Here is a 115343-nt window from a genome sequence, read left to right as displayed (position 1 = left end):
ACTGAAACAGGACAAAACCCGAAGACAATCTCCGCAGAAGTAACGAAAGTCGTTGATGGTGACACGATTAAAGTATCACTTGATGGCAAGGCTGAAACTGTTCGACTCTTACTTGTAGACACGCCCGAAACGAAACATCCTTCAAAACCCGTTCAACCCTTCGGACCAGAAGCTTCTTCTTTCGCAGAAGAAACGCTCGAAGGTGAAGAAATCGACTTAGAAATAGGAATCTCAGAAAGAGATAAGTACGGACGCTTACTCGCTTATGTATGGATCGATGAAAAGATGTTTAATGAAATGCTACTAGAAAAAGGACTGGCTAGAGTCGCCTATATTTATCAGCCTAATGTGAAGTACTTGGAAGATTTCCAATCCCTTCAAAGAACTGCCCAAAAAGAAGGAGTCGGGATTTGGAGCATTGAAGACTATGTGCTTGAGGACGGCTTTCAAGGAGAAGCTCCTTCGGGGCAACCTAATGAAGAGTGTAAAATCAAAGGAAACATTAATTCTAAAGGTGAGAAGATTTACCATGTTGAAGATGGCGCTTATTACGATATAACAAAAGCAGAAGAAATGTTTTGCTCGGAGGAAGATGCAAAAGCAGCCGGGTTTCGCCCATCTTCTAGGTAGATTCTATGTATAGAAAGCCGGGTCCCGTAAGTAGGGACCCGGCTTCGTTTATACTGCCCGCTCAATCGTTTTTCCTTGTTGGAGCTGATACATTTGGTAATACCTACCTTGTTTTTGCATTAGCTCTTCATGACTTCCTCTTTCAGCAATCTCCCCTTGGTGGAGAACAAGGATCTGATCGGCTTCTCGAATCGTCGAAAGTCTATGAGCGATAATGAATGTGGTACGCCCTTTCTTCAGCGTATCCAATGCATTTTGTATCACGATTTCTGTTTCAGTATCTACGTTAGATGTCGCTTCATCCAGGATGAGAACGGCTGGATCAAATGCTAGTGCACGAGCAAATGAAATCAATTGACGTTGTCCTGAAGAAAGCGTACTACCTTTTTCAATGACAGGCTCATCGTAGCCTTTCGGTAGAGTTTTCAATAATTCCTCTGCTCCAACATCGTTCAATGCTTTTTCTACCTTCTCTCTTGAGATCGAAGGATCATCTAAGCTCACATTTGATGCGATTGTGCCAGTGAATAGAAAAGGATCTTGCAATACAATCGCCATATGCTGTCTTAAATGTTGCTTTGGTATCGATTGAATGTCTTTACCATCGATTGTGATCGTGCCTTTTTGATTGTCATAGAACCGGAATAGAAGGTTCATGATCGAACTCTTTCCTGAACCAGTATGGCCCACCAGCGCAACGGTTTCACCTTTTTTGGCAGTGAAGGATAGGTCCTTAAGAACATACTCCTCTTCTTTGTATGCAAACGATACATTGTTAAAAGCAACATTTCCTTCATATGGTTTAAGCTCTCCGTCTGCAACATCTTCCCCTTTTTCATCGAGGAGTTCAAATACACGATCTGCCGCAACGAGCGCTTGTTCAAGGTTCGCCAATTGGTTCACCATGTTTGTAACAGGCTGGAATAGTCTATTCAAGTAATCGACAAATGCATAGAGCACGCCTAGGCTAACGACTGAAGCAGCGGTCAATGATGCACCTCCAAAATACCAGATGAGGGCAACGAACGTAATATTTCTCAAGATGTTTACCAGATTGTAAGACATGAGTGAATTTAAGTTCAAAAGCTTGTTCTGATAAGTAAAGTGACTTTCATTAAGCGTTTCAAATTCTTTTTCAGTTTGCGAGCTTCGTTTAAATGCTCGAATGATCGATATGCCTTGAATCGATTCGTTTATCATCCCATTGATATCACTGATTCGAGTACGAATGACCTTGTTATATTTAGAAGCAAAACGGCGATAGACGATCACCCAAATAACTAAAATCGGTACAATTGCTAAGGTGATGAACGCCAGTTTCACATCTAAAAAGAATAAAGCAACAAAGATACCTGTCATATAAATGATACTAGTGAAAAACGTAGCGAGTACAGTGACATAAAGCTCACGGATCGCTTCAGTATCATTCGTGATTCTCGATACAACTTTCCCAGCCGGGAGGTTATCAAAATAGTTAATATGAAGCCTTTGAATTTGAGCATAGACATCTGTACGCATATTCTGAATGATTCTGTTAGCAGATGTCTGTAACAACAGCCCTTGCCCATATTCAAAGAACGATGCGAATATCAGCAATCCGAAGTAAAGAACAATCAACCAAATAAGCGGCTCAAACTCCGGCTTGTAAAAGCTGAGAAGTTCATTATTCGTAAGCTTCTCTGCTTCCAAGGTAACCGTATAACTGTCCTTTGAAATCATGATGGCCCCGTCTTCAACAGTCCTCTCTCCATCGAATGGAATAGGCTCATCAACAAAATAATAATCTCTTCCTACTTGAAGAATTCTAACTTCTTTTCCTTTTTCTTCACCGCTTGAGAAATGATCACTTCGCTTATACCATTCCCCTTTATACTTAACCGCTTCTTCTCCTTGGTCAGTTTCAAACCATGGGTTCTCAATCCCAAGGATGTGTTTGTCGATCATCCGTTTTGCAATCAGCGGTCCAGATAGCTCAGCGGCTACAGCAACAGTAAGCAGTAGAAGCGCGATGAGGATCGTCTTCTTAAAGCGGAGTGCATACTGAACTAAGCGTTTCCCAACGTGTCGATTCACTTACAGCACCTCCTTCAAATTATCTTCAAGCTGCTGTCTGTCAAACTGTTCTTTATACCAACCGTTGTGTTGGATCAACTCGTGATGAGTGCCAAGTTCAGACACTTTTCCATTATCAAGTACGATGATCTTATCTGCATGCTGAACACCTGATAACCGATGTGTTGCGATGAGCGTCGTTTTCCCCGCTCGTTCGTTTCGAATATTGGAGATGATCTGTGCTTCTGTTTTACCATCCACCGCTGACATCGCATCATCTAAGATCAATATTTCAGGGTCAATCATTAATGCTCTTGCAATGGAAACACGCTGCTTTTGTCCTCCTGACAAAGCGACCCCTTTTTCGCCAACAAGCGTATCGAGTCCTGAAGGAAAGGTCGTAATGTCCTTTTGAATGTCAGCTAATCTTAGGACACGGTTCACATCATGCTCCGTACCATCGCTTCTTCCAAAAAGTATGTTTTCTCTTACCGTTCTAGAAAAAAGGATTTGTTCTTGTGGAACATAGCCGATCCACCCTTGAAGTGCTTCTTGCGAAAGGTCTTGAATGGGGATTCCTGAAATCTTTACTTCTCCCTCGCCAGGAGGGTACTCTCTTAACAATTGCTTCAGAAGTGTCGTCTTCCCGCTTCCGGTACGGCCTACAATCCCAAGTGTTTCACCCTTTGATAGAGTAAACGATACATTTTCAAGGTTCTTTACTTCAGAAGAAGGATAAGTGAACGTCACATGCTCAAATGTGATCTCACCTGGACTTTTAAGAGTCTTAGGTGATTTGTGTTCTTTTACGTCCTCTTCATAGGTTAAGATCTTATTCACACGATCTAACGATGCATTTCCTCTTTGCATGACATTGATGAGCTCGCCTACTGCAATCATCGGCCATATGAGCATTCCTAAATAAACGTTAAACGAGACAAGCTCACCAAGCGTTAACTCATTATGAAAGACAAGGTATGCCCCATACCCAAGACCGATCAAATAACTGATTCCAACGAGTACTTTGATCGTAGGTTCAAATAATACATCGATTTTTGCTACATCGATATTTTTCTTAAATACGTCTTCTGTTAAACGGCGAAACTTATTTTGATCCGCACGTTCTTGAACATAAGCCCTTGTAACGCGAACACCTGCGATCGATTCTAATACCTGGTCGTTCATCTCTCCAAACGAATCCTGTGCAGCGGTGAATCGTCTGTGTATGATTTTTCCATACTTGTTCATAGCAAGCGCCATGAGAGGTAGAGGGATGATAGCTGCTAACGTTAATTTCCAGCTGATGAGTATGCTCATCGTCGCAAGAACGATTATCATAAATGCGGTTGAGTCTACCAGTGTTAAGATACCGAAGCCTGCCGTCATCGAGACTGCTTTGAGGTCGTTCGTAGCTCGCGCCATAAGATCACCAGTTCTATTTCTCTCATAAAATGTCGAAGTCATTTTCAATAAGTGCTTCATGTACCTTGAACGTAACATTCTCTCAACTAAAAACGCCCCACCAAATAACTGATACATCCAAATGTACGTAATAAAATACACTGCGATCAACAATGCTCCATAGGTGAGCAGGTAATTTTGTAACCGATCCCAAGTTAACGTTCCGATATTAATTTCATCGATCGCCATACCGATTAATTTCGGTGGGATCATTTCAAGTATCCCCGCGAACACAAGTAAAAATATTGCGATTGTATATCGCTTCCAATGCTGTTTAAAAAACCAGCTTAACTTCCCTAAAATTGCGAACATTCCATTCCCCCCCAATCCTTTCAGCAATACCACCCAAGTGAATGACGATAAAATTGCCCAACAAAAAAAGGCATAACCGCACGCGGTTATGCCTGATATACGTTAGACATTAAATAGGGCGCACGTCTAAGACGCTTCTCACCCCTTGTAGCAATTAAATCATTACACCTGGGCAATGTGCGTCTCTTTCACATGAAATTAATAAGGCCATTCTTTTAACATGCTCCATCACACACACTCCCTTTCGAATTTTTTCACTCTGTTAGCTTAGCACTATTTTCACAAAATTGTCAATATTATTTCGTTAAAGGATTGACACTTTCTTCTCCCGTTAACGTTGCAATCATTTCAACAAGTAGAGCGATTTCTTCTTCCATGTCTTTCAAGCTCACAGTTTCCACAGGAGCATGCATGTACCGAAGAGGAAGAGACAACAGGGAAACCGGAACGCCTTCTCCAGTTAAACGCAGCTTATCCGCATCTGTACCCGTCATTCTAGGAGTTAGCTCATATTGTACTTTCATATCTAATTTCTTTGCAGCGTCAAGTAACATCTGATTAATCTTAATATTAATCGGCGCACCTTTCGCGATAACTGGTCCTCCACCAATCTTTACATCTGTGTGTTTACTTGAATCGATACCAGGATAATCAGATGCGAACGTTACATCGCATGCGATCGCCATCGTTGGTTTGATTCCTGCTCCAGCGAAATAAGCCCCACCCATATTGGTTTCTTCGTTAACGGTACTTACTGCATAAACACCGACCTTCGGATTTCGCTTCGCTACTTCCTTCAATACTTCAGCAACGATGAAAGAACCTGTTCGGTTATCGAGTCCTCTACCACTGATTCGATCGTTTAGAAGGAACTCAACATCCCTTTTATATACAGCTAAATCACCAATTTCAATATATTTCTCTACTTCTTCTTTAGAAGTTGCTCCACAATCGATATACAGATCATCGAACGTAAATTCGCCTTTAGCGCCACCATGATGTTCTGCGTTAACCCCAAACACACCGTTCAATTTTCCATGCGTTCCAAAGATCGTAACCTTCATCCCGATCGCTGGCTTATGACTGATACCACCTAGCTTTTCAACGCGAATAAAGCCCTTATCATCAATCTTTTTAACCATAAAGCCTATTTCATCGGAATGGCCGGCAAGCAACACCTTAAACTCTGCCTCAGGATTTAAAATGCCGATAACATTTCCTGCATGATCTGTACGCATTTCATCAGCAAACTCACTTACATAATTCATCCATTTATGCTGGATCTCCATTTCCGCTCCAGAAGGAGACGGCGTTGCAAGTAGTTCTAGTAAAAAGTCTTTGTTCATTTCATTAGCACCTCCGTTAAGTCATCCACTACGATTGTACCGTACCATTCTCTCACAAGCTAGCTCACTCAACCCGTAAAAAAACCACCTCGCAAAGCGAGATGGTTAAACTCCAGTCTTTAAAAGCTCTTGAACCTCAGATAGCGTAGGCAGAGCTGTCATAGCCCCTTTGGTTGATGCTGCAAGGGCACCTGATACACTTGCGAACTGCGTCATCTTCCTAAGTTCTTCTTTCGGTAAGCTTGAAAGATCACCTTCATACTCATTAAAGCAGTATAAGATTCCAGATACGAATGCATCTCCTGCGCCTGTTGTATCTACTGCCTCTACCTTCATCGCCGGAACCTGCAGGGAATAATCAGGTGTGAAAACAAGACTTCCTTCTCCACCCCTCGTAATGAATACCACTGGAATCTGATAGTGTGAGAGCTTTTTGATCCCAGCCTCAATATCATCTTCTCCGGTTATGAACGTCAGCTCTTCATCAGATAACTTTAAGATATCCGCTTCAGAAAGCATCGACACGATAATTTCTTTCGCACGTTCTTCACTTTCCCAAAGACCAAGACGAAGGTTTGGATCATACGAAATGAGGAGACCTTTTTCTTTTGCGATCTCAACTGCTTTCCTTGTTGCACTTCTCGACGGTTCACTGATCATCGAAATCGAACCGAAGTGAAGAACCCGATGCTGATCAAACACCTCAGCTACAATTTCCTCTGCATGTAGAAAGCGATCTGCACTTGGGTTTATGTAGAAGTCAAAACTTCGCTCACCATCCTCAGCATTCGTAACGAATACAACACCCGTTCGCTCAGCTTCAGTCAAAATCATCGTTGAGACATCTACACCATAATCGCGTAATGTGTCTCTAAGAAAACGTCCTAGTACGTCATCGCCGACTTTGCCTAGAAACGTAGATTTTGCTCCAAGACGTGACAACCCTACAGAGACATTTGCAGGCGCACCACCTGGACTTTTTTGATACGTTGTATTTTCCATATCTAGAGGGATAAAATCGATCAGCGCTTCCCCAAGACTAATAATTCCTTTATTAAGACTCATTTGTATCCTCCTATCAAAAGTAACCCTACCTTTAAAAGATGGGAGTAGCTTTCTCGTTATCATATCACGATAGTTTAAGATACTAAAGAGAAAAAGCGTTATCCATTTCTATAGAAATTGTAAAGGAGTAAAGGCTTCTTACCCCATTATTTTCTTTATTATTTTCAACCCGTTTTTAGCAGATGGGTAGCGGAAAGAGAAATCAAATTTGGTCGTTTGTTTTACGATACTCTTCGTATTAGAAAATGCATCGAAACTCGCCTTTCCATGGTAACTACCTGTTCCGCTCGTTCCAACTCCTCCAAACGGGAGATATGGTGAAACAATGTGCATAAGGGTATCGTTCATACACCCTCCACCGAAAGAAAGGTTGTCTGTAATGTAATCCTGTTTCTCATCACTTTCAGAGAAGAAATAAAGAGCTAGTGGCTTCGGTCGTTTACGCACTTCCGTGACGACGTCCTGAAGGTCGTCAAATTCAAGGATCGGTAGCAACGGCCCAAAGATCTCATCTTGCATGATGGGATCTTCCCATGAGATATTGTCGAGTAGCGTTGGAGCGATAACCCTCTCTTCTGCTTTATGTTGACCACCGATTATCACATCGCCATCGCTAAGAAAACTCTTTAGTCTTTCAAAATGCTTATCACTTACAATATGCGCATATTTCTCATCTGATATTGGATCATCACCATAGAATTCGTATAGTACGTCCTGCATCTTCTTAAGTAAATCACTCTTAACGTCGCGATGAACGTAGAGATAGTCAGGCGCTATGCATGTTTGACCTGCATTCGTAAATTTCCCCCACATGATTCTCTTGGCAGCGAGGGTCAGATTTGCATCCTTCTCTACAATAGCAGGGCTTTTACCACCTAACTCAAGGGTAACGGGAATAAGCTGTTTCGCTGCTGCTTCCATGACAATTTTTCCAACAGGGACGCTGCCAGTGAAAAAGATATGGTCGAACGGCTGCTTTAGCAGTTCCGTACTTACTTGAACCCCACCTTCGACGATCGAAATATACTTATCCTCAAAGTTCTCTCGAATCAACTTGGCAAGAACTTGTGATACTGTTGGGGTAAGTTCAGAAGGTTTCAAAACTGCACAATTACCTGCAGCGATCGCTCCAACAAGTGGAGCAAGTTGAAGCTGAAACGGATAGTTCCAAGGTGCGACTATGAGCGTAACGCCGAAAGGTTCTGAATGAATATGGCTCTTTGATCCAATGTGCGTCATGGGTGTTTTAACACTTTCTGGCTTCATCCATTCCTTCAAATGCTTGATCGTGAACTTGATTTCCTCAAGAAGAAATCCGATTTCCGTCGTATAAGCTTCCCACTCTGATTTATGTAAATCCGTTTTCAATGCGTGTAGTACCTCTTCCTCATACTCCTTGATCGCATCCCTTAATTTTTCAAGCTGCTGCTTTCTAAAGCTAAACTCCTTTGTCTCGCCGGTATGAAAATAATCTTTATGGTTTCCAACCAAAGTAGGTATCGATGTCATAGCGGTTACTCCTTTAACTCTCTTTTTGTTCTTAAGTTTAAACACTTAAACATAAGGTGTCAAATGATAACCTTCAAGTGAAGAAAGCTATGCAAAATCAGTTTAACATTTCTTTTCAGAGGGGAGAAACGTTGTATAAATAGATTTCTTATTATAGAAACTATAATGAGTAAATCAAGGGAGGCAAGAATCATCGAAACACTTGGCCATCATATCATAGCTGAAATGTGGAATTGTAATAAAGAGAAATTGAACGATTTGGTTTTTATAGAAGAAACATTCGCTAAAGCTGCACTCGATTCTGGAGCGGAAATCCGTGAAGTCGTTTTTCACCCTTTTGAACCACAGGGAATTAGCGGTGCTGTCATTATTGCTGAATCTCACCTCACGATTCATAGCTTCCCTGAGCATGGGTATGCCTCGATCGACGTTTATACTTGTGGTGATAAGATCGATCCTTCAGAAGCGACGGATATGATCGCAAAAGAGCTTGAGGCGAGCACTGTGCATTCCGTCAAAATCCCTCGAGGAACGGGAGAAATTAGAGTTAGGGAACTTGAGAAAAAAGGATTAGAATAACAAACAAAGTGCGGTTTACGCACTTTGTTTTATTTTTCAAGTAGTTTGTAGTATTTCGAGAGTGTAAGGAGCGGCCAAATCAACTCATAGCTATGGTATTGAATATAGAAGCTACCCGCTAACCCCGCACCGGTAGGATACGTTCGTTCTTTTTCTGTGTGATTCCTGAGAAGATAATCGATTCCCCTCTTAACTTCGATGGTATCTCCTTCGAAACCCATCAACGCCTCAACAGCCCAAGCAGTTTGAGAAGGTGTGCTATGAGCGAGTGCAACGTATGATTTTTTCACATTGCTAGAACAAGACTCTCCCCACCCTCCATCATCACGCTGTATCCTCTTAAGAAACTCTAAGCCTTTTCTTACTGTGGGATGATCTTCTCTTACTTCAGCAGCTTTTAATCCTGTGAGTGATGCCCACGTACCGTAAATATAGTAAATCCCCCATCTGCCATACCATGAGCCATCAACTTTCTGATTTTCCACAAGCCAATCGATCGCCCTTTTTATGACTGGGTGAGTTCGTTCCAACCCTGCACTATTGCATAGGAATTCGACTGTTCTACCCGTTAGATCCGCTGTCGAGTTATCAGGGAAAGAGGAGTCAGCTCCATCGATAGGGATCTCTTTTAATAAAAGTGCTTTTCGGTCAGGTTCAAACGCAGGCCACCCTCCATCGTTATTCTGCATGCTGATCAACCAGTTCGTTCCCTTTTGCCAAGCAGAGTGTATACCTTCATCAAAAGGTATATATCTCTTGATTGCCCTTAAAGCTGCAGAAGTATCATCGATGTCTGGATGAAAGGTATTCCCTTCAGAAAACCCCCATCCACCTGGCTCGATGTTTGGTCTCGTTATTGCCCAATCACCTTTTCGGTCTTGCTGATGATGTAGAAGGTAGTTAGCCGAATTTATTCTCATTGGAGACTCATATGAAACACCTGCTTCATCAAGAACATACGACATTAAAGCCGTGTCCCACATCGTCGAAGGGGAATTCTGAAGATGTGACTCAGACTTCCACACCATCTTCTTTAATCCATTCATTGCATTCATAATGGTTGGTGAGTGGCGATCATAACCAAGTGCAAGCATCGCATAGATCATGAAAAACGTAGCTGTAGCGTAATTGAACAACGTTCCATCAGATTCTATACGCTGCAGCATGTATTGTTCCACTCTTTTTCTTGCAAGAAATAGTAAGTTAGCAGGTAAATTGAGTACGGACTCTCTAACCTCGTGCCGTTCTCTACTTACAAGCTCTGTAAGATTTGGTGTCCACTTCGTTTGAAGGGTATACTTTTTATCTTGCATAATAATGATTGGAGCAAAATGAATGCGAGCATACGAACTTAAATCATAAAACGAGATTGGAAATGATTCCGGTATGAGCATGAAGAGCATTGGGAAGTGGTATAAGTTTGGCCATGGAATATGACCATGTATAGCCAGAAACACTTTCGTTATTGAGTCTGTCTTACTTAGTCCACCTTTCATTATGATGTAGTACCGCGCGCTTTCTAACCTTTCGCTCGATACCTTACCAGAAAATAACAAGCTGTGATAAGCCTGTACAGTCGCAGAGAGATTTCCCGCTTCTTCATCATGGTAGAGTTTCCAGCACCCCGAAGGATCTTGCTGTTCTAAAAGACGCTCTACTAGTGCTTGCAGTAATTCTTCTTCCTGTAACTCCAGGGTTTTGATTAAAACAATCATGGCTGCATCCGTTAGGAGACTATTCTCAAAGCAATAGCGAAACGCGCCATCCTCCCCTTGAGAAGAGTGTGCCAACCGAATAAACTCTTCTATTCGTTTCTCTACTCGACGTTTCCTCATAAGATTGCTCCTCCTGTGAACCATAGAGTTAACGCATCTTATTCAAAATTTATTCGAGCGTTCATTTATCATGTATTGTAAATTTTTTGAAACTTGTGTAAAATTCATACGTATGAACAAGGAGAGGGAATGAGGGGGAGGAAAAAATGAAAAAATTAGCATTACCTATCGGTGCCGGTCTTATCATCTTATTGTTTGTTTTTCTTCACCAGCTGAACACCATTCAACAGCAACCTGACGACGGCTGGAGTAGAACGATGGAATTGGGACTATCGATTGAAGATAATGAGGTATTTGTTACAAACGAAGAAAAATCCACAGATATTTATGTTCCTGGAGATCCGGTAAGGAAAATCAATGTTGATGAACAGCTCGAGGCGTCATCCTCGAATTTAAATTTCAGCATTCCTGAAGGCTATTCTTTTTATATTGATGAGGATCAAGCCATCTATAAAGAAGGGGATCAGCTCATCTATTCAAAGGGAGGAACTGAAAATTCGATCTTGAACGCTGTCGAAGGCATAAACGCCTCACCCAATGGTGCCATAGCATGGTCAAAGCACACGCTTTACCTTATTACCCCTAACGGACAAATAAAAAATGAAGTGGGATTTGATCAGGAAGAGCAAGTTCGAAATGCAGTGATAACAGAAGATGATAATGTTATCCTACATGCTTTAACGGGCACTACAAACAGAATCTACTATGTTAAACCAGATAAATCACCTGAACTCATAATGGAAACCAAACTTGTTGCAGGCGACCACTACAGTAATTTTCAAGCTGTAGAGAAAGAAGAAACGACTGCCTTCACGTATACCGTTTTTGCTACAAGAAACGGATCTAAAATTATCAATACATATTACGCCGAAAGTTCAGGGGAAGGAGAAACCGACTCAAAACTTCTCAAAATCTATAATTCTGAAACAGGGAATACATTTTCTAAGCCAAGTTATTTTACACTCGGCATTAAAGACGGTGAACCAACGGTCTTCTTCAGCGCAAACGATAACATCTCTCCAAAAAAATCTGTTGTAAGTATTTATGAAGCAAAGATGGATGAAGAAGGAGAGTGGGTAGCTTCTCGCAGGAGTACGAGCGATGAGCTTTCGATCAGACCGATCAGTCTAACAGGAGATGCGATCGTTTGGTTAGACAGAGAAAAATCCGGTTACGAATTGCATGGTGCTTCTACATCAGAAACAGTCATTGAGGATAGCACAAAAACCAGTGGCCAAGATATCAAACTAGCTATTTTCGACACATTCTCAGCAATCGTGGGTATGTTTGCGATGCTTGCGTTCTCTTTTGGATTTCTTATCCTGCCAGCATTCGCTCTTATGTACCTATATTTTTCAAACACTGCTGCACTCGAACAGGATAAGCCTTGGGTTGAATGGACGATCGTACTGCTTTTCGTAGGGTCACAAATTGCCTTTTTACCATCCATCCTTGATGGACCATTTCAATATCTTGCACCGAGTTACTTAATATTCCCAGGTGCTGGCTATGTATGGCCACTCGTAATTTTTGGAATATCCTATATGATCAGTAGACTTGGTCAAGACCACGAATGGACGATTTTACAAAAAACATCTTACCAACTTGGAATTAACCTCGGAATCGTCGTCCTTTTGTTAGGACCATATATCCTTTAACAATAAAACTTGCTCGGACTAGTCCGAGCAAGTTTTATTTTGCTTGTTCTTTTGCTTTTCGATTAACCGCTAGAACAGCTTCATTAAGTAACTCATCAAAATGAGCTTCTTTAAGAACATCCAAACCTGCTGCAGTCGCTCCTCCTGGCGTTGTTACTTGATCGCGGAGAGCACTTGCCTCCCTACCGTCTTTTAACATCGCTACGGATCCGTACATCATTTGTACCACAAGTTTCGTTGCTTGCTCTGACGTTAATCCATATGTTTTCGCTGTTTGTTGGAGAGCTTCTGCGAATTGATAAACAAATGCAGGTGCACTGCCTGTGACAGCGGTCAACTGATGGATTTGTTCTTCAGACAGTTCTTCAGATTCCCCGATTGCGTCCAAAATGAGTTGCAGGGATGCTCGGTCATCCTCAGTAACACGTTTTCCACAAGCAAAGATGGACATAGACTCCTTCACATCAGCTGCAGTATTTGGCATGATCCATGCCACAGGACTTTGAGGTAATGCTTCTTCAAGTTGAGTTGGTCCAATACCTGCAGCTACAGTAATAATGAGCTGACTCGTCACAAAGCCCGATAGCTCTTTCAATACAGCAGGGTGACTTGCAGGAGGTACTGCGAGAATAACAACGTCGTGATTTGAAACAACATCCTGCCATTTTGCAGTTTCAACATGATATGTATCTTTTAGATGAGCTAGTCTTCCGTTATCTGATCGATTAGAGATCGTGACGGTGCCAATGTGATCTGATTGTTTAAGTCCAGAAAAAATGGCTTCTGCCATACGACCAGCGCCAATAAATAGAATGTTAGGTTTCTTCATATAGTCCTCCTTCCACATTTTCTTCTATACTATATCAAAACTATGATCAAAGATAAAAACGCTGGTATAAACCAGCGTCAGTTTGTAGAGAAAACGATGTCGTTATTCTGTTCTCCCAATGCCGTAGCCGATGACGATCGCATGCTCCGCATACGAACGTCTCTCCTACTTGAAGGAAATAAATCCATTCCGTCCCAATGGTTTAACAGATGAATTTGGAAGGAGATTCTGACCATCCATATATTACTTAACCTTAATTGGAGCGGAAATAATGGACTACTCTGCAATACCAAAACTGTTTCAACACTCTAATGCTGTTATAACCAGCGCTTTTAGTTACCAAAACTTAAATCCTGGGGAACTTGGCGGTGCGTGTTCGATCATGTGCACCACCGGAACCGTGTATGCAACGAGAATGAGAATCGTAGCTACTGTCAGCCAAAGCCTCCAATTTTCAAGGATAACTGGTGTTCTTTCAGCTCGATCGGCAACTGTTCCGATTGGGAAGTCTTCTTTTCCTTTTGGAGCAAAAAATGCAAGATCAGTCAGAATAAACATCAATAATAAAATAGCAATAAATAATATCGAGCCCCCAAGTGCCATCGTCACTTCATATGGAATCCATCCTAGAGCATCCGGGTGATCTTGATAGGTTGTGTAAGCTGTTCTTCTAGGAGCACCGAGTAACCCAACAGTATGCATAGCACCTGACATGAAGAACATTCCAACTGCCCAAAGAATCGTTTGTAAGTTTGCAAGACTGTGCATTCTTCCTGTTAGTACTCTGCCTGTAAGGTGCGGAATCAACCAATACGCAATTCCAAAGAACGTCAATGCAACACTAGAAGCAACTGTAAGATGGAAGTGTCCAGTTACCCATAACGTGTTATGAACGATTTGGTTCATCTGGTTACTTGCATTGATGATTCCTCCTGCGCCTGCAGGAACGAAAATCAGCATACCGACCATAGGAGCAAAGAATCGTGCATCTCTCCATGGAAGCTTCTTAAACCACCCGAACAACCCAGATGCTCCCTTTTTACGTCCAGAGATTTCAAACGTAGCGAACAATGAGAATGCTGTCATCAAAGAAGGAACGATAACCATAAAAGTTAAGACTACCTGTAAGAATTTCCAGAACGGAGAAATTCCTGACTCTAGTAACTGATGGTGAAAGCCTACTGGAATTGAGAACAGTAGAAATAAAACGAATGATAAACGTGCTAGAGCGTCACTAAATATTTTCCCTCCGATGATTTCAGGAATAATGACATACCAACACACGTACGCAGGAAGTAACCAAAAATAAACGAGAGGATGACCAAAATACCAAAACAGCGTACGACTAAGTAAGATGTTGATGCCATCTACCCATCCAAATGACCAAGGAATAAATTGAAAGAGTACTGATGCAGCGACACCTATTGTAGCGACAAACCATAAAACCATCGTCATGACAGCCATAAAAGCAAACAGTGGAGAGAGTTTTTTCTTTGATACCTTTTTACAAATATAATAGTGACTACACATTGCCCCGCCAGCTAACCAAGTGCCAATAATAAAGAACGTTAATCCAATATAAAACAAGGGAGAAGCCTTCAATGGGGCATAAAATGTGTAAAGCACAGTACCTTCATTTAATAAAATCATAACGGTCGTTAAGACTGTTCCGATCGTCATGACGACAAATCCCAGCCATGCCATTCTAAACGGTTGATCGTAAAACTTTCCTAACGTTCTGCTTAGACCAGCGTAAAAGAATCCAATAATAAAATAGGTTGTAAAAACAAGTGCGAGTAAGATTCCATGAGCTGTGAGTAATTGATAATAGCCTATCCCTGCAGGAAGCTGAACCGTTCCACTTCTTACAAGAGTTTGAAGCAGTCCAGCAATACCTCCTAGTAGTACCGCTGCAAATGCAACATAAATGTGTGCCATACTAAGCTTTGCATCTGCACGATCAACAACTTGACTTATCATTCGATCACCTCCAGAGGCACACCCATCGCCTGGTGTCCGACTCCGCAATATTCATTGCATAAAATTAAAAATTGACCCACATCGTCAAACGTATGAGTAATTTTATTTACGTGACCAGGAGTGACCATCATATTCACGTTTGTCTTTGGAATTTGAAATCCATGCACAACGTCTTTACTCGTTACCGTAAAATGAACAGTCGCTCCTTTCGGAATTTTCAAGTCTTGAACAGACTGAAATGTGAACGCTTGAGCAATCATTACCAATTCGTATTCGTTTTCTCCAATCTTTTTTAAGCCTGGTTCGTCGAATGGAGCCGTAATATCGACTTCTTGAGGATCTAAAATTTCATCATCACTCGGCGGTGTGTGACCCATTGCAAATGCATTGATACCGATAATCAGTAAAAATACGACTAATGTTCCACTTCCGACAATTAACCAGATTTTCTCAAACTTATGAATGTGCATATGCTTCCCTCCTGATTAAAACCTCGCTACATATAAGCAGTAAACAGCTCCCCATGATAGAACGATAAAACCACCTACCATAAAGACAGAAATAATTGTTCCTTTAAGCTCTTCTTCACTTTTCTCAACCTTTACTGAACGGTGAGCTTCACTTTTACTATCAACAAGTTTCAATTCTCTCCCCCCTAACTCAATGTCTACTCTTAGTTTAGGAGATGGAAGGAGTAGCATCTGTGACATATATCACAAACATGGTGAATTTCACACAAAAAAAAGAGGGTATAAGAGATCATGATCTCTTACACCCTTACAATCTACATATGCTGCTAGGACATCCTTCACAGTGACAAATAGCCTTTAACCGGTCAATATCTCTTATCGTAATGACGCCACCTTCATAGTCGATGATCTCTTCTCTTTTTAACTGGTTTAACATTCGATTGACTGTTTCTCTCGTCGAGCCGATTAAGTCTCCTAGTTCTGAATTTGTTAAGCGATTTGTGAACCGCACTTTGTTGCCTTCCGATACGCCATACGTATTCGACATACGGATCAGCGTAGAGGCAAGAGCGCCATTTTTACCAAAGAACAAGAGGTCTCGAAGTTTTGTTTGTAAAAAACGCTGCATGTAACCAAGCCACTTCATGAAATCGATCGCTAAATCACCATTTTGCCAGAGGAGCGTTTCAAGATCCTTTTGTTGAATAACACCAAGAGTACAATCGCTTATTGCCTCTGCAGTATAACTATTCGTTATGTGAACATCATCTTTTAAATCACCGAACAAATCTCCAGATTGGAAATAATACAGTACAAGGTCTTTTCCTTCATCTGAGCTTTTTGTTAATTTCACCGCACCTTGTTTAAGAAAGTAAATATGTTGGCACTCTTCACCTTCCCAATAAATCTTCTCACCACGAGGCACATGCCTCTCATACATAACACCTTTTAGTTTTGTGAAATTTTCAGAAGCAAAGGACTGAGTATTATAGCCAGCCGTGTTTTTTGAAATCATTGGGCACTCCATTATCCGAACTCCTTTCGTTCCAATTCATCTTAAGTTTAGTATACCAGCAACCTTGAATTTAAGGTGTGACAATAATCACACCTTTCAATCAGGGTGTGACGAAATACACATCTTGAAAGGGATAAAGCGATTAAACTAAATGAAAATAAACCATAGGAGGTTAAAAAATGGTCACTGGCTTATTACTAATCGATGACAAAAATAGTGAACTCCTAAACACTGCTCATTATAAAGAGAAGTTAGATGAGTTCCTCATGATCACAAGACCTTTCACAGAGGAAATCATGATCGTCTCTAATCACCCTAAAATCATCTTACCTTACACACCACGAGACATACGTATCGTGACGGAGTACTATAAGCATTCAAGCATTTTGGGACAGCTGCATGCTGGCCTTTCACTATCAAGTTATCAGGCCAATATTGTGGTTGATTACGAAACATCATTTCATGAACTAGAGCTTCAACCCCCGATTGAAGAATTCTCAAAAACAAATCCTGACCTGATCCTTTTTGAGAAATCAAAGATAAACGGAATCTACAACAAATCGATCGTACCAGTACTGTCTGAATACCTTGAACACCCAAGCAAGGCGACAAGGAAATTCGATGACCTCAATTTTGTATTGTAACGAATAAAAGACACGACAATAGTCACAATTCGACTAGTCGCGTCTTTTTTTTTGAAAAGAATTAGGACTATTTGTAGAGATACCATATAATAAGTGTATCGTTTTAAATCTATAACAAAGGTGAACTCAATGAAAACTAAATTTATCGTTATTTGTGCGCTAGTTGTTTTTCTCGCTACTAGTGTGACGTTTCTTTTACTTTCTACTGGAGGGGAATCACTTTCAGAACCAAAAAACCTGTCATCGTACCGTGACGATCTTGCTGTAGCGGAAAACAATACCGTATCTCTTTCTTCAATAAGTCTTTCAGCAGTTGGAGATATTCTGATTCACGACAGGGTCTATGAAAATGCTGAAACGAACAACGGATATGACTTTATGCCGATGCTTGAAGCTGTGAAATCTGAGATGGAGAAGGCAGATATTACGTTTGCTAATCAGGAAACAGTCATCGGTGGAACTTCGATTGGTTTATCTTCTTATCCAAGTTTCAATAGCCCACAAGAAGTAGGGGACGCCCTAAAAGAAAGCGGTGTCGATATCGTCTCTATGGCAAATAACCATACGCTTGACCGTGGTGAAAAAGCATTACAAAATGCCTTTAAGCACTGGAATGAGATCGGAATGCTTTATACAGGAAGTTACCTTTCACCAGAAGATCAATCGAAGATCAGAACGATAAAAAAAGATGATATCACAGTAGCTTTTCTTGCTTATACATATGGTACAAACGGCATTCGCCCCCCTGCAGACAAGCCATATCTGGTCAATTACATCGACAAACAAAAGATTGCGAAAGATATTCAAGAAGCTGAATCCATTTCAGACGCTGTGGTTGTCAGCATGCATTTTGGAAATGAATACGAAAGGCTCCCGAATAACTTTCAGCTAGAATTGTCTTCATTTATAGCAGAATCAGGTGCCGACATTATCCTAGGTCATCACCCTCACGTTCTTCAACCGGTTGAATGGATCAATACGACAGATGATCGCAAGGTTTTTGTAGCCTACTCTCTAGGCAACTTCTTATCTGGCCAAAAAAATAACTATAAAGATATAGGTGGTATCCTTACCTTGGATATCGAAAAGAAGAAATTTAGAGGTGAGACGAGCGTTCGTGTGACCTCTCCATCCTTCTTCCCAACTTTTGTAGAGAAAGGTTACATTGTAAAACCGCTAAATGAATCTAAACCTGAGTTACTTGATGAAATAAATCAACACATGAGTCAATGGGTTCCTGAATTAAAGGTTCCGAAATAAAAATAACGCCGCCCCTTCAAATGAGGGGCGGCGTTTTAGCGATTAGAACATTACGTTCCATGTTTTTGGTCCTACGATACCATCTACAAGTAATCCTTTTCTAGATTGATAACTCCTTACTGCGTCTCTCGTAATGGGGCCGAAAATGCCATCTGGCTTAACATTGACTGCTCGCTGGATTGCCTCAACATCTTTTCCACGATCCCCTATCATGACATAGTGACCTGGATAAGGTCTTACAGGAGCTTGAGATGAAGGTCTCTTTGGAGCTTTCTTTAGAGCAGCTAGCGTGATCGGACCTACAATTCCATCTTCACTAAGACCATACAATCGCTGAAACTTCTTAACAGCCAATTCCGTTTCTCTCCCAAAAATCCCGTCTGCACCATATTCCTGCAGATTCATACCCGCATTGATCAGATAGTTTTGAATTCGTTTCACTTCGTCCCCGCGATCTCCATAGCTGATAAGTAAAACGTTTTTAGGAGGCGGTGTTGGAATGACGTCTATAACATCAGAACCATCGAGCAAATGATAGGAAGCTGTCACGTCACGAATGAATTCTGCCCATGTTACGCCGTAACGATTCAAAGCGTTCTGTGGATCTGTTCTTCGTGTAGGATCTAATGTGGAGTGTGCAACAACATCAGACTCTGGGTCTAACTTAAATTTGTCACATAGATAGGCGATGTACCAAACGTACCGACTATACGCTTCTCGAAACGTAATGCTTCCTCCCCAACAAAGTTCCACTCCGATCGCATGATCATTCGCATCACCATTAAATAAAACATTATCCGTGTTTACAACATAGCGCACATGCCATGCTTTTTCATCTAATGGAATAATTTCTAAGATAACATCATCATCAATAAACGTATGTGCTGAAGCTGAAACAACGTTTTTTGCAAAATATGCGCGATTCGCATATGCAGTGGAACCAGCATTGCCTGTATCGTGCGCAACAATGAATGATATTCCGTTATTTTTTTCTTGTGGCCTAGATTTCCCCTTACTTATATAATCCCTAGTAATGGCATACTTAAGGTTTTCTGCCATTTTCCTCACTCCTTTTAATGTGCCACACTTCTTCCTAAATATTGTATGTGGAACTACTGAGAGGAGGACTAGTTATCGTTCCCATTTACATAAAAAGGGCCAGGGCCTAAAGGACCCCGGCAGTATTTCTAATTCATCAGCTTATTGTAATCTGTAGCATCATTCATAAACGATTCTAGATCGGCGTTCATTCCAGGCTTGTTCGTCAGTCTAGTAAGTACGTTTGAATACTCTGGTTCGTTTTCTTCGTTTTGAAGAGCTCTCAATGCTTTCTGAATCAACATCGCATCTTTTTGGTTAATATTCACTGTCGATCCCTCCGTTTAAAATTTATTATTTCACAACAGACTCAACATATTACATCCTTTTGTAAGGGAGACTATGATTGAGGTGAATACGTTGAATAAAGGAATCATTACAGCATTATCTGCCATTGCATTAGCGCAAAGCCTGAAAATACTCACTCACAAGAAACAGGCCAATAAATGGGATTGGCGTCCTCTTTTTCAAACAGGTGGAATGCCGAGTTCCCATTCAGCAGGTGTTTCTGCACTAGCAACTTATACTGCATTACAAACTGGAAAAGAATCGATCGAAACTGCGCTAGCTTGTGTTTTCGGGGTCATCGTTATGTACGACGCACAGGGGATCAGAAGGCATACTGGTGAAATAGCTCAATTAGTAAATGACCTTGATGAAGATATCGAATTATTATCAGGCCATTATCCTGACCTTCTGCATGTAAGGAGAGAAGAAGAGCTTAACGAACTTCTCGGACATCAACCTGCAGAGGTCGCTGGCGGAGCATGTCTTGGTATTGCACTCGGCGTTCTGGGACACTCAATAGGAAAAAATAAACAGCCCAAACATTGACATCTTCCCTCAAGAGTGTATAATAAGAAATTGGGATCTCGAAATTCCCGTATTAACAACTAGCTCCTTTAACATTAGGAGAACTAAAATTCATAACTGGAAAGGTATGAACAGCATGTTTCAAATTGGCTTACATCAAGTGAATGGCCATACTACAATTGCTGTTGATCCTGCTCACTCACACTGGCGCGGCTTCGGAGCCGTAAGGATGAAAGAGAGGTAGGGCTTTCGTTGTTTGAGAGATCAACAGATCTCGATGGTATGTTTACCGCGGCAATGAAGGAGTTACTGTTAATAAATTAACGATCGTTAAATTAACCCATAAGAAGGAGCGCATCGAATCGATGCGCTCCTTGTCCATTTTACTAAGTTTTTCTTTCAATGATTCCAGCAATCACGCCACCTGTATACATAATTGATGAAATGATACCACTAACCCCAAAAGCTCCAAAAGCAAATATCCACCGAAGAGGATGCGGCTCTTGAATCGAAGCATAATCTGGCAAGTAATTTCCGAGAGTGATTCCGATGAACAATGCGACGATAAGACCTGCAATTAAGATATAAACGGCCATTTTCCTAAGTAAATATCCATTCATGAGCTCGACCTCCTTGCCATCTTCATTCCCTCATGCTTATCCCTCAAACATCCTAGTCTTTCATATAGCTTGCATCATGAGTGTCATGAGGTAAAAACCCGTTCTCAGCACGTTTTTGATGTAACATTTCATGATTTTCTTCTGTATTCCACCCGATATCATTCGTTGGGTGAATCCATTCATCTCCAGACATAATGGAGGGATCGACCTCATCACTCCAATTATTAAGAGGGGAATCAGATGAGTCATACAGACTATCGCCAATAACGACGCCATAGCGGTTTACAAAAGGAGCTTTCATTTCTATACCAGTACCCTTAAAGGACGGGGCATCAACTTGATGTGGTTGCGTTTCATCAAAAACAGGGGACTGCATGTCGGTTTTATCTTTTTTCATCTCAGAAGCCCTCCTTACTATTCATGACGTTAGTATCGGGTAAATAAAGCGTACATATGCGAAGGATACTGAGATGGACAATATATGTTAAAATAAGTTCACTTGATAATAAAAGGAGTATCCATATGACTATGTTCGAACAACACCCATTTCTCTTGAATAACTGGAAAGAAGCTGGGTTTGACCAACTATCACCTGTTCAAGAACAAGCAATGCCTCGTATTCTGAATGGTGAGGATCTACTTGTTGAAGCACCAACCGGAACAGGAAAAACGTTAGCCTACCTTCTACCTGTTATTCAGGAATTACAAAGTGATATCACACACACTCAAGCAATTATACTTGCACCAACCCGTGAACTTGCGATGCAAGTATTCGGTGTAGCTCAAAAGTTTCTAGAAGGTAGTGGTATGAGCGCTGCCTCAATGATTGGAGGAGCTGCAATAAAGCGCCAAGTTGAAAAGTTGAAGAAGCATCCAAAACTAATTGTAGGTACACCTAACCGCGTAGCGGAATTAATCGACATGAAGAAACTCAAAATGCATGAAGTGAAGACCATCGTATGCGACGAAGCCGACCAAGTGCTTCACCCATCCACAATGGATGACGTTTCGTTTATCTGTCAGTCCGCGAAGCGTGATTGCCAATTGCTTTTCTTCTCAGCAACCCTATCTGAAAAAGTAACGCAGCAAGCCAAGAAGCTATCTGAAAATGCATCTCATCTCACCATCAAAGCATCAAAAGAAGAGAAAGAAGCTGTAGCACATAGCTACTATGTTACAAATCGACGTGAGAAGCCTGAATTACTACGAAAACTTTCTAAGAAAGATGGTGTTAAGGCGCTTGCGTTTGTTAACAATAGTAAATTCCTATTGCGCCTTAAAGAGATCCTTGCTACGAAGAAAATTTCCTTTGATGTTTTGGACAGCTCTACAAACAAAACGGAACGAAAAAACGTGTTGAATAAATTCCGTAAAGGAGAGATTCAACTGTTAATTACAACAGACCTTGGTGCTCGTGGTCTTGATATCGAGAACATCACACACGTGTTTCATTATGATTTACCAGAGGATTCAAGAACGTACGTACACCGTTCAGGTCGTACTGGAAGAATGGGTAACGAAGGTCATGTTGTTACTCTCCTGCTTCCTGGTGAAGAAAAATATCTTGAGAAGATCACAAATAAGCTAGGTCTTGAAGTAACTAGAAAGAATGAGTCTCAGAAAAAGAAAGTTAAACGTAAATAAAACAAAGCTGGCAATAGGGTGACCCTATTGCCAGCTTTTCTTTTATCTCAATCACCATTGAACATATCGAACAAGCCTTTTGCCATGCTTCCTTCTCCTTTTGCTCCACCTGCTTGTGGCATAGCAGCGAAAACACGGCTTGCTAATCGGCTGAATGGAAGGGATTGCACCCAAACTGTTCCTGGACCTTTCAACGTTGCAAAGAACAATCCTTCTCCTCCAAACAGAGCTGTTTTCACACCTTTAACAAACTCAATATTGTAATCAACTTCTTCTGTCATCGCAACAAGACAACCGGTATCCAGACGCAATACTTCACCTGCTTTAAGCTCTTTTTTATGAATGGTGCCTCCCGCATGAACAAAAGCCATTCCATTCCCTTCAAGTTTCTGCATGATAAAGCCTTCTCCACCAAAGAAACCGGCTCCGATTTTCTTTTGGAATTCTATACCTACTGACACTCCTTTAGCAGCAGCTAAAAAAGCGTCTTTTTGACAGATCACCTTTCCATTCAGTTCACTCAAGTCCATAGGAATGATTTTTCCTGGGTAAGGAGAAGCAAACGACGCATGTTTCTTCTCGGTTCCCTGATTTGTGAAGGCTGTCATGAAGAGACTTTCTCCAGTCAATACTCGCTTCCCTGCACTGAACAACTTACCCATCATTCCACGTTGCCCACTTCCATCACCAAAAATCGTTTCCATCTCGATTTCATCTTCCATCATCATCAAACTACCCGCTTCTGCAATAACCGTTTCACCGGGGTCAAGCTCTACCTCTACAAACTGCATATCATCACCGTATAACGTAAAATCAATTTCATGATCGTTCATGCTCATTCTCCCCCTTCTTATCATTAACAACTAATACGGCACATCAAGGTAAAGGTTTCGAAAATATACCTAGACAAATCTTCACAAGCAAAAAAAAGACCTGCTTTGAAATAGCAGGTCTTCTTACATATTATTTAGATGACGTCATTTTTTTAGGATTTTCTTGAAGGACCCTTTTAACTGTTCGACATACTTCCTCGATATCGAATGGTTTAGCAAAGTGTGTGATTGCACCTAGATTCATGAATTCTTCTACGAGCTGAAGCTCACCGTAAGCTGTCATAAAGATAACCCGAACGTCTTCGTCCAACTTCTTTAGAGACTTAAATACTTCTAACCCATCCATCCCAGGCATCTTCAAATCTAATAAAATCAGATCAGGATCTTCTTGCTTCACTAACTCAATCGCTGTAATGCCATTTGGTGCCTGCAGCGCTATGAAGCCTTCCTTCCTAAAAAGCTCACTTAACAAAATACGAATTCCATACTGGTCATCAACAATCAGAATTTTATTCATTCGTATGCCACCTCTGCTATTTAATCTCACGTCTTGTCCTTCGTTATCACTATTGTGCACTAAAATTAGAATCCTGGAAATAACTTCGTCGAAACTAGTCATAAGACTACATTTCTCGCACTTTTTCGCCCTTCAGACGTTCCTTATTAAGAATTCGTGTGATGATATAAAAGTATAACCGTCTTTTTTACCATTTTATTACTTTATCAGTCATTCTAGTTTTATTTACGATATCAGGGGGTATTGCCTACTAACATATGATAGGAGGTAATATGAGATCATGATTGGTCCTTCGAAACAGCACATTAAGGAAATTGAAAACAAAGCAAAACAAGATCAAGAAGAAGCAATTAAAGCTCGTAATGTTGTGTCAAAAGCTACTCGAGTAAATTCTATACATCCATCATAAAAAGCAGGTATCTACCTGCTTTTTTAGCTGTGAAAAACTATCTAGTTTCACCTCGTTAAGAACGCTAGCGTTAATCCTCTTTTATCATCGTAATGAACTCTGCATAGTCAGTAGTGAATGCGTCTTTCTTTTTGAACCCTAATTTCTCGTATAAATGAATAGCTCTATTGTTAAATGTTGCGACCGACAACCTAATCGGCATTCTGACATACTGTTCTTTTATATAGTTCATAATGATTGTACAAAACTCATATCCATTCCCTTGTCCAGTATAATTAGGATCCATTCCAAAACCGATATCTATAAAATTATCAGGATATACACCATAGGTATGCCCAACCGGAATTTGAGCTGTTTCACCTGAACATAAGAAACCTACTACTTTGTTATTTTCATCAACTAGTAATCGATAGGAACCATCTAGTCGTTCGTTTATTTCTTCTTCATTTACTTCGTTATTATAAAAATCATAAGGCGGTTCGTATACCCAACTTAGTGTTCGTTTAGCTCCTTCAATGTCCATCTTCTTGATCGTTAAATTCATCGTATCCATCCAATCTATGTATAATTCGCCTTTCTTCCTGAAAAACTTCTTCATTCTTATACGTTACCATAACGATTGAGTTAGACATCTTAATCAAATAGAAAAAATAAAAATCACACCTGCGAACCAGGTGTGATTGTTTATATCAATCATTTATTTACGATATGTTCGTTCGAGTTCAAGCTTTGCTGCTTCATCCAAAGTTTCTGGAGAATCAGGATCTCTCTCGAGCGTTCGTTCAACATCTTGTTGAATCACATCATCCATCGTTTCAGCACCTGACGTTTCGACGATCATCTTTTCGACATCGTGATCTACCATTGCTGAGACTGGGACTTCTGTTTCATCGAGTTCGGAAGCTTTTCTCTTCGTGTATCCGTTAGGGACAATGGCTTCTTCTTTCTTAGCAGTCTCACTATTCTTCTTTCGACTTTTCACTTTGTCGACAAGATCATTGGATTTTGTTTTAACAGACTGAGCGAATGTAGTCGACTTTTCTTTCACATTCCCAGTTACCTCAACGCTTTTGTCTTTTGCCTTGGTAACCCCTTCACTAATATCAGTACGAAGTTCCTTCCCTGACTTAGGAGCTAAAAGTACACCCGCAGCAGCGCCGACAACTGTTCCAGCAAGAGCAGCAATTGCTGGCCCTTTCTTCTGAATATCCTGTTTTTTAGGAGACTTATTGATTCGAATCACTTCTCTTTCACCAGAGTCTTGACCTTGTGGGGCAGGTTCGTGTTTCACATCGACTTTGTGTTCAGAATCCGTTTTCTTCATGATTAACCATCCTCCTTAACAGATTGAGTGTACGACTTCTTAAGACGATACTGTTCCCATAATCCTAAGATAGTACTACCCCAATTCGCTACTTTAACCGTGTTTCCCTGCTTTGATTCTACACCTTTTTCAAAAGAATGACTGATTTTTGCAAAAGAGTTGTTGAGTTTCTTCAAAGATTCACCAGTATCCTTCACAGCATCGAACGCTGGACTGAACTTTGCTGCATTTTCTTGAATTTCGTCAGTCAAAACATTCGTTTTATGGAGCAGAATAGTCGTTTCTTTCGTTAATCCATCAATCTGACCTTGCACAGAATCAATCGTCTCAGCAGTTTTAGAAAGGGTAGCATTCGTAGATCTCAATACTTTAATCAGAAAAATACTTAAGATAGCAAAAGCTAGCGCTATGACTGCAACTGCCAAATAGAGAATAATTTCCATATAGAGCCTCCTACCAACTGAATTTGGGTATGGTTACCATTACCCTTGAATAGGAAAGCTAATCACATAATTTATGATTCTTTCATAAAGACCTTATCGATGGTTTCTTCTAATTCCTTAAACAACTCCCATTCTCGTTGTTCGTCAGATAGGTTTGCTAGCAAGCTCGCTAGGACAGATCTATAATACCAACCCTGCTTCTCTCTGCCCCTGCTAAACTTCTCCCAAACGAGGTCCCCATCGTTTTGTAACTCGATGAGGATGGTTCGCAAATTGTGTAGTTTATCAGCACAAGCAATTTGCTTAATCTCAAAAGAAGCACCTTCTAAATAATCGATCGTATGCTTTTTACGTTCTTCCCACACCATGCTTTTCTCTGGTTCAGAACACCCTTCAACTAACCTTGCAATTTCAACACCGAATGCTTCTTCGAGTTCTGAATAAGTCGTCGCCGTATCTTCTAACACATCATGAAGAATAGAAGCAGCGACAACTTCCTCCCTTACTCCATGTTTAAGTAAGTAAAAGCCAACTGTAATAGGATGTGAAACATAAGGAAGGTTTGATTTTTTTCTATACTGTTTATCATGTGCATACGCAGCATATTCAACCGCTTTTTCAATGACCTTCATCGCTACCCCTCATTTCTTTTTATCGAAAATCTTTTTTGATAGGTTACTAGTCTCCAGACCCATTCTAGCGGACCATACTTGAATGAATTCAGCCATATTTTGCTCAGTACGATTTGAACGATATAGATGACTACCAATAGGAGAATACCGGTACTTACTCCAACTTCCCCATAAAAACCCAATCCATAATTATAAAAGATCAGTGTGCAAACGATGGACTGGAACAAATAATTACTAAGTGCAAGTTTTCCTACCCATTCGAAAACGATCATCTTCTTACCTCTCTGGTAGAGCAAAACAAAAAGGGCTACATAAAATAGTGATACAAGAGGGCCTCCGAGCGAATCTTGAAGGTGTAAAAACGCATATGAACTCGTTACATATGGAAGAAACTTTATAACAAACCCAACAGAACCCACCATGAGTAGTTTTTTTATAAGTGGAGAGTTAGCAACATCACTGTTCAGCCATCCCTTTTTCGCAAACCCTGCGCCGAATAAGAAGAAAGGCAAAATCACAAATAATAGAAAGAGTGCGTTCCAGCCCCCGTTCACATAAGCCCAGTCCTCGATTCTTTGTTGCATGATTTCTACTAAACTACCAGATCCATATACTTCGATCGATTGCTGGATCGCAATTGGCTGATGACTCGAAAATTCAACAGCACTTAGTGGTAACATCAATAAAAACAAGAAAATGGCATAGATAAGCCAAAGAACAATTCCGATTTGGAGTAGTCTCGTCCCTCTCAATCGGATAAATAAAAGAAGGACTAAACCGCATAAACTATATGTAAATAAAATATCACCATGCCAAATAAGAGTGAAATGAATGACTCCTAACAACATTAAGAACAGGAGGCGTCTTAGCATCAATGGATAAAATGCAGCACTTCTCTCCAGTACACGACTTCGGAATAGAATGAAGCCGTACCCGAACAAAAATGAAAAAAGTGGGTAAAAGCTTGCTTGAGCGAAGAAATCAACAAAGATCATAGACCATTGATTAAGCTGATTTCCCCAATAATTAAGGTTGTCGATATAGATATAGGGAGAGTGAAAATCAATCATATTCACTAAAAAAATGCCCAACAGTGCAAATCCCCTCATCGCATCTATTGAATGGATCCTCTCGCTTCCCGAAACGGGTGCTAGTTCTTTCCCCATATTTTCATCCTTTCTAGCGCTCTTCTCTATCACTTCTTACAAATCTCTGTTAAATAGTCTGAGGTAGTTGTTATCAATTCTTTATCTAGCTCAGGATATTGTTCGAAATCGATTCCTTCCATAATATAAGCATGAAATTTACGTATATCACTTTTGATTTCTTCTCTTTGTCCTTCAGCTGTTAAGATCAACGCTTCGAGAACACCGTTTATAACCGAAACATCACCTTTGCCATAATGTCTTATTAAATAAAAGGACTTATAGAGATAGTGAAAAAAAGATTTTGGAGAGGTCATAACCCGCAAATTTCTATTTGAATCAAAAAAGACTTCTTTCGGTCGATATACTTCACCTATACGATGTAAGATCGATCCAAGACGATTAGTACAGTTGATTGCAGTATGAGGATCATTAACAGAAGGAGAAATTGCTCGTAATGAGATTTCAACAAGTTTTTGAATTGAAAACTCAAGATCTTGAGTGTTGATCCGCTCTGAACCGATTTTTATTACATTTAATACAGTATTCTTTTTAAAAGTATCATTACCATTCACCCATACCGTCCCAAGTAAAGAGCCTCGTCTCACATATTGACCTACTACGGCATTCAACCTAATGATGAGGTCATCTTGTTTTGACTGTTCAACAAGATTTTCATATTGAATCTGTTGGATGTACCCCATTTTCTCACTATAGATCGGAATGCCATCACCTTCTCTAAGTTCAAGCTTCTCCCAACCATCCCAATCCTCGAACTTCTCTCCTGCAATCAATTCTTCTTTCGTATCGAGCAATGCCAACGTTTCTCTTGTGATTTTCTCGATCAAGTTGCTAACTTGTACAAAAGAAGAAGAGTGATGAATAAATAAAACAAAGAACAATAAGCAAACAACAGCGATCACTACCGTTAGAACTGGGGATAACAAGAGCCTTTCGTCTTTCCCTGTCAAGAACAGCATGTTGAACAAAGCAAAAACAAAGCCAGCCACGAAAATACCTAGTACATGTTGAGTGAAACGATCAGATATAAAATCCTGCAGTGTTCTAGGTGAAAACTGTGAAGAATAAGTCGTTAACACAACCATAATAGAAGAAAAAGAAATGGTAGTCATCGTTAAGATCGCAGTAATGAGAGGTCCATACAGGGACTGTGCTATTTTCTCAGAAGCTAAGAATAGCTTCGAATATGTACCATCAAGCTGTGACATATAAGCGATATCGATCCAAGTACTTATACCAACTACGACTACAGAAAGAATTCCGTAAATAACGGGTAAAAACCAAAAGCTGTTACGTAATTTGATCATTGTTTTAGAGTCATTCATCAGGTACCTCTTTCTACGGTTATTGGTATGAATAAACCGTTAATATATATAAGGGATCAGACGATTACGTGTTCTCCCCCACTCCTCATACCCTATTCCAATCGACTTTGATAATAGCTCTTCTTCAATTTTTATCCGGTACAACAATGACGGTATGAGTAACAACAACGCTACGAACACACCGATCCACACTCCCATATAGATGGGAAAACCAATCGTAATCAATAATAATCCAGTATAAAGCGGATGTCTTAGTTTACGATAAGGACCTGAGCTGACTAACTCAAGCTCCTCTTCAACGATTACATCTCTAGAAAAAAACTGTCCAAGCTCTCTAATTCCCCAGTACCGTAGTAATATACCTCCTCCGTAAATTACTATTCCAATACTTTTTGACCAAGCGGACTCTTCAAAATTAAATAAGTTTAAACCACTAAAAATAACCGTCAAAAGAATCGTTGATAACGTCATGATGAGGATTAGTCGGAACGATTTCTTCTCAATATTCGTTGGTTTGTTTTGGTCCTTTCCACGCTTTAATACGAATTCCCCAATCCAAAAAGCGGTCAAAATGAAAAAGATTATTTCCCATACATTCATTTCCTCAGCCCCCTTTTCTAGACTTGTTATAAGCAGTATACCAGAGTTTGAAGGGTACAAATGAACCAAAGGTTTATAAATGTATAATTCCGGGAATTTATACACCCGAGTAAATGTAAGCCCTTACATTAAGCAGAATTGGAGGGATGCTTATATACACCTTTCCGCATAATTTGGGGTTATTTGGTAATTAGTCGTCGCGGATAGTAGTTATATATAAGGTTGTGACAGCGTCTCATCTTCTAAGAGAATATAAGAGGAGATTAGAACGTCTATCGTCCATTTTCTTAGTTATTCTCCATTTATCCGCACTATTTGGGAAGCTGGTATTGTAAGGAAATGACGGTTTGTTATACTCGAATAGTCGAATTGATCACAGCAAATTGTCCAGTCACAGAAGAAAAAACACATTTAACGGCAAGTTAATAGGAGTGAAATGATGAATCTAGACGATGGAAAAAAGCGAATCGTAATAAAAATTGGAAGCAGCTCATTAACGAGCAGACTCGGAGACATCAGCCGCAGAAAACTAGAACGATTAGTTGATGACATCGTAATGTTAAAAGATGAAGGACACGAAGTACTTCTCGTATCTTCAGGTGCAGTAGCTGCTGGCTATCGCAGACTCGGTTGCCTTGAGCGTCCTACATCTCTTTCTGAAAAACAGGCGGCCGCGTCGATTGGCCAGGGACTATTAATGGAAGCTTACTCAGAGCGTTTCATCTCCCATGGCTATACAGCTTCACAGATCTTGATTACGAGAAGTGACTTTTCCGATCGAAAAAGATATAACAACGCACGCAATACCATCAATGTATTGTTAGAACGCGGTATTGTACCGATCGTAAATGAAAATGACACAGTAACAGTTGAACGATTGAAGTTTGGTGATAACGATACGCTATCAGCTAAAGTTGGTGCTTTAGTCGATGCGGATCAACTTATTATCCTTTCAGATATAGATGGACTGTTCAGTGACGACCCAAGAAAGAACCCAGACGCTGAACTTCTTGAGCATGTTACAGAAATCACACCTGAAATCGAAGAATCTGCTGGAGAGCCATCGAGCTCTGTTGGAACAGGTGGAATGAGATCTAAAATCGATGCTGTGAAAATTGCTATGGCTTCAGGAACAAATTCATTCCTTGGTAATGCTTCAACGAAAGGCATTATTTATAACGCTGTTCAAGAAACAGCAAGAGGAACTTATTTCGAACCAGAGGGCGACGCAGAGCTTGACAATAAGAAGCAATGGATCGCATTTAACTCAGGCCCTGAAGGTGAAGTAATCGTTACAGACAAAGCAAGAGATGAAATTTCAGATCAAGAACGAAGCCTACAGCCTATTGGCGTTCATTATGTACACGGTCACTTTAAGCCTGGTGCAGTCGTTAAGGTAACGGACATGGATGGCGAAGAAATCGGTCTTGGTGTGACAAACTACTCTTCTAAACACCTTAAGATGATTAAGGGACTCACATCTGATGAGATTTCAGAATTGATCGATGTATCTGTAAAAGAAGCTGTTCACATCAATGATTTTGTATCACAAGATCAGCTTGCAATTCCACTAGGCTCATAAAAGATAACTTGAACAACCAACACGAGAACATTAAATTCACAGGAGGCGTTTGATGACTACTCTAAATACAACGGTAGAAGTAAATGTAAAAGAACAGGCGAAGCTAGCACAGAAAGCTTCTAAAAAGCTTTCGCTGCTTACGACGGAAGAGAAAAACGAAGCGCTCAACATTATTGCGGACGTGCTTGAACAAAATACGGATTATATCCTACAAGAGAATAATAAAGACCTTGAACGAGGGAAAGAAAAAGAATTTACAGATGCATTTATGGATCGCTTACGCTTAACGGAAGACCGTGTGAAAGATTTTGCGAACGGACTTCGTGAAGTAGCACAGCTTGAGGATCCTGTTGGTGAAGTACTTTCTGACTGGAATTTAGATAACGGTATGCAAGTCGAACAAGTTCGCGTACCTCTTGGTGTAATCGGCATGATTTATGAAGCTCGCCCAAACGTAACGGTCGATGCAACTGGACTTGCTCTTAAGTCAGGAAATGCGATTGTTCTAAAAGGCGGCTCTAACGCGCTGAACTCAAACAAAGGTATCGTAAAAGTTATTCATGATGCGCTGCCTAAAACGAAGATCCCTGTTGAAGCAGTACAACTAATCGCTACAACAGATCGTAAAGCGACTAGCGAACTATTTACGATGAAAGAGCATATCGATGTATTGATTCCACGTGGCGGTGGTGCGTTGATCAATACGGTAGTAAACAATGCTACTGTACCTGTGCTTGAAACAGGTGTTGGTAACTGCCACATCTATTTCGATAAGCACGCTGACGCTGAAAAAGCGATCAACATCTTGATCAATGCAAAAACAGACCGCCCAGCTGTGTGTAACGCTGCTGAAACGCTTATCGTGCACAAAGAATGGTTAAATGAAAACAAAGATCTTCTTGCGAAAGCTCTTAAAGATAACAATGTTAAGATTCACGGGGACGAGCACATCGTGAATACGTTTGAAGATGCAGTACTTGCTGATGAAGACGATTGGAGCAATGAGTACCTTGGACTTGAAATCGCAATTAAATCAGTAGATAGTACGCAAGAAGCGATCGATCATATTGAAACTTACGGAACTAAACACTCAGAAGCCATCATCACAGAAGATAAAGAATCAGCTTCCCTTTTCCGTAACCTTGTTGATGCAGCTGCAGTCTATCACAATGCATCTACTCGTTTTACAGATGGATCAGCTCTTGGTTTCGGTGCAGAGATCGGAATTTCAACACAAAAACTTCATGCAAGAGGACCAATGGGTCTACCAGCACTTACAACGATTAAGTATTGCATGACAGGAACAGGTCAAATTCGATAAACCTTTAAGCAAAGATAACTCCTTAACAAGGGGTTATCTTTTTTTGTGTATGAACTTAGAAGAGATGAACAGCCTACTGATGTGAGCATATGTTTCGAGAAAATAACGAACTCCATTTATAATGAATTAAGATATCTTTAATTCGAAAGGATGAAAGAAATGAATTACGAAAATCTATATACTGAACAAAACCTTGGGAAACTTCATCTATCGAACAGATTCATCGTCGCTCCAATGACACGAATTACTGCAACTGATGATGGTAGCGCAACGAATAAAATGCGTGATTACTATGAACGATATGCTAAAGGTGGATTTGGTGCAATCATTACAGAAGGAATTTATACAGACCAGCTCTACAGTCAAGGGTATTTAAACCAGCCTGGTCTCACGAACGACAACCATGTGAACGCTTGGAAAGAGATTGTGGATACAGTGCATAACCATGATACAGCGATCATTGCACAGCTTATGCACGCTGGTGGACAAAGCCAGGGGAATGTTTACACAAATACTACTGTAGCTCCTTCAGACATCGCTCCTAAAGGAGAGCAACTTGGTTTTTACGGTGGTTCAGGTCCCTTTGAAAAACCAAAACCGCTTACGAAAGAAGATATTGTGCAGATTCGTGAATCTTTCGTTCAATCTGCTCGCTATGCTGAGGAAGCTGGATTTGATGGAGTAGAAATTCACGGGGCGAACGGCTATCTTCTTGATCAGTTTTTAACTGATTATACAAACCACCGCACGGATGAATATGGCGGTTCATTAGAAAACCGTTTGAAACTAATAACAGAAGTAATCAAAGATGTGAAAGAAGCTGTAAGTGAAGATTTCACTGTAGGTATTCGTATTTCTCAAATAAAAGTTGCGGATCCTGCTTATAAATGGCCAGATGGAGAAAGCTCAGCTCAACTGATCTTCTCTACCCTAAACGAGACTGATCTTGACTACATCCACGTTACTGATGGTGATGCTGTTCAACCAGCTTTCGGTGAAGGAACGAAAACCTTAACTGCTGCAGCGAAAGCTTTCTCTGACCTTCCGATCATCGCAAATGGCCAGCTTGGTGATCCAGAAAAGGCGAGCAAACTGATCGCAGAGAAAGACGCGGACTTTGTGAGTCTAGGTACTAGCGCACTTGCAAATCCAGATTACCCTAACCGTTTGGCTAAAGGTGAAGAATTAAAGTCATTTGACTTTGAAAGCACGCTTCTGCCTATTGCCTATATTAAAGACCATGAGATCGAAATGGATTTAGTCAAAGCCTAACAACAGTTCCTCTCCTTTTTGGAGGGGAATTTTTTATCTACTTTTGTGACCAGCTTCATTCGTTACTCCGTCCTTCAAGTCGATCAAAAGAAAACATTTATCATCGTGTTGTTCATTTATCGATTTTTCTTGTATTAACTGTAAGAATTTCTCTTTCAATATAATTAAAGGAACAGTAGGATACCTTTTCAATATAGTGGTAAGATAGTGTGAATCATAAGGATCGATCACGCCATCCGTATAGAGAAGAATTCGATCCCCTTTCTCATAATTGAAAGTCTCATAATCAAAGTTCATGTTTGGAAACGTTCCAATCGGGGGACATGTAGATGAGAGTTCATATTGTTCAACTGTATTATGCTGCCAGACTGCAGGAGGATGTCCTGCATTTATATAGTTGACCGTTTGATTAAAGGTATCGATCAACAGATAAATCGCTGTACAATAATGCCATGTTTCCTCGTTATTGTGAAATAGCCCATGCAGATGAGTATCTAATTCTTTCATTAATAAATCAGGAGGAACTCCTTTCGAAATCAACCTTTGAAAGACAGATTGAAGAGACATCGTAATGAGTGAGGAAGAAATCCCGTGGCCCATTACATCGAGTATAATTACTCCATATTGATGAGGATTAATTTGATAGAATCCATACATATCACCTGACAGGTCACTAGAAGCTTCATAATAAGATTCAATCTGTATAAAATCATTCTCAATAGGACTAGTTAGCGAAGCCTCCTGGATTATTTTCGCAAGGTGCAACTCTTTCTTCGTTTCTGTTTTGAACGTCTGATTTTCATCGTTAAGATGAATCAACTCATCTTGCTTTCTTTCTAGCTCCCTCAGAGTAATTTCTAGCTTTTCATTCGTCTTTCGTTTTTCTACCAAAGCCGTCTCTGCTTTTTTTCGTGCAATCAACAACTCATTTTCATATTCGTCTCTTTTGTGCATTGGCACAAGTACACAGTCAATTTCGTTCGTTTCTTTTCTTATCACTGCATTGATGAGAACGGGAACCTCTCCACCATCTAAAGATTTAAGAGAAATGTACATTTCTTCAACAGGTTTGCCCGCTTTAATAATAGGAACAAAATAAAATTGATAAAAAACTCGGGCAGGGATTGTTAAGATGCAATTCACATTCTCACCCTTCAACTCTTCTCTCTTATACCCAAGAAGCTGAAGTAAGGTTTGATTTATAGCTAATATTGTTCCTTCATTTGAGAGTGTAAGAAATCCACATGGTGCATAATTAAAGCGGTCTTCCATCAGGGTAGTTCACCAATTTGATTGAGTTCAGAAATCTTTCCAGACTTCTCCATCAGGTATTCACGAATGTAGTGAGTGGTTTCTTCAGGATAACTCATATGTGGACAATGGCCAGTTGCCTTCATGAGCTTATAAGTACTTGCAGAAAGTTGTCCGTGCAGATATTCTCCAACTTGCACTGGGGCAATAATGTCTTCTGAACATTGGAGAATAAGAGAAGGAACCCTTACATTCGGCAAATCTTTTCGATTATCAGTAAAAAAGGTAGCTTGGGCAAATTGCAGAGCGATGATTGGGTCTGTCGAACAAAAGCGAGATTCGAGATCTCGAGCAAGTTCAGGGCGATCGGTGTTACTCATAGCAGTCACCGCAAAAGCATTGGCCCATCCTATATAATTTTTTTCCATCAATTCTATTAAACCTAGCAGCTCTTCCATCTCAAACCCACCATAGTAAGGTGGATCATTTAAATAACAAGGTGATGGCCCTACCATAATAAGTTCGGAAAAATACTCAGGATGTTTTAATGAAGCAAGCATACCGATCGTCCCCCCTACCGAATGCCCAACAAAGATCGCATCCCTTAAATCTAGTGCAGCACAAACATCGAGGACATCTTGAGCGTAGCCTTCCAAAGTGCTATACCTCGTCTCATCATAGGCACCTATATCAGAATTTCCTGACCCAACGTAATCAAAAAGTATAACTTTATACTCTTTTTCAAAAGATTCCGCTACTTGCTTCCACACATTCTGGTCACAACCAAACCCTGGGGCAAAGAGCATGGGAATCTTTCCTTGTCCATAAATATTCACATTGTTACGTGACAGGATACTCTCATTCATCATAAAGGCTCCTCTCTCGTATTTTATTTAAGTAACAAAACATTCACGCGCAGTAAATGAAAAGGTATTACCTAAAAAAGTATTCAATACATCTATAGACTTTCCCTTCTTTCAGTTAATAGTTTTGTAACTAAACTTTTATAGACTGAAGGAAACTAAGTACCAAAAGACGCATGCTCATACATGCGCCCTTCTTACCTATATTGAAGAGATGTGAACGAACGATATCTCTGATGACAGAGGCAACTTCATCATGTTTTATGACGAATAGATGATCCGCTTCACTATCTTCTGAATCTACTACATCATCATTTTAATATGAAAGTCCATATACTCTTCCTATAGTCGAAGAATAAGTTTGGAAATCGAGTGTTTCAGTGTATTTGCACCACTGTTCAGTTGACGTTTTTCGTAGTATGTAATAATCTTATGCTTTTTAAATCGATGCTCCTGAAGCAGCTGCTTGATCTGCCTTCACACAATCGATCGCTACAACGAGTGCAATCATAATGGTTTCCATCTCTCCATCTATTACTTTAACCTTGTAGCTATCACCCCAAGTGAACCATTCTTTGCTCACTTCTCCTATGATTTCACCATGTCGTAAAACGTGAAAGTCCATATTCCACCAATCACCTTGGACGTCAATACCTCCCGAGTCAATCGAATATCGTGACTTTAAAAAGGACAATTCCTTTTTAATTGTTACTACCTCTTGCCCATACACCTCTACTAAGAACTTTGGTAGAAAGCTGAACACTTCTTTTGTAATGAGTGCTACTTCATCCCTTTCAGTATTCATAATGGAGAAAGTTTTTGGAACTTGCATAAAACTTCCCTCCACGTAATAAACATCCTTCTCCTGTTGATCTTTTACTGTAAATTCCCCTCCAAGACTGAATACCTTCTGTTTAATATAAAGCTGACTCATACAAATGCCTCCCAATACTTGACCTTTTACAATGCTTACGTTTGAGATTGGGAGTGGTTCCAAAATTTTGTATTGATTCTAAGTAAAGCTCTAAAGCGTATCCTTTCACTCACTACGATTAGTCTTTTTATTAACCTGTGAATTCATAAGTAAGAGAGCTCCTCCTATTAAAGAATGAGCTCTCGTTATCTACAAGATAAAGGTGTTCACAGATCACTTGGATTTGTTACTTCATCAGTAATTTTTACATCCCAAGAAATAATGGTTGTACTATCTCTAACATGATTCTTCTTGATGACTTCCAATAATCTTGTCATTCCCTCATCAACCTGTGAATCGCTCATCATATCATAAATATTTTTAGGAACAGAGAATGGTTCGTTAGGGCATTCAAGCAGACCGTCAGTTGTTAAGAATATGCGATTTACACCTTTTCTTAATTCTCTTACACCGCTACTATAACAAGGAATAACTTGATCAAATGTATTAACCTGGCCAATCCACTCATAAAATTGACGTTGGTTTAGTTGATACTGACCAAGACGAGCAAGTTCAGGATGAAACACAAACGAAAGGCAATCACCGATTGAAAACCACCATACATACTTTTCTTTTCTTATAACGATCAAACAGGCTGTTTCACCTTGCACGTTTTTACAATCCTTTAGAAACGTTTCCTCTTGGAATAGATTTAGCATTGTATCATGTAGCCTTTTCATAGTTTGTTCGGATGGAAGCGATAAAATCTGCTGTAGTTCTGCCTTCCACTTCAATAATTGCTCTACTACTAATTCTGCACTTTCGGCTGAATTATGCGCATCTAAAATTACAGTAAACTCCCACCCAGCTTCTTTATCTACCCAGATCAAACAACCATCTTCGTTCTTATACTGACCTGCTTCAGAATTTCCACCAAAACGCCCTAAGGATATGTGCTCAATACTACTAACAGTAATGTTATCTACAAAATTAGACTGACTTCCAACCCAACTAAATTCACGAATGATATTTTCCAATTTAATGACTCTCCATATAGGATTTTTATTGATTACAACGAATTAACTACATTAACGTAAAAATTAAACAAGCATGATTTTTGCTCCACTAGTGCTTGAAGACTACCATTTCAACCTCTTGGAAAAGTAGGGTTACATAAGAATTCGCCTGTATCAAATCAGACCTTAAAGCTACCATTAAGCAGTAAAATATTGTCTCAATGCCTGCTGTAAAGTTCCTAATGTTTTAATTTCCTCATTTAACTTAATCCCAAGCTCTGTTATTTTCATTACAACTAGCTTTCTTAATCCGGTTATGACAGTGGTACATCCCATCAGTGAAGCTCCATCAACAATTTGAACCAAACGGTAAATATCATCACGATTGATATCAGCAATTCCAGATAAGTCCATAATCAATGTGTGGATACGCATCTCGCTTATTGCAGTTAATACTTTCTCCTCAAGGATTTCGGTTCGCTGTGCATCCATTGTTCCGATTAAAGGGAGAATGCTTACTGAATCGTTGATCGGAATGATTGGCACTGATAGATTTTCAACTTGTTCCTTTTGTGCCCTTATAAGTGAATCTTTGTATTCCGTATAACTAATAAAGAAGGAATTCAGAAAATGGTCCACTCGGTTGTTTATTTGTTTCTCCATTTCAAAAAAATGAATGCCCGTATCATTACGTTCTAATTCCGTATACTTTTGAAAATACACCCATAATGTTCGTCGTATTGCTTGCACCCATTCTAATTTAAACGAGATCGCAAGAGAATGCGTGGCCCAGGCAATTCCTTCTTTTACCGCAAAAGCATGAAGATCCTGATCATTTTGCTCAATGATATAAACAACGAGTGTGTGAGCATTTGAAACAAGGTCAATATTGCCTACTCGAAGTATTTCATTAATTTTAACTTTAACATTAACCGCTTCTTGGAGTAGCGTTTCTGTGAAGGATTGACTGTTTGCTTCAAAGAAATCTAGGAATTGAAATGAATCTTTATATGTTAGCGCTTGCATTTAGCATCTCCTCCTCGATTAATTTTGATTTCCAAAAGAGGAAGCGATGTATGAATGTTGAGATGTTTACTCCTGCTGTTTACCTTCCTCCCCTTAATGAGTAGCACCTTTTGTTAAACTAAAATCAATTTAATAGAACCTGATTAAGCCAAAAGGTTACCTGTGAAATACACTTATTCTTATATTTTCGATACAGATAAAAAATTCCCTCTAACTAATTCTTTTGAACTAGTTTCTAACCAAAGTTGCAATTAGGCCATTGAGACATAATTTACTCTCACCCTTAGAATAACTGCAATAAAAAAGTTTATGATTCCAGTCACGACAAAAAACCATGTAAACAAGTTAAGCCCCATTGTTGGCGATTCAACGATTAACAGACTCAACACGAATAAACTTCCACCTAGAGCACTATGAAAGATTACCAATAAATTCATATTAGATCGGAGTAAATTCCAAGCGATTACTATCAATAAGTAAAGAAGACTTATAGTAAATAGTAATGGAAACACTGGTTTAAATTTAGCAGCATAAATAAAATGATCTAAACCTGAAATATCATTTTCCACTGTTACTTTACCATTCATTATTTTCGAAAAAATTGCTGAATAACCCCATTCCCAGGGCTTATCCCTAAGTTCGCTACCTTCATACCACGTTACAAAACCAGAAAAGAAAACCATAAAAACTGAGATAATGTACTGTATAATGTAGACCATAAACACTTTACCTCCCTATTTAAAACAAACTTGTTAGTTTTTCATCATAGATCAACCGTTCTCTTGTTAAACGAATAAAGAGGGATTAATGTTTACTTGGAAGTGCAGGAAAAATTCAGTTAGGAGCTATCTTCTCTCTTTGAATAAATCCTTTTAAGTCGCTATGAGCAATGTAAGAAGTAATACTGGAATAAGGAAAAGGTTATCGTAACTGGATGATTCCCTTCAAAGGACGTCCATCGAACTGCTGATTACGATCGTTCATAAATAAACAAGCTCACAAAAAAACAACAGTGCGGCAATCAAGCTTACAACATCAGATTTCACCAACTTCTTAAATGCAAAAACCCCTTATATTTTTTAAGTAAACTGCCATGTACTAAACTTACTCTATTAAATACCTAAACTACCGTTCAGTATCTCATCTATCGTATTAATTGGCTCAAGTATGAAAAGACCAATAGTTTCGTTTATTTTTCAACTACAGCAGTAATTCTCAGATATCTCTAGAAGAATTCTATTATAAGAAGAAAGAGCTAAAATCAAAAGGAAAACAATGAAGAGGGGTTTTTCGAATGATAAAACTTTATGCTCGTAGTTATCAACGAGTTCTTCGAATCCTATCACCTGCTATGCCCTGGCGAGTACCGGATCTATTAGAAGGAGAAGATAGTGTACTTGACCTTCCTCCTAAGTTAACAGAAAAAGGGGTTAAAAATGTACTCATTATAACGGATGCTGGAATTACAAAAATTGGTTTGATGGAGCCTCTACTACAAAAGTTGAATGAAGCAGGCATTCTTTATACAATCTATGACAAAACCGTCCCAAATCCAACGATAGAAAATGTGGAAGAAGCACTCGAAGTTTATGAAATTAAAGGATGTGAAGGCATAATTGCCTTTGGTGGTGGTTCTCCTATTGATTGTGCAAAAGCCATTGCTGCGCGTATTTCACGTCCAAATAAGTCAGTCACACAACTTAAAGGCGTCCTTAAAGTACGAAAGAAAATTCCTCCATTATATGCAGTACCAACGACTTCAGGTACAGGTAGCGAAGGAACGTTAGCGGCTGTCATCTCAAATAAAAAAACACAAGAGAAGTTTGCAATTAATGATCATTCCCTCATTCCACACGTAGCCGTGTTAGATCCGCTGTTAACGATTGGACTGCCAAAACATATTACATCCATGACTGGGATGGATGCATTGACGCACGCTGTTGAAGCGTATATTGGGAAAAGTACAACAGCTGAAACGCGTAGCTATTGCACAAAAGCAGTGAAGCTGATTTTTGAGAATTTATATGAAGCGTATGAGAATGGAAGCAATGTAGAAGCACGAAAACAAATGCAGCAAGCATCTTATTTTGCTGGCCTCGCATTTACGCGCTCTTATGTAGGGTATGTTCACTCCATCGCACATACGCTAAGTGGATTTTACGATGTACCACATGGATTAGCTAACGCAGTCATTATGCCACATGTGCTTAGATATTATGGAGAAGCAGTGCAACATTCGTTAGCAGAGCTTGCAGATGTAGTCGGAATCGGTAAAGGAGAATCCTTACAGCGAAAAGCCAACTTGTTTATTGAAGCGATTGAAGAAATGAATGCGAAGATGGATATTCCGAATAAAATTGAGGGAATTCTAGATCAAGATTTTCCTAAAATGATAAAGCATGCACAAGCTGAAACAATTCCTTTATACCCTGTACCAAAACTTTTGAAGAACGATGAGTTATTTTATCTTTATCAAGCTATCCAGGGTACTCCATAAATAAAAGGAAACGAGAGACTTATAGAAAATAGATAATATAAACACAAAAAGGGAGACTAACAGTAGTTCATTCATTCTGTTTTCCTCCTTCATCAATATATACCCCTATAAAGATAAACGCCCTCACTAAAAAGATGAGGGCTCGACTTTTTGATCTATTTAGAAACCTAATAAATTCAGAATAACTCCTCCAACTACACCTAAAATAACGATAAGCCACGCTGGCACTTTCCAAATCGTTAACAAAGCAAATAGGATAGCACCTAAAGCAAAATCAGAACCGTCAAAGATGGAACTTTCAATGACTGGATCATAGAAAGCCGCCAATAGAATCCCTACCACACTGGCGTTAACTCCCATTAATATGCCTTGGAAAGAAGCCCGCTTACGTAATTCACTTAAGAACGGTAATGCTCCAATAATAAGTAGAAAAGATGGTAGGAAAATAGCTATGGTAGCGACAACTGCTCCCGTTACCCCTTCCATCATCGTCCCGAGATAACTAGAAAAAGTAAACAATGGGCCCGGAACGGCCTGTGCCATACCATATCCCGCTAAGAACTCATCTGGAGACAGAAGGCCATGAGGGACAAGCTCTCGTTCGATCATAGGCAATACTACATGACCGCCACCAAAGACTAAGGAACCTACTCTGAAGAAGATATCAAAAATATCCAGTAACGGATTGTTAACTGCTTTTGCAAGGATAGGCAGTGAAATAAGAGAAATTGCTAAAACAGTTAACGAAATAATACCTGTCTTCTTCGAGATATTAACGGGGAAAGGCTCAATCTTTGATTCTGCTTTATTTTTAAACAAAGTCAAGCCTACCATTCCAGCTGATAGGATGATGATGATCTGAATCCATGCAGAAGGATACAGCAACATAATGAGGGCAGCAGCAAGTGCAATGGCCATTCTGCTTTTATCTGGTGTAAGTTTCTTACCTAAGCCAATTAGGGCATGTAGGACAACAGCGGCTGCTACTATTTTAAGACTATGAATAAAGCCCGCATCAGCCAAAGTGAAGTTTTGATATAGTAATGCGAAAATGACAAGAACAATAACGGAAGGAAGCGTAAAACCTAAAAAGGAAGTAATTCCACCAAGGATTCCCCCACGTAATATTCCTATAGAAATTCCAACCTGACTACTTGCCGGACCAGGAAGGAATTGACATAACGCGATCAGGTCTGCATAGGTTTTCTCATTTAACCACTTTCGTCGATCTATATATTCATCCTTAAAATACGCAAGGTGCGCGACCGGCCCACCAAATGAAGTTAATCCTAGTTTTGTAGATGTAAATAAGATTTCTATAAGAGTTTGTATCTTATTCTTCTTTTGACTCAATTCGTTCTCTCCTAATCATTTAATTTCTTTAAAGAGTTCAAAGGCTTTAGCTCGAGCTTCCTGAAGGACAGAATCTCCCTTGTCAGTAAGCCGATAGTACTTTCTAATCTTTCCATTCACGTTGACATCTTCCCGATCCAGCAGCAGGTCATTTTCCATATTGTGCAGGATAGGATATAGGGTGCCAGCACTAATTTCATAGCCGTGTTCATGCAGCTCTTCCAACATCCAAGACCCATAAATCGCTTCTTCTTTCGCATGGTGCAAGATATGAATTTGTATGAAGCCTAAGAAAAGTTTTCTCAATACTTTATTATCCAAGTAGTACCTCCTCATCAAGAATGCCAATATCGAAAATCGATATTGATTTTCGGAATCATTATAAATCATCCACTTTGAATAAGCAATTTCACTCCTTAGAATTTACACTAACTTAATAAAATCACTTTAAATACACTATCAAAAAGGTTAGACACGAAAAAATCACACCTGTAAATGAGGTGTGATTTCTTAGCTTGATCTTAAATACATTTTTTTAACTTATCTAGCCTTCTTATAAACGAATGCGAGAATAAGTGAAAACATAAGATGTGTTCCTAGATTCATCATTTGCCCGGATGTAAACGCCTGTCCGATCATCGTTCCCATTCCCATCATCGCTGGCATTACGAGAAGAGGACCAATAATCCAAATCGCAATACCATGAACAACACCGAGAAGATAGGTTTTCGAAGTGAATACTGCAGCTGCACCAAATCCTAGGGCAAAGACGAAACTGATCGCCATGTGAACGATCCAACCCACTGCTATACTCTCACTTCCCATCAACCCTGCGACCATGCCCATACGACCCATCATTTGCATAAGAAGACCGAAAATGATTCCAGCTACAATTCCACCGACCAATGATGCTTTTAATGATTTTGCGAAAGTTGGTCTGACTTCGGAGACAGTTTTAGCCGTTGCTACTTCAGACATTGAACCTCACATCCTTTCATTTGATACTTTTATCATAAAACAATTAGAAATCGATAACTGTAAGCACGATTACAAAAGTAAAGAATATTCAGATTTAACACAATCAAAAAAACTAGAATCCAATTAAGAATTCTAGTTTCATGTTAATGTGATGATTCCTTTACGAATGGTGTTCCTCTATTACTGTCATAAGAAAGGATAGCCGCGAGAAGCCACTTACATTGTGGCAATGCATAGCCGATCACTTTACCCAATAATAGGGCGATCACAATACTTCCAATCCCCACAGGTCCACCTAATGCCCAACCTGCTAATAGGACAGTCACTTCTATTCCATTTCGTACCCAGTCAATTCGCCATCCTGTTTTTTCAACAAGAAGCAGCATGATTCCATCCCTTGGACCGGCACCTAATCCAGACGCAACATAAACTCCAATTCCATAGCCAAGCACAAGTAAACCAATCAAGAAGAATATTGCTTGAGAAAGAAGAGATACAGGATCAGGTAATATGAATAGGAAAAGGTCTATAAAGATACCTAGAAGAAGCATATTGAGTAAAGCGCCTGACTTTGGTAATTTCCTCGTATATAAAGAAGTGAAGCCTAATAGGATGAACCCTGTGATGATGGACCATGTTCCAATCGTTAATCCAAATTGCGTATATAACCCATAATGAAAAACGTCCCATGGACCAATACCAAAAGCTTTCCCTTTGATCGTCATCGCAATCCCTAACCCAAGAATAGCTAATCCTATAAAGAAAAAGCTCCACCTTATCAATCGCTCACGCATGAGGGTTCCTCCTTTCAATTTCGTTATCAAACTATCAAACCTCACAAACTATATCATAGGAAAGAAAACATAAAAACCACCCGGGAAACTAGGGTTTTCCCATAAAAAAAAAGCAACTCTATGCATGGTAGAGATTACTTTTTAGTAGATAATTATTTTCGATTTATGCGTCGTTTTAGTATGTATAACACAAGTATGATAACGATGAGTGTAGAAATCATCCAGATGATCCAATCGCTGTCTTTCTCGCCCAATGGCTCTTCAACCTCGACTGATGAATTGGCTCCTCCACCTATAGCCAGTAGATCTTCCCCTGCTTCAGATAACGCTACTGTCCGAGTGCAGAAATTCGTTTCGATGGATCCTTCTCGTTCATATCCGTATACTAAATATCCTTTCCCCTCTTCAAACTCATATCCGCAGCTTGCCGAACTTCTTGCTGTTGAAACAAGTACCCTCGATCTATCAAGATTTTTATACGTTTTTTCTACTTGAAATGAAACTGAAACCGGATCTGCAGTGGACGCCGTAAACAACCCTTTGTTTTCATCAATTCCTTTCACCACTCCAGAAAAAATGACGGTATTAGGGTCTTCCAGAACTTCTTCCACACTGGGCTTTGCACAAGAACATGCAAATGCAGTGTTTTCAGGAACTAGATTCATAAGTAAACCGAGCATCATGATTAAAAACGCTATTTTCTTCACGCTTCTCCTCCTTTCGCTATACGAGTCTATGCAGTCAACCAAAGAAAACGAACCCAATTTGGGTCCGCTTCATATATGTTATTTATCACACGTCCATGTTTGTGACGTTCACTTGATTACAGGCTTGTTGCACGAGCTTAACTCGATCGATCTTACCTACAGACGTTTTAGGCAGCTCTTTTGTCACGTGAATATCCATAGGAACTTTATAGGCAGCGAGTGATTGCTTTAAGAATGCCTTTAGAAGATCGATATCTACTAGAGAATGTGATGAAACATAGGCAACTGATTTTTGTCCCCATTTTTTATCTTCTATGCCTATGACTGCGGCTTCATCGACTGCTGGGTATCGAAGCAAGGCATTCTCGATTTCAACTGGATAGATGTTTTCACCACCTGAAATGATCATTTCTTTTTTTCTGCCAACAATGTAATAATCGCCATCTTGATCCCGCTTCGCCATATCTCCAGTATGAAGCCAACCATTTTGCACCGCTTTTCTCGTAGCATCTTCATTACGAAAATACTCTTTAAACATATGGTTTCCCCTTATAAGTAATTCTCCGACTTCTCCAACGCCGGCTTCCTCACCTTTTTCAGTAACGATTTTCACTTCGTTAAATAACATCGGTTTTCCAACTGAACCTCTTTTAGCAGCAGAATCTCTTGGATGAATATAAAAGTTGTTAGGACCTGCTTCCGTTAATCCGTAGCCTTCTTTAAACGCGAGTCCCCGCTCAGAAAACTTTTCGTAAATATACTCCGGGCAAGGAGCTCCACCTGACAAGAAGACATCGACTGAATCAAAAGATACACGATCAAATATAGGATCTGTCACGATCATATGGTACATAGTAGGAACAAATAGAACAATCGTGCACTTGAAGTCATGCAATAAGGTTATTGCAGCATCTGGTGAAAACTTGTCTGCAACGATCACGGTGCCTCCTGCCATTAATATCGGGATCGAGAGTGCGTTCAGTCCTCCTGTATGAAACATAGGCAGATAGGTTAACGTCGTTTCTTTTTGCGTTAACCCCCAACTCATCACGGTATTGAATGCATTCCAGTTAACCGACCGATATGATAAGACAGCACCTTTTGACTTTCCTGTGGTTCCACCTGTATAGATCATCATCCACGGGTCATCTTCAGTCACATCTGTGAGAGATAAGGGGTATATTCCTTCCTTTACCATCGCTTGCTCAAATGAGACGCATAGCAGCATATGATCTACACATATCTTTGCAAGTTCATTCGTATGACGATCAAAAATAAGTAGGGAAGGGTCAGAATCCTCGACCAACTCAGCTATTTCCTTATTAGAAAGACGCCAGTTTATTGGAACAAATACCGAGCCAGTTTTTTTACACGCAAATAACAATGCAAACATGTCGAGTGAATTATGAGCCAGCACCAGAACCCGATCACCTTTCCCTACATCGTTCTTTTGTAAAAACGCCGCCAACTGTATAGCTTTATCATTCAACTGCTTATACGTCCATTCTTCACGTGAAACACCATCGATTAACGCGCAATCATTTGGGAATAGATTCGCTCGTCGTTCCATCCAATCCAATTCCACTTCGTTTCATCCCTCCCAACCGTAAGCATGAGACATTACATCATAATACCACCATCTACGTGAAGCGCAGTTCCATTAATGTAATCCGCTTCTTCACTCGCCAGAAACAAATATGCATTTGCGATGTCCTCTGGTTTACCAAGTCGCTTTACAGGCACCATCGCAACCATTTTTTCGATTACTTTCTCTGGCACTGCCGCAACCATAGTTGTTTCAGTAAAGCCTGGAACCACTGCATTCACATTTATGCCTTTGCCACCCAATTCTTTTGCCCATGTCTTGGTCATTCCAACGACAGCTGCTTTTGAAGCAGCATAATTGGTTTGACCAACATTTCCATACACTCCGCTTACGGAAGAGGTATTGATGATCTTTCCCTTTCCCTGTTTTACCATATAAGGCACAGCGGCCTGCGTGCAGTAGAAAACACCATTCACATTAACATCCATCACGTTCTTAAACGCTTCACCGCTCATTTTATGCAGCATACTGTCTTTTGTAATGCCGGCATTATTAATTAAGATATCGATTGTTCCGTTTACCTCAGCGATATCGTTTATCGTCCTTTGTACATCATCTTCCTTTGATACATCAACCTGATAAAACGTAACACGGTATCCTTCAGCTTGTAATTCCTCCGCTTTTTGCTTGCCAATTTCCTCTTGTAAATCTAGCATAGCAACGCGTGCGCCTTCTTTCGCAAAACGTTCTGTCGCAGCTAAACCAATACCGCTCGCTCCTCCTGTAATGACAGCCACCTTATCTTGCAACCTCATAATACTCCTCCTAGTTCTCTAAAAAGTCAGTAATGATAGTTGTAAGCTGATCACAATCATCGATGAATGGGGAGTGACCGGATGCAGACAACTCCTTGAACGTGGTATTCGTACCAAGGTCTTCTACGATTTCTTCTGTCATTTCTTTTGAGATGACAAGATCTCGTTCTCCACGCAACACGAGAACAGGGATACGTATGAGTTTAGCCTGATTTGTTCCTTCAGTTAACCCATTTGTCACACTGCTTATATTGAATGTATTTAAGGCATGGTAAACATCAGCAAGATTTCGCTGTGTCATCATATCATCTACATAAGCTTCATAACGCTTCTCTTCAGGCTGATTGTGGGTGTAGATAAGAGAGTTCCAAATCGTTTTTAGAAGCGCTCGATTGCCCGTATCATAGGCCTGTTGAATCGGGATCGTTCTCATCGGATCTTTTTCTATATCGTCAACTGTTTTCAGCCTTTGGTTAGGATCTGGCGTCCCGTCTGAATGAGTCCCAAAGAAAGGATATCCCCTTGTCGAAGCAGAAGAAATGAGGACGATCTTATCGCAATATCCAGGGTACTGTGCTTCAAACTGCATGCAAACGGCTCCGCCAGTGGACCACCCGATCATTGTAAAATCGTTTAATCCTAACTCATCCACAAAGAATTTAAGATCTTGAGCAAAATCCTCTATCCCCTCAACTCTATTGTTGTAAGATGATTCGCCAAATCCTCTCATATCGATAGCAATCAGCGTATAAGAAGCAGGAAATGTTTCGAAGAAAAGATCCCAATGCTTTGAAGACGTCATATTGCCATGAACGAGTAAGATTGTTTTTTCTCCTCCATCTCGTTTTCGATACCCCATCACTTCTCCATTAGGAAGACTGACTTTCTGAACAGTTGGTATTGTAATCATAAATTTTCCTCCTCGTTTCCCCATATTATCGTTGTTGCTCCCCATGCATAACCAATTCCTGCAGATACTAGTACGACTACATCACCTGCTTTAATCTTTCCTTGTGCTTCAGCTAGCTTCAGCGATAAAATCTGATCGATTTGTCCAATGTGTCCATATTCCTCCAAGTAAATAGAATGTTTTTCGGTGAGACCAAGCTCACTTAGGACATAATCGTGTGCAGATCGTTTCATATGGAGCATCGCGACATAATCGATATCAGATTCCTTTTTTCCACTTTTGTAGAGTGAATTTCGAATAACTGATAAAAAATTATCCATTGATTTTTGTTCGAGTCTTTTTTTCATCCCGACCGGATCATTAACATCTAATCGATATGACCCTAGTTCTAACTCTCTAACCGTAATCGGATTCTTCGTGCCACCCGCGGTTACAAAAACATCTTCAGAGAAAGAACCATCGGTCATGATGTGCGACTCCATAAGTCGATTTTTCTTATAACCTTTTTGTAAGATCAGTGCACCGCCACCAGCTCCCAGATTAAACATAAAGCGTGTGCGTTCGTTCGAGTAATCGATGAGATCTCCATTTCGATATCCACCCGCCAGAAGAACAGTCGTGATCTCGTCATCTGTTAGCATCAAGCTTTTGGCAAGTTTTAGAGCCATAATGGTCGTGCCACACCGCAGCGCAGCATCGAACCCCCACGCGTGATGTGCTCCGATGGCATCCTGCGTCTTAAGAGCTGCCGTCCAAAGAGGGTACTCTTTATACTCTTCTCCAATATAGATGACAAGGTCAATGTCTTTTCCCTTCATACCAGCTTCCTTTAGAGCACTTTCCGCAGCATAGATCCCCATCTCACATGTATGATCCTCATCTCCTGGAACTGCTTTTCTTTTAATGCCTAACTTTGTTTCTACTACATCTACTGGTAAGCCTGCTTTTTCAGCAATTTCTATCCCTGTAATATACGAATCTGGAATATAAACACCTGAACTTACAATTCCAATCGTCATGCGTTCACCTACCCTGCCATTCGCTTATTCTTATTTTCAGTCTTCACCTTCGTTTTCCGCTTCTTCCACCTCATCTCTTTAAGCGATCCAACGATGCCTTTTGGAAAGAACATCACCGCTAAGATATATAAGATTCCAAAGAAGATAATCCATCTCTCGAAAATGGCATAAGATTTTCCTAGCTCAGATAACCAGTGATGAGAAACCTCGATGATCGCCGCACCAATAATTGGACCGATCAACGTTCCGACTCCTCCAAGAATCGTCATCAAAAGGGCATCTAACGTAACATCGAGTGCGAAAACACTCGTATTTACAAAACGAAGTGACAACACGTACAACGAACCTGAGAGACTTGCAATCATACCTGCAACGACACTTGAGATAAGCTTGTAGTGAATCGTGTGAAAGCCAAGCGACTGCGTTCGCGCTTCATTTTCACGAACCGCTACGAGCACTTTACCCATCGGCGAATTCGTAAGCCTAAGCAAAATGAAGAAAACTGCGACCATGAGTATAAGACAAATCATATAAAAAGAAAGACGATCTCTCATTATATCCGGCACTCGAAAGGTAAACCCATCGTTTCCTAGAGTGAGAGAGCGCCATTTTTCAGCTACTACAAGAAATAATCCCGCAAGTGCAAGCGTTAGCATCGCATAAAAGTGATTGCTGAGCCTTAAAGTCAGTAATCCAACGAGGTAACTAACGATCGAAGCGATGAGCATACCTACTGCAATGGAAATAAGAAGTGAAAGCATCGTCGGTTCGAATCGACTCAGCAACACTCCGGTCGAATACGCACCAATTCCAAAGAACATCGCATGCCCAAACGAAACGATTCCAGTGTAACCGAGGAGTAAATCATAGCTCATTGCAAAAATCGCTAAGATAAAGATCTGAGTAAATAAGATCATAAGGCTTCTAGAGTCATTTATAAACGGAAATAAAACGAGAACTGCACTACATACGAGTATCCATACAGGACTTTTGTTCAGCTGCCTTAACATTCACTCACCCCTTTGCACCGAATAGACCTTGTGGTTTAACAACGAGCACGACAGCCATCAACAGCATATTTACTGCGAGAGAAAGATCTGGAACATAATACGTCATGAAGGCGCCTGATAGGCCGATCAAGATCGCTGCAAAAAGCGAGCCAACAAAATTCCCCATTCCACCAATTACGACAACGATAAAGGCAAGTATGGCAAAATCCATCCCCATTTCGGCATAAATAACGCCTGAATATGGAGCTAAAAGCACACCACCAAGAGCTGCCATCGCGGATCCAATCATGAAAACGAGCATGAAAACTTTTTTAATGTTGATTCCAAGGGCCTGCACCATCTCTTTATTCATAACACCCGCTCTTACGGTAAGGCCGATCTTAGTGTTCTTTAGAACATAATGAACGAGCGCAAACACGAGTACACCGATAAGAATGATAAATGCACGATACTTAATGATGACAACATCACCTAGTTGCCAGCTTCCTGATAAATAATCGGGTGGTGACGCTACGATTTGATTAGGTCCGAATACGACCTTCAACATTTCCGATAGAACAAGCATCAGTCCGAGTGTGATAAGGATTTGTTGGACATGATTCCCATACACTGGCTGAATAATGAACCGTTCCGTTACATAGCCGAGGATAATCCCAGTTAATAGTGCACCAACGATCGCCATAACAAAACTTCCAGTCATGCCGTACACCCACACGCCACTATATGCTCCCCAGGCAAACAAGCCACCGTGGGCAAAGTTCAAAACATCCATCAGGCCAAAGATGAGCGTTAACCCTGCTGCTAGCAAAAAGATCAGCATACCTGTCGCAAGTCCATTAATCATTAAATTTAGCAAAAGATCCACCTTTTCACCTCATTTCTATGCGATACCGAGATACTTACGCTTTAACTCTTCATTGTCTGCGAGTTCCTGCATGTTTCCAGTTTCAACACTTCTTCCATCATCGATAATGTAGTACGTATCACCCACACCCATCGCCATTCTGAAATTTTGTTCGACCAGGACGATCGTCGTCTCATCCTTCATTTCCATAATCGATTCCATCACCTTTTCAACAACAATCGGAGCAAGCCCCTTACTAGGTTCATCGATAAGTAACAATTCATTTTTATTAAGGTAAGCTCTCGCAATCGATAGCATTTGCTTTTGCCCACCGCTCAAGTACCCACCTTGTTTTTTCCAATATGTTTTCAAGTCAGGAAAGAGCGTTAGCATCTTATCCAATCGGTTAAGCGTCGCCTCATCCTGTTTTTGCATTGCAATCTTCATATTTTCTTCCACCGTCAGTTCGCCAAAAATCCCCTGATCTTCTGGCACAAATCCGATTCCTTTATTTGCGATTTGGTAGGTTGCAAGCTTTGATATATTCGTTCCGTTAAGCATGATTTGACCGTCAGTAATAGGCGTTAGGCCCATGATTGAACGAAGAGACGTTGTTTTGCCAGCCCCGTTTCTACCTAGTAGAACCGTCACTTCCCCTTTTTTCACCTGAAAAGAAACCCCCTGGAGGATATGGTACTGCCCTATATAGGTTTGAATATCGTTCACCTCAAGCAGTGTGGTCATCGTATAAGCCTCCTAAGTACGCATTCTGCACTGTTTCATTATTCATAATCTCGTGTGGCGTGCCTTCCGCGAGCAATCTGCCATTAAAGAGGACGATGATCCGATCTGAAAGATTCATAATCATATCCATCTTGTGTTCGATGAGTAGAATCGTCCGATCACTTGATGATTTAATATCTTCAATAATCTTTAAAATCGCAGGCACTTCCTCTAGCGACATGCCTGCTGTCGGCTCATCGAGCAGTAGCAACTCTGTCTTCAATGCTAACAACATTGCGATTTCTAACTTTCGCTTTTCGCCATGTGCTAAGTTACTCGCAAGAGCGTCTGCTTGTTTCGCCATCATCACTTGTTCTAGTAAGTCATACGCTTCTTCCGTCATTTTCTTATAGCCTCTGAAATGCCTGAGCATTTGGTATCGAACTCCAGCCTGTGACTGAACGGCTAGACGTACATTCTCCAAAACTGTTAAATTAGGGAACACGTTCGTAATCTGGAAAGAGCGGCCGATCCCTTTTCGAGTTCGGACGGTAGGAGATTGGCTCGAAATGTCCTCTCCCTTCAATAAAACACTTCCTTTGGTTGGCTTCAGCTGCCCACTCAATAAATTGAACAACGTTGTTTTACCAGCTCCGTTTGGTCCGATGATGGATGTGAACGACTTCTCCTTAATGGTAAGATCGACCGAGTTTACTGCGAGCTGCCCGCCAAATGCGATCGTTAAATCTTGAACTTCCAATATACTCATGTACTAACCTCCCAACATACATAGAAAAGGGCTGCGCAAAAACGATAGCAGCACCTTTTCTCATTAGCTAATTAGTTACGAACAGGTGGTGCTGTTTCTTCAGGAGAAAGCTCACGGATAAGTACCGGTACAGGGTGATCAACACCCTCTTGCTTTTCAAGCTTTACTGCGTACATCGTTTGAAGCGCTTGATGGTCCTCTTCGCGGAAAGTCATCGTCCCTTTAGGTGTTTCAAAAGACATGCCCTCCATCACATCGATTAATCCTTCAGCTGTTGTATCACCTTTAGTTTGTTTTAGTGCTTCTACGATCGAAATCGCTGAACTCATTCCTCCAGGAGTAAACAAATCAGGTAGTGCCCCGTCATAACGTTTCTTATGTTCCTCTACTAGCCAATCGTTCACCTCGTTATCTGGCAAGCTATGATAATACACCGAAAAACCTTCCATTCCGACTAGCGGTTCCATCGTCTTTAATGCTGAGATATCCGGAGCTCCAGTCGAAATTTTGATTCCTTTTTCCTGAAGCTTCATATCGCTGATCTGATTCCATGGGGAGTTCGCTCCTGCCCAAATGACAAACAAGTAATCCGGGTCAGATTCAATTATTTTTTGGATGTTTGGAGTAAAATCTGTTGCAGCTGGGTCAGCGTATTCTTCAAGTACAACTTCAGCACCGAGGTCCTCTGCAGCCTCTTTAAATGCCGCAACCCCATCGATTCCAAAAGAATAGTCTGGTGCAAACGTTGCGATCTTCACTCCTTCACCTGCGATCGCTGCTGCTCCGGCAATAGCGTCCTGAGAAGAACTTCGGGCTGTTCGAAAGATATAGTCGTTGTATTCTGAGCCTGTGATGCTATCTGCAACCGCAGGTTCAACGACCATGATCCGTTCGTATTCCTCTGCTAACGGAAGAACGGCAAGCGTGTCTCCTGAACTTGATGATCCAACTAAGAAGTCGACTTCATCTTCTTCAAGAAGTTTTGTTGCCTTTTGCACTGCAACTTCTGGCTTCGTTTCAGTATCTTCATAAACGACTTCGATCTTCTTCCCTTCAACTTCCATCGTTCCATCAGTCGCATAGTCCAGTCCGAGCTCAAATCCTTGCTTCGTTTGATTCCCGTACGTTTCAAGTGCTCCGGTTAATGAAGCGAGCACTCCGATCTTAATCGTTTCCTTACCATCATCATTGTTCGCTTCCCCTGAGGACTGAGAGTTTGAACTACAGGCACCTAAAATAAGAGATAACACCATCATCAAAACCACGAGTTTACGCACGAACTTCTTCCCCCTTTTCATTCAGTTGGTTCTATAGGAATAGCTTACAGGGATGAAGTTACACACGAGTTACAAATAAAAAAGACCGCTTCTTCTAAAGAAGCGATCTTATACATGAAAGGAAACGTTTTCAGAACAGATCATGTCATACATTTGTTTTGTGGATTCCATAGGTTCTACTGCAAGCTCTTCACGAAGTTTAACCGTACACTCCCTATACAATCTCATTGCTTGAGGTCGGTTGTTACGTTGGTAATAACAATACATCAACAGTCGGTATGCCTCTTCCCACAGCGCATCGACTTCGATAATCTTTCTACAAATCGGAATCGCCTTCTCAAACTCAGACAACCGAATAAAAAGCTGAGCTAATTTTTCTAAGCCTCTCACATAAAGCTGGCGAAGACGTTCACGCTCAATTTCAGCCCATTGGACACGACGCTCAGTCAAAAAGTCTCCACCGTAATAATGCAAACCTTTTTCTAGCAGTTTTTTAGACTGAACGATTCGATTTTCTTTCAACCCCTCCGTTATCCAATGCTCAAAATGATGGCAATCCAGGTCGATTACAGCGGTTCTATTGAAACCGTAAGAGGAGTCTTGACGAATCACAAAATATGGCTGCCCTCTTTTTTTACGATCAGGCTCAAGCGCTTTGTTCAGCGCATTAAACGCGACCTTAAAATCTCTCTGGCTATTGGTTTCATCTGTATCGGGCCAAACGTCATGGAAAATCTCTTCTTTTCGAACGAAGGCGTTTCGACGAACAAGTAAATATTGAAATAGTTCTTTTCCTTTTTCACGCTGCCACATCTTATGATCAAGAACGTTGTCCCCGAGCGATACACTAAATTCTCCAAGCGTCTTAACGCGAAGCGTATAGCCAGGATGTGATTCTATGTGGTTATATCCCCATGAATCGAGTAGCTTTGAAATGTAAGATTCATAAACTCCTGACTCTTTTGCTTGGAGAAGAAGAGGCAGAAATTGCTGTAGATCTTTCGGGCCAAAGGTTGTTCTCTTCTTGAATAAGAATTCATATTCTTCAATTTGAACCTTCTGAAGAAAAATACTCACATACGTTTTGAAGTCGTCTACATCCTTTTTCAAAAAAGCTAGCCACATCGCAGCAAGCATCTCAGCGTAACCATCTCCGCACGACTTTGCAGATCGATAGGCTTCAAGAAGCCATTTCTCAGCATCGAGTAACTGCTCACTATAGAAGGCAGATCGCCCGATACATAGTTTAATAAGCGTAGAGAGCCATTCATCTTTTACTCTTTTCGTTTCATAAAGAGCACGCTCTCCATATTCTTTTGAACGCTCCCACGTTCCCTTTCTTCCATACATCGCACAAAGACCCATGAAAGGTTCCGCTTTTCCTCGATCGACTTTTATAGAGTCCATTAATTCTAACGCTGTTTCATAGCAGTTTACCGCTAACTTCTCTTCATAGTGTGTTGATATTGCTACTGCGTGACCCATTCTTATCCATCCGCATGCTTCGATAAACGCTGAACCCTGTTGTATTCCCTGCTGTATCCCTTGCTGCGCAAGTTCTTTCGCTCGATCTCCATTACCGCTAAGCGATTCTAGCAGAGAAAGCAAAAGTTCCGTTTCGCGATGTGATTGAGGTAATTGTTCTTTCGATGAATTTCGAGTAAGAAGAAGTTCTCTTGACTCAAAAATCTTACCTGTACGCAATAACAAACGAGCATCCAGATTTCCAGCAACCCATGATGCGTCTCCTTCACTTTTCACATACCAGTTAAGGGCTTTGGCAGCTTGACCAGAATTCACAAGGTTTTCAGCAAGGAGACGAAACAACCTTTCCTTATCAGGATGGTTTTTATCTGTTCGGTCAAGATAATGGATCGCTTCAGCTAGAAAGCGCTCTGCTTTTCCAGGCTGAATCGTATCTAAATAGATGTTTCCAATTCCTTCGTTCGCTCTGCTCGTGATGAGATCGTCTTCATTTAATTTAGCAGTTTCAATTGCTTTCTTATAACATGTAAAGGCACGATCGTAATAAGACCGGTAGCGCCATACGTCTCCTTCGTACAACCATAGCTGATAATAGTGGTCTTTTATATGATCAGAAAGAGCGTTCAAATGATCGAGTAGCGTTTCAAGCTGACGGTAATGAATCATCCTCTCACTCGTTTTAAGAAGAACTCGAGCAAGGGAAGACTCATCATGAAGTTCTATATAATGGACGACTGCCTCTTCATAACAATTCGTTTCTTCAAGGTATTGTGCCAATAAGTACCGAAGCTTCTTCATCCGTTCACATTGTTGCTCAGTACCTCTCCTCGTTAAGAATGCCTTGAATAAAGCATGATATCGGTAGCGATCGTGATCGACTTTTTGAATAAATAGATTCTTAGAAAACAAATCCTCCAGCATCTCACCCGTGTTTGATCGACTTAAGATGTGATCACATTCTTCTGCCTTGAGTTCCTGAAAGATTGCAGAGTCCAGCAAGAACGCTTGAACTTCTGTAGACTGTTTGTTGAAAACTTCCTGAGCAAGGTAAGAAAAGAGCTCTTCCATCGACGTATGAGTAAAGCTTAGTATCGAGTCGATTTCATCAGCTTGTGACAATTGACTTCCAATCATATTGATCGCGATGATCCAGCCTTCTGTTAAAGAATGAATGCTCTTCACCTGTTCTTCGGAGATAGCCGCTTCATAGAAATCAGTTAGAAAAACACGCGTTTCTTCACCAGATAGCGATAGGTCACTCTCACCTATATCTAGCATTCTATTACTCACGCTTAGTTTAATCAGGCTATTCCATTTCGGCTTCATGCGAGTTGAAACAAGAAGATGAACATTTGAAGGAAGAAGCGTAATGACTTTCTCAATCCATTGATTGATCATAAACACGTGATCAACGAGTTGAAAATCATCGATGACAATAATGAGGTCTGATTCTATCTTTGCGCATTCGTTGATAAATAAGGCACTTAATAGCTGAAGATCTTCTTCGCTGACCCAGTAATCCATATTCGATATAACTTCGAGGAGTTCTTTACAGAAGGAAGGAAACTTCTTTCGAACGGCATAAACCACATAGTGGATAAAAGGGAAAATATCATCATCCGATTCTGTCACAGTATACCAGCATACCGGTACCTTGCATTGCTTAACGAACTGACTCAGTATCGTGCTTTTCCCATAACCCGCTCCACCATGAATGATGGTGATGGGATAAGTCGTAACTTCTTTTAGCTTTTTTATTACAGATCCCCGGTAAATATATGTATCCTTCAATGCTGGTGGTACAAGTTTTGTTTCAATAATCGGAACGGTAGGTTGCATGTACACACCCCGTCTTTATATTTCTGATTTTTCTAATAGTTTACCATATTCTTCACCACATTGTGAGCGCTCTCATCTCTTTCGACAAAACCTGAGTGGTGCCTGTCACTCGGTAGGTTTCCTCAGTTGAAATACGATAAAGTCAGCGCAGCGAAAGTCTTCTTCAAATGTAGGATATTTCTTTAGGAGTTCCTCAGAAGGAGTCGGTTCTACTACCTTCACGATAGTGAACCCCGCTTTTATGATGCTGTTTAAGTAGGTTGATAGCGTACGGTGATAGTAGAAAAGCGCTCCAGCCTCCCCGAGTCCTCTTTGTTCGTATACACCTTCGTAGAAGTACCGATCGACATTCCAATGAAGTTTTTCACCCTGCTCATCTTTCTCCCATCCGCTTTCTGGTGTGATAAAACATGGGTGTAAGATAGAAAAGATGAAACTTCCCCCATCAACTAACAACCGATACATCTCTCTTAATGCACGCTCATGATCTGCAAGGTCCTGCATCACCATGTTCGATACGATCGTTTCAAAGCTAGCATCCTTAAGAGTAGACAAATCCTCACAATTGCCATGAACATAGTTGATCGGTAAATGAGATGCTGTTCTCTCATTTGCGATTTCGAGCATGCTTCTTGAATAATCTACTGCTGTGACGATAGCTCCTCTTTGAGCTAGCATCCTGCTCAAATAGCCCTCTCCGCAGCCTGCATCTAAAACGCATTTATGTTCTACTTCTCCGATTAAAGAGAACAACGCAGGATTTAAAAAGACTTCTCTATGTAAATCTCCCGCTTCTGAATAGTTGTTCGTGTAACTTCTCGCATTGTTATCCCAGCTCTTTATCGCATCCTCTGATGTGAAATTTTTCTTCACACTACTCACGCACCTTTCGTCTACCAGTTGTGAATCATTAAGATAAGACACTGATCATTAACACGTAATTAAGTATATCAAAATTTTCCAACACGATTAATCCGAAGAATAAAAAGATCGGTTTCCCATAGAAAATAGAAAACCGAAAAATTGGATTACCTTTTTCTCAAACGAGGAGCAGGGGTCAATCGTTTTAAGTAGCTATTAGGTAAAGAGTGTTTAGGTAATGAGCTTTCAGGTATGGAGTTTTGACGAGTCAACTTCTTCTCGATGATATAGTTCGACAGCACTTCACCCTTCACTTCAAATCCTAATCGTTTTAAACTTTCCAACCCCTGGGTATTTTCACGATCGACAAGACCGTAGAGCACAGTTATTCCTTTGTTTTGTATATATTTCTCAAAAGCAGGTAGTAAAGATCGAGCGATCCCACTTCCCTGCAGATCATGACGAAGCATTACATAATCTACAAGAATCATATGGTTAATTCGTAATCGATAGGAGAGAAACCCTACAACTTCATCGTTATTGTCACAAACGACAAGAACTTCAAAAGAATGGTCAATGATTCGTTGAACTTTTTTTGGGCTAACAGCGAAAATTTCAGTTCCTATTTTAATTAGCTTCTGATCGTCGCTTTTAGGATTTCGACTTCTAAAATACATCAACTCAATCTCCTTTCAATTAAATTTAAGTGAAAAGAAGAGTTAATGCAGGAACCCTACATTAACTCCGGAAAGGGAATATTTCATTAATAAGGATAATTAGCGGTGGCAACGACACTTCTTTTTCTTTTTATCCTTCTTCTTATCATGTTTCTTCTCATGCTTTATCTTCTTTTTCTTCTTTTTCTTTTTTGTCCCGTCAAACAGGTCATCAACCATGCCCTTAAATACTTCTCTAAGGTCGGCGTTCATAGTGACAATCCCTCCTTAACAAGAATTTGAAATGATAAACATTTCATACCTTATCTTACGTATGCTCGTCCCACATGCTTGGACAAGTGTTACCTAAAAGTAGAAAATGTGCAGATGACATAAAGAAAAAGCGAGTGGTACCAGGCACCACCCGCTTTCTGTCATATACTGTCGACTATATTTGTTTTGAGTACGCACTCAGCTCGTGTACGAGCGTAAAACCAGCTCTTTCATACAACTTAAGTGCTTTTTGATTTCCTGCATCCACACAAAGTGTGACTGTGTTGACCTCTTTAAAAGTAAACATCCAGAACAGGGCTTGATTCAGTAACCTTCCACCGGTTCCTCTCCCACGAAACGCTTCATCTACTGCGAAAAATTCAATGTTTGCTTCTCCAAACTCTAGTTCAACTTCTACATAGATGTAACCAGTTAACGTGCCTTCATCAATGGAAATAAACACCTTCCTAGTGTCGTTCAAGCGCTCAACAATTTGGTCACCACTATAGTACGTGTTCGGAAATGTCTGATCATGTAAAGAAATAAAGGGGATGATGTACTCTTCTGATATCTCTTCTAGTTTGTTTTCCCGTCTAAAGCTCTGTCTATTAAACTCTAAAATCGCTTGTTCACTACTGTGGGAGAACCCTAATTTCTCTGCAAATCTAACACAGTTTATATTCTTCTTATTCGGAAACATCTGTATTACACTTGTTTCTTCTGGAAGAAGTTGAAGCATTTTCTCCCACATCGTTGGTATGAACGACCAATACTGGTCTTCAACAAATGGGCCCCATACTTCCACCAGATTACGCTCCAAATCAGTTTCAAATCCAACCACACCGACAAGGACGTTTGTCTTATATACTGTGACAAAGCTTTTCCAGTACGGTATTTCGAATTCATCCTTCATCGTATCCATAATTTCACAGCTGTTCGTGCCACAGTATCCAATATGGCAATCTTCTCTTCGATTTAGTTTAGCGATGAAACGACTTACTGATTGTAATTCACTCTTCTTCATAACCGCCACTTCCACCATACTACTAACCTACCTTATGTATAAAATCGCCTACCCTCTCTTTTACGTTAACATAAAGAAAATGAAAAATAGCCACTCTAGCATCCTAAATAGCCCTATTTTGAAGTACAAAAAACAATCAAGTAACTACAACAATAATTACCATCCTAATTGGAAAATTCATGGTAAGATGAAGTGGATGGATTGTTCCTTTACAGGGCTTGAAAACTTGAATTAAAGATAGTTTGATAAGTAAGATTCACTTTGTGAAGATGTTCTAAACGGAGGTGTATATTAACGGTGAGGCAAGTAGTAGGAATATCTATGGTCATTTTAGGGGCGATTGTAATGATCATAAACATATTTTTTCTTAGAGAGAATGACTTTTATGATGTTATACGCGGGCTATCCTTTGCCATGTTTATGGTAGGCATATTTCTAATTCCTAGTTATTCAAAGTCACGAAAAAACATATGATGGAAAATCAATTCCGTTATAGAATTAGATGATTAATGATACAAACTATATAAGGTATGTTTTAGATAGAAGAAATCAATATTATTTAACAGGAGCTTGGAATAGTTTGAGCTCCTGTTTTTTCATGGTGGCAAAACCCTACCTCACTGTAAAATCAGAACCGTTTTAACACGCGATAGTACGACCGAACAATGATTATTCTCCACTGCATGTTCCTGTGCTTTTCAACTATAAAGTGAAAGGAACTCTATCATAACAATGAAAAAAGAGTATCAAATTGGTATATAACTTGATACTCAATTAATTTTGCCTGTTCACTTTTTCATGCCAAAACTACTTATATCATAGCGAGAGCTCTTCTTATTTTAGAAATGCTTCAAAATACCTTGTCATCGCTACGGCAAAATCACCGCGTGTTACATCAGTATTCGGCTCAAAATGTGCAACAACGGTTGGTTCAAGATCATACTGTCCTTGCGAAACCTCGAAGCTCGCATTGATGATATTCAGATCAAGCGCAAGCTGAACATACCCTTTCAAGTGCTGGGGAATATCAGCAGCGTCAACAACCGCTACACGCTCTTCCTTGTATTGAACTGTAACGTCACCACTGAATGCTTTCGCATCTTCTTCTAGACCAAGACTTTGAACAAGCGAATAAGCAAGTTCTGCTCTTGTAACGTTTCCTTTTGGATCGAACTTACCATCTTTAGTAAGCATAACTCCTTGCTGGGAATGAGTTCCATCTCGGAATGCGGCTCCTTCAGACGTAACAGCAGACGCGTAAGGAAGCAGGTCAGAAGACACATCACTTAATGCTTTGGAATCTGACTGACGAATCTCAGCACCCATCACAAGATACTGTGCTAAATCTTTTCTTTGTAGCTTGCTATCAGGCATAAAGTTTCCTTTAGCATTCGCATCAAACAGCAGCTCCTTCACACCGCTCTTGATCGCAGCAGCTGCTGGATGGCCTTCTATATCATTGAGACCGGTAAATCCACTCACTTTTGTAAAAGAAAGAGTTCCTTCTATGTTATCAGGGAAAGAAAGGCCTGCAGTTGGATTCGCTTCGTCACCACGTAATCCTCTTACTTCTGCTTTCCAAGTACCGGGCATCGGTGCATTAACAGACACCGTTCTGTCTGTTGTTAACGTAAACAACAAGCTGATTCCAGAGCTGTACTCCGTTCCATCTGGAGCGATTAAAACGAGGTTGACCGGATTACCGGTCTCCCCCAATACGCCATAAGCATTCACTTTCGCTACAAGATTTGTTAAGCCTTCTTGCACTTCAAACTCATGCTGATTATCTGAAACAAGAGTTACAGGATTGTAGTCTACTGAAAATGGAGCACGCGTGGTCGAAGCTTCTACAGAGCTATTAAACTCTTTGTTGTAATTGACTGTCTTGCCATAGTCGTTATTACCAAAAGCAGCATCTACTGCAGTGTATGCGTTCAAATAACCTGCGCCTACTTCCCACGCTTCATACCCTGGCATGTTTGTAGCTGTTGCTTGCACGATCGATTTCACTTCATCAGGTGAGAGTAAAGGATTTGCCTCTAACATTAGTGCTACAACACCCGCTACGTGAGGGGTTGCCATCGACGTTCCACTCATATGCGTATAGAAAGGAACGTGCGCTGGATCAAGTTCTTCAGCGTCTTGAGGAGCTGATAGTGAACTTACTGGTGCGATAACTCGGGTTGAAACGATATCAACTCCTGGTGCTGTAACAGTCGGACGGTCTTCCCATGTCCACGTTTCTCCATCCATTTCAAACGTCCCACCGACTCCTTTTGTACCACGAGATGAGAAATCAGCTAGCGTGCCATCTTTTTCTCCCGCTGCTACCGAGATAACCCATGGTGCTTTTGCATAAGGGTTATGTGTGTTTTCTCCAGGACCTTCATTTCCTGCTGCAAAAAGAACGACGATTCCGCGATCATACACTTTCTTACTCGCAATGTTAATCGGATGATTAGGATCAAAATCACCTGACGATCCCCATGAATTTGTAATTACTCTTATGTCGTACTGAGACTGATGCGTTAAGGCGTAATCAAATCCACCGATTCCATCTAGTACGAACAGTGCTGCGCCAGAGCCATATCCGATCAAGTCTGCTCCTGGAGCCGCTCCTTCATACATCCCGCTCGACATTTCTCCTGTACCACCAACCGTACCAGCTACGTGGGTACCGTGACCGGAGTTAGTATCAGTATTTGCTACATCCTCTTGATATGTAACAGGAAGTAGACCAGGAGACAAACTGCTAAGATTCGTTGATCCCATAACGTTTTGTACAAGGTTTTCACCAAACTCGTGGTCTTTATGTGTGCCATCTACACCGCTATCGTTCACAACAACACCGATCCCTTTTCCCGTAACAGGCAGTCCTCCGTTTGCTTTTCTCATGTCGTCATCCGTACGTACTTTATCAACACCCGTTAGATCTGTTGCATCCGCGTTGAAATAGTCAAGCTTCTCATTCAAATAGATAGACTGAACCATATCGTTAGCTGCAAGGTCGTTTATTTGAGCTTTCGTCGCGATTACGCCAGCCATCGGAAGACTCTTAAGCGTTAACCCTTTATCAACCCCAACCTCTTCCAATAAGTTCGACTGAACATCCGTTGGAGCTCCATCTCCATAGAACGTTACGATTACTTCAAATGGTCCATTCCCTTCCGTCATCAGCTGAGATAATTCTGGGTCGATCGCCGCAGATTGATTAGCTGAAGGTTGAGGGGGGTTTATAAAACCTACCATTAGTAAAAACGAGAGTGCCACTACGTACCAAAGCCTCATTCTCATCCGTCTTCCTCCTTTTAATATTCAATGTTTTCTTACTATTTATTATCCATTGGTAGCGACCATTTTCCTATTCACTAAAGGTTTTAAATCCTGGTTGAGAAAGAACTATATGAGACTCATCCAAAAGTAGTATCTCGTACTACTTTGGGTCATTTAGGGATAGTACTTTTACGACAAAAAAAAGCCTAACTCATTTGAGTTAGGCTCTGTAAATTCACTATTAATCTAGCACTGTTACAGTGACTGTCTTACGACCAAAGTTTAAAGCATCTTGTCTTTCAGGCATGAATAGATCGATACGGTTACCTTGGATTGCACCGCCAGTGTCACCAGCGATTGCAGTACCATAGCCTTCTACGTGTACTTTAGATCCAAGTGGGATTACGTCAGGGTCTACTGCGATGACTTTTTGGTTAGGATTCGCTCTTAAGTCGATTCCTGTCGCTGTAACGCCTGAACATCCTTCACAATATGCAGTATAAGCTGTTGCTTCGACTTTAAATTCTTGTCCACTTTGCTCAGATGACTTGCTTTCTGTGTTTGTTTGCTTAGCAGAAGTGGTATTAGTATTAGTAGTAGTAGATTCAGTAGACGCTGGTTTTGCATTTACTGTCTTACCTGTCAGCGCTGCCCAAGTGTTAGCTCCGGCAATGCCGTCAACAGCTAGTCCATTATCAGCCTGGAAAGCACGGACTGCTTTCTCTGTGATAGGACCATAGATTCCGTCTACTTTATAGTTGTAATATCCACCAAGCTCTTCTTGAAGAGCTGAAACTTGGTGACCTCGATCACCTTGAATCAACGTACGATGAGCTTGTCCTTGATTGACTTTTTCAATTGCTGCGAATGTATTTGGACCTGCGATGCCGTCAACAGCAAGACCGTGAGCTTTTTGGAATTGCTTTACAGCACCTTCAGTAATTGAACCGTAATAACCTGTAGATTTATGATAGTCGAAATATCCTTTGGCTGACAGTACATCCTGTAACTCGACGACGTCGCCGTGTTTTTCACCGTAAGAAAGTGTTTGATCTCCTAGAGCAGCTTCTGATACTACCGGGCTAGCAAACATCATTCCAGCCAGTGCTGTAGATGTAACAACGTTCCTTACAATGTTTTTACGAGTTACCATGTACACATTCCTCCTGAGAGATAAATAATTTTTCGGTGTTTCTTTTCTCTTGATCACCTATGTCCCATATAGTAACAGCCAAATATAACACAGCCATTTTAGTGTAGTAACAAGTCAGTTACATAAATATGACAGATTAATACAGTTTTTATAACCTTTGCACAATTAGGTAACATAGTACTATTTACAACGACAATATATTACAAACATGTCAGTTCCAAACTCTATCACCCTTGTTAATAGGTTCTTAATAGCGAAATGAATCTACTCAATGGTGGTGGAATTAACCTTGGGTGAATTTAGAACTAGTTAAATTTACCTTCAAATTTACAAACCTTTTAAAGAACTTTTGCAATAAAAAAAGAGGCAACTGCTAGAGCTGCCTTCTTATTTATTGAGTTACATTCACTTTGTTTTGGCTCTTCATACCACCGGAAATAATCATTTGTAAGGTTTCCCTATCCAAATGTAGTTCCTCTACGTTGCTCTCATGCAATAGCTTCTTCGTATTTGAATCATCGAAAGTCAATGTTTTCTCAAAGTACTTGTGAAAAACCTTCATAGGTTGATTCAACTTCATGTCCTGATCTGTTAGTTCTCCTTCATAATCTGTAGGCACTAATTCCACATTGTAAAAATCAAGCGCTGATTGAATCAAATCTAATACGAGCTGATTGGTTGGAGGCTGTGAATTAGTAATGTGATAGATTGTATCTGGCTTCGCGCTAGTAAGCCCAAGCGCTAACACATTTACGACATAATCGACAGGTACTAAATTTTGTGCTGCTTCCTGATTACAAAGGAACTTAATCTTTTCACTAGGCGTATCCTGCTTCCGATCTAATCTCTTCTTTAATAATTCAAGACTTCTAATCACGCCATAAAGAGCAAAGGTCGTTTCAGCTTCACCAGTTTTCGAGTCACCAATAATGATTGCTGGTCTAAAAATAGAGACATTGAAGACGTTATTATAATCAAACACAAGGTGCTCTGCGTGACACTTACTTTCTTCATAAGGATTTACGAACGTATTATCCTTAGGATGCAGCTCTTCACGTCCATGAAGTTGTGCGCCTAATGTGTAAGCTGTACTTACATGATAAAAATTCTTCACTTGAATATCTTTAGAAAACTCAAGTACGTTTCTCGTTCCTTCAACGTTAATCTCAAACGTCTTGTCTCTTTCACGATCATCGAATGAAAGATAAGCTGCGATGTGATAGACCGTATCGATTTTACCTTTTAATAGATCGATTGTTTCGAACGGAACGCCTAAGCGCTCGTCCCCTAAGTTTCCTTTTATAAAGAATAAGTTGTTTTGTAGATCTGCTGGCAATGCTTCGATTAACCGATCTGCCTTACGTTCATTGCGGATCAATGCATAGACGCTGTGGCCTTCACTCAATAACTTCAAGGTAAGCTGTTTTCCAAGAAAACCAGTCGCCCCTGTTAAGAGTATATTCATATTGTTCACCTCATTAAAACGTTCTCATCAATAGCGGTTATTTATCTCTGTACCGTTCGTAGTTTAGCATATATACGTCTATAAAACATCAATAACGAGAGGAAACTCTCTTTATTGCCAGTGCTAATGATTGGAAGAAATTCTCGCATACCGACAAGTTTAGTAGTTTAGCATAGCGGGAACCTTCTTGATTGTACAGTAAAAGGAGGATTTCTAGTGGCTAACACATATACGAAACAATACATTAATGGAGAATGGGTTACGGGAACGAGTGACAAAACTGTAACAAATTATAATCCATTTACTCAGGAGGAACTGTTCACACTCCAATCTGCATCAGAAGAAGACCTCGATCAAGCATATAAGACTGCAAAAGAAGCTCAACGAAAATGGGCTAAAACGACACCAGGTCAGAGACAGCAGATTCTTGATAAAGTGGCTGCCCTTATGACGGAACGTAAAGAAGAGATCATCGACTGGCTAGTAAAAGAATCCGGTAGTACAAAGATCAAAGCAAACGTGGAATGGGCTGCAGCTACCCGTGTCGTAAAAGAATCCGCTTCTTTTCCTTATAGAATGAAAGGACAAATCGCACCTTCTGATACGCCAGGTAAAGAGAACCGTATTTATAAGAGCGCGAAAGGAGTGATCGGTATAATCGGACCGTGGAACTTCCCACTTCATCTTTCCATGCGTTCAGTCGCTCCAGCACTCGCCACAGGTAATGCTGTAGTCCTTAAACCGGCTTCAGAAACACCCGTTACAGCAGGCTTCTTAATCGCAGAGCTTTTTGAAGAAGCCGGCCTACCGAAAGGGGTTCTTAACGTTGTTGCTGGGCGTGGATCAGAAATCGGGGATGCTTTTGTTACTCATCCGATTCCAAAGTTGATCTCTTTCACAGGGTCAACTGAAGTTGGAAAACATATCGGTGAACTCGCAGGGAAGCACATTAAGGAAACAGCATTAGAGCTTGGAGGCAACAATGTCTTTATCGTGCTAGATGATGCTGAGATCGATCAAGCTGCAGAAGCAGCAGCATTCGGTAAATTCCTCCATCAGGGTCAGATCTGTATGGCGATCAACCGGATCCTTGTTCATGAAACTGTTCATGATGAATTCGTTGAAGCGTTCAAAGAAAAAGTAGCTTCTCTTCAATCAGGTGACCCAGCAGATGCGAATACAGCTGTTGGACCTCTTATTAATAAGGAAGCAATTGAACGTATCCAAGAATCTCTTGATGCTTCGCTTGAACAAGGTGCTGAGAAGATTCTTGGCGGTGAAGTGGAAGGCAACGTGATGCAACCTGTCATTCTAACGAACGTCACGAACGATATGCCAATCGCAAAAAATGAAATCTTCGGTGCTGTAGCTCCAATCATTTCATTCAGCACGGAAGAAGAAGCGATTGAACTTGCAAATGGCTCTCCATATGGCCTTAGTGGTTCCGTTCACTCTCGCGACTTGAATCGCGGGGTTCAGGTGGCTCAGCAAATCGAAACGGGTATGGTTCACATCAATGACCAGCCTGTGAATGACGAAGCGCACATGGCATTCGGCGGTGAAAAGGAATCTGGACTCGGTCGATTTGGCGGAGAATGGGCGTTAGATAAGTTTACAACGGTGAAATGGATCTCTGTTCAACAAGAGCGCCGTGAGTATCCGTTTTTTAAATAACTATGAAAGCCCTCGAGTAGATTCGAGGGCTTCATTTCTATAGACGTTCACACTTTTACTTGTTCTCTTTCCAACAACCTCTCCTTTTCCTTCACAAGCGGTATAACTTCCCTCCCAAACCGCTCAAGATCTTCCTCATAATGAAAGTGTGCTGTTAAGATCACTTCGATACCTACCTTCTTTAATTCTATAATCCGATCAGCCACTTGTTCAGGTGTACCGATCAAGCCAGTTTTAAAGCCATCATTATATTGAACGAGATCTTCGATACTAGAGTTTGCCCACATTCCCTCCTTATCTCTAGTTGACTGGCCAGCTTCTTTCACCGACTGTCTAAATCCTTCAACTGCCTCTTCATCCTTATAGCCGACAATGTCACGGAGAAGTTGGTGTGCTTCTTCCTCTGTATCTCTCACGATTACAAATCCGTGTGCAGCGAATTTCACGGTGCGTCCTTCTTCTTTAGCTAACGTACTCACTTCATCAATTTGTTTCCTGAACCCATCGAGCGTATTTCCGTTCATAAAATAATAGTCCGATACTCTCGCAGCCATTTGTTTTGCAGCGGTCGAGTTTCCACCCTGGAAGATTGGGAGTTTTCCTTCTTGGACTGGTTTTGGTTTTAATGGGGCTTCATTTATCCTGTAAAAATCACCTTTAAACGATGCTGTTTCTTCAGTCCATAAGTTACGGAGAACCTGGATGAACTCCTCTGACCGGCGGTACCGTTCATCATGTTCGAGCCACGGCTCTCCATATTTCGTGAACTCCTGCTTGAACCAGCCGCTAACAACATTCACTGCGGCTCTTCCATTACTAATTTGATCTAGTGTCGCAAGCATCTTTGCATAAACACCAGGATGCCATAAGCCGGGATGAACTGCTGATATTAATTTTATTTTAGAAGTTGAAGCTGCTAATGCTGAAGCTAGTGTAATGGCTTCAAGTTGATTTTCTGCTCCATAACTAGCAATAAACCTTGTTTGTAACAATGCAAAGTCGTAGCCCGATTCTTCTGCAATTCTTGCATATCGTTTATTTGCCTCAAAGCTCCAATCCGTTTTCTGCGGAAGTTTTGAAACGACAAGCCCACCGCTAACATTAGGTACCCAATAAGCAAATTCTAAGTTTTTAGCCATCTTAACCGTCTCCTTTCATAAGTAGACGGACATTCCCAGAACATGGTACATTAAGTAATGATCTGGTGTGTCCGTATATGCCATACGCGCTCAGATCGTCTCGAGAAGAAGTGTTGCCGCACTTCTTCTCATTTTTTGTCTTATGAATGCAATAAAAAACCCCCTCTGCTTTCGCGAAGCAAGAAGGGGTGAGAGCGATCACGAAAATGAACTTCTCTGCACGTCCTTCTCATCTTCGGAAATAATCCTCTGAAATTGGCACCGTACGCATAGCGTCGGTTGCCGAGACATCGTAGGGTCAGTCCCTCCGCCTCTCTTGATAAGAAGTCTAGATTAAATTGTTATGGCTTATAATAAGTGGCTACTTCTTAATTGTCAAGAAAATTCACTAACTTTTCTAACAATTATTCTTCAGAAGCCGTTTCTTCTGTTACTAATTTTAGAGGAACTGGAATGGTATCTTCCACGTCATTCCCTTGAAGAACATCCATTGCAGCTTGTACAGCAAGGGATCCAATCTTCTCAGGCTGCTGTGCCACTGTAGCTGATAACTTTCCGTCTTTGATGCTATTGATCGCATCTTCATTTCCATCAAAACCTACAACAAGCACATCTCTTCCAGAACTTTGAATCGCCTGGTATGCTCCTAGCGCCATTTCATCATTGTGAGCAAATACAGCTTCGATACCAGGATTTCCTTGTAGCAAGTTTTCCATCGTGTTTAGACCTTCTGTTCGATCAAAGTTAGCCGTTTGCTTAGCTACAACGTCTAACTTCTCATCGGCAATGTTGTGAAAACCTGCGCCACGTTCACGAGTGGCAGACGCACCTGGAACGCCTTCTAACTCAGCCACTTTAGCGCCTTCACCAAGCTGCTCCACCAAGAACTTTCCTGCCATCTCGCCACCTTTTTCGTTGTCTGAACTGACGAGTGTTGCAACCTCGCCTTCTTCAGCAGAGCGATCAAGCGTGACTACTGGTATGCCTAAACTGTTTGCAGATTGCACAGCCGTTGAGATTGCAGATGAATCTGTTGGATTGATTAACAAGGCATCGACACCTTGCTGGATCAAATCTTGCACATCGTTGATTTGTTTTGCTGCATCGTTTTGAGCATCAACGACGACGACTTCCATCCCCTGCGCTTTTGCTTCAGCTTCAACGCCGTTTTTCATCGAGACGAAGAACGGGTTATTCAATGTAGAGACCGATAATCCTAACTTAATATCCTCAAGATCTGTTTTCTTATCAGGCTTCGCCCATTCCGGCGGTTGCAGTGAGCACGCTCCTAGTAAAAGAAGTGACAAGCTGAGCAGTAGTGGTAATATCTTCTTCATTGTAACCCTCCTAAGCTGCTTTCTTTCGATCGATTAATACTGCGATGATGATGACGACACCTTTGACGACCATTTGGAAGAAAGATGAAACGCCAAGCAAGTTTAAGCCATTATTCAATGTACCGATAATCAGTGCGCCGATCAGCGTGCCGACAATTAAGCCTCGACCACCTGATAAGCTTGTCCCACCTAGTACGACCGCCGCGATCGCATCTAGTTCGTATGATGTACCTGCAGTTGGCTGTGCAGAGTTTAGGCGTGACGTGAGGATCGCTCCTGCAAGTGCAGATAGTAGCCCAGCAAGAGAATACACCATAATTTTGATGCGAGATACTTTAATACCAGATATGAGTGCTGCTTTCTCATTCCCACCGATCGCATATGTTTTACGACCAAACGGGGTTTTATGAAGAATAACCCATAGAACCGCAAACGACAAAAGCATCGTTATTGCAGGCACTGGAATTCCGAGGAAATACCCTCTTCCAAACAGTTGAAACGCGTAGCTGTCCCCAAGTCCTGTGATTGGATTTCCATCCGTGTAGACGAGCGTTAAACCACGAAACATCGTCATCGTAGCAAGTGTTGCAATAAACGGAGCCATTTTCCCTTTTGTAATTAAAAGACCGTTCACCATTCCCATTACGGCTCCAAGTAGACATCCTATTAGAATTGCGAGAATGGGATCTATTCCAGAGACCATCATACCTGCCATCAAAGCACTAGACAGTGCAAGGATCGATCCGACGGATAAATCAATGCCTCCCGTTAAGATGACAAACGTCATACCATAGGCGATAAGAGCATTGATTGCCACCTGTCTAAGCAGGTTCAGTAAGTTTAGCGGTTCAAGAAAGCTAGGGTTGATTATTGAAACGGTTGCTACAAGTACGAGCAAGCCGACTAGTGGTCCGAGCTTTTGCATGAGATTTCCAACGTGGTTATTAGTAAGTTTACTCATTTACGTGACCTCCTGTTGCCAGTGTCATTATTTTTTCCTGCGATGCTTCTTCTTTTGATACTTCTCCTGCAATCGTCCCTTCGTGCACGACTAGGATACGATCACTCATCCCCATCACTTCAGGAAGTTCGGATGAGACCATCACGATCGCAACTCCCCTGTCAGTCAACTCATTCATCAGCTGGTAGATTTCGCGCTTCGCCCCAACGTCTACCCCTCTCGTTGGTTCATCTAAGATCAGTACTTTTGGTCCGATGCCGATCCACTTTGCGATAACGACCTTCTGCTGGTTTCCTCCTGATAAATTGCCAACGCTCGTCTCTGCTGATTCTGTCTTGATTGTCAATCGCTTGATCAACAGATCAACAAAGTCTTTTTCACTTTTTTCATTAATGATTCCGTTCTTCGTGAAACTAAAAAGACTTGAAAGTGCGATGTTATCTTTTATAGAAAAATCGAGTATGAGTCCTTCTTCTTTTCGATCTTCCGTAATCAATCCCAGTCCTAAATTTACGGCTTGCTCAGGACTTTTTACGGTGACCGGTTGACCGTTCACAAATATTTCTCCTTGATACTTTCCATCGAGTCCAAAGATCGTTCGTACGATCTCCGTTCGTCCTGCTCCCATCAAGCCTGATACCCCAACGATTTCACCTGACTGAACTTTAAAGCTCACGTCTTCGAATACTCCTTTACGAGTAAGGTTTTTAACTTCGAGTACGGTATCGCCTACGTTCACTTCACGAGTAGGAAAGCGATCAGTCAATTCACGTCCAACCATTTTTCGAACAACATCGTCGAAGTTCGTTTCCGGGATCGGGGTCGTATCTACCGTTTGACCATCACGCATCACTGTGATGGTATCGCATATCGTAAAGATTTCTTCCATTCGATGCGAGATATAGACGATCGACACACCAGCTTTTTTCAGAGAACGGATAACTGTAAATAGCTTTTCGATTTCTCGATCGGTTAATGCCGCAGTTGGTTCATCCATTATAATGACCTTTGCATCAGTCATAAGCGCTTTTGCGATCTCGATCATTTGCTGTTCACCAACTGAGCAGTGACCGGCCTCCTTGGAGAGTGGAATTGAAATCGACAGTTTATCGAACTGCTCCTTCGCAATCGCTTTCATTTTTTTCGTGCGAATAATTCCTAAAGATGTAACCGGTTCCTTATTGATGAATAAGTTCTCGAGCACCGTTAATTCCGGCCATATGTTGAGCTCTTGATGGATAAAAGCAATTCCAAATTCCTCAGCTTCCTTTGGATTTGAAAACACTTTTTCTTTTCCATCGATATGGATGGTACCCTGATCCTTTGAGTGAAGTCCTGTTAAAATGTTCATGAGCGTTGACTTTCCTGCTCCATTTTCACCCATCAAGGCATGAACTTCACCATCTTTAATCGTTATGTCCACACCTTCTAGCACCTTGTTGTTCCCAAACGCTTTATGAATACTGCTCATTTTGACCTGCATGTTATCACCCCTTTTTAAAAGATTACTCCTGCATGGAGAATGCAGTTGGCAAACGGCGTAACTTCTCCTGTTCGAATTACAGCTTTTGCCCTATTGGTCTGTTCCTTCAAAGATTCGTGAGATGTGTAATCAACCTCTTCAAAGAGAGACGACATCTCATCATACACGCGCTCGTTACGTTTCACTTCATCAGCGAGCGTTACTTTTTCAACGACCATTTCTTCTTTCAATAGTTGTACAACATCAAGAAAAGAGGGCACTCCTTCTTTTAAAGACAGGTCGATCTTCTGGACATGATTCGGTACTGGTAGTCCTGCATCTGCCACAACGATGGTATCTGTGTGACCGAGGTCAGCGAGTAGTTTTGTGATGTGACTGTTTAACATTCCATTTCGCTTCATTCTGATAGCCTCCGTTCTACTTCTTCACGAGTAGGCATTCCGCCCTGTGCTCCAAATCCTGTTACAGAAAGGGATGCAGCACGATTTGCGAATCGAATACTTTCTTGCATCTCTTTTGATTCGGCAACCGCAACACCGAACGCTGCGTTGAACGTATCTCCAGCCCCAGTCGTATCAACGACTTCAACCTTAAACGAAGGAACAAGAACTTCTTTTTCCCCATCAAAATAGCGAACCCCTTGCTCTCCCTCTGTAATCAATACCTTGTTTGGGAATGCTTTTAGAGCTTCTTTTGGAGGTAGTCCGTTAAATAACACGGCGGATTCATGTTCATTCGGTGTAAGATATGTTGCTAAATCCACTACTTCTTTTGAGATCTCTCTTGCTGGTGCTGGGTTTAGCAACAAAGGAACGTTCATCTCGCTGCAACGTTTTGCTGCATAAGCTACCGTTTCTTCTGGAACTTCTTGTTGAATCATCACGAGGTGACACGTTTGTAGGAAGGAACTCATTCGTTCAACATAATCAGGTGTGACGTAATCGTTCGCACCCTTCACGACTACGATACTGTTATCACCTTCTGCTAGGATGATGTGAGCTGTTCCAGATTCCATACCTGTAACCGGTTCCACATACTCGGTACGAACCCCATTCTTTTTAAAATTTGCTATGATCTCCTCACCGTATGAATCATCTCCAACGCGCCCGATCATATAGACTTCTGCACCAAGTCGGGCAGCTGCAACAGCCTGGTTAGCACCTTTTCCACCTGGTACAGTTTTAAACGATTCACCGAGTACCGTTTCACCAGCGCCTGGGCGCTTTTTGGAAGTTACGACGAGGTCCATTGAAGAACTGCCGATAACGGCGATTTTTGCTTTATTCATACCCTTTCATCCCTTTCGCGTTGTGTTTCGTTCGATTAGTTCTACTGGAAGTTGAATCGAACGTTCGACTTCCTGCTCTTTTCTTATTATATTGATCAATAGTTTAGCTGCCTGTTTTCCCATTTCATACGCTGGCTGTCTGATAGTCGAGAGTGTTGGATACGAAAGACTGCTTTGAGGAATATCATCATAACCGATAATCTGCACGTCTTCAGGAATTCGTTTCCCTAATCTTAACGCTTCATGAAGAATCGCAATTCCAACAATATCGTTACTCGCGATAACAGCATCTGTATCGGCATATTTATCAAAAAGCTCTTCTGCCCATCCTCTTGCATCTTCGAAAGAGTAGGACGTTGTCGACATAACTGAAAAATCGACCTCTTCTTGACTAAGATACTCGATCGCCCCGCGAAACCGATCTTGGGCTGGCTTGATATGAGAAGGTCCCTTCATTACGGTGATACGTTTTGCTCCCTTTTCTACTAAAGCTTTTGCCGCAATACGACCGCCTTCTCTTCCATCCGCATAAACAGCAGGGTAGTCCTCTGAAGTCCGGTCTAACAAAACTAAAGGAAGAGCTAGTGCTTCATAAAGCTCGTGATCAAGATAATTCGTTGCAGAAATCATTCCAACGACATTATTCTGCGCAAATGTTTGTATATAATCTAATTCTTTTTGTATACTTTCATCGCTATTACCAAGTAATAACCGATACCCTTCACGGTTCACTTCATCCTCCACACCTCTTGCTAGCTGTGGGAAAAATGGATTCGTTATATCAGGAAGCAGCAACCCGATCAATCTGGATTCGCGTTTATAGAGAGAACGTGCCACTTCATTCGGGCTATATTTCAATTTCGTGATCGCTTTCATCACTTTTTCTCTCGTTTCAGACCCCACGTATCCATTATCATTTAATACACGGGAAACCGTTGCGACTGAAACGCCCGCTTCTTGTGCAACATCTTTGATCGTAACCACGTTCTTCACTCCCTGATCCCTTTATGTGTAACCGGTTACACATAAAGTAACATATTATTGGAACCGCTTGCAATCTTTTTTTACCTTTTTCTCTAAGTTGTTACAAGCTGACTACACTTATACGCTCTTCATTACCATCACGTCTTCAGTTAACTTCATATAACCGTCTCTTGCAAACTCTTCTGGTAAAAATGCTGTTGTAATGCTCAATGTGTTAGCTCCACGACGAGAACTTTCTAGCTCAATTGACGACATCACGTCTTCGAATACGTCCATCAAGTCATCACGTAAAGACATTGCAATAACCTCGGCATAGTTTGTATCCTCTCTGATGGCAACTCCTGCGTATCCTCCTCGTTCGCCGTTCATTCTATATTCGATTCCATAGTCAAAGTTTACTGAACTGTAGTACTGTCTCATCATTTCAATTTCTGCATCTGAAGTATGACGATTATAGCTACGCTCTAAACCTTCCCATTTATCGAATTGAAATCCTTCCTCAACATGAGAGGACAACACTTCGTTTTGCTTTGTTGTTATCCCATCTAAATTTGTTCCAACTATCGGTGAGGTATGTATTGTCTCAAACCCTTTGGATAAGAAAAAGTCGATGGGTTTTTTCCACTGACTACGAAAACGCTGCGCGAATTTTTTCGCCCCAAATTCTTCACTTATAGCAAATCCGTAGACACAATCATATAACTCGTTCTGAATATCACCTTCATACCCTTCGAGTACCCACGGATAACCAAGCGAGACAAACTCACGGCTTCCAGTAAAACTCATATACCCAACTAACGTATCGCCATCAAAAGCGAATGCACGAGACTTCGGATGAAATTGCTCCTGAGTGACAAACTGACTGGGTGAAATCGTTGGCTTCCATGCATAAGGAAGATCTGAAGTTACTTTTTTCCAAAAATCATACTGCAACGTTAAATCTTCAGGGCCTTCGTAATAGCGGTATCTTATACTCAACAGGTTCACTCTCCTCATTAACATGATTCATAATAACTTCCACAAACATACAAGCGTCTTTGACTATAGATTGTTCTTATCCATCCGGTCTTTTATATCTTCTAACAAACCATTTTGTTTTTGCAGCTGATTTGTAATCTTCTCTGATGCGTTCGTAATGGTTTTGGTAATGGACCATAAGAAGATAATCATCACGATGAGTATCCCTAAACCTTCCATACTTTCCACCTATTTTCTGTTGAATATTTGCTAATCCCTACTACCAAGTATTTCAAAAGGCTGTCCTGACCGCAATAGCAATTGTGTATTATAGCTTTCACATAGAAAAATCCCGCCCAATTGCATTGGACGGGATTTCTATTTAGTTACGTTTTTTAGCGTGAAACGGCCACCAAACGCCATTGTTGAATGACACGGTAACAGCTGGAATGAGTAATGGCAGAACTATGAGACCATATAACAATAATCCAGTGATTACAATGGTAGCAATCTGCACTAGACTCAATACTCCTGAAGGAATCATCGCTGCAAACGTCCCAGCTAGAATAATCGCAGCTGTAATAATAACGGTACCCATCTTAGACATCGATACTTTAATCGCATCTACAACAGATAAGCCGTTTGCTGATTCTTCACGGAATCGATCTAATAGAAAGATCGAATAGTCGACACCCAGTGCGATCAGCATCACGAATCCAAAGAACGGTACAGCCCAGCTAATTCCGTCGTAGCCAAGTCCATTCACAAAAATCCATTCTGCAACTGCCACTGATGTAAAGTAGGTGAGTAAAAGCGAACCAATCATATAGAGCGGCATGATAAAGGATCTAAAGATAATCGCTAATGCTACAAATAAACTGATTAACATGATCGTTACCGTTTGGGTAAAATCGCTGTTAGAAATGTCGCTCAAATCACGGTTAATACTCGATACACCGCCTATCGCAACCTCAGCACCTTCTAGCGGCGTTTCCTTGATCACGCGATCCGTCGTTTCTGAAATACGATCAACCGTATCGATCGCTTCTGGTGAGTAAGGGTTATCCGATAAGATGACTTCTATCTTCGTTCCCGTTTCCTCACCAAATGCGTATCGGTCGATCACTTGTGCAAACTCCTCGTTTTCGAGAGTGCCTTCTGGAATATATAACCCCGTATCACGAATCGTTTGGCTCTCACTCATTCCCTGAAGCTGATTGCCAGCAGTGTGTAACCCTTCAGAAATTTGATTTAATCCTTCTAAAGGATTTTGTTGCGGCGCGTTAGGCGGCGTCTGCGCTTGGGCAGATTGATTTAGCCCTTGTACAGCACCGTCCAATCCATCAGCTGCCTGGTTTACGCCTTCTGCAACTCTACCAATCTGGTAATCTGCATAAAGCTCATCGATGACCTCACCTGCAGGTCTTGTGATCGAACGGACGCTATCCACTCCTTCAATCTTTACAAGTTCAGCACTAAGTTTCTCTACATAAGGAACAGCGTTCTCTGTCACTAGTTTTTCATCATTAGAAAGTAAAACTTGTACTGGCAATGAATCTCCTTGACCGAACCCATCTTCAATAGCCCGCAGGCCCTTAACAGACTCATAGCTATTTCCTACTTCATCAACTGTATTGAACGATAAGGCATCATCGTATGTGAACAATAGTGGAACTGTGATGACTCCAACGACAACCATCGAAAGAAGTGGGCGATTAACAGAAAGCTTACTCATCCATCCCCAAAGCTTGCTATCGTTATGGGATACAGATTTCTTTGATGGCCAGAATAGTTTTTCTTTTAGCGTTGCCATGAAGAATGGCATAACGGTGCTCAGTACAAGAAGCAAGACTGCAATCCCTACTGCTACCGCTACCGCTGACTTAAAGATAGGAAAGTCTGCAAATCCGATCGCAAAGAACCCGATAAACACAGCGAGACCACTTATATAGAGTGTTCTTCCAGCTGTTTTGTAAGTGCGGACGATCGCATCGTTGATCGGCTGTCCTGCTCCAAGTTCTTCTTTAAACCTGCTCAGTAGCAAGATACAGTAATCTGTCCCTATTCCAAAGAGAATGGCGACAAGGAAAATTTGCGTGTAGTTCGATACAGGAAAACCGAACCAATCGATAAAAAATGCTACGATCGACTGACTCAGCAAATACGTAATCCCAACAGCCATAAGTGGGATGATCGGTGTCACAAGTGACCGGAATACAGCTAGAAGTAATGCAAAGATAAGAACGACTGTAATGATTTCCGTCCGTTTTAACCCTTCCTGTGCACTCAAGTTCACATCATGATTGATGATCGCTTCTCCAGTGAGGTAAACAGACTCTTGCTCTTTTACAATATCTGCTCTTATCGTATCAGCGAGCTCGACCACATCTTCTTGTGAGCCATCGACAGTGATGGGAACGAGAACAGTTCTTTTGTCTTCTGAAACCAGCTGTGCTTCAAGTTCTTCACTTCCAAAAGGTGCCAAAACAGAACTGATCGGATCCCCTAGATCTTGAATTTCTTTTACAGTAGATGAAATCTCTTCCCTTAAGGAGTCATCTATCGTTTTCTCAAACGAATACACTAACGAAATGGTTTCCTCTCCCGCTCCTGCATCATTCAGAATTTCAGCCGCTCGTATTGAGGCAGCATCATCAGGGAGCTGAAACGTTCCCGCTTCTTCTGCCTGCTTTGTTAAATTTGGAGCTAAAACATACAATAGAACCGTAACGATTAACAGTCCGATCGTAATGGGCCATCTCAATTTGATGATCGCATTCATCCTCTTTCCCCCTCTAACTTCAATATCGACTTAATCTTTCGGAACATAATTAAGAAATTGTCTAGCTCCTCATCTTTTACATGGTTTGCGAACAGATCATGAATGTAGGCGTACACAGCTTGATCTGATTCTTTCAAAACTTCTGTACCTTTTTCAGTTAAATCAACGAGTTTCGTTCGCTGATCTTGTTCTGACTTAACGATTTTGATCAATGCTTTTTCTTCAAGTTTCTTCAAACGATTCGAAATTGCACTCTTATGTACCCCTTGAAGTTCAGCTATGACACCTGCAGTTAGAGCACCGTTTTTACTTATAAGCTTAAGTACTTGGATCTGCTCGAGGGAGTACTCTTGCCAAACGTCGGCTTCGACATTTTTCAAAACCCTTTCAGTTCCAAACACCATCACATCTTCAAAGAGTTCAACTGCTTCTATTAATCGATCATCCAATTTAGTTCACCCCCTAAACTACATTACTCTATATAGTTTAGGGGGTGAACTATATGAATGTCAAGTGCTTTCATTTTTGGAAAAAAGGAAATCTCTTGTATCTATCGCACTCTTATTGACCACTCTAGCAATGACGCATACTTTAGGAGAAGATGTAATGAATTTATTCCTTGTTGCCCTTGTCTTTCTATTCGCCATCTTGAAAGGGGATTGGAAGAACTGGGAGTCATACTATCCATCAATGTTGTATATTTCCTTAGCTTCGTTCTTATATGAATTTATTTCTCATAGTCATTTTCACCTTTGGGAACTTCACAAAGATCATTTCTTTAATTTGATGAACGTTCACTTCGTCCATAACTTGATCATTAATCCATTGGTAGCATTTGTGTTCTTATCTCATTATCCATCAGGTATCAAAAAACAAGTACTTTATACACTCAAATGGATTGTAATCTTTGGACTGATCGAATGGATCGGTACAAAGATGGATGTTATTTCATATCACAACGGTTGGCATTTCGGATGGTCGATCCTATTTGTGATGGTAATGTTCCCAATGGTCCGTCTTCATCATATTCATAAGCTAGCAGCGCTAGTACTTTCTTGTATCGTGACATTTCTATACTTGTTAACCTTTAACTACCTGTAAATGAAAATGAGAGCTTTCCAGGTATCGGAAAGCTCTCATCTATATTGCTCAAATTCATACGCATTTAGCTATGATCAGTTATTTTTCTATTACCACTGCATTATCAATTGAGGTTATCAGACGCTTTTCAATATCCGAAGCAATTTCGCTTAGCGTTTCATTCTCAACTAAAGAGATTAAGGCTGTTGGTCTTGGCATTCCTACTGAAGTTTCACCTTCTTCTTCGAAAACAACAATTTTACAAGGCAAGAAGTAACCAACCTTTTTGTTCTCATTAAGTACACGTTCAGCTTCCTTTGGATTACAAACCTCAAGAACTCGATAAGGTGTGTTGTAATCCATTCCTTTTTCCTGAAGTTTACTTTTTAAATCAAAATCCCACAAGATACCAAATCCATCTTCTTTAAGTGTTTTTTCAAGGTTTTGAACCACCTCATCAATCCCTAAAGAGGTTTTTATTGAGTAATCATAATTCAAACTAAGCATCTCCTTTCTCAAATTAAAACTAACTGCGCCTAGTTAACTCCACAACTTAAATTCTCCCCCCTTTCTATGCAGATATTGTGCATTTAGCTAATAAAATTACAAAATAGATATAATATGGAACAGAAAACTTTAGCACAGCTCTACATGTTTTAAAAACAAGATGACGATCTTCCGTTTAAAAAATCTACCTGCCACTTAAACTTTATAAACACTGTACTGACTACACAGAAATCGTTGTAAAATAAAACGCGAACCTTAATGCTTAAGGTTCACGTTCTTTTGTAAATTTTTTTATTTAACCGGGATCCAAATTTCTGAATAGTAATCTTCGTTATTCGGGTTCCCTTCCGCATACACTTCGAGCTCTGGCCCACCAGCATTTTCGTACCCGTTCGATGGGAACCATTCTGAATAAATTTTCTTCCAGGCATTCTGCATTGCGTGAGGCATCGCACCGTGAACACTAAAAATCGCCCATCGACTCTTCGGTATGTGAAGAGTCTCCATAATCTCTGCACTGTTTCCTTCATGTGAAACAGCAATCCAATACTCCATTTGTTCGGACTTTTGATCGTTTTTGCTCACACAAATCCCCAGCATTCCTTTGATGGGACCATCATTTTTCTTTAAAAGAGATTGATCGGTACCATTTGAGTTCACTTCTTCCCACATTTTTGGTATAAGTGTGAGATTCTCTCCGTTTACACAAGACATGTCTTTCTTCATACCAACAACTTGAAACGCGTCTTTTTCAACAATATCGTACTGCATTGGTTCCGCTCCTTTCAGACTCACCTGGATAACCAGGCGGTTATAAGCTGTTATCTTTCCGGTCACTTTTCGTGCTTCACTTGGAGACACCCCATGCTGTTTACGAAAGGCTTTTGAGAAAGACTCGGGAGTATCGTAGCCGTACTTATAAGCGAGGTCGATGATCTTAACGTCACTACTTTTTAATTCCTGAGCGACCAACGTTAACCTTCTTCTACGCAAATATTCTGCTAACGTGGTCCCGGTTAAAATCGTGAAGGCTCGTTGAAAATGAAATGGAGAGAGATACGCAGCTGCAGCTATATCTCGTACCGTTATCTCTTCCAACAAATGATCCTCCATAAAATCAATAGCTTTTTGCATCGACTCGATTAACGTCACATCACTCACTCCCTTACTCACACTTTAGCAATACCTTATCATAAAAACCTGTCATTCCATGCTTTGAAATGACAGGTTTAATAGAAGTGTTTTATTCTTTTTTTAACAACCGCATGCTGTTTAAAATGACGAGTAACGCAGCACCTGTGTCACTTAACACTGCCATCCACAGGGTTAAGAAACCAGGGAAAATGAGCAGGAGCGCCGCCACTTTCGTCACTAATGAAAACCAAATATTTTGCTTAATAATCTTCAGTGCTCTGCGGCTCAAATTTATCGTATAAGGGAGTTTCTCCAAATTATCGGCCATCAAAACGATGTCAGCTGTTTCCATCGCCGTGTCTGTTCCAGCGCCGCCCATCGCAATACCTAGATCGGATGTCGCAAGAGCAGGGGCATCATTGATGCCATCTCCTACCATCGCAACACGTTTCCCTTCATTTTGCAGTGCTTTAATGGATGTTACTTTTCCTTCAGGCAGTAATTCTGCAAAATACCGATCGACTCCGGTTTCGCTTGCAATTTTCTTAGCTGTGCCAGAATTATCCCCCGTTAGCATAACCATTTCTTCCAAACCGACTTCTTTTAACTTCTGTATCGAACGAACGGTGATGTCACGAATCGTATCCGCTACAGCAATCACACCTAAAACGTCCGTTTCGTTTCCAACTACAACAAGCGTGTTGCCATCTCTTTGTAACGTTTCGATATCATAGTCACCCAACAAAACGTTCATTTCAGCGAATAACTTCGGATTACCCGCAAAATAATCGATTCCGTTAATCGTCGCTTGTGCGCCTTTTCCTGGAATAGCTTTAAAAGAAGTCCCCTCTTTAATCGATATATCTCGCTCTTTTGCATACGTAATGATTGCCTGAGCAATGGGATGAGTGGAATGTTCTTCGATCGTTCTTGCGATACTGAGAAGCTCTTCAGTATTTGCGTCATGCGAAAGAACCTGCGTCACTTTTGGTTTTCCTTCTGTAAGAGTCCCCGTCTTATCAAATGCCATCGCTTTAATCGCTCCGGCTTTTTCTAGGAACGTGCCTCCCTTGATCAAGACACCGTTATTCGCTGCGTTCCCAATTGCAGATACGATTGCAACGGGTGTAGAGATAACGAGAGCACATGGACAAGCTACGACTAACAACGCGAGGCCTTTATAGAGCCATTCTCCCCACGCTCCAAATCCTAGTAATGGTGGAACGACCATGACGAGGAGAGCGAGTATAAACACGATCGGGGTATAGACTTTTGCAAAGCGATCAACGAATGCTTGAGTTGGCGCTTTTTTCTCTTGTGCCTCTTCTACTAGGTGGACAATCTTCGCTATCGTAGTATCTTCAACGTATTTTGTTACGCGTACCTCAAGAGAGCCGCTCTCATTAACGGTACCTGCATATACCGTATCGCCCTTCTGTTTGTCGACAGGTAACGACTCACCTGTTATCGCAGCTTGATTAATACTAGATGTGCCAGTTAATACTTCACCATCAAGAGGGATCTTGTCACCTGGTTTCACGATGATCACATCGTTGATGTTCACATCCTCAACCGGTTTTCGGATGTGCTGATCACCTATTTTAACCGTTGCTTCAGAAGGTGATAGGTTGATGAGGCTCCGTATCGAATCTCTTGTACGCTCGATCGACCTGTTTTGCAATTTGTTTCCTAGTGCAAAGAGCCAGACGACTGTTGCTCCTTCGAACCATTCACCGATTAGTGCTGCTCCAATTGCTGCTGAAGCCATGAGAACGTTCATATCGAGTGAACCACTTTTAATCGCATAATAAGCACTTTTTGCAGGCTTGTACCCTCCGATGATGATGGCAACTGCGTAAAGCGCTGCGATTAAGTCATCATTCAGACTCGTAAATGACCCTATAAATCCAAGAGCGAGAAAGATTCCAGATAGTGTTGTAACAGGAACGTTTCTTTTCTTCTCCTGTTCTTCCCCACGTGAAGATTGCAGCGAAGCTGTAAAACCTGCGCGTTCAACTTCTTTTATTATCTCTTTTTGATTTGTCGTGTGATCGACCTGCATGTTGCCTGTAGAGAAGTTTACCTTTACTTCATGTACCTTCGGATTTTTCGCGAGGTGTTTTTCGATCGTCATTGCACAAGAACCACAGTCCATCCCTTCTACCTTGTAGGTCTGCATATTTTTCGGTTTATGCAATGGTTCTGCTTCAAAACCGAGTTTGCGAACATGGCTCGGGATCTCATGATAAATAGAAGAAGACTCGGCACCTACAGCCATTTTTCCTGTACCATATGAAACTTGAACAGTACGAATTCCTTTTGTCTTTCGTAACCCTTTTTCAATCGTGAGGGCACAGGAAGGACAGTCCATGCCGATCACCTTGTACTGTACGGTATCTTGCTCTTTTTGATTCTGAACTTCATTCTCAACTGAATCACTGCAGCTCGATACCGCATCAGCTTCTTTACTTTTCTCATTTGAACAGCATGTCGACAAGGAAGGACTGTCGTTATTGGAAGAACAACAACTCGGTTCAGTTAGCTCAATAACGTCTGAATCACCTGAACAACAGCTTGAATGGGTTTTTCGCTCACTCATCTCTCCACCTCCAATACAAAAGCCATCTAAGAATGCTTAGCATGTAGCATCGCAATCGAAACCAACTGATGCACATGATCATCTGCTAAAGAGTAGAATACTAGCTTTCCTTCTTTCCGGTATTTGGCCAACTTCATGTTTCTTAGTAACCGTAAGTGATGAGATGCCGTGGCTGTCGTAGAACCAATAATATTTGCCACATCGCACACACAAAGCTCTTTTTCTAACGTTAGGGCATATGCAATCTTCATTCTCGTAGCATCTGATAGTGCTTTAAAAATCAGCTCGACTCCTACAACCTTTTCAATTTCAGGCTGCACTCGTTGAACGAGTTCTTCATCATAACAAAATGTATCGCACGTCTCTTTATTTCGCTTCAGTACCTTTTCACTCATCTTCGTCACCTTCATTCAAATGATTGTTTGAGTATTTGTTTATAGTTTAGTATTTTCCTCATTTGAAAGCAATAGAAAAACGCTTGAATACGTGTTCAAGCGTTTCTTTTAAATAGAGGAGTTACCCACAAATCTCTGGTGGATCACTTCTCATACACTCATTCTGTAAAAAGGTGTTATTCTTATCCTCTTCTTTTACATCAAAAGGACTATTCCTAAACAACGTATCTCTGCTCAAGAAATTGTGATTTGCTTCTTTATCAAGTAAAACACCGTTTCTCTTGTTTAATGAAATTGTGTTATGTTCTACGTTATGAAAATTTGCTTTAATCAACACGCCGCTTTCAGAGTTGAATCGAATGGTATTCCCTGCAACGTGATCACCTTCATTTTCAAGTCTTACACCGTTTAACCCATTCGATAAAAGAGTGTTTGCTATGATAGCTCCAGAGCCAAGCCCCGCAATTTCATAAACACCATCATGATTATTTCCTCTTATTTCATTGTTGTATAAAAAGTTAAAACCAGCGTTATCCACAATCCCATTCATACCGTTAGAAAAGAAGCGGTTTTGAGTTACAGTGCTACCGACCGTGGTATTCCCTTCAAAGTTTACTCCATTTCCACCATTGGCATAGACACTGTTATCAACGATCCATGTGTTCATCGCTTTAATTCGTATACCATCATCACTTGCATGAGCGATCTCGTTTTTCCATATAAGCGTAGAAAACGCAAGGGAAAGCTCAATACCGCTTCCACTAGTAATGTTCTTAATCTCATTTTCAACGAGCGAAACGCCAATGCCCTTCACGTAGATTCCGGCATCAGTATAATTAACAATCTTGAATCCTTGTATGAGTAGAATACTAGATGATAGGTCGAATCCAACTTTCAATTTGTTTCTACCATCTAGGGTTACGTGGTTCCCTTGTGCGATGATTCGGATACCAGATTTTGAGATTGGCACCGACACTTCTTCATGATACACCCCGTTGTCTACTACAATCGTACTGCCTGGCGAAGCAGCAGTTACGGCCGAAGATATCGTTTCATAGTCCTCCGGTACATGGATCAAATCGTTTTTCGAGTTGTGTTCTTCTTTTGGGTTGGAAATGTGGTTTAGATGATTTTGGAGGAACGTGTTTTTAGGATTTTCAACAACGAGGTCACTCTTTCGATTACCTTTAAAGTGGTTGCGATAAACAAGGTTTCTCGTAGCACTTTTATTTACTACAAGTCCGTTCATATTCTCAATCAATTTATTCAATTCGATAACGTTTAGCTTACCATCTACATCGACACCAAATATCTCATTCCCTATGAAGTCGTTGTCTAGCACGACATTGCCTGTTGTTTTTATCGCTTGACCGTTCATCTTATTGTTTTCAACTTTGTTTTCTAAAGAAATCGAGCCACCAAGACTGGAAGGCTGTTCGATTCCGTCTTTCTGGTTTTCACTAATCTCGTTATCATAGATAAGATTAAATCCTTCATCTTCTAGAATTCCGCTCGCTCTATTATGCTGAATGATGTTCCCAACGATGTGATTTCCTACCGTTTGTAGGCGAATTCCATTCCCGCTCTGGCGGATCGCATTATCAACGACCCAAACGTTTTTTGATTGAAGGTTAATTCCATTTTGATACGCATTTGAGATGATATTCTTCCAGATCAAGTTAGAAAATGTTCCTTGATCTAATTGGATTCCGTGCCCTTTTCTTACTCCATGAATCGTATTCTCGATCAGTTTAACACCGTATACACCTTTTACTTCAATCGCTGCTTTCACGTAATCTTCTATTATAAATCCCTTTATTTCTACGTTATTCGCCATCAACATAAATCCATTTTTCAGCTTCCCTTGTCCATTCAGCATCACCTTGTCTCCATTTGCGATAAAACGAAGGGAAGGTTTATCAGAAGGGACAGTGATACTCTCATGATACGTACCGTTCGAAACGAGGATCACATCACCAGACTTCGCTTTTCTTACAGCTTTCGTAATCGTTGAAAAGTCTTTTGGTACATGTAACGTTCTTTGAGCCGTTTGTCCGTTCGGTTGTGATGATGCACCAGAGCCGTCCGCCATCATCTTTACTAGCTCTGAATGGTAATCTTTCACACTATTCTTCCACTCTTCCAATAGTTTTTGTAAACCTAAAGGTAGATTCTCACTCCCTGACATTCGTGTTCCACACCTTCTTTCAAATTTCGGTTACGCGCCTTATAAGTTATTCTTACTCGATAGAGGCAAATAGCACTTATAGCATGTGTATTACCGATGGGACTCGAATGCTTGTGTGCAGGCCTAAGAATCCGTTAATTCATAAAAAAAGAGCCCGTCCACTTTTATTTGGACAGACTCTTCACGCTTGATCATTATGAATCCAAAAACGTCTTTCCGTTCAACTCATCTAATGAGGAGATGAAATGAAGCAACAGCTCTCCACAGTTAGATAGATCTGTTAAATCCACCACTTCATGTGGTGAGTGCGTATAGCGTGATGGGATCGACAGTGCTCCAGTCGACACTCCTTCACCCGTCATATGAATTGCACCTGCATCCGTTCCAATCCCCATAAAAATCTCTTCCTGATATGGAATTTCTTTTTCTTGAGCAACTTTCACAAGGAGATTACTTATTAGTGGATGAGAAATCAGTGACTTATCAGCTAGTTTCACACACGGACCACCTCCTACTACTCTAGTTCCGGTCATGATGACATCATTGGTATCGCTAGAAGGGGTCGTATCGATGGCTAATGCGAAATCAGGCTTAATACTAGATGCTACTACAGAGGCGCCCCTTAATCCGACTTCCTCTTGAACGGTAAAAGCCATATAGAGATCTCCATGTTCAAGTGAATCCTTACTCAACCGTTGAATGAGGTCGATTAATAAAGCTGATCCAGCTCTGTCATCCAACGCTTTCCCCATAACTTTTGGAAACTCCTCAGTTCCTATCTTCTTTAATTCAGTTCCATAGCTAATCGGTTGACCAACTTTTATCCCCATTTTGATCGCTTCTTCGTCATTTAATGCCCCAACGTCAATATAGAGCTCTCTATGATTACTAACGCGATTAGGATTGTCCCACTTCACATAATGGGCAGAGATTGTACCGATGACACCGTGGACCGGACCGTTAGAAGACTTTATCATCACAGGTTGAGATAATAGAATACGGTCATCAAACCCTCCAACTTGTTCAAATCGGATCAAGCCATTTTGTTCGATCTTCTTCACTACGAATCCAATCTCATCTGAATGTGCAGCAATTAAAAGGGAGGGGAAATTAGCATTCGTACCATTTATTTTCACGATCAGATTACCTAATGAATCTACGTTGTATTCATCCACATAATCCTTGACTAAGGATAAGATTTTCCTTTGAACATCTTGTTCGTACCCCGATGGACCGATCGTGTCACATAATTCTTTCAGCAATGTAAACATAGAAATTCTCCTTATCCTCTATCTTCTTATGACATTTATTTCGTTAAGTAAACATCCCAAAACGCGTCATCACTCATTGGATGAGCGACAAAACCTTTAACATACTTCTGCTTTGAAAGAGGAGGTGTCGTATGTCCAATTAGCGCCCATGGTGCATCATCATAAAACATTTCCTGTGCTTCTTTATAGATTTCAATCCGCTTTTCTTCATCGAATGTGGTTCTAGCTTCTAATAATAGATTTGTAAACTCATCGTTCTTGTAAAACGCACGATTGTTTGCTGGTGCTGTTGCATTTGTTTTACTTAAATTAGGAAATAGGAAGTTATCAGGATCAGCCATAACACCAGTCCAACCGAACAGTGCCATGTCATGCTCACCGTTACTCGTTTTGTCCAGGTACGTCGCCCACTCGTAAGTGTTGATCTCGACGTTCACACCGACTTCAGCTAAATCGGACTGAATGGCTTCTGCAATCTTTAAAGGTTGGGGCATATAAGGTCTTGGATTACTCATCGCCCATAGTTCGGTTGTAAAACCTTCTTGTAATCCAGCTTCTGCAAGTAATTGTTTTGCTTTTTCTGGGTCGTACGTATAGCCATCGATTTCTTCGTTATACCCCCAAAGTGAAGGAGGAATAGGATTTACAGCTTTCTCAGCCATACCATTATAGAACGCATCGATGATCGAATCTTTATTGATAGCATAGTTTAATGCCTTCCGCACTTTTTGGTCATCAAATGGTGCTTTTTCCATATTGAAAGCCATGTAGCCAATATTAAATCCTGGTCTTTTGACTAAATCAAGGTTTCCATCTGACTCTACTAGGTCTGCATCATCTGGGCTTAAACCATCAATCATATCGACTTCACCTGTTTGCAGGGCAGTAAAACGCGCAGAATTATCTGGAATGACTCTGAAGATGAGTTGATCTAGGTGAGGGATGTCTTCAACATAATACTCTTCATTCTTACTTAGTAATATTTTGTCGTTCCTCGTCCAGCTCTCAAATTTGAAAGGTCCAGTACCGACAGGGTTTTCGTTATAACTGTCTCCGTACTTTTCGATAGCTGCAGGGCTTGCAATACCAAACATCGGGATAGCTAAGTAGCTGATAAATGGTGCAGTTGGTTCTGTCAACTTTATCTCCACCGTATACTCATCGATTGCTTTAACGCGCTCAATCTTATGGTCTTCGTCCCCCTTGAAGCCTCCATATAAAAAGGAATAGTAGGTAAAGTCACCATTATGCTGAGGATGATTCGGATCCATCCATCGATCAAAGTTAAACACGACCGCATCCGCATTAAAAGCTGTACCATCGTGGAATTTCACTCCCTCGCGGAGTGTTAATGTCCACGTTAACTCATCATCTGCTAGTTCATAGTCAGTAGCGAGTCCGTCCTGTAATTCTAGGTTTTCATCGTAGTTAAAAAGAGTTTCATAGATATTATGCGTAACCCGGGTTGATTCACCATCAGTTACATCGATCGCATCAAGCGATAAGGAATCAGCACCTCTAGCAAATATTAATGTTCCTCCTTCTTTTGAACCTTCTTCACCTGATTCTGTAGATGATTCGTCTCCCCCTGTACAAGCAGTCAGTACCATCCCAACTGCAATCGTGAGCAGGATTCCAAGTAGTCTTCTCAACCTAATCCCTCCAAATTTTTTGTAGCAATGCCGACACTTACTCGCTTCCACTAAAGAATGTCATGAGTGTTCTTGAAGATATCGAATTGATACGTTGTATTAACCTTTCGTATACCATCGATGTCATATAGTTTGTACACCATTTTCCTGATATCTTCCTGATTCGGTAAGTTTGTTTGAATCATCAGAGGATAATCACCAGAGGTTAGTGTGATGTAGCGTACTTCTTTATAACCTTTCATCTCTTCTACAATGTCATGCAAACGTTTAGGCTCAACATCTAACTGAAAGATTGCTGCAACCTTAACACCTACTGAAACGGGGTCAACTATGCCTACTACTTTTAGAACACCTGCATCTACTAGCTTTTTATACCTCAACCTGATCGTTTTCTCGGTAACGTCTAGTTCTTCTGCAATGTCTTTAAAGGACATACGACCATCATGTGATAAACAAATGACCAACCCTCGATCTAATTCGTCCAAAGTCATGATTTACACCACCTTACTTTTATTATCCTTCCATCCATCAAGATACTTAACAGCAAAATTAATGCCCTAAAATGATAATAAACGACGTATATTGTACGGAATATAGTATTTATTTTGAAAATTATACCTAAAAATGGATTTAGAGATATTATAGATTAATGAATGAATTTTCTCAATAATCAGATCTTGTTTTTCCAAAATAAAAAAGACAGAGGTTAGTACCCCTGTCTCCTATCAACCTATTTATCCAAAAATATCTCACGTATATCATCTTCCGTTAACCTCGTTCGCTCATGCTCACCTGGATCAATAATGTCTGCAATCATCTCTCTTTTCTTCTCTTGAAGATCATTCATCTTCTCTTCGATCGTTCCTCGCGCTACGAGTTTGATGACATTGACTACTTTGTCCTGCCCCATGCGGTGAGTTCTGTCAGCAGCTTGTTCTTCAACTGCAGGATTCCACCAGAGATCGTAGAGGACGACGGTGTCCGCTCCTGTTAAGTTGAGCCCGGTTCCTCCTGCTTTTAATGAGATGAGAAACAGTTCTCTTTCACCTGCGTTAAATCGCTGACACGTTTCTAACCGTGATTCAGAGGGTGTTTCTCCATCAAGATAGAAATAAGTATGTCCGCGCTTCGTGAGTTCTTTTCCGATTAGCTTCAGCATTTGAGTGAACTGTGAGAAGATCAATACTCTCCTACCTGATACACGAGATTCTTCGATGATTTGTAGAAGCTGTTCAAACTTAGCTGAACTCCCTTTGTATCCATCAACAAAAAGGGCGGGGTGACAGCAAATTTGTCGTAATCGTGTTAAACCGGCTAAGATTTTTATACGGTTTTTCTGTATCGTATCTCGGTCAAGATGCTTCAATGTATCCGTTCTAAGCTTCGCTAAATAACCAGCATAAAGCTTCTTTTGTTCAGGTAAAAGCTCCGATGATTCTAGAGACTCCATCTTGCCAGGCAGTTCAGCAAGAACATCTCCCTTCATTCTCCGCAGCAAGAACGGCCGTACTCGTCTTGCGATGGTTTTCCTCGTCAGGTGACTATAATCATTTAGACCACCAAATAATTGCGGGAATACCACGTGATAAATCGCCCAAAGCTCTTCGATCGAATTCTCTACAGGAGTCCCTGTTAGTCCGAAGCGCTGATCTGCTTTGATCATTTTCACCGCACGTGCTGTTTGTGTGGAGGGATTCTTGAATGCTTGCGCTTCATCAAAGAAAACCGTGTGAAAGGTTTGGTCGCTATACCACTTCCTATCTCTACGAAGAAGAGGGTAAGAGGTGATTAAGATATCCGCTTCTTTACAGTCTTTCTGTAATTTCTCTCGATTGGCTTTCGTTCCATCGATGACGACAGAATGGACGCCAGGTGCGAACTTCTTCATCTCATGTAACCAATTATACGTAAGTGAAGAAGGGCAAACGATTAAAATCGGCTTCTTGCTTTCTCGAATCGCTGATAACTCAGATACAATGTAAGTGATGCTTTGCAGTGTTTTCCCAAGTCCCATATCATCAGCAAGGACGCCTCCGAAACCAAAGCTCGCGAGTGTTTTCATCCATTTGTACCCTGTGATTTGATAGTCCCGCAAAATATGCTGTAAATCTTGTGGCACTTCAACATCTAGCTGCTCAGGGTGATACATTCCATCAAGAAATTTCTTAAATGATTCCTCTGCTTTCACCATATCCCCTAGCGAATCGAGTATATAGAGACCTTTCTCTACAGGGAGGTTTAAGGTGGTCTCAAACGCTTCATCTTGAGGAGGGACGGTGGTTAGAAAACGATGCATCTCTTCCATTTCGCTTGTTTCAAGTGATAAGAGAGAGCCGTTCTTCAGCCGATAATATTTTCGTTTTTCTTCTAATGCCTCTAATATCTCACGCACTTGGTTATCGGATATTCCGTCCATCTCGAACTTAAATTCCAACCAGTTCGTCCGTTCCTTCTTCTTATGCTTCACCCTTATTGTAGGATGATTGCCTTTTCTCACGAGACGATTGCGAACCGCTGTAGTCGCATAGAGTTGAACTTTCTGTTGGAGCTTAGGCACAACATGGTAGAGAAACTCATACTCGAGGGCTTCATTTTGCATATGATACCCTCCGTCTGTTTTCGAAAATCCACTATCATCCATCAATCTAAGAATTTCTTCTTCTTTTTCAAGATCTCGAATAATCGCCTGACCTGTAGGAACATCTCTGCTCTCGAGCGGTTGAATGACGACTCCATCATAGTGAAACTCTAATCCAGCGAGTAACCGATTTTTAAGACGATCTAAATAGAGCTTTGCAACGAGAGGCGTTTTATAAAATCTTTGATTGATCGATTTTGAAAGCTTGACGCTTCCGATCCTTTTCAGATCTGGAAAAATATGTTCGAGAAAATGATCGATATGTTTTGCAGGGATCGGAATAACATTCTCATTACTGGATGGAAGCATTTGAGTAAGGTCATATAAACGCTCACAATCTCGCCAATCCAACTGAAATAGTTTTCCGTCGTACAAGATAGATCTATAGGATCTAAGTATGAGCATTCGTTCCAAACCATTCATAGATAATTGGAAGGTATCCCCTCGTATTTCGTCGAATAGAAAGGTGATGGGTGGCGTTCCGTCAATTATTTGGATGCGCTCAAACCGTTCGCCACCGTATTCAATTTGGACAACTGAACCATCCTTAATAAGCGGAACAACTTTCATCCATGCAGATGGGGGGACGAGTAGCATTTGACTTGTCACCAAGCTTTCTTTCTTACTCTCGATCGATTCAAGAAATGCTTCTTCATCAAGGACGACTTGGATGAGCTGGTGGATGATCGTATCGGCTATTGCTGAGAAGCAATGGACGGACGGATCATACCTAAACATAGAAGAAAGGTCGCTCGCTTTGCCTTGTCTGATGTCCATAAGAAAGCTTCGTACATGACGCACCTTCGTATGGTCGATTGTTAGTTCAATTCCTAGCACGTAGTCTCCATTTTCCACTGAAACTGGTTTACAAGTAAACGTCACATCGAGAGTTTTTCTATTTTCGAAAAACCGTTGCTCACCCGTTCTTGTAGGTTTCTCATTGAATAACTTCATAAAATCTTCCGTCACATTTGGTGAAGGATCATCCGTATTCGGTGAAACCCTTCCATCATGAATATCCTTTATCCCAATCAACACAGCTGCAATATGCTGACAGTCCTTTTGAAAATTCAATAGGGAGGGACAGCTACACTCACCTCGATAACTACCGGAATCATTTACAAGAGTCACTTGAAAATCTTCTGTTCCAGAAACCGTCGCTTTACAATAGTCCGTTTGATAGTCATGGAACGTTACTTTATTTGAGCGATAATAGTCCTCCCCTCTTTTGAAAGAAAGGTTACCGCATCGTTCTTTTATCATTTTATTGCTTATGGTTATATCCATCAGATCCTCGTCCTTCTTTCAAATGTTGAGGGGCATCATGTATTACACCTGCCGACATGGTACTCTTTGTCTCATTTTATCATAGTGTACTTGCCACTTTTAAACCCTTACCTTCAATAAAAAGACCCACTTCATTAGAAGCTCAGCACAAATTTAGTTTTATGAAAACCGTGTATTTTCACTAGACTATCAAACTTTTTCAAAAAATAGAGTCGTTTTTCTTTCAAAATGACTATTAATTTATTATAATTATAATCTAAGAAACATTATCAGCATATTTTACTCATTTTTTAGGAGGGAAATTACACATGGATAAAAACGAAATGCACGATAGCCAAGCTGCAGCTGGACAATGCCCTGTATCTCACGGCAAGACGAAAGAGGAAAATGCGATCACTACAACACAAGTTGGAACGACTAACAAAGACTGGTGGCCTAACCAACTGAACCTTAATATACTTCATCAGCACGATCGAAAGACGAACCCAATGGGTGATGACTTCGATTACGCAGAAGAATTTGAAAAACTAGACTACTATGCACTGAAGCAAGACCTTCGAGACTTGATGACGACTAGCCAAGACTGGTGGCCAGCTGACTACGGTCATTACGGACCACTCTTCATCCGTATGTCGTGGCATGCTGCCGGTACATACCGTACAGGCGACGGACGCGGTGGCGGTGGAACGGGTACACAGCGTTTCGCACCACTCAACAGCTGGCCGGATAACGCTAACCTGGATAAAGCGCGACGTTTACTATGGCCGATCAAGCAAAAATACGGAAACAAGATTTCCTGGGCTGACTTACTCGTACTAACGGGTAACGTTGCTCTTGAAGACATGGGCTTGAAAACATTCGGTTTCGGAGGCGGACGTGAAGACGTATGGCATCCAGAAGAAGATGTATATTGGGGAATGGAAAAAGAATGGTTAGCGGATAACCGTTATTCTGGTGACCGCGAACTTGAAAGCCCGCTCGCTGCTGTTCAGATGGGGCTAATCTATGTAAACCCTGAAGGACCTAACGGTAACCCTGATCCTCTTGCAAGTGCACGTGATATTCGTGAAACATTCGCTCGTATGGGGATGAACGATGAGGAAACCGTTGCATTAACGGCCGGCGGTCACACATTCGGTAAAGCACACGGCGCAGGAGATGCAGAAGCACATGTAGGTGCAGCTCCAGAAGCGGCTGACATCGAAGAACAAGGATTAGGATGGAAGAGCACGCACGGTAGTGGGAAAGGACGCGACACCATCACAAGTGGTATTGATGGCGCATGGACTGCGAACCCTACGAAATGGGATAACGGATACTACGATCTGCTATTCGGTTATGAATGGGAGCTAACGAAGAGTGCTGCTGGTGCACATCAATGGAAGCCAGTTAACCCGAAAGAAGAACACCTTGCACCAGACGCTGAGGATTCGTCTATCAAAGTGAACACGATGATGACAACTGCTGACATGGCTCTTCGCGAAGACCCAATCTACGAAAAGATCTCTCGTCGTTTCCACCAGGATCCAGAGTATTTCGCAGATGTGTTCGCTCGTGCATGGTTCAAATTGCTTCACCGTGACATGGGTCCAAAAGCAAGATACCTTGGTCCTGAAGTGCCAGAAGAAGATTTGATCTGGCAAGATCCAGTTCCTACAGTTGACTATGAACTAACGAACGCAGAGATCGAGGATCTGAAATCAAAAATCCTAAGCTCTGGATTAACGATTAGCGAGCTTGTTACGACTGCATGGGCTTCCGCTAGCACGTTCCGTGGCTCAGATAACCGCGGTGGCGCAAACGGTGCTCGCATTCGCCTTGAGCCGATGAAGAGTTGGGAAGTAAATGAGCCTGAACAGCTTTCTCGCGTACTATCAATCTATGAAGACATCCAAAACGACCTTGATAAAAAAGTTAGCCTTGCTGACTTGATCGTTCTAGGTGGATCTGCAGCAGTAGAAAAAGCTGCAAAAGATGCAGGTGTCGATATCACTGTTCCATTCTCTCCTGGACGAGGCGATGCGACCCAAGAACAAACTGATGTTGAAAGCTTTGAAGTACTAGAGCCGATGGCAGACGGGTTCCGTAATTACCAGAAGAAAGAATACACGCTAAGCCCTGAAGAACTACTCGTCGATAAAGCACAATTGCTCGGTCTATCTGCTCCTGAGATGACGGTGTTAGTTGGTGGAATGCGAGTATTAGGAACAAACTATAACGATACGAAGCATGGCGTATTCACTGACAAAGTCGGAACGCTTACGAACGACTTCTTTGTAAATCTACTCGATATGGGTATCGAGTGGAAACCGAAAGGATTTAATCAATACGAAGGCCACGACCGTAAAACTGGTGAGCTTGTAAGAACTGCTTCCCGTGTGGACCTCGCATTTGGTTCAAACTCCGTTCTTCGTGCAATGGTCGAAGTATACGCGCAGGAAGATAACAAAGAGAAATTTGTTCGCGACTTCGTAAATGCATGGGTTAAGATCATGGACGCCGATCGTTTCGATCTTAAATCAAATAAAAACGTCGTAACATCTCAAAACGCATAAGAACTAAGCACCCTACTAGACTATGAATCAAACTGATTCAAAGGCATCTGGTAGGGTGCTTTTTATTTTGAACACATGCGTCACTTGTTAAGCTCTAATTACTTTATTCTTTTTTTCATCTTCAAATGAATCTATTGACTCGACTTCCAAATCCGGACCACCTGCTCTGCACTATAAGCAAGCTGAGACTTCGTAATTTCTGGATCAATAGCATGCTCTAGTGTGTGACATCCTTGCTGAATTGAAACAACAGAGGTTAGTTTTTCATATAGATTATCCACTGGTTCAACGACCTGCCCTGCTAATGCAAAGCATGGGATCTTATGCTTATAAGCTAGACCTCCTACTCCTGCAGGAACTTTTCCATAAGCTGTTTGTCGGTCGATTTGGCCCTCTCCAGTAAAGATAACGTTAGCTTTTTTTAGCTTTTCTTCTACTTTTAGATGATCCAGCATCCACTCGATACCAGCTACCCTAGTTGCGCCAAGCGAGTAGAGCGCTCCACCGATGCCGCCAGCACCTCCTGCTCCTTTTTCTTGCCCTGAAATAGAAAGAAGTGTTGCTGCTTTACGAAGGGCAGCATCATAAACTGGAACATTTGATTTCTTCATCCCTTTTTGTGGACCAAACACATAAGCCGCTCCCCGCTCACCGTGATATGGATTATCAACATCCGTTACTAAATAGAGATTAGCCTTGACTCTTTGTGTACTACGTTGAATTGAAGTTGTATGAAGAAGTGGATTATGGGTGGACGGTAGCTCATTATTTGAACTGTCCAAGCATTTGACCCCAAGTGCTTGAAGCATTCCAAGCCCTCCATCCGTCGTCCCTGTCCCTCCAAGAAAGACGTAGATTTCTTTGCTACCTTTCTTCTCTGCATCCAAAATCAGCTCGCCAATCCCGTAGCTCGTTAACCTGTACGGCACTAATTCCTCCGAATCGATTAAATGCAACCCTACCGCTTCAGCTGATTCAATGTAAGCAGCCTGTTTCGTCCGATAGTAGCGTGCCTCTCGCTTTTCACCATCAAGTTGGTGAATCGTGACCGTTTCAAATTGCCCTGGAAGAGAACTGATCGCCTCTAACGACCCCTCTCCTCCATCAGCAATCGTGATGACGTCAACGAAACTATCTGGGAACACTCGATGAACCCCAACTTTTACTGCCTCACCAGCTTCCTTTGAAGAAAGAGAACCTTTAAACGAATCCATTGCAACCAGTACGTTCATCATCTCACCCTCACTGAACCAAATAGCTTTTCACCTGACTTGGTGAGAGTTGTAGTTCCGTTTTTCCTCTGCCCTTTTTCACTTCATTTAGGTTAACTTCTTCTACTTTTGTGAGCGAGGGATGCTCGAGCTTGAGCGTCTGATCATTCCGTGTAGGATTGTAGTAACGCAGAATCAACGCTTCCTCGGATTCTGCCTTTTTCAATGTACTCATCACGAGATCACTTTCTTCGAAGCTGAACAAGCTATACTCTGAAGGTACACGAACATCCTCTTGATTTAGCTTCATCGCATTATGCGGAATCTTGTTATAGGAAACAAAAGGACTTAAATAGCGTTTCACGAGATGTGCTACTTTCGCTTCATCTCGATTGCCTTTCGCATATACAAAACCAAACTCAAACTGATACGTACCTAGCATTTGAGAGTCTGGTGTTGGAAGTTTGATCCCTGATGGACGACCTGGTCTTCGAACAAGGTTCTCTTTACCTAGCACACCTACACAGCGGAAAAGTGTCAGCGCAATGGTATCAAACCGCTCGCCTATAATCTCATATTCTCTGACGCTCTTAGTCATTACGATCGCGGTGTCTTCTTGACTTTCTAAGCCTACGTAGCTAAGGAATGGATAAATCGCATCTGGTCGCTCATCCCAGCCTTCACTTTCCCAAACGTCCATCCCCTCATCGATGACGTTCCTCTCGATCGTTCCAAACTGCTGGTCAGCGAAAGAAAAGGAGCTCGCGATTCCAGTTGGAATGAGAACGCGGATACGATGATCACTTGCCGTGTTCGTAACGTTACACGTCACTTCGATCGCTTTTCCTTCTACTGGGATCTTAAGGTCAAAGGTGAATGATAACGTCGTCAATTCACGACCCGCTTTTTTTCTAGTCTCTAGATTAGCTGGTACGTTCCACTCATAAGAAATCTGAGCAAGGTACGCCTCTTTTGTTGTTTGTACACGAACTTCTGCATCAGATACTTTATGACGACTAAATTGAGCTTCTTCCCCTTCTAAAGGTGAAAAGTCATATTCGTCCCCATCATCACCGAGGTTTTCAAGGTTCAGTACACCGTCATGTGTTTTCTGAGACTGCTTATCTTTGATCGTTAGTGTTCCATTGTTTTCGAAATGGATCACATAGGCTTCTGTTTCGACGACTCGATACCTCTCACTAGGTAATACAGATTGAATATCCTCATCTTCCACAACCGTATACGTACGGTATCCGATTCCCGGTAAGTTTGGCTTTACTTGAATCGTATATTTGATAAAAGGATCATAGTTTCCATAGTGAACGATTTGACGGTCGATCAAGCCAGGGTCCACGATCTCTTTTGAAAGAATGTCATATGATAAAATTTCTCCATGGTCATCGATCAGTTTGAAGCCTTCAAATTTCGTCGTAATCGCAGTTGTATAAACTTCTTCACGCTGTTCAGGTAATAAGTTGAATAATACAAGACGATCGTCCGTTTTCTCTGTATCGATGTGATCCGCGATCTTCCGTTTGTAGAAATCGATCAAGCGATCCGTGCGCTCTTCTGCATTTTGAAAACGTCCCATGATTTCAGCATGAACTTTGTCAGAACAGCAGCATCCGATACTATCATGTGCATGATTTTTCATGATTTCTTTCCAAATCGGCTCGATCAACCCGTGGTGGTACTCAAATCCTAGTTTGTATGCTAGAGACGCTAATGGCTCTAGATGATTCGTTAATTTATTCTCAATGCGCGTGTTTGCAGCTTTAATGTCTGCGCGAGTCGAATAAATGCTTCGATGGACACGCTGATACTTCCCGTGAAGAAATTCGCCGTAAATTTCATCGAGCCCTTCGCTTTTCTCGATCTTCTCTAGTAAGTCTTCATAGCGGCTTAAGAAAAACTCTCTTTCTGGATAAAGCTTTTCTAACTTAGAGATCACATCATATATATTTTGCTGGATCGGCATCTGATCATGTCCGTTAGGAAGAAGCACATCTTCTCCAGTAGCCCCGCGGTCTAATACTTTAAAGTACTTATCCATTCTCGTTTGCAATGCTTCCTCTTCTTCGGGAAGATATTTTCCAATTGCGTATCCGAGCGGCATCAGCTGTACAAGGACTTTAGAGCCCCCTGGTGCTGTCCAATAAAATTCCGTCTTATCCGTACCGTGACGTTCAGATGTTCCTCTCCAGAATATCGAATACTTAATATCGAACCCATTCAATATTTGCGGCATTTGAGCTGATTGCCCAAATGAATCTGGAAGGTAGCCGATCTTCATTGGCTCACCAAATTCCTTGGAATCTTTCATTCCATAATAAAGGTTTCGTACGATTGATTCTCCTCCAACGACCATTTCATCCGTTTGCGTATACCACGGGCCAATAATCAATTTACCTGCTTGAATGAGGCGTTTGACGCGGTCTCGTTGGTCAGGACGAATCTCAAAGAAGTCTTCTAGAATTGCGGTTTGTCCATCCAATACATAGTAAGGATAGTCTGGATCGGTTTCGAGCCTTGTTAAAATTTCTTCCATATTGTTAACGAGTAAAATACGTGATTCTTCCGTTGAGAAATACCATTCTCTGTCCCAGTGCATATGTGGGACGATGTGTACGTTCGCTGCCATGCTGCTTCACCTCGTTTAAAAATTATGCTGCTTGTTTTAGCGCTTTTTCGTATCCAACTTTATGGATTTTTTGTTTTCTAGATAGAATTAAGAGAAGAGTTGATATTGCTGCACCAACGATCGCAGCTCCGAACCAGATCACTGCATTCATGACGCCACCTGATCCGCCTTGTAGTAGAGCAAGTGAGAAGATGCCTGCGCCCGGGACATTTAGTCCGATATTCGCGACAGATACGATTGCTCCTGTAACGGCAGAACCTGCGACTAGAGATGGGATCACGCGAATCGGATCATTGATCATGAACGGAATCGCTCCTTCTGTAATTCCGGCCAAACCTAGTATCCACGTTTGTTTTCCAACTGCTTTTTCACTTTGACTGAACGAACGACTCGCAATGATCGTTGCTGCTGTAACGGAGAATGCCGACACCATCTTTACTGATGCAAAGACAGCGTAAGGAATAAAGTTACCGCTCGCCATCGCACCGATACAGAACGTATAAGCCGCTTTATTAACTGGACCACCTAAATCAAATGAAACGAAACCACCGATTAAAGCACCAAGAATAATTGCATTTGTACCTGTCATCCCATCAAGCCAACCTAGAAGTGCCCCATTCAACCATGCAACGGGTTCACCGACTACAAACAGCATGATTAAAATCGTGATGAGTGAGCCAAATACCGGGTAGACCCAGAAGCTCACAAAACCAGCGAATGTTCCGCTCGGCTTAATTTTCTGCTTCATATATTTCAATAGGAAACCTGCGAGAAATCCACCTAGCATCCCGCCAAGAAACCCGCTTCCAATCATGTTTGCAGCGACACCTGCTGCAAAACCAGGACCAAGACCAGGCTTATCAGCGATCGAGTACGCCATATATGCTGCAAGAACGGGTACCATCAGCGTACTTAATAGCAGTCCTCCAAGCGTTTTCACTTGATTCAGCCATGATCCTTCGGTAGCAAGGAGCTCCTCCATACCAAATCCTTGTGCAATTAATGTCGCGAAAGCTGAAATCATACCACCAGCTACGATGATCGGAATAATGTACGAGATCCCTGTTAAGATGGAATCTTTGATTTCCGTTTTGAAAGGCTTACCACCTTCTTCTTCATCCATCTCATCTAAATGGTCGATGTTTTGATCACCAGAACGTTTCTTTTGCAGCACTTTTTCAATCAGCTGTTTTCCTTCTTTCATCGGAGACGCGACATTCGTCTTCACGATCGGTAAGTGCTTATACCGATCTTGGTCCTTCACTGCTACATCGTTTGCGAAAATGACCCCAACAGCTTCACTTAAGTCTTTCTTCGTATGACGCCCTTCGATTCCATTCGCACCTTGCTTTTCTACTTTCATCCTTACATTTAGTCCCTCGGCTGCTTTTGAAAGAGCTTCTGCTGCCATGTATGTGTGCGCGATACCTGCAGGACAGGCGGTAACACCTAGAACAAGAGGACGAGACTCATCTTCTTCACTAGACACCTTTTCCTCAGCATTGCCTAGCGCATCATAGAGATCTTTTGCTGATTGCACCTTTACTAACCGATCTTTATAAGCTGGGTCGGAAAGTCGCGTAACTAAATCCGCTAGAAGAGAAACATGCGTCGTACCTGCTTCTGCTTCAGGAATGGCGAGGAGAAAGACGAGGTCTACCTCGTTAGTCGGGTCGACGCTTTCCCAATCCTCTATCGGCTTTGTTACCGTAGCAACCGCAAAAGCCGCTTCTTTTACACCGGTCGATTTTCCATGTGGAATAGCAAGTCCACCTTCGAAACCTGTCGGTGAAAGTTTTTCGCGGTCTAAAACCGCCTCTAAGTATTGGTTTTTATCTGATAGCTTACCTGCTACGTCTAAGGCTTCTGTTAATGATTCTATTGCTTCACGTTTCGAAGCGTACTGTTGATTGATCTTAATCAAATCGAGAGAAGTGACGCTTTGTAGGTTCATGTTTATACCCCCTCATCAAGTAATCGCTTACAACTACAGCTTAAAGGATTTTTACTTCTATCCCTTAATTTTGTTAGCGCATTCACAAAACTGATCTCTATAAGAGAAGCCCTGTGTATTTATACACAGAGCTTCCTGTAAGCTTCGACTACCTTTCGTCCAACGATCGCCATCGGGACGAAATTCGTAGTATTATATCCTTTTATTTCTTCCTTGGGTGCATAGCAATACAGCATTAAATCCGCTACCCGACTCAAACGACTTTCACCCATATGACTCATTCCTAAAACCCGTGCACCGCGCTGTTTCGCATATTCTGCAAGTTCAACGGTTTGATCCGTGTCTCCTGACTGACTCAAGAGGATTACCAGATCTTTTTTCGTAAAATGGTGTAACGCAGCTATATTTTGATGTCTATGTACGGTAAACGTTACGTCTTTATGGAAGGGTTTAATATTCATAACGAGCAGTTCACTAATATAGGAAAGTGCTCCTGCGCCGTATACGAGCAACCGCTGAGATTGATGCATCCATTCACTCGCAACTTCGATCAGCTTCGGATCTGTTAATTCAAACGTTCGCTCGATTTCATATTGAAACGAATCAGGGTTTGTCTCCGTTTCTTCCATCTCATCTTTAAGTCGTAGCTTTAACTGAGTAAACCCTTCATACTCTAACTTCTTCATCAATCTCATAATCGAATTCGGAACAGTATGTGTTTCCTTTGCAAGCTTCTGAATCGACATCTTCACAACATCTCTACGATGCTCGAGCATATATTGAATGATCTGATCTTCTAAATCAGTCAACTGAAATTCAAATTTGCGATAGCGTTCCTCCAAAGATAACATGACACCATTCCTTCACGCGTAGTCTTACACTTATTTTACCACCGTTGGTTTAGTTGTTGGAACGACCAGGTTAATCCAGTGAAATTAGGTACAAAAAATCCACCTTACTACAAGATAAGGTGGATAGATCTATATTCTTATCACGAATTAAGCAGCCTTCGCAACTTCTTCCTCTTTCTTACCACTCATTTTAAAAATAAGCATTCCGGAGACAATCACGATGACCGCTAAAAGCTGTTGAAATGTGAAAGGGACTTGTTTTAATCCTAAAATGCCGAGTGAGTCTGAAAGAATGGCAAAACCTAACTGTGAAGCCATCACGATCGAAATGGCGAATGTTGGACCAAGATGGTTAATACTTTGCACTAAGCAGACCACGACACCGATACCGATCGCACCGCTTAACCAGTACCAAGGCTTCATATCTGCAAGCATAAATAGATTTCCACCTTCAACAAACAATCCGATCACAAGGGAAGCGAGAAATCCTAGACCTAACACAAGCGTTGTTGTAACTAGGGATCCTGCTCGTTCACTCACTTTACTATTGAAGATATTTTGCAAACTAACAAATGAGCCAGCGATGACTGCCATTAGTAAACCGATCATCATTTTATAATCACCTCAAATTGATTGCTATTCATATATACTTTGACCGACCAACGCTTCAAGACCTTTTCGATCTTTCACTAAAATGCCACCGCTGCTCCGTTCGATCAAACCTTCTTCACAGAACTGTTTAATAATCCGATTAAGGTGGCGATAGCTCGTTCCGATCAGGTTCGAAGCATCGGTCAAATTGACTTTTTTATCTTGTTCCAATTCATGTTCATCTTCTGTAACTGAGAGAAGGTAGCTTGCCAGCCTCACATCAACAGATTGCATAAGGTTAAAGCTAAGGGAATTCGATTTGACATAAAATTTATCTGTAATAATTTTGAGCAAGAACTGAAGAAATGCAGGGTCATCTCCACCGTATTTTCTTAATGCAGTGTAAGGGATCCCTAAGAGATGTACCGTCGAAACCGCTTCGACTGTATTGATCAAGCTGCCTCCGCGTACGTATTCGATGTCACCGATCAATTCAATCGGTGTTTTAAAAGAGAGAATAAGCGTCTTTCCTTCTTCTGACGTCGTATAAATCTTGACTTTCCCTTTTACAAGAACATATAAATGCTCTGCAGGTCCTCCCTGATCACCGATGCGTTCTCCATGTTCGTACGTATAGAGTGAGAATTTTGAACGGAGTTCTTTATTAAAGATCGTCTGTAGCTTATACGTTTCAATGTATTCGTCAATTAGTTGATCAACTGTCCTTTTCATGAAACTCCATCCCTTCTCTTACTTCTATTAAAAGGTTAGCATAACCACTCCGGCAATCATCATCCCGATACCGATAAACTGTGGAAGCTTCATCTTCTGTTTGACAACACCGAACCAGCCTTTGCTATCGATCACGAAGGTTAAAAGAAGCTGCGCGATCAATAATGCAGAAATCGTTACCGTGACACCAATCTTTTGAATCGCCGTGATATTACTGAACACCACGATCGCGCCAAATGTGCCTCCCATCAAATACAGAGGCTTCACTTGTGTTACATTTCGCCACGTTTTGTTACGAAGACTGATCAAAATCACCAACGCTAACAAAAATCCCACAAACTGAGTGACCGTTGTCGCCTGCCAGACGCCAACATCTTGACTAATACGCGTGTTCGCAACACCTTGTAACGTAATAAATGCTCCGCCTAAAAGCGCAAAGATACTTCCTTTCATTTTCTCACCCTCTTACATGTTTTCTACTTCTTTATTAAAAAGCAAAACACAATGAGCAAGTTAGGACATATGTCCTCAGAAGCATTTTTTTATAAAAAAAACTTAAATTACATAAAAAAAATCCCCCTTACATGAGTGAGGGAGAATAGGAACTTAAATAGATGTCGGTTCAGGCAAAAGGATTTTTTTCTTTCCAGTTGTAAGTACGATTATTTCAATGATATCTGGGAATCGTTTAAACATGTGCTTCGAACATTCAATAACGTTTTGCTGGAACTGGTTCACCTGGTCTTCAAGTAGATCAACGACATATTTCTGAACGGTTAATTCTTTATCCGTCTGATGAACGATGACGGAATTTAGGCTGAATTCCGTGCCTTGAATCTCATCAAACCCACGCCAAAACTCACAAAACCACGCTTCTTTATCTTTTGCTTCGTTTAATCCTTGAATAAGGTGATCCATGATTTGCGCTAACTTTATGTAATAACATCCCTGAGAAGGAAAGAGATCTCGATTTAGTGAAGATTGCTCTGCTTCAATGAATTCAAGAGTAGTCAATAGACTTCTCTGATGTTTCGGTAATGCATAAACACGCTTTACGACTTGATCCACAAACATTTGAAGCTCTTGTCTCCAACTATCTGCTTGAATCATTTAACTCAACTCCATTTCTATGTTAACCTACCACCATTATAGTTGATAATGATTATCAACGTCAATTGAGTATCGTAAAAACCTAGCCTCTAATAAAAAAGAGACAGCCACTGGCTGCCTCTCCAAACTTACATGTTCGGTTCAAATGTTTTACAATCCGTTTCTTCACTATCACGAGCCTTATTCCCTTTGTGACTAACAACAAAAATCTTATCCGCCGTACAAGTCTCTCCGCCTCTGTTATACACACAGTTACTTACTTCGCAAAGAACATCTTGTGCCATCAAAAATCACCTCTTTTTGTTATTAGAATTAACTTTCCAATGGAAATTCATACATAACGATAAGGTGTAACTACTTTTCATATACCCTGTTTTTCTACATATAATCATTATCGGTAATTAAATTGAAGAGGAGGAATGCGGAATGGACCTCGCACGATTGAATCGCATTCAACATTTAGCCTACGACATTATGGAAGAAATGAATAAAGAAGGAAGTTCACAAGATTGCTCCCATTCGAATCAAGTGATCGATCTTCTGTCGCGTGCAATCGGAAACCTAACGGACCCCTCTGGCTCATTTTCAATCGATTACGTAGAAGAAAAAGTTGCAACTGCTCACTTCTTACTGTTTAAGAATGAGAAGAAGGTGCCTGCTATTATTAAAGAAAAATGCGTTACGAACGAAAGCTAAATGAGTGCTGGCTGGGTGCCAAATTTAAAAGACCTCATCCATGTCTTCAAAAGCATATGGTGAGGTCTTTTTTTAAGAATTTTGTCAAACTATCTCAAGGTTATCTTTATTCCCCATTCCTCAACTTCTCTTTCACAAATTCTACTTTAGTAGAAAACTTCTCCACCATTTCTTCTACATTTCCCCATTTCACTTTGCGATCCTTTACCATGCTTCCTACTACCTCAGGGTTCGGCCCCCCTGTAACGCTCCTTCGTTCAACGAAGGTTTTTGGATCGCAAATGTTTTTCCAGTCTTCTTCAGAAAGTTTTACGTCACCTATCCACTCATTCACTTCATCAGTGGTCACTTCATATAACTCCTTATTTACCTCTGTTGCTTTTTTACTTACGAAGCTTGATAGCTGATGAGCTTTTCGGAAAGGCACGTCATAATCTCTTGCTAAGACGTCGGCTAACTCGGTAATCGTGATCATATTTGTTTTTGCTTGCTGTAATGCGCGCTCTTTATCGAATTTCATTGTTGTCATAACCGCTGTGAGGAGTTTTATCACACGATTAGCTTTATGAAAGCCATTATAAAGATGTGGCTGGAGATCATCTTCAGTATCCACGATATCGCCATATGGCGTGTTATGAATCATTTGAACCACGCTTAATCCTTCGCCGACTGCGCTACTAGCAAGAGCTCTTGAATGTTCCAAGGATACTGGATTTCTCTTCTGCGGCATAATGCTACTTACTTGCACATATGCATCAGAAACTTTGAGTAGGCCTACTTCATTGGATGCCATACGAAGAAGTTCTTGAATCCATCTTCCTATGTTCGTCATGACGCTTACTAACGTAAGAGCTGTTTCAAGCAAATAATCTCCAGTTCCAATCGCGTCATAAGAATTCTCCATCATGTCATTAAATCCCAAAAGCTCCACCATGCGTTCACGACTGATAGGAAATCCAGTTGTCGTAATGGCAGCTGCCCCCATCGGTGAACGGTTCACTGTATAGTAAGCTTGCCATAAACGATCAACGTCTCTTGAAAGATTATCCGAAATCGCTAGTAAATAATGACCGAATGTTGTAGGTTGAGCAGGCTGAGTGTGAGTGTGGGCCGGCATGATTGTATGGACGTGGTCTTTTGCTTGCGGAACAAGCGATTGCCCTAGTTTTTGTACATTATCCAAAAGTTCAAGTATATGATCACGTAGTACGATCCGATACATGGCTTCACCCATGTCATTTCGACTTCTAGCAATATGCATTTTCCCAGCCAAATCGTGTCCTATTAACTTCGCTATTTCTGCTTCTACGAGAAAGAAAAGGTCTTCATACTCTGGCATATAGTTCAGTAATTTTCTTTCCATACTTGCAACTTGATTGATCCCGTCTAAGATCTTCTTTGCTTCAACAACTGAAATAATCTGTTGTTCTTTCAGCATTATTGTATGAGCACGATGAATCATAAACATCGCATCAAACAAGTAGTCGCGCTGATCTTTGAAAACAGGTTTTAGCAGCTCGTCTACGTATGTTTTGCCAGGAAAACAGTCTCCATCCTCTAATTCAAAATCTATCTTTCGCTTATTCACGTTTTCACCCCGTTTGCTAGAGCGTATTTTCAGATTTAACTCCAAAGAATTTATACGAAATAATCATTACGATCGCGATAAGCCCAACCTGAATCATGCCATAAGCTGCCGCTTGTCCAAGGTTAAACATCCTTAGCTGGTTCATAATCTCGATTGATATAGGTCTGTTATCTAACGTATAGAGTAAGACCGAGGTTGGGAATTCGCCTACCGCCTGTACGAAGGCAAGTAACGTTCCACTTAAAACCCCCGGCATGATTATTGGTAACACGACTCTTCGGAACGTATAGAGCCATCTCGCCCCAAGGTTCTGTGCCGCTTCTTCAATCGAATCATCCATTTGCTCAAGTACAGCATTTGTTGACCTCACGACAAGCGGGATAAACCGTATAAAGTATGCAAGTGGTAAAATCCAGAACGTCCCAACTAGTACTTGACCAAAAGAGAAAATCGACTTACTGTTGAACGCTAAAATAAGATTCATTCCAACAACGGTTGCTGGTAATGCCCAAGGAAGCATAACTAGAATATCAAGTAAGTTCTTACCGAAGAATTTTCTTTTCACAAGGGCATAGGAAGTGATGATACCGAACACAAAACAGCCTAAACAAGCAAAGAAAGCCATAATCAAACTATTCCGCACCGGGTCCCAAATATTTGGATCCTCGAATAACAAACGATAGTTTTCTAGATTGAAAGTGGACGGATACTTCTGCCACGTCCAGGATCCTTCTGGTACAAAGGATAAGATCGCTAAAACTGCATGTGGTAATAATAGGACGATCATCGCTACGACGCCAAGGGACACCATCACCCATTTTAGAAGAGGGTTATTTACCTCGCTTCGGTGTGCACCTATCCCTTTTGATCCCATCCGATAGTCTCTTCGATTTTGGAACCACCTCATAAATAAGAGGAAAGTAATCGAAACAGCTGAGAGAATAACAGATTGCGTTGCGGCCATTTCTAGATCTCCATTAATTTTTGAGAAGTAGATTTGAAGACTTAGCACTCGGTAGCCACCAGCAAGTAAAAACGGTGCACTAAAGGAAGCCATCGAAACCATGAACACAAGGAGAGATGCAGCAACTAATGCAGGTGTTAATAGCGGAAACGTTACTTTCCAAAACACTCCAAGACGTCCTGACCCAAGATTGGCTGCTGACTCTTCAAGTGACGGATCTACATTGTTAAGTGCGGACGATACCGTCATATAAAAATATGGGTACATCGTATAGGCGTGAACCAGTAGAATACCTGTCACACCACCAATGCTAAACGGAACTTCTTCTAAATTCAGTAAGTCTTGAAGGGCTACTGGTATAATGCCCGCCTCTCCGTACAACCACATAAATGCCATAACACCGACAAGTGAAGGCAAGACAATCGGCATGATAGCAATCCCTGAGAAAAAGGAGCGTCCAGGAAAATTATATCGTGTAAAAATAAAAGCAAGCGGTACTCCTATACATGCGCTTAGCAAAACTGATAACAAGGATATGTAAACCGAATTCCATAACGCTTCTAAATTAGCCTGTGCTTTTGGGCCAAAGAAATCTACATAGTTTTGTAGGGTAAAGGAGCCATTCTTTCTAAAGCTCTCAATAAACGTTTCGATCGTTGGGTATAAGACGTAGCCCACAAGAACTAGTATAATCGGGATTAGTAGAAGGATTGTTTTTCTTCTCTCTGCATTTAACATCCTACATCACTCCTTTGCCACTGGAACGATTCGAACCTGTTCGGGAGGAAGTTGAACATAAACATCAGATCCTTCTTGTAGATAGGTGCTCGGACCCCGGTTCAAATCAGTCACTTTCAATGTGGCGCGACCTTCATTGACTTTTATGAAACTATGAACGGATTCTCCTGTGAATTGAACAAGATCTACTTTTCCCTTTAGTGCATTCACTTCTTCTATATTTGTTTTTGATAAGGTGATCGCTTCGGGGCGAACGGACATTTTTAACGTTTGATTCTTTAACGATTCATCCTCACTGGGAGCATCCGTATGAACAAGAAGGTTTAATTCCTCACAAAAAAAGCCTTCGTCACGTTTGGTCACTGCAAACAAATTCGTTTCTCCAATAAACTCTGCAACAAAATCATTTACCGGCTGATTATAAATTTCTGTTGGCGTCCCAATCTGTTGGCAATTTCCAACGTTGAATACCGCGATTCGGTCACTCATCGTGAGTGCTTCAACTTGGTCATGTGTTACATAAATAGTGGTGATTCCATACTCACGCTGCAAGCGGAGAATTTCATTTCTCATTTCATCTCGTAACCTCGCATCAAGGTTACTTAATGGCTCATCAAGTAATAAGATATCTGGTTCAATGACTAGTGCCCTTGCTAAAGCCACCCGCTGTTGCTGACCTCCACTTAACTGACTAACCTGACGATCAATAAAAGGCTTCAAGCGCACTTTCTCTAATACATCTTCTACTCTTCTTTTCACTTCACTTTTGTTCACTTTTCTTACTTTCAATCCGAAGGCTACATTTTCAAAAACTGTCATATGAGGAAAAAGGGCATAGTTTTGAAAAACCATGCCCGTATTTCTTTTTTCAGGTGACACTGTCGTCATATCTCGATCATCGAATTTTACCTTTCCAGCTGAAGGGTAATAAAATCCTGCGATCATCCTAAGGGTTGTTGTTTTACCACATCCACTTGGCCCAAGGAAAGTAAAGAACTCCCCTTCTTTAATCGTGATATCCAACTCTTTAACGGCAGTGATATCGCCAAATTGTTTTGTAATCTTAGATAAAGTTACTGCTGTCATGACCAACAACTCCTCTTTCTGGAGATCTATTCTTCTTTTTGCTTCTCACTGTTTTTAATGTTGTTGTCCCAGTGTTCCATCCACTCATCAGACTTTTCTTGGAAAACTTCCCAGTCGATTTCCATCGCATTGATTTCAGTTTCCTCGATCCAACTTGGTAGGTCATTAATATCATTTCTAGTTGGAATTCTATAGTATTTTTCGGCTAGTAGCTTAGCTGCTTCTTCTGAATTTACAAACTCATAAAAAGCTTTCGCTGCCTCTGGATGTGGTGCTCCATCGACAATCGCAATTCCTTCTGTTAAGACTGGTGTTCCACTCTCAGGAATTACATAGCTAAACGGATAGCCCTTTTCTTCAGCTAACATAACGGTATCCGGCATATTCCAAACAGAAAGATTCCCTACACCTTTTGCGACCTGGTTGTACATGATCTCAGGGTTCGCTGCATATTCTTTCGTGTTCTCATCTAATTTCTGGAGCCACTCATACCCAGCATCCGGGCTTTCAGTTTCTTTATAATCCCTATAGATCATCGAGGAGTAAATCGTACGCATCGTTCCAGAAGCAAGTGGATAACGAATGATCAGTTCATCTTCCCATTTAGGATCTACGAGGTCATCCCAGTCCTTTGGCGCATCTTCTTCAGAGATTTCTTTGTTGTTGTAAAGAATGACTTCAGGGGTTTGAGAAGTCCCTGACCAATACCAATCTTCGTCATGATACATAGCATCTAATGCGTCTGCATAGCTTGGCTCATATTTCTGCAAAAGCTCATCTGATTTAGCTTCATCAAACATCACTTGGGGAGCACCCCACCAAATGTCAGCTTGCGTATTATTTTTTTCTGAACGAACTCTGTCTAATATCTCTTGTGAGCCAAGATCGAGAAACTCCATATCAACATCGTATTCCGCTTCAAACTGCTTCTCAAATTCGCTTAAAATATCCTTTCCGTGCGGGGAATAAACAACGACCTTATCCTCTAAATCCCCTTCATTACCAGAGCTATCTCCATCTCCACTTGCTTGTTCATTCCCTGCCATACAGCCTGATAAGATAAGGCCAACCATTGTTACGAACATCATCCGTCGAAATTGACGTTTCATAAACTCACTTCTCCCTTCTTATAATTGAATGATCGAATTATGTTCTTCAAGGAATAATGCCGCTGCCCCAACAATGCCGGCTTCCTTTCCAAACGTGGACGGTACAATTTTGCAGCTCTGTGGTGTGAAATGCTCCACAATTTCAATTAACGAATGCTTATAGTCCTCGAATGACTCGCTAACACCACCTCCTAAAATAACGAGATCTGGATCGAATAAAGACACATAATTTGCAATACCATATCCTAAATGTTCGATGGCGTTTTCAATTACTTCTTTCGCATCCTCATCCCCTTTTCTCCAACTCATAAAGGCTTCTTTTGCCGTTAGTCGTGTGTTCTTTATTTCTGATAACTTATTTCCGATCGATGAACCACTTGCAACGCTCTCAAGAAACCCATAACCTTCATAAGTTGGATGATAGCTCTTAGCACTTTGATAATCTGTTACTATGTATCCCATCTCCCCTGCACTGTAATTACTGCCTCGAAACAGCTTGCCATTAAGAATCATGCCGCTGCCTATCCCAGTTCCTACAGCAATGAAAATAATATTTTGAAGTGCCTTACCAGCACCAAGCCACTTTTCACCAAGAACACTTGTATTCACATCATTTTCAACATAAACCGGATAAGGGAAGTATTCACTTGCTATTTTTCGAACGGGATAACGTTTCCAATTCAAACTTGGAGCGTCTAACACGATGCCATGTTCTACATTGGTTACACCGGGCACCCCAATCCCCATCCCAAGAATATCTTGATTACTTAAATCGAGATCATGGAGCATACTCGCTACCTCTTTTTGCAAGCGATCAAACAAACCCTTTTTAAGATGTTCGTTTGTTGAAAATTCTCGATACGCGTGAACCTCTCCATTTAAACATGTTACTCCAGCGGCTACTTTTGTGCCGCCTATATCAACCCCGATCACGTAGGCAGCTCGAGGATTAAAAACAAGATGAACAGGTTTGCGGCCACCGCTAATCGTTGATTCGCCTGGCCCTTTTTCCTCAATCCATCCCTCTTGCAACAGCTGTTCGACAATCATTGATACTGATGGTTTACTAATTTGAAGCCTTTTTGATATTTGTGAACGAGAAATCGGCTCAAAGTCCCGAATACATTTCAACACGAGTTGCTTATTCGTATTTTTGATAGATGCGGCATCGCTCTTTTGCATAGATGTGTACTCCTTTATTAATGATAAAAATGGCAGTACGGTCTTTAGTTAGTTAACAAAACTTACTAACGATTACTTTCTTTTATAAAGCGCACAAGTAAAAATGTAAAATACTGTTTATTAGCATTCTCGTTCATAGAGAGTAAAGATGCTCATTTATGCTTCAATATTCTTTATTTTGGTTTAAATTTAGAAAATTTTATTTATTTTGTTAAATCATTACTATCGAACTATCCAAACAGTACGAAAGTAGGTTCCAATTATTGGATAAGTCTGCCTATAATGGTTTTAAGTTAGTTACGTTGCATTACTAACTAATTTCACTTAGAGATGAAGGAGGATTTATTTGAAGAACCTGGGGAAAGTATTTTTATCGTTGATTTTAATCATGTCTGCCTTTGGTACAAGTTCTACCCTAAGTTTTGCAAAAGAGTCGTCTAACAACGATTTAGCTCTATGGGAATCTGTTGTACCTTTAACAACAACAGCAAGCTTCATGAATACAGGGGCTCATCCTGATGATGAGAGAAGTCATTTCCTTGCTTATTTATCACGTGGACAAGGTGTAGATACGTCCTTTCTCCTATCTACTCGTGGTCAAGGCGGTCAAAATGAAATCGGTAGCGAGCTCGGGGACGCACTCGGTATTATCCGAACAAACGAATTACAAGCTTCCTCCAAAGTCCTTGGCATTGAAACCTTCTTCTTAAACGAAGACTTCGAAGATAGCATCAAAGACTTCGGTTTCTCCAAAACACCCGAAGAAACATTGAACAAGTGGGGAGAAACGGAGACGTATGAACGCCTCATTCAGTATATCCGTACCTTTAAACCCGATATCATCATGCCCTCATTCCGTAACGTAGACAGCCAGCATGGTCATCACCGCGCCATGACGTTACTTACTCAAAAAGCTTTCGAAGATGCAGCAAATCCTTCCATTTTCCCCGAGCAGCTTGAAAATGGACTAACCACTTGGCAAATCAAGAAACTCTACCTCCCTGCTGAAACAGAAGCCCAAACCACTACCTCTATCCAGATCGGTATTTACGACGAACATTATGACATGACCTACCCACAGCTTGGCGAAAAAGCGCGTTACTTACATGAATCACAAGGCATGGGAAGAGATGTTGGAGATGGACCAGAAACTGTAGATTTACAGCTCGTTAAATCAACTGTTAGCGATATACCAGAACATGAAGATAGCATCTTCGAAAACATCCCTTACGATTTCGCAGAATACGCCAGGGTTCTTTCGAAAAGCGGTAATAAGTACAAACAAAAACTTATTCACCTTCAAAAGGATCTCGAACAAGTAAAAAGTGCGTATCCGAACCATAAAAAAGTTCTTTCTCGATCAGAAAAAGCTTACAATCAACTCCAAAAGCTTATCAAGAAGATCGAGAAAGACAAGAAGCTATCTGATGATTTAAGAAACACACTACACCATAAACTTCTAGTAAAGGAAGAACAACTAACAAACACGATGTTTACCGCAGCACAGCTACAAGTCGATGTTGAGGTTGTTGATCCGCAGTTAACTCCGGACGATACAACAAACGTAAGTGTTTCGATTGCAAATAATGGTTCATCTAAAATCAAACGCCTATCGGCTTCTCTTTCCACTCCTGAAGACTGGATAGTAAAGGGGAAGCACCACTCTTCATCGTTAGCACCTGGAGATCAACTAACGTTTGACTTCAACGTCAAAGCAACATCAACAGACTATTATGAGGCGTACGCACAAAGCGCAATTAAAGCCAATATCAGCTTTAAAACAAAAGGGAAATCCGCTACAAAAACCTTTACACCAGAAAAACGAGTTGCTTTGCTACCAGAAGTATCCGTCAAACCATCTCCTGAGAATTTAGTTATAAACACCAAAGACATAGATGAAAACGTAACAATGGATATAGACATCGAGAAGTTTGTAGAAGGAGCTTTAGAAACAGACGTCGGACTTCAATTACCTGAAGGATGGACATCTGAGCCTGAAATACAGTCTGTTTCCTTTGCATCAGATGAACAGGCAAAAACCATTTCGTTTACACTAACCCCTTCAGATACTGTTGAAGAAGGCGAATTTAAGATCGTGCCTAAAGCCGAAGTCGGAAACGAAACGATCAGTAAAAACGTCCAAATGATCAAGTACGACCACATCGGGACAAATTATTATGTATCCGATGCGTCTGTGAGCGGCGTAGCATTCCCACTTGAATACCCAGCGAATCTCAAAATCGGTTATGTAGATAGTGGGTTTGATAAAGTAGCCGATCAATTATCTAACGTTGGCATGGATATTACACAATTAACCGAGCAAGATTTAGCTTCAGGAGACCTCTCTCAATATGATACGATCGTCACTGGCATAAGAGCGTATCTTTCAAGAGAA

General features: G+C 41.1%; 103 protein-coding genes, 1 pseudogene and 1 riboswitch (2 of these 105 only partly in view). Of the genes and pseudogenes, 17 read left to right on the top strand and 87 right to left on the bottom strand.

What is annotated here, in order from left to right; all coding sequences use genetic code 11:
• A protein-coding gene (locus tag ACXADT_RS08585; RefSeq protein ID WP_474834270.1) for a thermonuclease family protein crosses the window boundary here: on the top strand, positions 1–630 show its 3' portion. 54 nt of this gene lie to the left of the window's left edge; 630 of the gene's 684 nt are visible here — the last part of the coding sequence; the start codon falls outside the window, past its left edge; it ends in the stop codon at positions 628–630.
• Between the two features lie 48 nt (positions 631–678).
• Here ACXADT_RS08585 and ACXADT_RS08580 read toward each other — a convergent pair whose 3' ends face one another.
• The 5 genes from ACXADT_RS08580 to ACXADT_RS08560 form a co-directional block, all read right to left on the bottom strand.
• Complete coding sequence (locus tag ACXADT_RS08580; protein WP_474834268.1) at positions 679–2703, bottom strand: ABC transporter ATP-binding protein; 2025 nt, start codon at positions 2701–2703, stop codon at positions 679–681.
• A complete protein-coding gene (locus ACXADT_RS08575) occupies positions 2704–4455 on the bottom strand; it encodes an ABC transporter ATP-binding protein (protein WP_474834266.1) in 1752 nt (583 codons plus the stop codon).
• Positions 4456–4751: 296 nt separating this feature from the next.
• Complete coding sequence (locus ACXADT_RS08570; protein WP_474834264.1) at positions 4752–5801, bottom strand: M20/M25/M40 family metallo-hydrolase; 1050 nt, start codon at positions 5799–5801, stop codon at positions 4752–4754.
• A 105-nt stretch (positions 5802–5906) separates the two neighbouring features.
• Positions 5907–6866 (bottom strand): aminoimidazole riboside kinase, encoded by a 960-nt coding sequence (locus ACXADT_RS08565; RefSeq protein ID WP_270179688.1) that lies wholly within the window; start codon positions 6864–6866, stop codon positions 5907–5909.
• A 138-nt stretch (positions 6867–7004) separates the two neighbouring features.
• Positions 7005–8375: an aldehyde dehydrogenase gene (locus tag ACXADT_RS08560; protein WP_474834262.1), complete on the bottom strand. Its 1371-nt coding sequence runs from the start codon at positions 8373–8375 to the stop codon at positions 7005–7007.
• A 192-nt stretch (positions 8376–8567) separates the two neighbouring features.
• On the opposite strand from ACXADT_RS08560, the gene speD reads away from it, so the two are divergent.
• The gene (speD, locus tag ACXADT_RS08555; RefSeq protein ID WP_270180610.1) at positions 8568–8954 is read left to right on the top strand and encodes an adenosylmethionine decarboxylase; all 387 of its coding nucleotides are present in this window, start codon (positions 8568–8570) and stop codon (positions 8952–8954) included.
• A gap of 29 nt (positions 8955–8983) precedes the next feature.
• On the opposite strand, the gene ACXADT_RS08550 is transcribed toward speD, so the two are convergent.
• Positions 8984–10789, bottom strand: a complete 1806-nt coding sequence (locus ACXADT_RS08550; protein ID WP_474834260.1) for a terpene cyclase/mutase family protein — start codon at positions 10787–10789, stop codon at positions 8984–8986.
• Positions 10790–10935: 146 nt separating this feature from the next.
• Here ACXADT_RS08550 and ACXADT_RS08545 point away from each other — a divergent pair, with 146 nt between their 5' ends.
• Positions 10936–12447, top strand: a complete 1512-nt coding sequence (locus ACXADT_RS08545) for a hypothetical protein (RefSeq protein WP_474834258.1) — start codon at positions 10936–10938, stop codon at positions 12445–12447.
• A 34-nt stretch (positions 12448–12481) separates the two neighbouring features.
• Here ACXADT_RS08545 and proC read toward each other — a convergent pair whose 3' ends face one another.
• The 5 genes from proC to ACXADT_RS08520 all read right to left on the bottom strand — a co-directional run bounded on the left by proC (position 12482) and on the right by ACXADT_RS08520 (position 16741).
• Entirely contained in the window at positions 12482–13276 is a 795-nt protein-coding gene (gene proC / locus ACXADT_RS08540) for a pyrroline-5-carboxylate reductase (protein WP_474834256.1), read from the bottom strand.
• A gap of 336 nt (positions 13277–13612) precedes the next feature.
• Positions 13613–15256: a b(o/a)3-type cytochrome-c oxidase subunit 1 gene (locus tag ACXADT_RS08535; protein ID WP_270179693.1), complete on the bottom strand. Its 1644-nt coding sequence runs from the start codon at positions 15254–15256 to the stop codon at positions 13613–13615.
• The gene (locus ACXADT_RS08530) at positions 15253–15726 is read right to left on the bottom strand and encodes a cytochrome c oxidase subunit II (protein WP_270179694.1); all 474 of its coding nucleotides are present in this window, start codon (positions 15724–15726) and stop codon (positions 15253–15255) included. Before ACXADT_RS08530 ends, ACXADT_RS08535 begins: the two co-directional genes overlap by 4 nt.
• Before the next feature lie 15 nt (positions 15727–15741).
• Positions 15742–15900 carry a cytochrome c oxidase subunit 2A gene (locus ACXADT_RS08525; RefSeq protein WP_474834254.1) on the bottom strand — a complete coding sequence of 53 codons (159 nt, stop codon included), beginning with the start codon at positions 15898–15900 and terminating at the stop codon, positions 15742–15744.
• Positions 15901–16033: 133 nt separating this feature from the next.
• Positions 16034–16741 (bottom strand): Crp/Fnr family transcriptional regulator, encoded by a 708-nt coding sequence (locus tag ACXADT_RS08520; RefSeq protein ID WP_474835830.1) that lies wholly within the window; start codon positions 16739–16741, stop codon positions 16034–16036.
• Positions 16742–16920: 179 nt separating this feature from the next.
• On the opposite strand from ACXADT_RS08520, the gene ACXADT_RS08515 reads away from it, so the two are divergent.
• Positions 16921–17385 carry a hypothetical protein gene (locus ACXADT_RS08515; RefSeq protein WP_474834250.1) on the top strand — a complete coding sequence of 155 codons (465 nt, stop codon included), beginning with the start codon at positions 16921–16923 and terminating at the stop codon, positions 17383–17385.
• 129 nt (positions 17386–17514) lie between these two features.
• Positions 17515–18645 carry a CapA family protein gene (locus ACXADT_RS08510; protein WP_474834248.1) on the top strand — a complete coding sequence of 377 codons (1131 nt, stop codon included), beginning with the start codon at positions 17515–17517 and terminating at the stop codon, positions 18643–18645.
• Positions 18646–18687: 42 nt separating this feature from the next.
• On the opposite strand, the gene ACXADT_RS08505 is transcribed toward ACXADT_RS08510, so the two are convergent.
• From ACXADT_RS08505 to ACXADT_RS08495, 3 genes and pseudogenes are all read right to left on the bottom strand, one after another.
• Positions 18688–19086: a peptidoglycan-binding domain-containing protein gene (locus tag ACXADT_RS08505; protein WP_474814736.1), complete on the bottom strand. Its 399-nt coding sequence runs from the start codon at positions 19084–19086 to the stop codon at positions 18688–18690.
• 93 nt (positions 19087–19179) lie between these two features.
• A pseudogene (locus ACXADT_RS08500) lies at positions 19180–19704 on the bottom strand (peptidoglycan recognition protein family protein); the annotation flags it as partial.
• 128 nt (positions 19705–19832) lie between these two features.
• On the bottom strand, positions 19833–20012 hold the full coding sequence (locus ACXADT_RS08495) for a hypothetical protein (protein ID WP_270179699.1): 180 nt from the start codon (positions 20010–20012) through the stop codon (positions 19833–19835).
• Positions 20013–20094: 82 nt separating this feature from the next.
• Between ACXADT_RS08495 and ACXADT_RS08490 the strand changes: the two genes are divergently transcribed.
• Entirely contained in the window at positions 20095–20577 is a 483-nt protein-coding gene (locus ACXADT_RS08490; RefSeq protein WP_474834247.1) for a divergent PAP2 family protein, read from the top strand.
• 365 nt (positions 20578–20942) lie between these two features.
• On the opposite strand, the gene ACXADT_RS08485 is transcribed toward ACXADT_RS08490, so the two are convergent.
• Both ACXADT_RS08485 and ACXADT_RS08480 read right to left on the bottom strand, forming a co-directional pair.
• A complete protein-coding gene (locus ACXADT_RS08485; RefSeq protein WP_270179701.1) occupies positions 20943–21176 on the bottom strand; it encodes a hypothetical protein in 234 nt (77 codons plus the stop codon).
• A 52-nt stretch (positions 21177–21228) separates the two neighbouring features.
• Positions 21229–21573, bottom strand: coding sequence for a DUF3905 domain-containing protein (locus ACXADT_RS08480; protein WP_474834245.1), 345 nt, complete (start codon positions 21571–21573; stop codon positions 21229–21231).
• A gap of 125 nt (positions 21574–21698) precedes the next feature.
• Between ACXADT_RS08480 and ACXADT_RS08475 the strand changes: the two genes are divergently transcribed.
• Entirely contained in the window at positions 21699–22820 is a 1122-nt protein-coding gene (locus ACXADT_RS08475) for a DEAD/DEAH box helicase (RefSeq protein ID WP_270179703.1), read from the top strand.
• 47 nt (positions 22821–22867) lie between these two features.
• Here ACXADT_RS08475 and ACXADT_RS08470 read toward each other — a convergent pair whose 3' ends face one another.
• Together ACXADT_RS08470 and ACXADT_RS08465 are read right to left on the bottom strand one after the other, a co-directional pair.
• Entirely contained in the window at positions 22868–23653 is a 786-nt protein-coding gene (locus ACXADT_RS08470; protein ID WP_474810779.1) for a TIGR00266 family protein, read from the bottom strand.
• Between the two features lie 130 nt (positions 23654–23783).
• Positions 23784–24170, bottom strand: a complete 387-nt coding sequence (locus ACXADT_RS08465; RefSeq protein WP_474810778.1) for a response regulator — start codon at positions 24168–24170, stop codon at positions 23784–23786.
• A 280-nt stretch (positions 24171–24450) separates the two neighbouring features.
• On the opposite strand from ACXADT_RS08465, the gene ACXADT_RS08460 reads away from it, so the two are divergent.
• On the top strand, positions 24451–24579 hold the full coding sequence (locus ACXADT_RS08460; protein ID WP_474810777.1) for a hypothetical protein: 129 nt from the start codon (positions 24451–24453) through the stop codon (positions 24577–24579).
• 70 nt (positions 24580–24649) lie between these two features.
• Here ACXADT_RS08460 and ACXADT_RS08455 read toward each other — a convergent pair whose 3' ends face one another.
• The 7 genes from ACXADT_RS08455 to ACXADT_RS08425 form a co-directional block, all read right to left on the bottom strand.
• Positions 24650–25123 (bottom strand): GNAT family N-acetyltransferase, encoded by a 474-nt coding sequence (locus ACXADT_RS08455; protein WP_270179705.1) that lies wholly within the window; start codon positions 25121–25123, stop codon positions 24650–24652.
• A gap of 153 nt (positions 25124–25276) precedes the next feature.
• Positions 25277–25903 carry a YtxH domain-containing protein gene (locus ACXADT_RS08450; RefSeq protein WP_474834243.1) on the bottom strand — a complete coding sequence of 209 codons (627 nt, stop codon included), beginning with the start codon at positions 25901–25903 and terminating at the stop codon, positions 25277–25279.
• 2 nt (positions 25904–25905) lie between these two features.
• On the bottom strand, positions 25906–26346 hold the full coding sequence (locus ACXADT_RS08445) for a DUF948 domain-containing protein (protein ID WP_474834241.1): 441 nt from the start codon (positions 26344–26346) through the stop codon (positions 25906–25908).
• A 71-nt stretch (positions 26347–26417) separates the two neighbouring features.
• Positions 26418–26978, bottom strand: a complete 561-nt coding sequence (locus ACXADT_RS08440) for an HD domain-containing protein (protein ID WP_474834239.1) — start codon at positions 26976–26978, stop codon at positions 26418–26420.
• 2 nt (positions 26979–26980) lie between these two features.
• Complete coding sequence (locus ACXADT_RS08435) at positions 26981–28144, bottom strand: DUF418 domain-containing protein (RefSeq protein ID WP_474834237.1); 1164 nt, start codon at positions 28142–28144, stop codon at positions 26981–26983.
• Between the two features lie 29 nt (positions 28145–28173).
• Positions 28174–29469, bottom strand: a complete 1296-nt coding sequence (locus ACXADT_RS08430; RefSeq protein WP_474810774.1) for a DUF2254 domain-containing protein — start codon at positions 29467–29469, stop codon at positions 28174–28176.
• Positions 29470–29508: 39 nt separating this feature from the next.
• Positions 29509–30069, bottom strand: a complete 561-nt coding sequence (locus ACXADT_RS08425; protein ID WP_474810773.1) for a methyltransferase family protein — start codon at positions 30067–30069, stop codon at positions 29509–29511.
• A 439-nt stretch (positions 30070–30508) separates the two neighbouring features.
• Between ACXADT_RS08425 and proB the strand changes: the two genes are divergently transcribed.
• The 3 genes from proB (at position 30509) to ACXADT_RS08410 (ending at position 34244) form a co-directional block, all read left to right on the top strand.
• Entirely contained in the window at positions 30509–31651 is a 1143-nt protein-coding gene (gene proB, locus ACXADT_RS08420; RefSeq protein WP_224880073.1) for a glutamate 5-kinase, read from the top strand.
• 52 nt (positions 31652–31703) lie between these two features.
• Positions 31704–32972, top strand: a complete 1269-nt coding sequence (locus ACXADT_RS08415; protein ID WP_474810772.1) for a glutamate-5-semialdehyde dehydrogenase — start codon at positions 31704–31706, stop codon at positions 32970–32972.
• Between the two features lie 159 nt (positions 32973–33131).
• Positions 33132–34244 carry an oxidoreductase gene (locus ACXADT_RS08410; protein ID WP_474834235.1) on the top strand — a complete coding sequence of 371 codons (1113 nt, stop codon included), beginning with the start codon at positions 33132–33134 and terminating at the stop codon, positions 34242–34244.
• A gap of 33 nt (positions 34245–34277) precedes the next feature.
• On the opposite strand, the gene ACXADT_RS08405 is transcribed toward ACXADT_RS08410, so the two are convergent.
• The 6 genes from ACXADT_RS08405 to ACXADT_RS08380 all read right to left on the bottom strand — a co-directional run bounded on the left by ACXADT_RS08405 (position 34278) and on the right by ACXADT_RS08380 (position 40032).
• Positions 34278–35516 (bottom strand): SpoIIE family protein phosphatase, encoded by a 1239-nt coding sequence (locus ACXADT_RS08405; RefSeq protein ID WP_474834233.1) that lies wholly within the window; start codon positions 35514–35516, stop codon positions 34278–34280.
• Entirely contained in the window at positions 35516–36361 is an 846-nt protein-coding gene (locus tag ACXADT_RS08400) for an alpha/beta fold hydrolase (RefSeq protein ID WP_474834231.1), read from the bottom strand. Before ACXADT_RS08400 ends, ACXADT_RS08405 begins: the two co-directional genes overlap by 1 nt.
• Positions 36362–36797: 436 nt before the next feature.
• Positions 36798–37292 carry an LURP-one-related/scramblase family protein gene (locus ACXADT_RS08395; protein WP_474834229.1) on the bottom strand — a complete coding sequence of 165 codons (495 nt, stop codon included), beginning with the start codon at positions 37290–37292 and terminating at the stop codon, positions 36798–36800.
• A 206-nt stretch (positions 37293–37498) separates the two neighbouring features.
• Positions 37499–38308 carry a protein phosphatase 2C domain-containing protein gene (locus tag ACXADT_RS08390; protein ID WP_474834227.1) on the bottom strand — a complete coding sequence of 270 codons (810 nt, stop codon included), beginning with the start codon at positions 38306–38308 and terminating at the stop codon, positions 37499–37501.
• A gap of 177 nt (positions 38309–38485) precedes the next feature.
• Positions 38486–39313, bottom strand: a complete 828-nt coding sequence (locus tag ACXADT_RS08385) for an STAS domain-containing protein (protein ID WP_474834225.1) — start codon at positions 39311–39313, stop codon at positions 38486–38488.
• Positions 39314–39564: 251 nt separating this feature from the next.
• Positions 39565–40032 carry a DUF4306 domain-containing protein gene (locus ACXADT_RS08380; RefSeq protein ID WP_474834223.1) on the bottom strand — a complete coding sequence of 156 codons (468 nt, stop codon included), beginning with the start codon at positions 40030–40032 and terminating at the stop codon, positions 39565–39567.
• Between the two features lie 575 nt (positions 40033–40607).
• Here ACXADT_RS08380 and ACXADT_RS08375 point away from each other — a divergent pair.
• Entirely contained in the window at positions 40608–41810 is a 1203-nt protein-coding gene (locus ACXADT_RS08375; RefSeq protein WP_474834221.1) for an iron-containing alcohol dehydrogenase, read from the top strand.
• A gap of 159 nt (positions 41811–41969) precedes the next feature.
• On the opposite strand, the gene chrA is transcribed toward ACXADT_RS08375, so the two are convergent.
• From chrA to ACXADT_RS08265, 22 genes are all read right to left on the bottom strand, one after another.
• The gene (gene chrA, locus ACXADT_RS08370) at positions 41970–43163 is read right to left on the bottom strand and encodes a chromate efflux transporter (RefSeq protein ID WP_474810763.1); all 1194 of its coding nucleotides are present in this window, start codon (positions 43161–43163) and stop codon (positions 41970–41972) included.
• A 15-nt stretch (positions 43164–43178) separates the two neighbouring features.
• Complete coding sequence (locus ACXADT_RS08365; protein WP_474834219.1) at positions 43179–43484, bottom strand: PadR family transcriptional regulator; 306 nt, start codon at positions 43482–43484, stop codon at positions 43179–43181.
• Positions 43485–43703: 219 nt separating this feature from the next.
• Positions 43704–44141 (bottom strand): hypothetical protein, encoded by a 438-nt coding sequence (locus ACXADT_RS08360; RefSeq protein ID WP_474834217.1) that lies wholly within the window; start codon positions 44139–44141, stop codon positions 43704–43706.
• A gap of 143 nt (positions 44142–44284) precedes the next feature.
• Positions 44285–44935: a YczE/YyaS/YitT family protein gene (locus ACXADT_RS08355; protein ID WP_270179724.1), complete on the bottom strand. Its 651-nt coding sequence runs from the start codon at positions 44933–44935 to the stop codon at positions 44285–44287.
• A 152-nt stretch (positions 44936–45087) separates the two neighbouring features.
• Positions 45088–45642 carry a hypothetical protein gene (locus ACXADT_RS08350; RefSeq protein ID WP_474834215.1) on the bottom strand — a complete coding sequence of 185 codons (555 nt, stop codon included), beginning with the start codon at positions 45640–45642 and terminating at the stop codon, positions 45088–45090.
• An 85-nt stretch (positions 45643–45727) separates the two neighbouring features.
• Positions 45728–47227 (bottom strand): class I adenylate-forming enzyme family protein, encoded by a 1500-nt coding sequence (locus ACXADT_RS08345; protein ID WP_474834213.1) that lies wholly within the window; start codon positions 47225–47227, stop codon positions 45728–45730.
• A gap of 35 nt (positions 47228–47262) precedes the next feature.
• Positions 47263–48003 (bottom strand): 3-oxoacyl-ACP reductase FabG, encoded by a 741-nt coding sequence (gene fabG / locus ACXADT_RS08340; protein WP_474810759.1) that lies wholly within the window; start codon positions 48001–48003, stop codon positions 47263–47265.
• A gap of 10 nt (positions 48004–48013) precedes the next feature.
• Entirely contained in the window at positions 48014–48913 is a 900-nt protein-coding gene (phaZ, locus tag ACXADT_RS08335) for an intracellular short-chain-length polyhydroxyalkanoate depolymerase (protein WP_270179727.1), read from the bottom strand.
• Positions 48910–49932, bottom strand: a complete 1023-nt coding sequence (locus tag ACXADT_RS08330) for a 3-oxoacyl-ACP synthase (protein ID WP_474834211.1) — start codon at positions 49930–49932, stop codon at positions 48910–48912. The genes phaZ and ACXADT_RS08330 overlap by 4 nt, the downstream gene beginning before the upstream one ends.
• A gap of 8 nt (positions 49933–49940) precedes the next feature.
• Positions 49941–50942 carry a branched-chain amino acid ABC transporter permease gene (locus tag ACXADT_RS08325; protein WP_474834209.1) on the bottom strand — a complete coding sequence of 334 codons (1002 nt, stop codon included), beginning with the start codon at positions 50940–50942 and terminating at the stop codon, positions 49941–49943.
• A 4-nt stretch (positions 50943–50946) separates the two neighbouring features.
• Positions 50947–51807, bottom strand: coding sequence for a branched-chain amino acid ABC transporter permease (locus tag ACXADT_RS08320; RefSeq protein WP_474834207.1), 861 nt, complete (start codon positions 51805–51807; stop codon positions 50947–50949).
• Positions 51808–51822: 15 nt separating this feature from the next.
• The gene (locus tag ACXADT_RS08315) at positions 51823–52530 is read right to left on the bottom strand and encodes an ABC transporter ATP-binding protein (protein WP_474810755.1); all 708 of its coding nucleotides are present in this window, start codon (positions 52528–52530) and stop codon (positions 51823–51825) included.
• Positions 52514–53278: an ABC transporter ATP-binding protein gene (locus ACXADT_RS08310; protein ID WP_474810754.1), complete on the bottom strand. Its 765-nt coding sequence runs from the start codon at positions 53276–53278 to the stop codon at positions 52514–52516. The genes ACXADT_RS08315 and ACXADT_RS08310 overlap by 17 nt, the downstream gene beginning before the upstream one ends.
• A 71-nt stretch (positions 53279–53349) precedes the next feature.
• Entirely contained in the window at positions 53350–54576 is a 1227-nt protein-coding gene (locus ACXADT_RS08305; protein WP_474810753.1) for a substrate-binding domain-containing protein, read from the bottom strand.
• A gap of 87 nt (positions 54577–54663) precedes the next feature.
• The gene (locus ACXADT_RS08300; RefSeq protein ID WP_474834205.1) at positions 54664–57879 is read right to left on the bottom strand and encodes a BTAD domain-containing putative transcriptional regulator; all 3216 of its coding nucleotides are present in this window, start codon (positions 57877–57879) and stop codon (positions 54664–54666) included.
• Between the two features lie 105 nt (positions 57880–57984).
• Positions 57985–58752 (bottom strand): class I SAM-dependent methyltransferase, encoded by a 768-nt coding sequence (locus tag ACXADT_RS08295; RefSeq protein WP_474834203.1) that lies wholly within the window; start codon positions 58750–58752, stop codon positions 57985–57987.
• Positions 58753–58907: 155 nt separating this feature from the next.
• Positions 58908–59417: an N-acetyltransferase family protein gene (locus ACXADT_RS08290; RefSeq protein ID WP_474834201.1), complete on the bottom strand. Its 510-nt coding sequence runs from the start codon at positions 59415–59417 to the stop codon at positions 58908–58910.
• A gap of 99 nt (positions 59418–59516) precedes the next feature.
• A complete protein-coding gene (locus ACXADT_RS08285) occupies positions 59517–59669 on the bottom strand; it encodes a hypothetical protein (protein WP_474810748.1) in 153 nt (50 codons plus the stop codon).
• Between the two features lie 175 nt (positions 59670–59844).
• Positions 59845–60693 carry a GNAT family N-acetyltransferase gene (locus ACXADT_RS08280; protein WP_474834199.1) on the bottom strand — a complete coding sequence of 283 codons (849 nt, stop codon included), beginning with the start codon at positions 60691–60693 and terminating at the stop codon, positions 59845–59847.
• A gap of 834 nt (positions 60694–61527) precedes the next feature.
• Positions 61528–63987: a S8 family peptidase gene (locus ACXADT_RS08275; RefSeq protein WP_474834197.1), complete on the bottom strand. Its 2460-nt coding sequence runs from the start codon at positions 63985–63987 to the stop codon at positions 61528–61530.
• A gap of 220 nt (positions 63988–64207) precedes the next feature.
• Entirely contained in the window at positions 64208–65119 is a 912-nt protein-coding gene (locus ACXADT_RS08270; RefSeq protein WP_270179740.1) for a peptidoglycan-binding protein, read from the bottom strand.
• Positions 65120–65510: 391 nt separating this feature from the next.
• On the bottom strand, positions 65511–66584 hold the full coding sequence (locus tag ACXADT_RS08265) for an SDR family NAD(P)-dependent oxidoreductase (protein ID WP_474834195.1): 1074 nt from the start codon (positions 66582–66584) through the stop codon (positions 65511–65513).
• Between the two features lie 216 nt (positions 66585–66800).
• On the opposite strand from ACXADT_RS08265, the gene ACXADT_RS08260 reads away from it, so the two are divergent.
• Entirely contained in the window at positions 66801–68258 is a 1458-nt protein-coding gene (locus ACXADT_RS08260) for an aldehyde dehydrogenase family protein (protein WP_474834193.1), read from the top strand.
• A 47-nt stretch (positions 68259–68305) separates the two neighbouring features.
• Here ACXADT_RS08260 and sfnG read toward each other — a convergent pair whose 3' ends face one another.
• From sfnG to ACXADT_RS08205, 11 genes are all read right to left on the bottom strand, one after another.
• The gene (gene sfnG / locus ACXADT_RS08255) at positions 68306–69397 is read right to left on the bottom strand and encodes a dimethylsulfone monooxygenase SfnG (protein ID WP_474834191.1); all 1092 of its coding nucleotides are present in this window, start codon (positions 69395–69397) and stop codon (positions 68306–68308) included.
• 226 nt (positions 69398–69623) lie between these two features.
• Positions 69624–69723: riboswitch (SAM riboswitch) on the bottom strand.
• A gap of 78 nt (positions 69724–69801) precedes the next feature.
• On the bottom strand, positions 69802–70734 hold the full coding sequence (rbsB, locus tag ACXADT_RS08250; protein WP_474810741.1) for a ribose ABC transporter substrate-binding protein RbsB: 933 nt from the start codon (positions 70732–70734) through the stop codon (positions 69802–69804).
• Positions 70735–70744: 10 nt separating this feature from the next.
• Complete coding sequence (gene rbsC, locus ACXADT_RS08245; RefSeq protein ID WP_270179745.1) at positions 70745–71695, bottom strand: ribose ABC transporter permease RbsC; 951 nt, start codon at positions 71693–71695, stop codon at positions 70745–70747.
• Positions 71688–73178: a sugar ABC transporter ATP-binding protein gene (locus ACXADT_RS08240; RefSeq protein WP_474834189.1), complete on the bottom strand. Its 1491-nt coding sequence runs from the start codon at positions 73176–73178 to the stop codon at positions 71688–71690. Before ACXADT_RS08240 ends, rbsC begins: the two co-directional genes overlap by 8 nt.
• 14 nt (positions 73179–73192) lie before the next feature.
• A complete protein-coding gene (gene rbsD, locus ACXADT_RS08235; RefSeq protein ID WP_270179747.1) occupies positions 73193–73579 on the bottom strand; it encodes a D-ribose pyranase in 387 nt (128 codons plus the stop codon).
• Complete coding sequence (gene rbsK, locus ACXADT_RS08230; RefSeq protein WP_474834187.1) at positions 73576–74466, bottom strand: ribokinase; 891 nt, start codon at positions 74464–74466, stop codon at positions 73576–73578. The genes rbsD and rbsK overlap by 4 nt, the downstream gene beginning before the upstream one ends.
• 6 nt (positions 74467–74472) lie before the next feature.
• A complete protein-coding gene (locus tag ACXADT_RS08225; protein WP_474834185.1) occupies positions 74473–75450 on the bottom strand; it encodes a LacI family DNA-binding transcriptional regulator in 978 nt (325 codons plus the stop codon).
• 117 nt (positions 75451–75567) lie between these two features.
• Positions 75568–76428 (bottom strand): hypothetical protein, encoded by an 861-nt coding sequence (locus tag ACXADT_RS08220; protein ID WP_474834183.1) that lies wholly within the window; start codon positions 76426–76428, stop codon positions 75568–75570.
• A gap of 63 nt (positions 76429–76491) precedes the next feature.
• Entirely contained in the window at positions 76492–76647 is a 156-nt protein-coding gene (locus ACXADT_RS08215; RefSeq protein WP_474834181.1) for a hypothetical protein, read from the bottom strand.
• Positions 76648–76789: 142 nt separating this feature from the next.
• On the bottom strand, positions 76790–79189 hold the full coding sequence (locus ACXADT_RS08210) for an MMPL family transporter (protein WP_474834179.1): 2400 nt from the start codon (positions 79187–79189) through the stop codon (positions 76790–76792).
• The gene (locus tag ACXADT_RS08205; RefSeq protein WP_474810735.1) at positions 79186–79638 is read right to left on the bottom strand and encodes a MarR family winged helix-turn-helix transcriptional regulator; all 453 of its coding nucleotides are present in this window, start codon (positions 79636–79638) and stop codon (positions 79186–79188) included. Before ACXADT_RS08205 ends, ACXADT_RS08210 begins: the two co-directional genes overlap by 4 nt.
• A gap of 157 nt (positions 79639–79795) precedes the next feature.
• Between ACXADT_RS08205 and ACXADT_RS08200 the strand changes: the two genes are divergently transcribed.
• Entirely contained in the window at positions 79796–80290 is a 495-nt protein-coding gene (locus ACXADT_RS08200) for a CBO0543 family protein (RefSeq protein ID WP_474834177.1), read from the top strand.
• A 78-nt stretch (positions 80291–80368) separates the two neighbouring features.
• Here the strand turns inward: ACXADT_RS08200 and ACXADT_RS08195 are convergent, their stop codons facing one another.
• From ACXADT_RS08195 to ACXADT_RS08155, 9 genes are all read right to left on the bottom strand, one after another.
• Positions 80369–80767, bottom strand: coding sequence for a DUF302 domain-containing protein (locus ACXADT_RS08195; protein WP_474834175.1), 399 nt, complete (start codon positions 80765–80767; stop codon positions 80369–80371).
• Positions 80768–81067: 300 nt separating this feature from the next.
• Positions 81068–81928, bottom strand: coding sequence for an AraC family transcriptional regulator (locus tag ACXADT_RS08190; protein ID WP_474834173.1), 861 nt, complete (start codon positions 81926–81928; stop codon positions 81068–81070).
• A 91-nt stretch (positions 81929–82019) separates the two neighbouring features.
• Positions 82020–84509, bottom strand: coding sequence for a heavy metal translocating P-type ATPase (locus tag ACXADT_RS08185; protein ID WP_474834171.1), 2490 nt, complete (start codon positions 84507–84509; stop codon positions 82020–82022).
• Between the two features lie 26 nt (positions 84510–84535).
• The gene (locus ACXADT_RS08180) at positions 84536–84904 is read right to left on the bottom strand and encodes an ArsR/SmtB family transcription factor (protein WP_474834169.1); all 369 of its coding nucleotides are present in this window, start codon (positions 84902–84904) and stop codon (positions 84536–84538) included.
• Positions 84905–85025: 121 nt separating this feature from the next.
• Positions 85026–87092 carry a right-handed parallel beta-helix repeat-containing protein gene (locus ACXADT_RS08175; protein WP_474834167.1) on the bottom strand — a complete coding sequence of 689 codons (2067 nt, stop codon included), beginning with the start codon at positions 87090–87092 and terminating at the stop codon, positions 85026–85028.
• Positions 87093–87286: 194 nt separating this feature from the next.
• The gene (locus tag ACXADT_RS08170) at positions 87287–88363 is read right to left on the bottom strand and encodes a M42 family metallopeptidase (protein ID WP_474834165.1); all 1077 of its coding nucleotides are present in this window, start codon (positions 88361–88363) and stop codon (positions 87287–87289) included.
• Between the two features lie 35 nt (positions 88364–88398).
• The gene (locus ACXADT_RS08165) at positions 88399–90015 is read right to left on the bottom strand and encodes an ABC transporter substrate-binding protein (RefSeq protein WP_474834163.1); all 1617 of its coding nucleotides are present in this window, start codon (positions 90013–90015) and stop codon (positions 88399–88401) included.
• Positions 90016–90065: 50 nt separating this feature from the next.
• Positions 90066–90506, bottom strand: coding sequence for an Lrp/AsnC family transcriptional regulator (locus ACXADT_RS08160; protein ID WP_474810727.1), 441 nt, complete (start codon positions 90504–90506; stop codon positions 90066–90068).
• Between the two features lie 239 nt (positions 90507–90745).
• Positions 90746–93940, bottom strand: coding sequence for an SNF2 helicase associated domain-containing protein (locus tag ACXADT_RS08155; RefSeq protein ID WP_474834161.1), 3195 nt, complete (start codon positions 93938–93940; stop codon positions 90746–90748).
• A gap of 308 nt (positions 93941–94248) precedes the next feature.
• Here ACXADT_RS08155 and katG point away from each other — a divergent pair, with 308 nt between their 5' ends.
• Entirely contained in the window at positions 94249–96495 is a 2247-nt protein-coding gene (gene katG / locus ACXADT_RS08150; RefSeq protein ID WP_474834159.1) for a catalase/peroxidase HPI, read from the top strand.
• Positions 96496–96626: 131 nt separating this feature from the next.
• On the opposite strand, the gene ACXADT_RS08145 is transcribed toward katG, so the two are convergent.
• From ACXADT_RS08145 to ACXADT_RS08105, 9 genes are all read right to left on the bottom strand, one after another.
• Positions 96627–97727: a glycerate kinase family protein gene (locus ACXADT_RS08145; protein WP_474834157.1), complete on the bottom strand. Its 1101-nt coding sequence runs from the start codon at positions 97725–97727 to the stop codon at positions 96627–96629.
• A gap of 10 nt (positions 97728–97737) precedes the next feature.
• Positions 97738–100347: a mannosylglycerate hydrolase gene (gene mngB, locus ACXADT_RS08140; RefSeq protein ID WP_474834155.1), complete on the bottom strand. Its 2610-nt coding sequence runs from the start codon at positions 100345–100347 to the stop codon at positions 97738–97740.
• Between the two features lie 22 nt (positions 100348–100369).
• Entirely contained in the window at positions 100370–102301 is a 1932-nt protein-coding gene (gene mngA / locus ACXADT_RS08135; RefSeq protein ID WP_474834153.1) for a PTS 2-O-a-mannosyl-D-glycerate transporter subunit IIABC, read from the bottom strand.
• Between the two features lie 119 nt (positions 102302–102420).
• Positions 102421–103152: a MurR/RpiR family transcriptional regulator gene (locus ACXADT_RS08130; RefSeq protein WP_474834151.1), complete on the bottom strand. Its 732-nt coding sequence runs from the start codon at positions 103150–103152 to the stop codon at positions 102421–102423.
• A 147-nt stretch (positions 103153–103299) separates the two neighbouring features.
• Positions 103300–103764, bottom strand: a complete 465-nt coding sequence (locus ACXADT_RS08125; RefSeq protein WP_474834148.1) for a DMT family transporter — start codon at positions 103762–103764, stop codon at positions 103300–103302.
• Between the two features lie 24 nt (positions 103765–103788).
• Positions 103789–104475, bottom strand: a complete 687-nt coding sequence (locus ACXADT_RS08120) for a Crp/Fnr family transcriptional regulator (RefSeq protein ID WP_270179773.1) — start codon at positions 104473–104475, stop codon at positions 103789–103791.
• 27 nt (positions 104476–104502) lie between these two features.
• On the bottom strand, positions 104503–104928 hold the full coding sequence (locus ACXADT_RS08115; RefSeq protein ID WP_474810716.1) for a DMT family transporter: 426 nt from the start codon (positions 104926–104928) through the stop codon (positions 104503–104505).
• 153 nt (positions 104929–105081) lie between these two features.
• Complete coding sequence (locus tag ACXADT_RS08110; RefSeq protein ID WP_474834146.1) at positions 105082–105585, bottom strand: hypothetical protein; 504 nt, start codon at positions 105583–105585, stop codon at positions 105082–105084.
• Positions 105586–105713: 128 nt separating this feature from the next.
• Positions 105714–105869 carry a DUF1540 domain-containing protein gene (locus ACXADT_RS08105; protein ID WP_270179776.1) on the bottom strand — a complete coding sequence of 52 codons (156 nt, stop codon included), beginning with the start codon at positions 105867–105869 and terminating at the stop codon, positions 105714–105716.
• A 142-nt stretch (positions 105870–106011) separates the two neighbouring features.
• Here ACXADT_RS08105 and ACXADT_RS08100 point away from each other — a divergent pair, with 142 nt between their 5' ends.
• Entirely contained in the window at positions 106012–106281 is a 270-nt protein-coding gene (locus ACXADT_RS08100; RefSeq protein ID WP_474834145.1) for a hypothetical protein, read from the top strand.
• A gap of 106 nt (positions 106282–106387) precedes the next feature.
• Here the strand turns inward: ACXADT_RS08100 and argH are convergent, their stop codons facing one another.
• The 5 genes from argH to ACXADT_RS08075 are packed head-to-tail and all read right to left on the bottom strand — an operon-like array spanning position 106388 to position 112948.
• Positions 106388–107869, bottom strand: a complete 1482-nt coding sequence (gene argH, locus ACXADT_RS08095; RefSeq protein WP_474834143.1) for an argininosuccinate lyase — start codon at positions 107867–107869, stop codon at positions 106388–106390.
• A gap of 16 nt (positions 107870–107885) precedes the next feature.
• Complete coding sequence (locus ACXADT_RS08090) at positions 107886–109571, bottom strand: ABC transporter permease (protein WP_474834141.1); 1686 nt, start codon at positions 109569–109571, stop codon at positions 107886–107888.
• Between the two features lie 6 nt (positions 109572–109577).
• On the bottom strand, positions 109578–110657 hold the full coding sequence (locus ACXADT_RS08085; RefSeq protein ID WP_270179789.1) for an ABC transporter ATP-binding protein: 1080 nt from the start codon (positions 110655–110657) through the stop codon (positions 109578–109580).
• 26 nt (positions 110658–110683) lie between these two features.
• A complete protein-coding gene (locus ACXADT_RS08080; RefSeq protein ID WP_474834138.1) occupies positions 110684–111766 on the bottom strand; it encodes an extracellular solute-binding protein in 1083 nt (360 codons plus the stop codon).
• 18 nt (positions 111767–111784) lie between these two features.
• Entirely contained in the window at positions 111785–112948 is a 1164-nt protein-coding gene (locus tag ACXADT_RS08075; RefSeq protein WP_474834136.1) for an ROK family transcriptional regulator, read from the bottom strand.
• A 346-nt stretch (positions 112949–113294) separates the two neighbouring features.
• Here ACXADT_RS08075 and ACXADT_RS08070 point away from each other — a divergent pair, with 346 nt between their 5' ends.
• Positions 113295–115343, top strand: the 5' portion of a protein-coding gene (locus tag ACXADT_RS08070; RefSeq protein WP_474834134.1) for a PIG-L family deacetylase. It continues 480 nt past the right edge of the window; the window shows 2049 of its 2529 coding nt (coding positions 1–2049); the start codon lies at positions 113295–113297; its stop codon lies beyond the right edge, outside the window.

The organism is Anaerobacillus sp. ABR4_321 (assembly GCF_056158505.1).
Note: the sequence above shows the minus strand (reverse complement) of the source record. Positions and strands in the feature narration are given on the sequence as shown.

What these genes read in the sequence shown, in the direction of transcription:
- ACXADT_RS08575 (WP_474834266.1), bottom strand. Translation starts at nt 4,455, where the DNA reads ATGTTCGCAATTTTAGGGAAGTTAAGCTGGTTTTTTAAACAGCATTGG.
- ACXADT_RS08550 (WP_474834260.1), bottom strand. Translation starts at nt 10,789, where the DNA reads ATGAGGAAACGTCGAGTAGAGAAACGAATAGAAGAGTTTATTCGGTTG.
- ACXADT_RS08170 (WP_474834165.1), bottom strand. Translation starts at nt 88,363, where the DNA reads ATGTTTACATTGCTGAAAGAATTATGTGACACGATCGGTCCATCGGGG.
- ACXADT_RS08145 (WP_474834157.1), bottom strand. Translation starts at nt 97,727, where the DNA reads ATGAACGTACTGGTTGCAATGGATTCGTTTAAAGGTTCTCTTTCTTCA.
- ACXADT_RS08510 (WP_474834248.1), top strand. Translation starts at nt 17,515, where the DNA reads ATGAAAACTAAATTTATCGTTATTTGTGCGCTAGTTGTTTTTCTCGCT.
- ACXADT_RS08425 (WP_474810773.1), bottom strand. Translation starts at nt 30,069, where the DNA reads ATGAATGTATGGGAAATAATCTTTTTCATTTTGACCGCTTTTTGGATT.
- ACXADT_RS08405 (WP_474834233.1), bottom strand. Translation starts at nt 35,516, where the DNA reads ATGGAAGACCGCTTTAATTATGCACCATGTGGATTTCTTACACTCTCA.
- mngB (WP_474834155.1), bottom strand. Translation starts at nt 100,347, where the DNA reads ATGGCAGCGAACGTACACATCGTCCCACATATGCACTGGGACAGAGAA.
- ACXADT_RS08300 (WP_474834205.1), bottom strand. Translation starts at nt 57,879, where the DNA reads ATGCAACCTACCGTTCCGATTATTGAAACAAAACTTGTACCACCAGCA.
- ACXADT_RS08440 (WP_474834239.1), bottom strand. Translation starts at nt 26,978, where the DNA reads ATGAAGGTCATTGAAAAAGCGGTTGAATATGCTGCGTATGCACATGAT.
- ACXADT_RS08080 (WP_474834138.1), bottom strand. Translation starts at nt 111,766, where the DNA reads ATGAAACGTCAATTTCGACGGATGATGTTCGTAACAATGGTTGGCCTT.
- ACXADT_RS08545 (WP_474834258.1), top strand. Translation starts at nt 10,936, where the DNA reads ATGAAAAAATTAGCATTACCTATCGGTGCCGGTCTTATCATCTTATTG.
- ACXADT_RS08385 (WP_474834225.1), bottom strand. Translation starts at nt 39,313, where the DNA reads ATGCAAGCGCTAACATATAAAGATTCATTTCAATTCCTAGATTTCTTT.
- ACXADT_RS08075 (WP_474834136.1), bottom strand. Translation starts at nt 112,948, where the DNA reads ATGCAAAAGAGCGATGCCGCATCTATCAAAAATACGAATAAGCAACTC.
- ACXADT_RS08400 (WP_474834231.1), bottom strand. Translation starts at nt 36,361, where the DNA reads ATGAATGAGAGTATCCTGTCACGTAACAATGTGAATATTTATGGACAA.
- ACXADT_RS08280 (WP_474834199.1), bottom strand. Translation starts at nt 60,693, where the DNA reads ATGAAGAAGAGTGAATTACAATCAGTAAGTCGTTTCATCGCTAAACTA.
- ACXADT_RS08360 (WP_474834217.1), bottom strand. Translation starts at nt 44,141, where the DNA reads ATGTCTGAAGTAGCAACGGCTAAAACTGTCTCCGAAGTCAGACCAACT.
- ACXADT_RS08240 (WP_474834189.1), bottom strand. Translation starts at nt 73,178, where the DNA reads ATGCAGGTCAAAATGAGCAGTATTCATAAAGCGTTTGGGAACAACAAG.
- sfnG (WP_474834191.1), bottom strand. Translation starts at nt 69,397, where the DNA reads ATGGCTAAAAACTTAGAATTTGCTTATTGGGTACCTAATGTTAGCGGT.
- ACXADT_RS08175 (WP_474834167.1), bottom strand. Translation starts at nt 87,092, where the DNA reads ATGTCAGGGAGTGAGAATCTACCTTTAGGTTTACAAAAACTATTGGAA.
- ACXADT_RS08100 (WP_474834145.1), top strand. Translation starts at nt 106,012, where the DNA reads ATGGACCTCGCACGATTGAATCGCATTCAACATTTAGCCTACGACATT.
- ACXADT_RS08210 (WP_474834179.1), bottom strand. Translation starts at nt 79,189, where the DNA reads ATGAATGCGATCATCAAATTGAGATGGCCCATTACGATCGGACTGTTA.
- ACXADT_RS08130 (WP_474834151.1), bottom strand. Translation starts at nt 103,152, where the DNA reads ATGTTATCTTTGGAGGAACGCTATCGCAAATTTGAATTTCAGTTGACT.
- ACXADT_RS08465 (WP_474810778.1), bottom strand. Translation starts at nt 24,170, where the DNA reads ATGAATAAAATTCTGATTGTTGATGACCAGTATGGAATTCGTATTTTG.
- ACXADT_RS08455 (WP_270179705.1), bottom strand. Translation starts at nt 25,123, where the DNA reads ATGAATTTAACGATCAAGAAGATGGACATTGAAGGAGCTAAACGAACA.
- ACXADT_RS08310 (WP_474810754.1), bottom strand. Translation starts at nt 53,278, where the DNA reads ATGAGTATATTGGAAGTTCAAGATTTAACGATCGCATTTGGCGGGCAG.
- ACXADT_RS08445 (WP_474834241.1), bottom strand. Translation starts at nt 26,346, where the DNA reads ATGGAAATTATTCTCTATTTGGCAGTTGCAGTCATAGCGCTAGCTTTT.
- ACXADT_RS08410 (WP_474834235.1), top strand. Translation starts at nt 33,132, where the DNA reads ATGAATTACGAAAATCTATATACTGAACAAAACCTTGGGAAACTTCAT.
- ACXADT_RS08470 (WP_474810779.1), bottom strand. Translation starts at nt 23,653, where the DNA reads ATGAACGATCATGAAATTGATTTTACGTTATACGGTGATGATATGCAG.
- ACXADT_RS08515 (WP_474834250.1), top strand. Translation starts at nt 16,921, where the DNA reads ATGGTCACTGGCTTATTACTAATCGATGACAAAAATAGTGAACTCCTA.
- fabG (WP_474810759.1), bottom strand. Translation starts at nt 48,003, where the DNA reads ATGAGGTTGCAAGATAAGGTGGCTGTCATTACAGGAGGAGCGAGCGGT.
- ACXADT_RS08160 (WP_474810727.1), bottom strand. Translation starts at nt 90,506, where the DNA reads ATGACTTTGGACGAATTAGATCGAGGGTTGGTCATTTGTTTATCACAT.
- ACXADT_RS08430 (WP_474810774.1), bottom strand. Translation starts at nt 29,469, where the DNA reads ATGAATGACTCTAAAACAATGATCAAATTACGTAACAGCTTTTGGTTT.
- mngA (WP_474834153.1), bottom strand. Translation starts at nt 102,301, where the DNA reads ATGAACCTACAAAGCGTCACTTCTCTCGATTTGATTAAGATCAATCAA.
- ACXADT_RS08380 (WP_474834223.1), bottom strand. Translation starts at nt 40,032, where the DNA reads ATGGTCTACATTATACAGTACATTATCTCAGTTTTTATGGTTTTCTTT.
- ACXADT_RS08110 (WP_474834146.1), bottom strand. Translation starts at nt 105,585, where the DNA reads ATGATTCAAGCAGATAGTTGGAGACAAGAGCTTCAAATGTTTGTGGAT.
- ACXADT_RS08415 (WP_474810772.1), top strand. Translation starts at nt 31,704, where the DNA reads ATGACTACTCTAAATACAACGGTAGAAGTAAATGTAAAAGAACAGGCG.
- ACXADT_RS08265 (WP_474834195.1), bottom strand. Translation starts at nt 66,584, where the DNA reads ATGAATATACTCTTAACAGGGGCGACTGGTTTTCTTGGAAAACAGCTT.
- ACXADT_RS08565 (WP_270179688.1), bottom strand. Translation starts at nt 6,866, where the DNA reads ATGAGTCTTAATAAAGGAATTATTAGTCTTGGGGAAGCGCTGATCGAT.
- ACXADT_RS08560 (WP_474834262.1), bottom strand. Translation starts at nt 8,375, where the DNA reads ATGACATCGATACCTACTTTGGTTGGAAACCATAAAGATTATTTTCAT.
- ACXADT_RS08305 (WP_474810753.1), bottom strand. Translation starts at nt 54,576, where the DNA reads ATGAAAAGGGGGAAGAAGTTCGTGCGTAAACTCGTGGTTTTGATGATG.
- ACXADT_RS08285 (WP_474810748.1), bottom strand. Translation starts at nt 59,669, where the DNA reads ATGAACGCCGACCTTAGAGAAGTATTTAAGGGCATGGTTGATGACCTG.
- ACXADT_RS08085 (WP_270179789.1), bottom strand. Translation starts at nt 110,657, where the DNA reads ATGACAGCAGTAACTTTATCTAAGATTACAAAACAATTTGGCGATATC.
- rbsK (WP_474834187.1), bottom strand. Translation starts at nt 74,466, where the DNA reads ATGAATAAAGCAAAAATCGCCGTTATCGGCAGTTCTTCAATGGACCTC.
- ACXADT_RS08355 (WP_270179724.1), bottom strand. Translation starts at nt 44,935, where the DNA reads ATGCGTGAGCGATTGATAAGGTGGAGCTTTTTCTTTATAGGATTAGCT.
- ACXADT_RS08120 (WP_270179773.1), bottom strand. Translation starts at nt 104,475, where the DNA reads ATGAAAAGGACAGTTGATCAACTAATTGACGAATACATTGAAACGTAT.
- ACXADT_RS08485 (WP_270179701.1), bottom strand. Translation starts at nt 21,176, where the DNA reads ATGAATGGATATTTACTTAGGAAAATGGCCGTTTATATCTTAATTGCA.
- ACXADT_RS08535 (WP_270179693.1), bottom strand. Translation starts at nt 15,256, where the DNA reads ATGATAAGTCAAGTTGTTGATCGTGCAGATGCAAAGCTTAGTATGGCA.
- ACXADT_RS08185 (WP_474834171.1), bottom strand. Translation starts at nt 84,509, where the DNA reads ATGAGTGAGCGAAAAACCCATTCAAGCTGTTGTTCAGGTGATTCAGAC.
- proB (WP_224880073.1), top strand. Translation starts at nt 30,509, where the DNA reads ATGAATCTAGACGATGGAAAAAAGCGAATCGTAATAAAAATTGGAAGC.
- ACXADT_RS08090 (WP_474834141.1), bottom strand. Translation starts at nt 109,571, where the DNA reads ATGTTAAATGCAGAGAGAAGAAAAACAATCCTTCTACTAATCCCGATT.
- rbsB (WP_474810741.1), bottom strand. Translation starts at nt 70,734, where the DNA reads ATGAAGAAGATATTACCACTACTGCTCAGCTTGTCACTTCTTTTACTA.
- ACXADT_RS08125 (WP_474834148.1), bottom strand. Translation starts at nt 103,764, where the DNA reads ATGATGATCGGTTTACTAATGGCAGTCATCGCTGGCTCATTTGTTAGT.
- ACXADT_RS08290 (WP_474834201.1), bottom strand. Translation starts at nt 59,417, where the DNA reads ATGTATTTTAGAAGTCGAAATCCTAAAAGCGACGATCAGAAGCTAATT.
- ACXADT_RS08315 (WP_474810755.1), bottom strand. Translation starts at nt 52,530, where the DNA reads ATGACCACACTGCTTGAGGTGAACGATATTCAAACCTATATAGGGCAG.
- ACXADT_RS08330 (WP_474834211.1), bottom strand. Translation starts at nt 49,932, where the DNA reads ATGACGATTGGAATTGTAAGTTCAGGTGTTTATATTCCAGATTCGTAT.
- ACXADT_RS08395 (WP_474834229.1), bottom strand. Translation starts at nt 37,292, where the DNA reads ATGAGTCAGCTTTATATTAAACAGAAGGTATTCAGTCTTGGAGGGGAA.
- ACXADT_RS08155 (WP_474834161.1), bottom strand. Translation starts at nt 93,940, where the DNA reads ATGGATATAACCATAAGCAATAAAATGATAAAAGAACGATGCGGTAAC.
- ACXADT_RS08460 (WP_474810777.1), top strand. Translation starts at nt 24,451, where the DNA reads ATGATTGGTCCTTCGAAACAGCACATTAAGGAAATTGAAAACAAAGCA.
- rbsC (WP_270179745.1), bottom strand. Translation starts at nt 71,695, where the DNA reads ATGAGTAAACTTACTAATAACCACGTTGGAAATCTCATGCAAAAGCTC.
- proC (WP_474834256.1), bottom strand. Translation starts at nt 13,276, where the DNA reads ATGAAGAAACCTAACATTCTATTTATTGGCGCTGGTCGTATGGCAGAA.
- ACXADT_RS08270 (WP_270179740.1), bottom strand. Translation starts at nt 65,119, where the DNA reads ATGGTAACTCGTAAAAACATTGTAAGGAACGTTGTTACATCTACAGCA.
- ACXADT_RS08375 (WP_474834221.1), top strand. Translation starts at nt 40,608, where the DNA reads ATGATAAAACTTTATGCTCGTAGTTATCAACGAGTTCTTCGAATCCTA.
- ACXADT_RS08200 (WP_474834177.1), top strand. Translation starts at nt 79,796, where the DNA reads ATGAATTTATTCCTTGTTGCCCTTGTCTTTCTATTCGCCATCTTGAAA.
- ACXADT_RS08115 (WP_474810716.1), bottom strand. Translation starts at nt 104,928, where the DNA reads ATGAAAGGAAGTATCTTTGCGCTTTTAGGCGGAGCATTTATTACGTTA.
- ACXADT_RS08450 (WP_474834243.1), bottom strand. Translation starts at nt 25,903, where the DNA reads ATGAAGAAAACGGATTCTGAACACAAAGTCGATGTGAAACACGAACCT.
- ACXADT_RS08530 (WP_270179694.1), bottom strand. Translation starts at nt 15,726, where the DNA reads ATGCACATTCATAAGTTTGAGAAAATCTGGTTAATTGTCGGAAGTGGA.
- katG (WP_474834159.1), top strand. Translation starts at nt 94,249, where the DNA reads ATGGATAAAAACGAAATGCACGATAGCCAAGCTGCAGCTGGACAATGC.
- ACXADT_RS08215 (WP_474834181.1), bottom strand. Translation starts at nt 76,647, where the DNA reads ATGGAAGGTTTAGGGATACTCATCGTGATGATTATCTTCTTATGGTCC.
- ACXADT_RS08480 (WP_474834245.1), bottom strand. Translation starts at nt 21,573, where the DNA reads ATGAAAAAAGATAAAACCGACATGCAGTCCCCTGTTTTTGATGAAACG.
- ACXADT_RS08435 (WP_474834237.1), bottom strand. Translation starts at nt 28,144, where the DNA reads ATGGGGAAAGAACTAGCACCCGTTTCGGGAAGCGAGAGGATCCATTCA.
- ACXADT_RS08570 (WP_474834264.1), bottom strand. Translation starts at nt 5,801, where the DNA reads ATGAACAAAGACTTTTTACTAGAACTACTTGCAACGCCGTCTCCTTCT.
- rbsD (WP_270179747.1), bottom strand. Translation starts at nt 73,579, where the DNA reads ATGAAGCGAAATGGAATGTTAAACAGTCACATCACAAAACTACTCGCT.
- ACXADT_RS08105 (WP_270179776.1), bottom strand. Translation starts at nt 105,869, where the DNA reads ATGGCACAAGATGTTCTTTGCGAAGTAAGTAACTGTGTGTATAACAGA.
- ACXADT_RS08325 (WP_474834209.1), bottom strand. Translation starts at nt 50,942, where the DNA reads ATGTTAAGGCAGCTGAACAAAAGTCCTGTATGGATACTCGTATGTAGT.
- ACXADT_RS08520 (WP_474835830.1), bottom strand. Translation starts at nt 16,741, where the DNA reads ATGATTTCAAAAAACACGGCTGGCTATAATACTCAGTCCTTTGCTTCT.
- phaZ (WP_270179727.1), bottom strand. Translation starts at nt 48,913, where the DNA reads ATGATTACAATACCAACTGTTCAGAAAGTCAGTCTTCCTAATGGAGAA.
- ACXADT_RS08180 (WP_474834169.1), bottom strand. Translation starts at nt 84,904, where the DNA reads ATGAGTGAAAAGGTACTGAAGCGAAATAAAGAGACGTGCGATACATTT.
- ACXADT_RS08475 (WP_270179703.1), top strand. Translation starts at nt 21,699, where the DNA reads ATGACTATGTTCGAACAACACCCATTTCTCTTGAATAACTGGAAAGAA.
- ACXADT_RS08275 (WP_474834197.1), bottom strand. Translation starts at nt 63,987, where the DNA reads ATGAGAATGAGGCTTTGGTACGTAGTGGCACTCTCGTTTTTACTAATG.